This is a genomic window from Amycolatopsis pithecellobii (assembly GCF_009707865.1).
GTDB classification, from domain to species: domain Bacteria; phylum Actinomycetota; class Actinomycetes; order Mycobacteriales; family Pseudonocardiaceae; genus Amycolatopsis_E; species Amycolatopsis_E pithecellobii.
The window spans coordinates 1-110,857 of sequence record NZ_WMBA01000008.1 but is presented as its reverse complement, the minus strand read 5'-3'; the positions used below and the strand labels follow the sequence as shown (position 1 = coordinate 110,857).

Below are 110,857 nucleotides of genomic sequence, written 5' to 3'. Positions count from 1 at the left end.
TGCGCTGGCCGGCACAGCTGCTCGCGCAATCGCTGTTCAGTTCGGTGTTCTCCGGGCAGCTGAGGTTCTGGGCGGAAATCCTGTTCGACGATCTCGGTTTCCCGCGAGCCCGGTTCTGGTCGCTGGTCCGGGACGTCGTTGCCCGCTACCGCACGGAAAACGCCGAGGTGGCGGCGCGGTTCGACGCGTGCCGTTTGTTCGCGTCCGATGTGGAGCGAGTCACGCTGAACCGGGAACACCTTGCAGGCGGCGGGTTCGACAAGGTCGAGCGTGACGACGAGTTCGACGTCCGCTGGGGCAGGGTGCCGAATCCCTTGCACGCGCCCGATCCCGGCGGTGCGTGGTGAGACGGCCGCTGGGCCCGCGCCCGCTTGCCGCGCGGGAACCCGTTCCGCTGCCCGATGACGCGACGCGATTTCTCCTGGTGGTGCCCGAACAGCACGCGCGGTTCGCGGCGGTCGAGCTCTCGCGGGACTTCGTCGAGGAAGAGGTGCTCGACGGCGGTTATGGTTTGTGCACTTACGTTTTCGCCTGGGACCCGGAGCGGGAGCCCATCCGGTCGTTGTCGCGATACCTTGGCGCGTATGGAGATCTGCGCATGCGGCCCGATCTCACGACGGTCACGCCGATCGAGGACGGTGTGTACGCGATCGTCTGTGACGTCGAATGGCCGGACGGCGAGCCGGTGCGGGCCGCGCCACGGCAGGTGCTGACCGATGAGCTGCATGCGTTGGAGGAACTGGGTTTCGTGCCATCGGTGGGGATCGAGCACGAGGTCACGTTCCTCGACGGAGAGGAACCACTGACGGGACACGGAGTCGACTACGCGGTGGGCGGCACCGAGCGGTTGCGGCCGTTACTGGCGGACCTGCGGACGAAACTGGCCCCGCTCGCCGTCGAGTCCGCACGCGCCGAATGCCATCCCGGGCAGTACGAAATCGTGCTGCGGCATCGCGACGCCCTCGCCGCCTGCGACGACGCGATGCTGCAGCAGCTCATCATTCGCGACACCGCGGCCGAACACGGGGTGACCGCGAGCTATCTCGCCGCCCCGGAGGCCGGCCAGGGCAATTCGTGCCACGTGCATCTGTCGTTGTCGCCGCCCGCGCCCGAGGCGTTTCTGGCCGGGGTGCTGCGCGAGGCACGGGCGCTCACCGCGATCTGGGCCCCGACGTGGAACAGCTACGTGCGCCTGCGGACCGCTCCGTTCTCACCACGCTCGGTCCGCTGGGGTACCGACGATCGCACCGCCGCAGTGCGGCTCGTGGGTCATGGCGCGACGGGAACGCGCAACTCGTGCGACGGGAACGCGCAACTCGCGCGCAGGGAACGCGCGACTCGCGCCGGGCGGCGGGCCGAGTTTCGGTTCGCGGGCGCGGACGCGCAGCCGCATCTGGTCGTCGCGGCGCTGCTTGCGGCCGGGCGCGCGGGGATCGAGGACGGGCTCACCCTGCCGCCGGAAGGCGAGGAGGTCGCCACCCTGTGCATCACGCCATGGGAAGCCCTTGCCGCGCTGGAGGAGTGCAAAGTGCTCGGCGCGGAGCTGCTCGAACAACAGACGGCGTTGCTGCGGGCCGAAATCGACGCGGGCTGTGACGCCGTCACCGACTGGCAGCGACGCCGAGGCGCGTTACGAGCGTGACCCGGCACGGGCCGGGTGCGGCAGCGGCGGCAGCAGCATCGGCTCGGGCCTCGGGCGGCGCAGCCGCGAGATCGCGAACGCGATCAGCAGCGCCACCCCGATCAGCGGGTACGTCGCCGCGGACAGTTGCTGCGGCCAGTCCCAATGGACGTGCACGATGGGGAAATCCGTGTCCGGCAGGTCGTGGAACGGCGCCAGGTAGAAGAACGTCGCGGTCAGCGCGGCCCAGGCGAACCACGTCACCGCGAGCCACGAGCGCTCCCACACGCGCCGTGCGCCGTAGGCGAGCAGCACCAGCAGCGCCGGCGCGACCCACACGTAATAGTGCGACCACGACGTCGGCGACACGAGCAGCGCCAGCCCCGCGTTCGCCATCAGCGCCAGCGACGGCTCGGCCCGTCGCATCGCCAGCGCGACCAGCCCGACGAGGGCGGCGATCACCACGAGCCACGCCGCTTTCTCGGCCGCACCCGTCAGGCCCGTGCGGACCAGCGCGGCCTCGATGGTCTGGTTCGTCTTGAACGCGGTGCCGCTGACCCCGCCACCGGAAAGCCCGCCCTTGAACCAGTACTCCACCGACGCGCGGAAGTCGGTGACGAACCCGATTCCGGCGGCGACGGCGAACGTGATGCCCGCCCGCGCGGCCGACCGATAATCCTTGCGGATCAAGAAGAACAGCACGAACGCGGCGGGCGTCAGCTTCAAGGCGGCAGCCAGGCCGATCCCGAACCCGCGCGGCCACACCGTCTTCCCGGCGAGGCAGTCGATCGCCACCAGCGCCATCATCACGAGGCTGACCTGCCCGAACTGGTAGGTCTGGCTGACCGGCTCGAGGAACACGGTCAGCGGCAGCGCGACCGATGCCACGACGACACCGCCGACGCGGCCCAGGGGCCGCCACGCGACCCGCGACACCAGATACAGCGTGACGGCGAGGCAGAGCGTGCTCAGCACGTACAGCGTCACGACCGCCGCGTCCCACGGCAGCAACACCAGCGGGCTCAGCACGAGCACCGCGAACGGCGGGTACACGAACGGCAGCCGGGCGCCGTTCGCGACCGGCGGCAGCGTGCCGTACAGATCGTTGCCGTCCCACCAGGCCTTGACCCCGTACCGGTAGACCTCCAGGTCGATCTGCGGCCGGGTGGGCATCGCGGTGAACATCCCGCGGAACGCGAAGTACAGCCATACGGCGCACAGCAGGGGGACGGCGACCCACAGGTGTTTACGCATCGCGGGCCACTCTAGGCGGTGGCGCTCCGGCGCCGGAGCACTACCCGGCGCGGCGGCCGTAACGGATACGGACGATCTGCGGCGGGATTATCAGCAGCAGCAACGCGAAGTAGTTGACCGCGGGCACCAGCAGAGCCAGGAGGAACGCGGCCGCCAAGGCGATCGTGCTGCCGACCGCGTCCAGCCGCCAGGCGTCGCTGATCCTGCCGGGCTCTTTCGCCAGTTCCGGGTTGCTCCGGACGAGCAACAGGATCGCGCTCAGGAACGCGCTGCTGACCAGCGTTGCGCCGATGTAGAACAGCACCGTGAACTCGTCCGTGCCGAAGGCACCGACCATCTCCGTCGGGAATGGCAGCACCACGATCGACAGCAACCAGCCCAGGTTCAGCCACAGCAACGCCGGGTTGTGCGCCCGGACCTGAGCGAACAGCCGGTGATGCGACAGCCACAGCCTGCCGATCACGACGAAGCTGAGCAGGAAACTGTAGATCTGCCAAAGGTTTTCGGTGATCACTTCGGTCGAGTGCCCGTGCTCCCGCAGCAGCTCCGGCACGAGTTCGGTCAGTGGCAGGACGAGCACCGTGAGCGCGATCGCGACCACGGCGTCGGAGAAGAAGACCAGCCGCTCGGTCGATTGTTCGGTTTTCATGATCCCCTCAGCACGTGATCTTCGATGAGCGGACGCAGGATACCCGTTTGCTGATCCGGCAATAACGTTTGCCAGATTTGCCGGATCTCCGGAGCATCGGGCAGATGAACCAGAAATACGATGTCGTAGTCGTCGGTGGCGGGGCGGCCGGGCTCGCGGGGGCGACGACGCTGGCGCGGGCGCGCCGGTCGGTGCTGGTGGCCGACGCGGGTGAGCCGCGGAACGCCCCTGCCGGGCACGTGCACAACTACCTCGGCCGTGAGGGTACGCCGCCGCGAGAGCTGCTCGCGGACGGCCGCATGGAGGTCGTGAGCTACGGAGGCGAGGTCGTGCCCGCGACCGTGCTCACGGCGAAACCCGTTGAGGGCGGCGGATTCCGGGTCACCCTCACGGACGGACGGGAAGTGCGGGCGCGGCGGTTGCTGGTCACCACGGGGCTTGTCGACGAACTACCCGAGATCCCCGGTCTGGCGCAGTTGTGGGGTCAGGACGTGCTGCACTGCCCGTACTGCCACGGCTGGGAGGTCCGCGATCAACCGGTCGGGATCCTGGGTGGCGGACCGATGCTGCTGCACCAGGCTTTGCTGTGGCGGCAATGGACCGAGGACGTGATCGTGTTCCGCCACACCGGGCCGGAGCTTTCCCCGGACGAGCGAGCACAGCTGGCCGCGCGCCAGATCCAGGTCGTCGACGGCGAGGTCACCGCGGTCGAAACTCAGGACGGGCGGCTGAGCGGGCTGCGCCTCGACTCGGGCCGGTTCGTGCCGCGCGCGGCGATGGTGGTGGGCTCAAAGATCGTTGCGCGTGCGGAATTGCTGATCTCACTGGGTTTGGCGACCGCCGACCTGGAGATCGGCGGGCAGGTCGCTGGGACCTACATCCCCGCCGACCCGTCCGGCGCGACCGCAGTGCCGGGCGTGTGGGTGGCGGGGAACGTCACGAACCTCATGGCGCAGGTCATCACGGCGGCCGCGAGCGGTGTCACCGCGGCGGCGGCGATCAACGCCGACCTGGTGAGCGACGACGTGCGCCAGGCCATGACCGCGGAGTTCAGCCCCGCACAGGAACGCGCGGCGGCGCGGGCCCGCCGGTCAGGCGCGGACGGTCAATGAGTAGAGGCGGGTGGTCTGCGCGGCGTTCTGGTTGTCATCGCTGACCAGCAGCACGCGCAGCCGCCCGCCGGGGGCGCAGCCGAGCACCGTCATGCCTTCGATGTTGTCCAGCAACGGATTCGGCTGTGGTTGCTTCGCGGTGGCGCCGAGCGACGGGCAGTCCGCGAGATCTGCCAGCGGCGTTTTGCGGACCAGCCGGAGGCGCTGCGCGGACAGCGTGCCGACGCCGCTGACGTCGGTCGCGCCACGCGGGTCGGCGAGGTAGAGGCGGATGGTGTTGCCGACGCCGGCGGTGAACCCGCGTTCGAGCACGAGCAGCCGCCCATCGCCGGTCGCGGTGATCTCGGCGACGCCGAGCCCGACATCGACGCGGTACGCGTGCTGCTCGCCGAGGGTGAACTCGCCCCGGGCGCGTTGCCAGGTCTGGAACCGGACGAGATCAGCCTGGTCACCGGCGAGTGGCTGCTCCATCGAGGCGATCAGCTCGCCCTGCTGAAGCGTGAGGCCTTCGAAAGTCGCGTTCGACACGCCGCGCCCGGCGGGGGCCACCCGCAACGCGTCCGGCACCGGGAGCCGGCCGATTTCGGTGCCATCACTGGTGTAGCGGCGGATCGAGGGCTCCACTTCGGACGTGACCAGCCGCGTACCGTCGCGGTCGATCACGAGCCCTTCCGAGTCCAGCGGCTGCCCGTTCTCATCCGCCAGCGGCACCACGCGCTTGGGCCGCTGGGTGCGGCCGTCCAGGGTGAACAGCGCGGAACGGTCGGACAACGCGGCGAGGTCACCATCCGGCTGGACAGCGAGGGCGGACAGGTTGCCGACGAAGGTGCCGTCGAAGCTCGTCTTGTCGAGCGCGTCGGAGAAGGAGTCGATGCTGACCTTGGGGGAGCAGGATCGCGCTGGTGCGGCGGCGGCCTGCGGCGCGGTCAGCACGCCGATGGCCAGCGCACCGGCGGCGAGCGCGGCGGGGAGGCGAGGGATCATGGCGGGCAATGTAGCGGGAGCAGTTGAACACTGGCCCAACGGCGGCGACTGTGCCGGAAACCTTTGCGTGGCAAGGCATTCGCCCAGTTGCGCGTCAGGGCGGCTCTGCCCGGAGATAGCGCCATCGCCCGTTTTCGCGGACGAACGAGCTGTTCTCGTGCATCGAGCCGGGTTTGCCGTGCTGCCGGTAGTGCGCCCGGAACTCCACCGTGCCGGTGTCGTGGAACGGGCTGCCACCGGTGGTCGCGAGCACGTCCAGCCGGGTCCAGCGCTGGGCCTCGTCGAGGGACACGGCATCCGGCCGCGTCCGCGGATGCCACGTCTCGAGCAGGTACGCCGTGTCGCCGACCGCGAACGCGCTGAACCGGGAACGCATCAACTGCTCCGCGGTCGCCGCCGGGCGCCGGCCGCTGTGCAGCGGGCCGCAACAGTTCGAGTAGGTCTCGCCGGTGCCGCACGGGCAACGTGGGTCTTGGGCCACGGCCGCGAATTCTACGGGCGGCGCGGATGAGACCGGGCCCCGACGGCAGGGGAGACGGCGGGGCCCGGGCCCGGGCAGGAATGAAGTGGAAGGTCACCCGTCCCGGGCAGCGATGACACTACTAGTAGATATTTCTGTTGCTACATACCCCTATGGGTGATGAACCTGGAAAGAACATCACCCAATCTCACGTTGTGTAACTGCACGTGACGTTTGTGCAGGTGGCAGAGTTGCCGAGGAAAACCCTTCAGCCCGCCACCGGCACTGTGATCTTCGCGCCGGTCTTCTCCCGGATCTCGTCCGCCGAAATCCCGGGCGCGGTCTCGATGAGTTCCAGCCCGCGCGGGGTCACGTCGATGACCGCCAGGTCGGTGATGATCCGGTCCACCACGCCCGCACCGGTCAGCGGCAGCGTGCACTTCTCGACGATCTTCGGGTTCCCGTCCTTCGCCACATGATCGGTCAGCACCACGATCCGCTTCGTGCCCGCGACGAGGTCCATGGCACCGCCCATCCCCTTGACGAGCGCGCCCGGCACGGTCCAGTTCGCCAGGTCGCCGTTCGCCGCGACCTGCAGCGCGCCGAGCACAGCCAGATCGACGTGACCGCCGCGGATCATCGCGAACGACGTCGCCGAGTCGAAGAAACTCGCGCCCGGCACCACCGTGACCGTCTGCTTGCCGGCGTTGATCAGGTCAGGATCCTCGTCACCCGCGAACGGGAACGGACCCATGCCGAGGATGCCGTTTTCGCTCTGCAGCGTCACTTCGACGCCGTCGGGGATGTGGTTGGCGACCAGTGTCGGGATGCCGATCCCGAGGTTCACATAGTCCCCATTGGACAGTTCACGCGCGGCCCGCGCCGCCATCTCGTCCCGCGTCCAGCCCGTCATCGTGCACGCACCGTCAATTTCTCGATCTCCTTGACTCGTTCGGTCGCCACGACGAGCCGGTTGACGAACACACCTGGGGTGATGACCAGATCCGGGTCGACGTGGTCCTCCAGTAGCACCTCGGTTTCCGCGACGCTCACCCGTCCGCAGGTCGCGACGAGCGGGTTGAAATTGCGGGAAGTCCGGCGGTAGACGAGGTTTCCGGCGCGGTCGGCGGTGTACGCGTGCACCAGCGACACGTCCGCGACGATCCCGCGTTCCTGCACGTAGGTCCGGCCGTCGAACTCGGCGTGCGGTTTGCCTTCCGCGACGGGCGTGCCGACCCCGGTCGCGGTGTAGAACGCCGGGATTCCGGCGCCACCAGCGCGCATCCGCTCCGCGAGCGTGCCCTGCGGCGCGAACTCGACCTCGATCTCGTGGTCCAGATACTGCTGCGCGAACAGCTTGTTCTCGCCCACGTACGAGGCGATGACCTTGCGCACCTGGCGGTTCTCCAGCAGCAGGCCAAGCCCCTTACCGTCGACGCCCATGTTGTTCGACACGATGGTCAGCTCGCGGACGCCCGAGTCACGGACGGCTTCGATCAGGTCGTTCGGATTACCGCTGAGCCCGAACCCGCCGACGGCGATGGTGATCCCGTCCTCGAGCACGTCGGAAAGCGCTTCGGCGGCGCTGGCGTACAACTGCGGCACGGGACCTCCTTGCGTTCGGTCATTGAACACACGCGAGTCCAGCTCATCTGCGGTGGAGAGTCAAAAACTCTTTCGCTTGGTGAACGTTCGCGGCATCGGCGTTCACTGAGTGAACGTAGGATGAGGGCATGAGCTTGATCGGCCGAGCGGGTGCGGTGCTGCGTGCGCTGTCCGCGGTGAACGACGACGGCGCGTCGACGTCGGACCTCGCGCGCGCCACGGAACTGGCCCGGCCCACGGTGCACCGGCTGCTCGTCGCGCTCGCCGACGAGGGGTATGTGGACCGGGACCGGCGGACCGGGCGCTGGTATCTCGGGCCGGAGCTGTACCTGCTCGGCGAAGCGGCGGCCCGTCGCTACGACGTCACGCAGCACGCGCGGGCGGGCGTGCACCGGTTGGCGGTGGCCACCGGGGAAAGCGCGTATTTCTCCGCGCGCCGCGGTGCGGAGACGGTGTGCCTGGTACGCGAGGACGGCGACTTTCCGATTCGCACGTTCGTGTTGTACGAGGGGGCGCGGTTCCCCCTGGGGGTTGTCTCGGCGGGGCTCGTCGTGCTGTCGATGCTGCCTGATCGCGAGGTGGACGAGTACCTCGACCGCGTCGATCTCACCGCGCGCTGGGGGCCCGCGCACTCGCCGGCAGCGTTGCGCGAGCGGATCGCGAAGACCCGCGAGCTGGGGTACGCGGTCAATCCCGGGCTGGTGGTCGAAGGCAGCTGGGGGATGGCGGCCGCGGTGTTCGGCCGGTCCGGTGAGCCGGAGTGGGCGCTGACGTTGACCGGTGTCGAGTCCCGATTCCGCGCCGACCGGAGGCCGGAGCTGGGTGCGCTGCTGTTGAAGGAGGCACACGCGCTGACGAACCGGGTGTCCGCCTAGCTTGAGTTTCATAAGCGGCGGAGCCGCTTGCGGTGGGCCGTCAACTGACACGCTGCTGCCGAATTCTCAGGTGGTTCCTCGCGAGGACAGCGCCGACGTGGTGCAGAAGCGATGCCGCGCGAAGCGCGTCCGCCAGGGGCTGGTGGTCGGGCTGGCGGGCGGGACTGAGGTTCCGCTACCCGCACCGCTACGCAAACCACTTTCGAAACAGTCTCTACTAGCCGAGGGCGAGCAGCAGGACAGCGACGGTCGCGGCCGCGAGGCCGGTGACCTGACGCCGGGAAAGGCGTTCGTGGAGCACGGTTATGCCCAGGAGCACGGGAATCGCGGGATACAGCGAGGACAGCACGACCGCGATGACGACGAGCTGAAGGCGGGTGGCGAGCAGGTAGCACACGAGGGCGAGCGCTGCGGCGGCCCCGGTCGCGGCGGCGGGCAGGGCGAGCCTTCGCCGCATCCGGGGGCGGGTCGCCAGCAGCAGGGGAAGGATGACGAGAATCGCGGCGACCCGCCCCGTCACGACCGGCCAGAGCCCGGCGCCGGGTGAGGCCTGCGCGAGGGCGAGGTACTGGATCGCGATGCCGACACTGGCAACAAGCCCGTCGGCGGCGCCGCTCGTGGGGCTGGTGGTGCTCGTGCCGCGGCCGACGAGCCACAGTGCGGGGAGCGCGAGGATGACCCCGAGCCACGCGACCAGCGACGGCCGTTCCCCGAGGAAGGTCACCCCGGCCACGACGGGCAACGCGACGCCGCCGACGGCGCTCATCGGCACGACGACGCTCATCGACCCGGAAGCCAGTCCGCGGAAGAGGAAGAGCATGCCGATCCCGGTGCCCATGCCGGACAACGCCCCCCACCCGAGGTCACCGACGGCGACATCCGGGGCCGCCACGAACGCCGCCAACAGCGCGGCGAGCCCAAGCCCCCCAACCTGCCCGGCGAATGCAACCGCGGCGAACGACGCACGCCGGGACAACAGACCGCCGGCGAAATCGGAGACCCCGTAGCTGATAGCGGAGGCCAGCGCGAGGAGGGTGCCCATGATCAACTCCGTACTTGCGTGGCTTCGGTTGTTCGGTCGGGTGTCGGGGCGGTGGCCGGTCAGGTCGGTTGCGTTCGCCGGCGTTGGTCGTCGGTCCGTGGGGCTGTTGGTCGGTGGTCGGGTGGGCGCTCGCTGGTGGTGGCCGGTCGGGACGTTGGTTGGTGGCGTTGGCTCGGTGGTGGGAGGTCGATCAGGTCGATGGGGTTTGGTCGGGCCGACGGGTGTTGGCGGCGTTCGCTTGGCGGTGGGTAGGCGGTCGCGGTGGTGGGTGGTGGCGCTCGTTGGTGGTGTTGGTAGGTGGTGACCGGCGGCGTTGGCGGGCTGTTCGGCCGGGTGGCAGGTATGGGGTGAGCTCTTGGGGATGGGATTTGGCGGTGGCCAGGCGGGCCGGTGTGCATTGGTCGGTGTCGGTTCGGCCGGTTGGGCGCGTGGTGTTGCTGTGTGGCGACCCGTCGGTTCGGTCCGTTGTGGTGCTGGTTGCGGCTAACGGGTGTCTCCGGCGCCGGATCAGGTGGTGGCGTCTCGTTCGGCTTGGCCGACTGGGCAGACCGCGTCCTTCGTGCAGCTCGGGCGGTCGCACAGCCGGCACAGCAGGTGTGCGTTCCCGGTCTGTGTGTAGAGGCCCGTGAGTAGCTTGCCGAGCAGGTCGGCGAGGGCCCTGCGCTCGTCCGCATCCAGCGGGGCCAGTACATCCGCCAGCCCGGCGCCCCGTGCTGTCAGGAGTCTGCGCGCCGACGTACGGCCACCGCCCGTCAGGTGCACGGCGACCTCCCGGCCTTGACCCGGGAACCGCCGCGCGAGGGCGGACGCTTCCAGCGCGTCCACCATCCGCGCAGCCGCCGACTGGGTCAGGCCGATCCGTCTGCCGAGCTCCGTCACGCTCAGCCCAGGCGTCACCGACAGCACGACCAGTGCCGCCGCGCTGCTTTCGCTCAGTGCGGTCCGTTGCCGCGCAGTGGAAAACATCAGATCACTCACCGCCAGCGCCGTGGCGCCGAGCAGATTTGCGGTTCTTTCATCATGCATGACTCATGCATGATAGCCGCCCATGCGCTCCGGGCAAAGTGGGTTAACGTCATCACCATGAAGGCGATCAGTTATGCGCAGACCGGCGGGCCCGAGGTGCTCCGGCTGACCGAGCGGCCCATCCCCGACCCGGGCCCCGGTGAAATCCGGGTGCGAGTGCGGGTGTCCGGTGTCAACCCGACCGACTGGAAATCCCGGCAGGGTGTCACGACCGGCGGAAAAATGGCGTTCCCGGAGATCGTGCCGAACCAGGACGGCGCCGGGATCGTCGACGCCATCGGGCCCGGCGTGACCGGATTCGAGGCGGGGCAACGGGTCTGGCTGTGGGAGTCGGCCTGGCAGCGCCCGACCGGCACCGCACAGGAGTACACCGTGCTCCCCGTCCGCAACGTGGTTCCCTTGCCGGACAACGCTTCCTTCGATCTCGGCGCGACACTCGGGGTCCCGGCCCTGACCGCGCACCGGGCACTGACCGTCACCGAGGGCGGCCCCGCGCGGCTCGCGCCGGGCGCGCTGGACGGCCGGGCCGTGCTGGTGGCCGGCGGCGCCGGCGCGGTCGGCCACGCCGCGATCGAGCTGGCGCGCTGGGCCGGCGCCGAAGTGGTCACCACGATCAGCAGTGACGAGAAGGCCACGCTGGCACGCGCGGCGGGCGCGCACCACATCGTCAACTACCGCACGGAAAACGCCGCCGAAGCGATCCGCAAGATCTTTCCCGGCGGCGCCGATCTCGTCGTGGAGGTCGCGCCCGCGGTGAACGCCGAGTTGAACGAGGCCGTGCTCGCCCAGGGTGGCACGATCGCCGTGTACGCCAACAACGGCGGGGAGTCCCTGACGCAGACCATCCGGCCGCTGATGACCTTGAATGCCCGGTACCAGTTCCTGTTGCTGTACACGATGTCGGACACCGTGAAGGCGCACGCGATCGAAGACGTGACCGCAGCCGTGGCGGCCGGCGCGCTCCGCGTCGGCGAGGAGGCGGGCTTGCCGTTGCATCGTTTCCCGCTGGCACGTACGGCCGACGCGCATGCGGCCGTCGAGGCCGGCGCCGTCGGCAAGGTCCTCATCGACATCGAGTGAGCCACGGAACGGGTCCGTCCACATGCGACGGACCAGTTCACCCGGCGATCACGGCGGCCGATGTGCGATGCTCGGTGCATGCGCCCTTCGTTGTTCGAGTTCGCCGGGGGAGAGCCCGCGTTCCTCGCGTTGGCGCGGGCGCATCATGCTCGCTGCCTCGCGGACCCGGAGTTGAACCACCCGTTCTCCCATCCCGATCAGCATCCGCTCCATGTCGAGCGGCTCGCCGCGTACTGGGCCGAAGTCATGGGCGGGCCGCCGCGCTACTCCGAGTCGTGCGGCGACCACACCGGGATGCTGGTGATGCACGCGGGCAACGGAGATATGAGTGACCTCGGTGCCCGGTTCGTTGACTGCTTCGTGCACGCGGCGGACGACGCGCAGCTGCCCGGCGACCCGGAATTCCGTGCGGCGCTGCGGGCCTACATGGAATGGGCCGTCGGACAGGTGCTCTCCTACCCGGACCGCGAAACGGTTCCCGGCGAAATGCCGATGCCGCAGTGGTCCTGGGACGGTTTGCGGCGCTGAACGCCGCCGGGTCTCAGACCAGGAAACGGAACACCGGGTCGTCGGGTGACAGCTTCTGGGCGCTCAGCGGCGACGCCTCGAGGCGGGCGAGGAGCGGGCCGAGATCGTCGGGGGCGCCGAGTTCGACGCCGACGAGCGCGGGGCCGTACTCGCGGTTGGTGCGCTTGACGTACTCGAACAAGGTGATGTCGTCGTCGGGGCCGAGGATCTGGTCGAGGAACCGGCGCAGCGCGCCCGGCTCCTGCGGGAACTCGACGAGGAAGTAGTGCTTCACCCCGCGCGAGATGAGCGCGCGTTCGATCACCTCGGCGTACCGGCTCACGTCATGGTTGCCGCCGGACACCACCGCGACCACCGTTTCGCCTTGCCGTACAACGCCTTCCGCCCGGAGTGCGGCGGTGGCCAGCGCACCGGCCGGCTCCGCGATCACACCGTCCACATCGAACAGATCGAGCATCTCCTCGCACAGCACACCTGGGTCGACCTGCCGCAGCTCGACCGGATGGTCTTCGAGCACGCCATAGGTGTGCAGACCGGCCTTGCGCACCGCCGCGCCGTCGACGAAACCGTCCAGCTCCGCGAGTTCGACCGGGCCACCTGCGGCCACCGCCGCCGCCATGCACGCCGCGCCGGCCGGTTCCACCCCGATGATCCTGGTCGCCGGGTGGTGTTTGGCGAACCACGTGGTGATGCCCGCGACCAGCCCGCCACCGCCGACCGGCACGACGACCGCGTCGGGCGCGCGGCCGAGCTGTTCCACGATCTCCCGTGCGACGGTGCCCTGCCCGGCGATGACGTCGGGGTGGTCGAACGCCGGCACCATCACGGCGCCGGACCGCGCGGCCTCCTCCCGGGCCGCGGCCGAGGCGACGTCGTAGGTGTCACCGCCGACGATGACTTCGACCCGGTCCCCACCGAGCAACGCGATGCGGTCCCGCTTCTGGCGGGGTGTGGTGCGCGGGATGAAGATCCGCGCGCGCAGGTCCAGCGCGCGGCAGGCGAATGCGACGCCCTGCGCGTGGTTGCCCGCGCTGGCGCACACCACCGTGCGGTCTCGCTGCTCGCGGTCGAGCTGGGCGAGCAGGTTGTAGGCGCCACGGAGCTTGTAGGAGCGCACGACCTGCAGGTCCTCGCGCTTGAGCCAGACGTCTGCACCGGTGCGGGCGGTGGCTCGCTGGTGTGGCTGTAGCGGCGTCCGCGCCACCACCCTGCTGAGCCGCTCGTACGCCGCGTCCACCGCGGCGGCCTCGACACCCATTCCCCGCTCCTCACCTCGTCGGACTCAGCGTATCGACCCGGGCGGTTCATGCTGCCCGCACCCGCGTGGGGACGACCAGACAGGTCAGTTCCACCTCGGCGACGCAGCAGGCGGATCAGCTTGGACATCGCGCTCGCCAGAGCGCGGGTACTCACGGTGAGTTTCATACGCCGGACGGTAGCCGAGGGGTACGACAAAAACGGGGCGGTGCGGCCGCCGCCGCACCGCCCCCGGGACTCAGGCTGCCGCAGCCGCGGCGAGACGCTCGCCGATTTCCCTTGTACCGCCAGGGTTTTCCGGGTCGCGCTTGGCCAGATCGTCACGGACGACCGACTCGATCTTCGCGGCCGCTTCGGCCTCGCCGAGGTGGTCCAGCATCAGCGCGACCGACAACACCGCGGCGGTGGGGTCGGCCTTGTCCTGCCCGGCGATGTCGGGCGCGGACCCGTGCACCGGCTCGAACATCGACGGCGACTGGCGGTCCGGGTTGAGGTTCGCGCTCGCCGCCAGCCCGATGCCACCGCACACTGCCGCGGCCAGGTCGGTGACGATGTCGCCGAACAGGTTGTCCGTCACGATCACGTCGTACCGCTCCGGATGCGTCACCAGGTGGATCATCACCGCGTCGACGTGGTTGTAGTCGACCGTGACCTCGGGGAATTCGGCGCCCACGGCGTCCACCGTGCGCTGCCACAACCCACCGGCGAACTTGAGCACGTTCGTCTTGTGCACCAGCGTGAGCCGCTTCTTCTCCCGTGACTGTGCCTTCCGGAAGGCGGCACGCACGACCCGCTCCACGCCGAACGCGGTGTTGACGCTGACCTCGGTGGCGACCTCGTTCGGCGTGGCGCGCCGCAACACCCCGCCGTTCCCGGTGTACGGCCCCTCGGTGCCCTCGCGGTAGACCACGAAGTCGATCTCGGGCGCGCCGCCCAGCGGGGTCGCCACACCCGGATACAGCTTCGCGGGCCGGAGGTTGACGTAATGGTCGAGCTCGAACCGCAGCCGCAGCAGCAGATCCCGTTCGAGCACGCCCGGCGGCACCGACGGATCACCGATGGCACCGAGCAGGATCGCGTCGTGCCCGCGGACCTCGTGCAGCACCGAGTCGGGCAGGATCTCGCCGGTGCGCAGGTATCGCGCCGCGCCGAGGTCGTAGTCGATCTTCTCGACGCCGGGCAGCACCGCGTCGAGCACGCGCAGTGCCTCCGCGGTCACGTCGATACCAATGCCGTCGCCAGGAATCACACCGAGTTTCATGCCGCCAGCCTAAAGTTTCCTTCCCAGGATACGAAATCAGGGTTCCAGCATCCGGGCGGTCGAAGTGACGAGGTCCACGACTCGCGGCCGGTCCCCGAGCGGAGCCACCACCAGGTCGGTCAGGCCGGCGTCGGCGAATCGCTGGATCTCCCGCAGCACCACCTCTTCCGAACCGGCGATGAGCGTGTCCGCCGGGCTGGAGATTCCGCCGCGATCGAGAATCGCCCGATATGCGGAGAGGGTGCCGATGGGTTCGGTTTCGCGGGCGAACTGTTCCCGGACGCCGTCGGGGTCGTTGGTGACCGCCACCATCACACCCGCGGCCACCCTGGCGCCCTCATGCAGGCGCGGCACGAGGTAATCGGAAACGGTGTCCGGGCGAATCCACACCGCGATCGTGCCGTCGGCCAGATCACGGGCGACTTCCAGCATTCGCGGCCCCAGCGCGGCGATCAGCACCGGCGGCGGGTCGGCCTGGATCGTCAGCGCGGTGTCGACGGTGAAGAACTCGCCGGAGTGCTTGACGTGCTCGCCGCGCAGCAACGGGCGCAGCACCTCCAGGTACTCGCGGGTGTGCCGGGCCGGTGCGGTGTACGGAAGGCCGTACTGGCCGGTGATGACCTGCGGGTGACTGGGGCCGATGCCGAGGGTGAACCGCCCACCGCTGAGCGCCTGCAAGGTCAGTGCCTGGTCGGCCAGCACGGCCGGGTGCCGAGGGTAGGTCGGGATGACCGACGTCCCCAGTTCCTGCGTGCCGCCCACCGTACCGAGGGCGAGCAGCGCATCCCAGCCGCCGGGTAACTGGTTCGTCCACAAGCTGTCCGCGCCTTTGGCGGCGGCCACATCCGCCTGGAACTGTTCGGGGGTAGCGGTGGGCAGCTGAATTCCGATTCGCATGCACCAAGTCTTCGCGCCCACCCGGAACCGACCCAGACTCACTTCGCCCGCGCAGCGATAAGATCGAGTGATCATCGCAGGTGGAGGGTGGATGGAGCTGCGGGCGCTGCATTATTTCGTCACCGTCGCCGAGGAGTTGCACTTCGGGCGCGCGGCCGAACGTCTCGGCATCGTGCAGCCCGCCGTGAGCCAGCAGGTGGCGCGGCTGGAACGGGAACTGGGGGTGCGGCTGCTCGACCGGTCGCCGCGGACCGTCCGGCTCACCGACGCCGGGCGGCGGGTGCTGGGCGCGGCGCGCGAGGCGCTACGGGCGGCCGACCAGGTCCGGGTCGTCGCGGAGACACCGGTGCCCATGGTCCGGATCGGCACCGCGCCCGGGCTCGCCTCCCGGCTCGAACGCGGTATCGAGACATTGCAGGCACTTGCGCCCGATTTCACCCCGGTGCTCGTCGAGCTCCCCATTGCCGAGCGGCTGAAAGCCTTGCGGGACGGGGAAATCGACCTCACGCTGGCTCGGGGTATGCGCAGCGCGGCCGGGCTCCGAGTGCTGCAGTCATGGTCTGAACCACTGCGCGCGGTGCTGTCGGCCCGGCATCCGCTGGCCGGGCGGGAGTCCGTCACCTTGCGCGAGCTGGCGGGTTTCGTCCTCCGCCTGCCCACGCGGGAGGTCGATCCGCCGCTGCACGACGCCGTCACGGCCGCGTTCCGCGACGCCGGTGTCCGGCCGCGGCTCGGGCGCCCGGCGGACACGACGCAGAACCTGCTCGTCGAGATCGGGTCGGCTCCGGACACGTTGGCTGTGCTGCCCACGGACGAGATCACGGAATCCAAGCGGCTGCGCTCGATCCCGCTCGACCCGCCGGTCGCGGTCACCGGCGTCGTACTCGGCCGGGACGACGGCACGTTCGCCGAGTGCGCTGCCCCCGTCGTCAAGGCCTTCGCCTAGCTGAACCATCACGGCAGCGGCCTCGTGTAGCAAGTGACCGTCCCGACGGAAGGACCTCCGGTGTCGTTGCTGACGCGTGTGCCCATGGAACCGGTCGCGCTCGAAGAGCCCGGGCGGGGCAGGCGCATCGTGGGGCGCGTGCTCACCGCGCTGGCGGTGGTGCTCGTGCTGGGCGCACTGCTCGTCCCGGATCAGCTGAGCCGGTTCTCCGTGCTGGCGTTCCTGCGGCTCCCGGTGGAAGCCATTGCCGGGGTGGGGCTGGCGCTGCTGTTGCCGCCGCGGCCGAGGCGGATCGTGGCCGCGGTTTTCGGCGCGGGGCTGGGACTCGTGCTGATCGTGAAGCTCGCCGACATCGGCTTCTTCATCGCCTTCGACCGGCCGTTCAACCTCGTGTTCGACTGGAGTTTCCTGCCACCGGCGGTCGGGCTGGTCGAGGACTCGGCGGGCAAAGTGGCCGCGATCGCCGCGGCGGTGGGGGTGTGCCTGCTCGTCGTCGCACTGCTGGTCCTGACGGCGCTCGCGGCGATGCGGCTCGCGCGGATCACCGCCGGGCACCGGAAAACGGCCGGCGGCACCGCGGCCGTGCTCGGCGTGGTGTGGATCGTGTGCGCGGTGACGGCACTCCAGTTCGAGGCGGGTGAACCGGTCGCCGCGCGCACCGCGGCTTCGCTGGTGTACCACGACGGGCGCCAGGTGCTTGCCGATCTTCACGACCACACGGCGTTCGAGCAGGAGCTGGCGACCGACGCCTACCGGAACACCCCGCCGCAGGGGTTGCTGACCGGGTTGCGCGGCAAGAACGTGCTGCTGACGTTCGTCGAGAGCTACGGGCGGGTCGCGGTGCAGGACTCGGACATCGCGCCCGGTGTCGACGCGCTGCTCGACAACGGCACGAATTCCTTGCGGGCGGCCGGATTCGATGCGCGCAGCGGGTTCCTCACGTCGTCGACAACCGGCGGCGGCAGCTGGCTCGCACACTCCACATTGGAGTCGGGAACCTGGGTCAACAACCAGCAGCGCTACAACACTCTTGTCGGCAGTGACCGGCTGACGTTGGCGAAGGCGTTCGGCAACGCCGGCTGGCGCACGGTCGCGGACGAACCGGCGAACATGGCCGACTGGCCGGAAGGCGCGTTCTACGGCTACCGGCAGGTCTACGACGCCCGCAACGTCGGCTACCACGGGCCGAGCTTCTCCTACGCGACGATGCCCGACCAGTTCACGATGAAAATGTTCCACGACAACGAACTCGCGAAGCCGGGGCATCCGCCGGTGATGTCGGAGATCGTGCTGGTGTCCAGTCACTGGCCGTGGGCTCCGCTGCCGCGGATGGTCGGCTGGGACCAGGTCGGTGACGGATCGGTCTACCAGCCGATGCCCGCTCAGGGCAGGCAGCTGCCGGAGGCGTGGTCGTCACCGGCGAACACCCGTGCCGCGTATGGGGATTCCATCCAGTACTCACTGAGCACGCTGATCTCGTACCTGCAGACCTACGGCGACGAGAACACGGTGCTGGTGTTCCTCGGCGACCACCAGCCGAACACCGCCGTCACCGGCAGCGAAGGTGCAAGCCGCGACGTGCCGATCACGATCGTGGCGAAGGATCCCAAGGTGCTGGACCGGATTTCGAGCTGGGGCTGGACTCCGGGACTGCGGCCCGACCCGAAGGCGCCCGTCTGGCCGATGGATGCTTTCCGTGACCGATTCCTGTCCGCGTTTTCTCAATAGCATCCTGTAACGGGCAGCGCCCGCATTCCGTTGTCAGAGAGGACGCGGAAATGGGGTGTGCCCGGCGATGCCGAGGAAATCGAGGCCTGTCACCGAGCCGGCGGAGTTGCCGGAGCCGCACAGGGTGCGCTGGTGGCTGGCGCTGGCGGCGTTCCTGGCGGCGGCCGTGGCGCTGTTCACCGTTCCGTACTTTCTTTCCTGGCCCGGCCGCCCGGGTTCGGGCGCGACGGTTTCCACCACCGTGACCTGGACGTTGGTGCAGGCGACCTGTATCACCGCGCTGCTCGTACTCGCCCTCTACAGCGTCGGACGCGGCAGGCTGGAGCACGACGCCTATCACGCGCTGCGGATATCGGTCGAAGTCTTCGGCAACTCCGACGGCGATTGCGGGGTGCCCGCACTGGAACTCACCGCGGGCTTCAAACGCGAGCTCGGTAATTCGCGGCTGTACCGGCCGACCGCGGTGCCGGGTTCGGTGTCCTCATACGACTTCATCACGATCGTCGAAACCGCGGGCGACGGCGCGAGCAACGGGCTGTGGAAGGTACTGGCCCGGCTGGTGCGGCTGGGCAGCCCGCCGTGCGCCTATTCGGTCAAGGGCACCGTCCTGCCACCGGGACAGGGGCCGGTGACCACCCACCGGCTACTGATCGAACTGGTGCGCCTGCCCAATTTCGCCGCCAGCCCGCTGGTCATCGAGGACACCAGCTGGGAGCGGGTGCTCGAGCGCGCGGCGAGTTCCGTCGCCGCGCTCGTGATGCCCCGCAGCGAGTTCTGCAACAGCGCGCACTGGTCGGCGTGGCGTGGCGCCGCCATTCCCCCGGAACTGTTCGACGCCTACCAGCGCGCACACCATTTCCGCACCGAGCGCCGCTACGACGAGGCACTCGCGGAGTACCACCGTGCGCTGGAATACGACCCGACGAATGTCTACATCAGACTCGAGATCGGTTATCTACAGGAACAACTCGATCTGTTTCTCGACGCGCTGGTCACCTACGACGACATCATCATCATTTGCAGCCGGAGCGATCCGGTGCTCGCGGACTGGTGGAACACCGACGATTTCGCGATCGAGAACTCGCCGCGCGCCGGTGATTTCGAAACCGCCAAACTGCTCGCCCGGTTCCGGCACGCGACCGTGCTGGGCCAGGGTGACTGGGTGGCCGAGCAGTGGTGGCGGCGCGAGGAGGGCTGCGCGCATCCGGCGCACTGGAGCCGGCGCGAAACTCAGCGCGCCCACCTGCGCCGGGTGATCAGCCGCCGGTTCGACCACCGGTACCACGATATCGACGAGCTCACGGATCGTGACAGCGTGCTGGCGATTCCGGCACCGGGGGCCAGACAGGACGACAGCAAGTCCCACGCCATCGAGCTGCGTTCATATCTGTGCGCGCTTTCGCAATACGAATTGGAACGGCTCCGGTACGACTATTATCCGAGTTCCTTTTTCAAGCGGCGCCCGACCCGGCATGTGGCCGACGTCCTTTCGCAGAATTCGGTGAAGGTGGCGTTGGCCTGGATCGCGTTGCGGCGGGGAATGGCGTTCGCCGGCGCGGGCAAGCCGGGTGTGGCGCTGGGCCAGTTGTTCACCAAGGTGGAGCCGATTCCGGAAATCCTGGCGCTCTACGACGCCGGGCAGTGGCCACCGCCGTCCACGGCGTTGAAAAGCGCGGTGGAGGCGACGTTGTCCAAGCGCCTCAACGGTTCGACGTGGCACGAGCACTACAACGCCGCCTGCGCCTATGCGGTCGCCCTGCTGCCGACGGACCGGTTCGACGAAACCGACCAGGGACCCGATCTCGATCGCGGCGAACGGGAGAACATCGCCAAGTTGGCGGTGCGGGAGCTGTACCGGGCGGCGGCGGGCAGTCACACCGGCTTCATCGCGAAGGTGCGTGACTTCGCGCTTTCCGAAGACCCGGACCTTGCGGCGTTGCGTGGCCAGCCGGCTTTCCGCAATTTCGAGATGGTCACCTTCGCGCTGCCGCGGCCCGCGTCGCTGCGCCCGACGCGGCTGCATGTGTGGGAACAGCTGGTGTACATGGGCTCGCTGGTGCACGCGGCCGCACAGTGCCTGGCCCAGATCTGGGAGGGCGTCACCCCGGAACAGCATCACGATGTGCGCTTGGCTCGCGAGCTGTATGCGACGGAAGACGAGGCGTGGAAACAGATCCAGGACCTGGCCGTCAACCGGCGCGACTGGCTGACCAGGACCGGCACCATCGTCAAACTGCGGAAGCTTGCGCGCAAGTACGGATTCGGCGAGCGTGTCGTGCGTTATCCGCTCTACAGCGACGAAATGCTGTTCCGGACGTATGAAGGTTTTGCCGGCGGGGATGCGCTGCGTGGCGTCCGGGAAGGCGCGGAAGGCATCGCGTTGATCAACGAGGTCGCCGGTGCGCATATCCGAGGCTGCGAGAACCGGATGGACGAACTCGCCGAGCTTTTCCGCGATCCCGCACCAGCGGCCGACGCCTGCCCGAACCGGCCGCTGCGCGCGCCGAACATCACGCGGCCACCGAGGGAGGAACGGCAGTTGGGCAAGTGGTTCCAGCCGTCTTCGCGCGCCCGGCTGTGGGCGGCGCTGGCGAACTGGTTCGACGACGGCATTCTCGACGAACCGGCTGCCGAGCGCGCCAGGACGTTCAAGGAGCGGCTGGCACAGGCCGGGATCTGAGCCGGGTCAGGCGAGTAGTTCCTCGGAACGCTCCCAGAGCCGGCGGGCCAGTTCCGCATCGAGGGCCTGCGGGTTGTTCCGCTTGGCGGGTTTGCCTTTTTCGTAGTAGGCGCCGGAAACCCAGTCGGTGCCGGGCGTGCCGGTGGCGAGCCACACCAGCTGTCCGGCACCTTGGTCCGGGGAGGCCAGGAACATCCGGGCGAGGCGAGTGCCGGCGAAGTATTTCAGGAAACTCTCGGACTCCCGGCCGAAGTTGGACGCGACACCTCCCGGGTGGAAGGCGGCCGCGGAGACGCCCTGCTCGTGGTAGCGGCGGTGCAGTTCCTTGGTGAACAGGATGTTCTCGAGTTTCGCCGTGCCGTATGCCCGCATCGCGCTGAAATCCCGGTCGTGGTCGAGATCGTCGAGGACGAGCTTACCGCTCAAGCGTGCGACGGCACTCGAGGTCTGGATCACCGTCGCCTTGCTGGCAACGAGCGTGTCCATCAGCTGCCGGGTGAGCAGGAACGGCGCGAGATGGTTGATCTGGAAGGTCTTCTCGAATCCGTCGACGGTCTTGGTGCGGTCGCCGAAGAGGCCACCGGCGTTGTTGGCGAGCACCTCAATGCGGGGGTAGGCGGCGGTCAGGTCCGCCGCGAGCTTGCGGACGTCGTCGAGACGGCTGTAGTCGGCGACGTAATGGTCCGCGCCGAGTTCGGCGGCGACGGCCGCTGTCTTCTGCGGCGAGCGGCCGATGACGACGACCCGATGGCCGTCTCGATGGAGCCGGCGAGCCGCGGCGGCGCCGATGCCGTCGCTGGCGCCGGTGATGACGATGGTCTTTGCTGGAGCCATGGCGCCAGCGTAGGCAGCCAGATCTCCGGGAGCGGGCGCGCCGGGCCGTGCGGACGGAGATCGCCAAGGCCGCCGAGGTGATGTTCATCGAGCGCGGTTTCGAGGCCACCACCATCGAGGACATCGCATCGGCCGCCGGCATGTCACCGCGCAGCGTCTTCCGTTACTTCGCCGTCAAGGAGGAGATCGTCCTCGGCAAGTTCGACGGCATCATGGAGGAAAGGCTCGCCGTCCTGCATGAGCGCCCGGCCCGTGAGCCCGTCTGGACGTCCCTGCACCGCATGTTCGGCGTACTCGTCGGCGGTACGCAGGCGCCGGGGCGCGAGCAGGTGGCGGAGGAAGTCCACCGGATGGTTTTCCAGACCCCCGCGTTGTTCGCCGCCTATCTGCAGAAGCTCCAGTACCTGCAGGACGCCGTCGTCACCGAACTGCTGAGCCGTGCCGAACAGGCCGGAAAGCCTTACGCCATGGACGATCCGACCCCGCGCGCGGTGACCGCCGCGGCGTTCGGCTGCCTCATGGCCGCGCACCACGCGTGGCTCGCCTCCGGCGCCGAGGCCTCCTTCGCCGACGCGGTCGATCGCGCCATGGCAACAGTTGGTCCTCGCGCCTGACCGGTCTATGACAGTTGTCATATAGACTGAGGGGTATGAAGGTCGGGTTTCTCGGGCTCGGGGTGATGGGTGCGCCGATGGCGCTCAACCTGGTGCGGGCCGGTACTGAGCTTGTGGCGTGGAACCGCACCGCGGCCAAGGCCAGGCCGTTGCGCGCGGCCGGGGCGCAGGTCGCCACCACACCGGCGGAAGTGTTTGGCCAGGCCGAAATCGTGCTGATGATGCTCGCTGACGAAGGCGCGACGGACGCCGCGCTCGGGCGGGGTACACCGGAGTTCGCGCGCCTCGCGGGCGGGCACACGATCGTCCACATGGGAACGACCTCGCCCGGGTATTCACGCCGGCTCGCGGCCGACGTCGGTACCGCGGGCGGGGACTACGTCGAAGCGCCGGTGTCCGGCTCGCGTAAACCGGCCGAGGCGGGCGAACTCGTCGGAATGCTCGCCGGGGACGAGGCCGCCGTCGCGCGGGTGCGTCCGCTGCTGGCGCCGATCTGCGCGGAAACCGTGGTGTGCGGCCAGGTTCCGGACGCGCTGACGATGAAGCTCGCCGTGAACCTCTACCTCATCACGATGGTCACCGGGCTCGCCGAGGCGACCCATTTCGCCCAGCGGCACGGCCTCGACCTCGAGCGGTTCCGTTCGGTGCTCGACGCCGGGCCGATGGCCAGCCCGGTGTCGAAGGTCAAGGTGCACAAGCTCGTCACGAACGATTTCACCGTGCAGGCCTCGATCACCAACGTCCTGGAGAACAACCGGCTCATCGCCGAAGCCGCGCACAATTCCGGTGTCGCGGCGCCGTTGCTGGACATCTGCCATGCGCTCTACGGCGAAACCCTTGCGATGGGCCATGGCGAGCAGGACATGGCGGCGGTGGTCCGGGCGATCGAGGCGCGCACAGAAGGCTGACCCTCGCGACCGGCAGTACGTGAAGTGGATCACATAACTGGCGAATTCTGCAACGGCGGCCGACGGGCGACCACAAGACGCACGTGACGACCACATTGCCAGGGAGAGGAGGATGGGTGCCTCCGGCCGGGTCCGCGCACGACCACTCGGCGTGGACCGACGGCGAACTGTGGTACCTGATCTCCTACGGCGACCACGACGCCTTCGCCGCACTCTACGACCGCCACGCGCAGGCGATCTGGAACTACGCGTGCCGCTTGGCGGGCTCGTCGCCCGCCGCCGAGGACCTGCTGGCGACGACCTTCATGACTGCATGGCAGCGCAGGCGAGAGGTCCGGCTCATCCGGGACAGCGCGCTGCCGTGGCTCTACACGGTCACCGCCAACCTGTCTCGCCAGGAACACCGCCGGCGACGGAGGTTCCTGCGCATAGCCCCGAAACTGGTCAGCGAACCAACGCCCGATCACGCCGAAAAGATCAGTGACGACAACGCGGTGCGGCAGCGGTTGCACCGGGTGCTCGCCGCGATCGACGAACTGCCTCCAGCGGAGCAGGAAGCCGTGAAGATCTGCCTGCTCGGCGAGATGACCACCGCGGACGCGGCGGAGCTGCTCGGCGTTTCCGAAACCGGCATTCGCTCCCGCCTGTCCCGCGCCCGCGCTCGCCTCCACAAACTCACCGAGGACACCAATGAATGACCTGTTCGACCTGCCGTCCGAGCGCCCGCTCCCCGACGCGGTGCGCATCCGAGCCCGGCAGCGCGTCTTGAACGGGATACGACAGGACCACGGACGCGGGCGCTGGGCCATGGTGGCGGCCGCCGTGGTGATCCTCGCGCTCGTGGTGAGCGCCGGTTCTTTCGCCATCAGGCAGGGAGACTCCCGCCCGGTGGGCGAGTCCGGACCTCCACCCACAGGAAACACCTGGCTCACACCGGACGAGCAATACGAAGTGCAGCGCGGTGTCGCTCCGCCCGCCGTCGCCGCCCGGTGTGCGGCGCAACGGCCCGCGGAAGCGGTTCGCTGGCAACCGCTGCTGACCGCGTCGCTGCACGGCGTCACCGTGGTCGCGTTCGCCACGTCAGAGGGGCCTGTGTTTTGTGAAACGACTCCGGCGACCGTGACCGTGTCCGCACCGGCGGGCGGCGACACGGGCGGCGACGTGCGGGCGACGTTCATCTCGAGCCTCGGCACCGTCGCCGGGGTGATGAACCCTCAGTTCACGACGCTGTCCGTCGGGCCCGGCGCCGGGTCCGCCGAGCGGAGCCTGGCGGGAGTCGAGAACGGCGTGTTCGTCGTGCCCAACGGGCTGCCTCGCGGCTCGCGTGGGCTCACCTTTTACGTCGGAGGTTCGCCGAAGGCCCAGGGCGGCGCCAGGTCGGTTCCGCCGGGCGCGATTCCGGCGGCTGTCCCGGCAGTCACCGACCGGCCCGGCACACCTGGCGAGCGCTCCACCCCGGACGGGCGCCGCCTCGACGACTGCTTCGCCCGTTCGCCCTTTCCCGTGGCCGACGCAGCCGACTGGCAGCCGACCTATTCGCAGGCCCTGAATGAGCACGAGACCGCGCAACTCGGCAAGTACGGAAGCCTGCTGGCGATCTGCATCATCGACGACTCGCCGCGCGGCTCCGGTGTGCGGCTCAAGATCGACGACGAGACGGCGGGCAACGGTTTCCGCGACCACGAAGCGACACCCGGTCCGCTGCTCTTCACCACTAGCGTGTTCTATGCCTTCCGCGGCAAGCCTTCCGGGGCGAGCGTGAGCGACACTGTCGCCGTGGCGGGCATGACCAAGTCGCCGAACGTGGTGTCGGTGAGCCTGTCCCGCCGGGAGTCCGCGCCGGTCCAGTCGCCGGTGCACAACGGCACCTTCCTGCTGCCCGACGTCGACCTCGGCGAAAAAGTACCTGGCGCCGAGCCGACCAGCACCATCACCGCCTACGACGCGCAGGGCCAGGTCCTCGGCACGACGGTCATCTCGTTGTGAGAAGGCCGCACAGCGCCGGCTTCGGTTCAGCTCTCGACGGTGATCTCCACTTTGTCGGGATAGAACGCGACATGCGAGGCGATGTTCGCGACGGCGTCGTACGGCTGCTCGTAGGTCCACACCGCGTCGGTCAGCTCCTGCTCCGCGACGACGACGCTGTAGTAGCCGGCGTCGCCCTTGTACGGGCAGTACGTCGTGGTGTCACTGGAGCGCAGCACGCTCGGGTCCACATCGGACAGTGGGATGTACTGCACCGGCGGGTAGTTCGCCTCGCGCAGGGTCAGAGCCGAGGTGCTCTCGGCGATCACCTTTCCGCCGGCCCTGACCACGACCCGCCCCTCGGTCGGTTCGACCGTGATCGGATGCGTTTCGTCGGGGATCTTGACGGTGCGTGTCATCGGATGCCTTTCGTCGGGTGTGGCGTTCCCCTTCGATTGTGCCCGCAAACTCCAGGCGGGTGCCGGGTTCTTCGGGACCGCCAGCGTGTCCTGGGCCTCGCGCCGCGTGCCGGGTGTCAGACTTCCCGGCGATGCACACGCCCTCGGACCTCGCCGACCTGCTCGAATGCGAGCACCGCAGCATGCTCACCCAGGCCTACGCCGCCGGCCTGCCCGGCGCGCCCCGCCCGCGGGCCGGCGGTGATCCGCTCGCCGTCAAGCACGGGCAGGCGCATGAACGGGCGACGCTGGAGGTGTTCCGGCGTGAGCGGCCCGGCCTCGTGGAGATCGACTTCCGTGATCGCGAAACCGCCGCGGCCGCAACGGAACGGGCGCTGCGCGCCGGCGCAGCCGTGATCTACCAGGCGGTTTTCGACGACGGCGAGTTCACCGGCCGCGCCGATTTCCTGGTGCGGGACGACGAGGGCCGGTACGAGGTGTACGACACGAAACTCGCCCGCCACGCCAGGCCGTCGGCGGTGCTGCAGGTCGCGGCATATGCCGACGCGTTGCGTCGCGGCGGCTGGCCCGCCGGGCCGCACCTGCATCTGCTGCTCGGCGACGGCAGCACGACCAGCCTGCGGGCCGACGACTTCCTGCCGCTGCTGCACCGGTTACGCGCCAAGCTCGTCGCGCGCACGCCGCGGTTGCCCGACCGGCTGTGGTCGGACGAGCGCCCGGCGTGCGCCGGCTGCGGCTTCGCCGAGCACTGCGCGGCGGGCCGCGAAGCCGGCCGTGACCTGTCTCTCGTCGCCGGGATACGGGGCGACCAGCGCCGGAAGCTCGCCGAGGCCGGTCTGCCGACGATCGACCGCCTGGCCACCGCGGCACCGCAGGACCGGCCGCGTGACATGTCCGAGCGCACCTTCACGGCGCTGCGTGCGCAGGCCGTGATCCAGGTCCGCCAGGACACCACCGGTGAGATCAGCTACGAGATCGTCGATCCGGACCCGCTCGCCGCGCTGCCCGCTGCCCGGCCGGGGGACGTTTTCTTTGACATGGAAGGGGATCCGTACGCGCTGGGCGGTGCGGGCCTGGAGTACCTCTTCGGCGCGGTGGACTCCCGCGCCGAGTTCACCCCGTTCTGGGCGCATTCCCGCGACGACGAGAAGCGCGCCTTCGAGCAGTTCGTCGACTTCGCGAGCGCCCGTCTGGCCGAAGATCCCGAAGCGCATATCTACCACTACGCACCGTACGAGGTCACCGCGCTCAAGCGGCTCGCCGCGCTGCACGGCACGCGCGAGGAAGAGGTGGACGACCTGCTGCGCCGCGGTGTGCTCGTTGATCTGTATGCCGTGGTGCGCAAGGCTTTGCGGGTCTCGCAGCGGTCGTATTCGATCAAGTACCTCGAACCGCTGCACATGCCGTCCACTCGGGACGGTGAGGTGAAGACGGCGGCGTCGAGCATCGAGGCGTACGAGGAGTACCTGACGCTGGAGAACCTCGGCGAACGTGCACAGGCCGCCGAGGTGCTGCGTGGGATCAGTGACTACAACGAATACGACTGCGTCTCGACCCTCCGCCTGTTCGAGTTCCTGCACGAGATTCGCAAAAAGGCCGGTATAGCGCCGAAGTCCGTCGTCGAAGAGTCCGAAGTGGACGCTTTGCTGCGTGACACCTCGGACCGGCTCGCGGCCGAACGCCGCGCGGAACGTGCCGAGCAGCTTGCGAAACTGGTGGACGCGCTGCAGAACTCCGGTGACGAGACGGGCGCGTTGCTTGCCGCATCGGTCGGCTACCACCGGCGCGAGACCAACCCGGCGTGGTGGGAATTCTTCCGCCAGCTCGCCGCTCCGCTGAGCGATCTCGAGGCCGACACCACGTGCGCCGTGCCGGTCTCGGCCGACCCGGGAGCGTGGGTGCCGCCGTCAGGCCGGGCCAAGCTGGCGAAGCGGACCCTGACCTTCTCCTGTGATCCGGACCGGCCGCACCCGTTCACCGCCGGGGACCAGGTCCGGCTCCGGTACGGCGGAGAAGCCCGCGATGCGCGGGTGGTCGCCGCGTCGGCGGAGGAGCTGATGGTGGAAGAAAGTTGCCCCGTCGGCGAAACGGCGGCGACGCTGCCCGAGGCGGTGCTGCCGGGCAGTCCTGTCCGGCCCGCGCCGAAGGACGAAGCGGTGGCCGAGCTCGCCCAGTACGTGGTGGACCGGCTGCCCGAGCTACCCGCGCACCCCGGCCTCGATCTCTTGCGCCGCAGCGCACCCCGGCTCCGTGGCGGCCGCGCGTTGCCCGATCCTGGCGAGGATCTGGTGCGGACGGTCATCGAAGCGGTGGACGCGCTTGACGGGTCCACGCTCGCCGTGCAGGGCCCGCCCGGCGCCGGAAAGACTTACCTGGCAGGCAAACTCATCGCACACCTGGTGCGGGCGGGCAAGACCGTGGCCGTGACGTCGAACAGCCACAAGGCGGTGGAGAACGTGCTCACCGCGGCGAAGGCGAATGCGCCGGGGCTGCCGTGTGCCAAGCGCCCGCGCAAGGCGCCCGACCCCCAGCAGCCGTGGGACCAGCCGAAGACCAACGACGCGCTGGCCCGGTGGCGTACCGAGCACGACGAAGGGCATCTGGTCGGCGGTACCGCGTGGACCTTCGCCAACACCGCGCTCCGCGCCGAACCGTTCGACGTGCTGATCATCGACGAGGCCGGTCAGTTCGCGCTCGCCGACGCGCTCGCCGTGTCGACGGCGGCGAAAAACCTTGTGCTGCTGGGAGATCCGCAGCAGCTGCCGCAGGTCGTGCAGGGCACCCATCCGGCCGGGGCGGCGGCGTCCGCGCTCGGGCATCTGCTCGGCGACGCCGACGTCATCCCGCCGGAGCTGGGGTATTTCCTCGACCAGAGCCGGCGGATGCATCCCGATGTGTGCGCGCCGGTTTCGCGCCTTTCGTATGCGGGCCTGCTGCACGCGCACCCCTCGGCGGCGGCGCGCGGAATCGAGGGGCTGCGGTCCGGGCTGCACCTGCTGGAGGTGGCGCACCGGGGCAACACCACGCGTTCGGTGGAGGAGGCCGCCGCGGTGGTCGAGCTGGTATCCACTGTGCATGGTCGCGTGTGGACGGACGAGCGCGGCCGTCGTTCGTTGTCGGACAAGGACTTTCTCGTGGTCGCGCCGTACAACCTGCAGGCCAGGGTGGTCAGCCGTGAACTGGAGCGGGCCGGGTTCGCCGGCGTGCGGGTGGGCACGGTGGACCGGTTCCAGGGGCAGGAGGCGCCGGTGGTGATCGCGACGATGACCTCGTCCTCGGCCGTCGATCTGCCGCGCGGGCTCGACTTCCTGCTGTCGCGCAACCGGCTCAACGTGGCACTGTCGCGGGCGCAGGCGCTCGCTGTGCTGGTGTGCTCGCCACGGCTCGTCGAGGCCGACATCCGCACTGTCGAACAGCTGCGGCTGGTGTCCGGCATGGTCGGCCTGATGAACTCCGCGGTGCCGTGGAGCGCTCCCGGTTGATACCCATAGGGGGTATAGTGGGGAGCATGAACCACGCAACGGCCACATGGGGCGCCGCGTCGCAGGCGACCCTGCACTGCCTCACCGGCTGCGCCATCGGCGAGGTGCTCGGCATGGTCATCGGCTCCGCGGCCGGGTTGACCACCACTGCCACTGTCGTGCTGTCGATCGCGCTCGCGTTCGTGTTCGGTTATGCCCTCACGATGCGCGGCGTGCTGCGCGCGGGCGTGGACCTGCGGACCGCGGTGAAGATCGCGCTCGCCGCAGACACCGTGTCGATCGCGGTGATGGAGATCGTGGACAACCTCGTCATCGTCGCCATCCCGGGCGCGATGGACGCGGGGCTGGCCACCGGGTTGTTCTGGGGTGCGCTGGCCGGGTCACTGCTACTGGCGTTCCTGGTCACGACTCCGGTCAATCGGTGGATGATCGGCCGCGGCAAGGGGCATGCCGTCATGCACCACTACCACGGGCACTGAGCCCGTGCAGCAGCGGAAGATAAACGTCGTCCACGAGTTCGTGGATCGTCCGCGCAGGCAGCGGTTTGCCGGCGATTATCGCCTCGTTACGGATCAGGTCGAGCGGTAGCCGCGCCACCCGCGCCGGCACCGTGACCGGCGGCAGCTCACCGCGTTCGACCGCCCTCGCGACCATCCTGCCCACCGCCTCCGGCAGTGGGGACAACCGCAACTGCTCCTGCAGCAGGGCGATCACCTCGGGATCGCGGAACGCCTCGCTCATCACGCCCGCGATCATCCCGCCGACGATGTCGCTCGCCCGGTGTGCCATCCGGCTGAACAGCACCACCAGATCCGACCGCAGGGCGCCGGTGTCGATCGGGTCCGGCCGGCCCGGGACATGCCTGCTCCAGGCCGCGAGCACGAGTTCGGCCCGGTTGCCCCAGCGGCGGTAAATAACTGGCTTGCTCGTTCCGGCCCGGCTTGCGACCCTTTCGATGGTCAAACCGCTGTAGCCCGTTTCCCGCAGCTCGTCCCAGGCGGCGTCGAGGATCGCCGTTTCGAGCTGCTCGCCACGGCGGCGCGGCCTGGACTCGGTCACCTGGCTCCTTAGAAACTTTGCGTTTCTTATATTACGGGGCTATGGTGTCCACGTTACTAATCCGACCAAAAGTAGGCAGACCCCGAGCAGCACGTAACCGTTGCCACGGAAGCCGGATAGCCGTGACTGTGGTCGGATTGGTAACGAACGACTCAGTAGGTACGGTTGGTTTCTCCCGGGGGGACCTGTTGCTCATTCGCCTGTTACGCACATACCTGCGGCCGTATCGGCAGGAGCTGACGGTCGTGTTCGTGCTGCAGCTCATCGGCACGGTCGCGTCGCTCTACCTGCCGAGCCTGAACGCCGACATCATCGACAACGGGGTCATCCGGGGTGACACCGGCTATATCGTGTCCACCGGCGCCTGGATGCTGACGGTCACGCTGCTGCAGATCATCTGCTCGGTCGGCGCGGTGTTCTTCAGCGCCCGCGCCGCGATGGGCTTCGGCCGTGACGTGCGCGCCGCGATCTTCCACCGGGTCGGGGAGTTCTCCGCCCGCGAAGTCTCCAGTTTCGGCGCACCGTCGCTGATCACCCGCACGACCAACGACGTGCAGCAGGTCCAGCTGCTCGTCGTGCTGGTGTGCACGATGCTCGTCACCGCGCCGATCATGTGCTTCGCCGGGATCGTGCTCGCGCTCAACGAGGACCTCGGCCTGTCCTGGTTGCTGCTGGTATGCGTCCCGGTGCTGGTGATCGCCATCGGTGCGATCGTGGTCCGGATGGTGCCGCAGTTCCGCCGCATGCAGGAACGGATCGACCAGGTCAACCGGGTGCTGCGGGAACAGCTGTCGGGCATCCGGGTGGTGCGCGCGTTCGTCCGTGAGAACGCGGAGACCCGCCGGTTCGCCGACGCGAACGCGACGCTGACCGACACGGCGCTGCGCGTCGGCAGGCTGCAGGCGCTGATCTTCCCGACGGTCATGCTGATCCTCAACGCCTCCAGCGTCGCGGTGCTGTGGTTCGGCGCGCATCGCGTCGATACCGGCGAGATGCAGATCGGCGCGCTGACCGCGTTCCTCAACTACCTGCTGCAGATCCTGATGTCGGTCATGATGGCCACCTTCATCTCGATCATGATCCCGCGTGCGGCGGTGTGTGCCGAGCGGATCAACGAGGTGCTGGACGCCGAATCCTCGGTGCGCCCGCCGATTGCGCCGGTACGCGAGCTGAGGAGCAGGGCCGAACTGGAGTTCGCGGGCGTCGAGTTCCGCTATCCCGGCGCGGCCGAGCCCGTGTTGCGGGACGTGTCGTTCCGGGCCACCGCCGGCACCACGACCGCGATCATCGGCAGCACCGGTGCCGGCAAGTCGACCCTGCTTTCGCTGATCCCCCGGCTGATCGACGTCACGGAGGGCGTGGTGCGCCTCGACGGGGTGGATGTGCGGGAACTCGAGCCGGTGGTGTTGTGGAGCCGGATCGGGTTGGTGCCACAGCGTGCGTACCTGTTCACCGGCACGGTGGCGAGCAATCTGCGGTACGGCAATCCCGAGGCGAGTGACGAGGAACTGTGGCAGGCGCTGGAAATCGCGCAGGCCGCCGATTTCGTGCGGGAGATGCCGGGCGGGCTGGAGGCGCCGATCGCGCAGGGTGGCACCAACGTCTCCGGCGGCCAGCGGCAGCGGTTGTCGATCGCGCGGGCGCTCGTGCGGCGGCCGGAGGTCTTCCTGTTCGACGACTCTTTCTCCGCGCTCGACCTGGCCACCGACGCGGCACTGCGGGCCGCGCTACGCCCGCACACCCGGGACGCGGCGGTGCTCGTCGTCGCGCAGCGGGTCACCACGATCCTCGACGCCGACCAGATTCTCGTCCTCGACGACGGCGCGATCGTCGGCGTCGGAACCCACCACGAACTTCTGGACACCTGCCCGACTTACGTCGAGATCGTCCAGTCCCAGTTGACTCCCGCGGAGGCGGCCTGATGTTTCTGTCAAGCAGCGGTGGCAGTCTGCCGGTGTTGGCCCGCGGCGCTTTTCCGCGAGGAGAACGTTTTGCCGGCCGGACCGCGGTGGATCGAGGCGAACGCGGACCGGGAGAAGATGAACTTCATCGTGCCGGATTGTTGCGACCCGAGCGCCGGGCCAACGGCGGAGCCGAGCCGGTCGGCGCCGGCGCAACGAGCGACATCGGCCGCCTCGGCGCGAAATTCCGCGGCGATCGTCCTGCCGGCCGACTCGCGATCCCTGCCCATTCAACCGGGAACACATCCAGAAGGCGGGTCGGCATGATCGACCATCGCGAAGCTCCCGATGTCCAGCAGAGGGGAGCGGCGGCGTGACCACCACCCAGAGCAGACCCGCGCCGCGGCCGATGGGCCCGATGGGGCGCGGTATGCCCGGTATGGGTATGCCGCCCGCCAAGGCGAAGAGCTTCGGCCCGTCGGCGAAGCGGCTCGTCGGGCGGCTGCGGCCGGAACGGTTCGCGTTCATCGTCGTGATCGCGCTCGGCGTCACGTCCGTCGCCTTCAACGTCGCCGGCCCGAAGCTGCTCGGAGACGCCACCGACGTGATCTTCCAGGGCGTGTTGCAACATCTGCGGCATGTCCCCGGTGGCGGGATCGATTTCGCCGCGCTGGGCCAGAAACTGTCGTGGGTGCTGGGTCTGTACCTCGCGTCCTCGGTGTTCGGCTGGGCGCAGGGACGGCTGCTCAACCGCGTCGTGCAGAAGGTGGTTTTCGGGCTGCGCGAGGAGGTCGAGGCGAAACTGCACCGGCTTCCGTTGCGCTACTTCGACGGCCAGCCGCGCGGCGAGCTGCTTTCCCGCGTCACCAACGACATCGACAACATCTCCTCGACGTTGCAGCAGACGCTGAGCCAGCTCATGACATCGGTGCTGACCGTGCTCGGTGTCATCGTCATGATGCTTACCATTTCGCCGCTGCTGGCCGTGATCGCGTTGGCGGTCATCCCGATTTCGGTGCTGGTGACCGGCCAGATCGGCAAGCGTTCGCAGAAGCTGTTCATCGCGCAGTGGAAGCACACCGGCACGCTGAACGCGCATATCGAGGAGTCGTTCACCGGGCACCAGCTGGTGAAGGTGTTCGGGCGGCAGCGCGAGTCGGAGGAGGAGTTCCGGCGCCGCAACGACGAGCTGTTCGAGGCGGCCCGCGGGGCGCAGTTCGTGTCCGGGCTGATCATGCCGGCGATGATGTTCCTGTCGAACCTCAGTTACGTCGTGGTCGCGGTGGTCGGCGGGCTGCGGATCACCTCGGGCGCGATGACGCTGGGCGAGGTGCAGGCGTTCATCCAGTACTCGCGGCAGTTCACCCAGCCACTGACGCAAATCGCGTCGATGGCGAACCTGATGCAGTCCGGCGTCGCGTCCGCGGAGCGGGTGTTCGAGCTGCTGGACGCCGAGGAGCAGGAGCCCGACGCGACGGGGAGCAACGCCGCGTCGCTGCCGGCCGAGCGGCGTGGCCGGGTGGAGTTCACCGACGTGAGTTTCGCGTACCGGCCGGAGCAACCGCTGATCGAGCACCTGTCGCTGGTCGCGGAGCCGGGGCAGACGGTCGCGATCGTAGGCCCGACCGGGGCGGGAAAGACCACGCTGGTGAACTTGATCATGCGGTTCTACGAGCTGGACGCGGGCCGGATCACGCTCGACGGGGTCGACATCACGCACCTGCGGCGGCAGGACCTGCGCGGTCAGATCGGCATGGTGCTGCAGGACACCTGGCTGTTCGGCGGGACGATCCGGGACAACATCGCCTACGGCAAGCCGGATGCGACCGAGGACCAGATCGTCGCCGCGGCGAAGGCCACGTTCGTGGACCGGTTCGTGCGGACGCTCCCCGACGGGTACGACACGGTGATCGACGAGGAGGGCACGAACGTCAGCGCGGGGGAGAAGCAGCTGCTGACGATCGCGCGAGCGTTCCTGGCTTCGCCGTCGCTCCTGATCCTCGACGAGGCAACCAGTTCGGTCGACACGCGGACGGAAGCGTTGGTGCAGAAGGCAATGGCGGCGCTGCGGTCCTCACGGACGAGTTTCGTGATCGCACACCGGCTGTCCACGATCCGTGACGCGGACCTGATCCTGGTGATGGAGTCGGGGCAGATCGTCGAGCAGGGCACGCACGACGAGCTGCTGGAGGCCAAGGGCGCCTACTACCGCCTGTACTCGGCCCAATTCGCGGCGGCAGCTTCGTGAGGTGTCGGCGTCGCTCAGCCCGGGTACCCGTGGTTGAGCGTCGAAAGGAGTCGCCATGAGTGACAAGTTCGAGAACAAGGCCGAAGAGCTCAAAGGCAGGGCCAAGGAGGGCCTCGGCGAGGCCACCGACAACGATGAGTGGAAGACCGAAGGCCGCGCCGAGCAGGGTAAGAGCGAGCTCAAGCAGGCCGCTGAGAAAGTCAAGGACGCCGCGAAGGACGCCTTTGGCAAGGAACGCTAATCCGAGCTGACGCGGGCCCCTTTTCGGGGGCCTGCGTCAGGATTCGCGCACCCGGAGGCCATCGAACGCCATCGCCGCGACCGAGTCGGCGAGCACCTCGGCACCGATGCCGCCACGTGGTCTGTACCATTCGATCAGCGAGTTGACCATGCCGAACAGCAGGCGGGCCGCGGTCGCCGGGTCGATATCGGAACGCAGGTCGCCGTCGGCGATCGCTTCGGACACCAGCGACGTGACGATATGGTCGAATTCGCGCCGCCGAGCGAGCGCGTCACGTTCCACTTTGGTGTTTCCCCGCACGCGCAACAGCAATGTCACGAACGGAAGTCGTTCCACGAGCACCGCGACACTACCGCGCACCAGGTGTTCCAGCCGTTCAAGCGCGCGGCCGTCGACGGTATCCAGCTCGGTGACGATCGCGAACAATCCGTCGAGCGCACGGTTCACCGACAGCCGCAGCAATTCCTCCTTGCTCGGCACATGGTGGTAGATCGCGGATTTCGTGATGCCGAGCTTGCGTGACAGATCCTCCATGCTGGTGCCGTCGTACCCGCGCTCGTTGAACAGTTTGACGGCGACGGCCAGCAGCGACTCCAGGTCGTAGCCCGGTCTGCCGCGTTTGGCCGGGCGCGTGGTCGGCGTGGTCGTCATGCCGTCAGTATCCCAACCGTGATTCACTCGCGTGGCCGCTGGTCCAGCACACGCCGCAACTTGCCGACCGACCGTTCCAGCGTGTCCGGATCGAGCACCTCGACGCCGATGCTGACCCCGATCCCTTCCTTCACCCGCACCGCGATCTCGTGTGCGGCCGGGGCACGGCGGTCGGGCGGAGTGTCGGTGCGTGCCTCGACGAGCACAGTCGCCTCGTCCATCCGGCCCTCACGCGTCAGCCGGATCTGGAAATGCGGAGCCAGCCCCGGCGTGGCGAGCACGATTTCCTCGATCTGCGTCGGAAACACGTTGACCCCACGGAGGATGATCAGGTCGTCGCTGCGGCCGGTGACCTTGTCCATCCGCCGGAACGACGGCCGCGCCGTGCCCGGTCGCAGCGCGGTCAGGTCACGGGTGCGGTAGCGGATGATGGGCAGCGCCTGCTTGGTCAGCGACGTGAACAGCAGTTCGCCGGTTTCGCCTTCCGCCAGCACGGTTTCCTCGACCGGGTCGATGACCTCGGGGTAGAAGTGGTCCTCCCAGACCTGCAGGCCGTCTTTCGTTTCGATGCACTCCTGCGCGACACCGGGACCCATCACCTCCGACAGGCCGTAGATGTCGACCGCGTCGAGGTCCAGCCGCTCTTCGATCTCGGCCCGCATCGCCTCGGTCCACGGTTCGGCGCCGAAAATGCCGATCCGCAACGAACTCGTGCGCGGATCGATCCCCTGGCGCTCGAACTCGTCGAGCAGCGTGAGCATGTACGAGGGGGTGACCATGATGATCTCGGGCCGGAAGTCGGTGATGAGCTGCACCTGCCGCGTGGTCATCCCGCCGGACGCCGGAATCACCGTGGCGCCAAGCTTTTCCGCGCCGTAGTGTGCGCCCAGCCCGCCGGTGAACAGCCCATAGCCGTACGCGACATGGACCTTGTGCCCCGCACGCCCCCCGGCGGCGAAGATCGAGCGGGCCATCACGCTCGCCCAGGTGTCCAGATCGGCCTCGGTGTAGCCGACGACGGTGGGCTTTCCGGTGGTACCGCTGGACGCGTGGATCCGGCGGATCTCCTGCTGGGGCACGGCAAACATGCCGAACGGGTAGTTCTCGCGCAGGTCGGCCTTGCTGGTGAGGGGGAACTTCGCGAGGTCTTCGAGTGATCGGCAGTCATCGGGGTGTACACCGGCCTCGTCGAACTTCTTGCGGTACCAGGGGACGTTTTCGTACGCGTGCCGGAGAGTCCACTGTAGACGTTCCAATTGGACGGATCGGAGCTCGTCCACGTTCATCCGCTCGGCCGGGGAAAGATCATCGGCGGCGGGTGCGGGCCCCAGACGCCTCGCGTGTGGCACTTCGCTGCGCATCGTGGTGGCTCCTCAGCTCTGGGAAATCGTGCGGCTCCGGCCGCGGAACTCGGCGATGACCGCATCGCCGCGGCGGACGGTGACGTCGTAGATCCCGTTGCGGCCGTAGCGGGTGCGCTCCTCGGCTGTCGCGACCAGCTCGTCGCCCAGACGGGCGCTGGCGACAAAGGAGACCTCGGCACCGGCGGCGACCGTGACGGGACCGTGGCTGTTGCACGCGCATGCGAAGGCGGTGTCGGCCAGCAGGAACAGGAAGCCGCCGTGTGCGATGCCGTGCCCGTTGACCATCTCGGCGGTCACCGTCATCCGGGCGACGGCGCGCCCGTCGTCGGCCTCGGCAAGTTCGATGCCGAGGGATTTCGAGGCGACGTCGTCGTCGAACATCGCTTGTGCGGCTGGAGAAACGGTCACATGACGCCCCTTGACACTAACCGAACGGACGGTAATCAAACTGACCCCTGGCCCGGGGGTTGTCAAGACGCTATCATGAATTCCTGAACGTTCGGTCGGTTATTATCGAGTCGGCCGGAGCAGGTTGACTGAGGAGGACAGATGGCGCTCCTGCGCAGCTACGTCAGCGGCGGTTGGCATACCGCGCCTGACCAGGGAGTTCCGCTGCGTGACGCGGTGACCGGCGAGGAAGTCGCCCGTATCTCGTCCACGGGCGTGGACATGGCCGCGGCGCTGGACTACGGCCGGCGGGTCGGCGGGCCCGCGCTGCGCGAGTTGACCTTCCACCAGCGAGCGGCCCTGCTCAAGGCCCTCGCGTCCGAACTGCGTGAGCATCGTGACGAGCTGTACGAACTCTCCGCCAAAACCGGCGCGACGCTCGGTGACTCGAAGTTCGATGTGGACGGTGGCATCGGCGTCTTGTTCAGTTATGCGAGCAAAGGCAAGCGTGAGCTGCCGAACGACACGGTGTATGTGGACGGTGGTGTCGAGCCGCTCGGTCGCGGCGGCACCTTCGTCGGTCAGCACATCGCCACTCCGCTGCGCGGCGTCGCCGTGCAGATCAACGCCTTCAACTTCCCGGTATGGGGGCCGCTGGAGAAGTTCGCGCCAGCGTTCCTCGCCGGGGTGCCGAGCTTGGTCAAGCCCGCGAGCCAGACGGCGTACCTCACCGCGCGGCTGGTCGAGCTGATCATCGAATCACGGATTCTGCCCGAAGGGGCACTGCAGTTCGTCTGTGGCAGCGCGGGCGATCTGCTCGACCACGTGACGGGGCAGGACCTGGTGTCGTTCACCGGTTCCGCGTCCACCGCGCAGAAACTGCGGGCGCATCGAAACGTGGTCCGACACTCCGTTCGTTTCAATGCCGAGGCCGACTCCCTCAACTGCTCGATCCTCGGTCCGGACGCCACCCCGGGCACGGCGGAGTTCGACCTGTTCGTCAAGCAGCTGGTCACCGAGATGACGGTGAAGGCGGGGCAGAAGTGCACCGCGATCCGGCGCGCGTTCGTGCCGGCCGCGCTGCTGGACGACGTCGCCGGGGCGGCGAGCGCGCGGCTGGCGAAGGTGACGGTCGGCAACCCGGCCGCGGAGGGGGTGCGGATGGGTGCGCTCGCGAGCCTGGAGCAGCGCGAGGAGGTCCGCCGCTCGCTGAAAGCGTTGCTGTCGGCGGGAAAGGTGGTGTTCGGGGACCCGGAGCAAGTCGAGGTCGTCGGCGCCGACGCCGAGCGTGGTGCGTTCATCTCCCCAGTGCTACTCACCGGTGACCCGGAGCGAGCCGAGCCGCACGAGGTCGAGGCGTTCGGGCCGGTCGCCACGCTGCTGCCCTACACGTCCACCACGCAGGTCGTCGAATACGCCGCGCGCGGACAGGGCAGCCTCGCGGGCTCGGTGGTGACGGGTGACGCGGAGTTCGCGCGCGAGGTGGTGCTCGGCGCGGCGCCATGGCACGGACGGCTGCTGGTGCTCGACGCCGACGACGCAAAGGAGTCGACCGGTCACGGATCGCCGCTGCCGCAACTGGTTCACGGCGGTCCCGGGCGTGCGGGCGGCGGCGAGGAGATAGGCGGTATTCGCGGTGTACTGCACCATATGCAGCGCACGGCGGTGCAGGCGAGCCCGAAGGTGCTGTCCGCGGTGACGGGCCGCTGGGTGCCGGGTACGCCACGCGCCGAGGGTGTGCACCCGTTCCGGAAGTCGTTGGCGGAGCTGAAGATCGGCGACTCGGTGGTGGCCGGCCCCCGGGTGGTGACACAGTCCGATGTGGACCATTTCGCCGAGTTCACCGGGGATACCTTCTACGCCCACACCGACCCGGCGGCCGCTGCCGCGAACCCGTTGTTCGGCGGGATCGTGGCGCACGGGTACCTCGTGGTGTCGTTCGCGGCGGGGCTGTTCGTCTCACCCGAGCCGGGGCCCGTGCTGGCCAACTACGGCCTGGAGAACCTGCGCTTCCTGACCCCGGTCAAGCCGGGCGATGAGCTGACGGTCACGTTGACCGCCAAGCAGATCACGCCGCGCAACGATCAGGACTACGGTGAAGTGCGGTGGGATGCCGACGTCACCAACGGCGCCGGTGACTCGGTCGCGAAGTACGACGTGCTGACGCTGGTGGCCAAGGAGAACGCATGACCGCGACACTGTCCGAAAAGGACTTGGAACAGCATTTCGAGCACACGCTGGAACGGGATCAGCGTATCGAACCACGTGACTGGGTGCCTGACGGCTACCGCAAGACGATGATCCGTCAGATCGCGCAGCACGCGCATTCGGAGATCATCGGGATGCAGCCGGAGGGCAACTGGATCACCCGCGCGCCTTCCTTGCGTCGCAAGGCGATCCTGCTGGCGAAGGTGCAGGACGAAGCCGGCCACGGGCTGTACCTGTACTCCGCGGCGGAAACCCTCGGCGCCGACCGCGGTGACCTCACCGAGCGACTCATCACCGGCAGGCAGAAGTACTCGTCGATCTTCAACTACCCGACGCTGAGTTTCGCCGACGTCGGGGTGATCGGCTGGCTCGTGGACGGCGCGGCGATCTGCAACCAGGTTCCGTTGTGCCGCAGTAGTTATGGGCCGTACGCGCGGGCGATGATCCGGATCTGCAAAGAGGAGTCCTTCCACCAGCGGCAGGGTTTCGAGCTGCTGATGACGATGATGAAGGGCACCCGGGCGCAGCGGGAGATGGTGCAGGACGCGGTGAACCGCTGGTGGTGGCCGTCGCTGATGATGTTCGGCCCGCCCGACGGTGATTCGCCCAACACCGCGCAGTCGATGGCGTGGAAGATCAAGCGGCACACCAACGACGAGCTGCGCCAGCGCTTCGTCGACATGTCGGTACCGCAGGCGGAAGCCCTCGGCGTGACGCTGCCCGACCCGCAACTGCGCTGGAACGAAGAGCGCGGGCACTACGACTTCGGTGAGCTGGAGTGGGCCGAGTTCAAACAGGTCGTCTCGGGCAACGGGCCGTGCAACGCCGAGCGGGTCGCGCATCGCCGCCAGGCACACGAGGACGGCGAGTGGGTGCGGGAGGCGGCGGCCGCGCACGCGAGGAGGCACCGATGAGCGACTGGCCGCTGTACGAGGTATTCGTTCGAGGTAAGCGTGGTCTGAACCACGTGCACGTCGGTTCGCTGCGCGCCGCGGACGACGAGATGGCCCTGCACAACGCGCGTGATCTCTACACCCGCCGCAACGAGGGTGTGAGCATCTGGGTGGTCAAGGCCGCCGACATCACGGCGTCGAGTCCTGACGAGAAGGACCCTTTCTTCGCGCCGAGCGCGGACAAGGTGTACCGGCATCCGACGTTCTACGACATTCCCGACAACGTTCCCCACATGTGAGTGTGTGATGGCTTTCGACAACGCTTTCGAGGCTCTCGCCGACGCGTCGGACGATTCGCGCTGGGCGTTCGGCACCGGGTTCGAGGATCCGCTGTCCGGTGTGGACACTTCCGTTCCATCCGGAATGGACGGTGCCGCGCTGGGCGCATACTGCCTCATGCTCGGGGACGACGCGCTGATCTTCTCCCACCGCCTGCAGCAGTGGTGCACGAACGCGCCCGAGCTGGAGGACGAGGTGGCGATCGCGAACATCGGACTGGACCTGCTCGGCCAGGCTCGGCTGTTACTGGCCCGCGCGGGAAAGGCGGACGGTTCCGGTCGCGACGAGGACGAGCTCGCGTTCTTCCGTGCGGAGCACGAGTTCCGCAACGTCCGGCTCGCCGAACTGGAACGCGGCGACTTCGGGCAGCTGATCGCCGTGCTGCTGGTGTTTTCGACCTGGCGGCTCGCGTTGTTCCAGCGGCTGACCGGCAGCGCGGACCCGGTGCTCAGGGCGATCGCAGCCAAGGGGATCAAGGAGCTGGCCTACCACCGCGACTACGCGGCCCGGTGGGCGGTGCGGCTGGGCGATGGCACCGAGTACTCGCACGAGCGGATGCGGGCCGGGCTCGAATCGGTGTGGCCGTACGTCGGAGAACTGTTCACTCCACACGAAATCGAGCGCCAGGCCGGCGTGCTGGTGCCGCGGGAGGAGTTCGACGACGTGCTCGCGCAGGTGCTCTCGGCGGCCACGCTGACCACGCCCGAAGTCCCGCCACGCGCGGGCGTGGCGGGCCGGATGGGGCGCGACGGCGTGCACACCGAGGCGCTGGGCCCCCTGCTGGCCGAACTGCAGAGCGTGGCGCGTGCCTTGCCGGAGGCGACCTGGTGAACACCGCGGAAAGTGACGTGATGAGCGCACGCGACGTGGCCGCGGCGGTGACCGATCCGGAGCTGCCGATGCTGACCCTCGCCGATCTCGGCGTGCTGCGCGAAGTGTCCGAAAAGGACGGACGGGTGACGGTGTCGATCACCCCGACCTACACCGGCTGCCCGGCCATGGACACGATGCGCGACGACCTGGTGCACGCACTGTCGGACGCCGGTTACGGGAAAGTCGAAGTGCGCACGGTGCTGTCTCCGGCCTGGTCGAGCGACTGGATCACCGAGGCGGGGCGTAAGAAGCTCGCCGAGGCCGGGATCGCGCCACCCGGCGCCGCGCCACGCGGGCCGGTCCGGTTGACCCTGACGCCGCCCGCACGCCAGGTGCGGTGTCCGCGATGTGGTTCGCCCGCAACGGAATTGTTGTCGGACTTCGGTCCCACGGCGTGCCGGGCATTGCGCCGCTGCCGCTCGTGCCAGGAGCCTTTCGAACACGTGAAGGAGATCTGAGGTGACGACAAGCGTGCATGCGGGGTTTCACCCGCTCACGGTCGCCGCGGTCGAGCGGCTCTGCGAGGACGCCGTCGCCGTCACCTTCGACGTGCCGCCTTCCCTTGCCGGGGCGTATTCCTTCCGCGCCGGGCAGTCACTCACGCTGCGCAGGATGATCGACGGGCGGGAGGAGCGGCGGTCGTACTCGATCTGTGCAGCCGAAGGCGAGGCACCGCGGATCGGGGTCCGCGAAGTGCCGGACGGGCTGTTCTCCTCGTGGCTCGTGCATGACGTCCAGCCGGGTGACGTAATCGAGGTCGGCCCGCCCACCGGCCGGTTCACCCCCGATCTGGAAACGCCGGCGCATCACGTGCTGATCGCGGCCGGTTCGGGGATCACCCCGGTGTTGTCGATCGCCGCGACCGTGCTGCGCGACCCGGCCGCGTCGGTCACCGTCCTCTATGGAAACCGTCGTAGCGCCACGGTGATGTTTGCCGACGAACTCGCCGACCTCAAGGATCGCTATCCCGCTCGTTTCGAGCTGGTGCACGTACTTTCGCGGGAACCACGGGAAGCCGAACTGTTCACCGGCCGGCTCGACAAGGGAAAGCTCGAAGCGTTGCTGGCGTTGTTCCCGGATGTCCAGGCGATCGGGCACTGGTGGCTGTGCGGGCCGTTCGGCATGGTCACCGACGCCCGCGATCTGCTGCTGGCACGCGGGGTTCCGGCGTCACGGGTCCATCAAGAACTGTTCTATGTGGACGATGTGCCGCCCGCCCCGGTCCGGCATGAGGATGCGCAGACCGATGGCCTGACCAGCGAGGTCACCATCGTGCTCGACGGCCGCTCCACCACCGCGGCGCTGCCGCGTGACGTCCCCATCCTGGACGGCGCGCAGCTGGCCCGCCCGGATCTCCCGTTCGCCTGCAAGGGCGGCGTGTGCGGCACCTGCCGGGCGCGGATCACCGAAGGAAAGGCCCACATGCGGCGGAACTTCGCGCTCGAGGAGTCCGAAGTGGACGCCGGGTTCGTGCTCACCTGCCAGTCACTGCCCAGCTCGGACACCCTGACGGTCGACTTCGACTCCTGACCGGCTCAGCGGATGCCGTCCCACAGCACGCGCTCGTCACCGTCCGGGTCGGCGGCTTCGGTCACCTCGTCGGTGATCAGTCCCGTCACGCGCCGCGTCAGGTCGTATCGGGACCAGCCGGGGTCGCCGCCGGAGATGAACGCCACCCACGCGCCGTGTGTCGCGCCGACCACCGCCGCCGAAGGTGACTCGCCGATCCGGGGACGGATCTCCGGGAGCCCCGTCGTGTCGAAGACGTAAGGGATTTCGGCACCGTGGCAGGCGCCGAGGCCGTAGTTGTCCGCAGGCTCCGGGTAGTCGAACCGGTAGACCCAGGTCGGGGCGCCATCACCGCGGGCCTCGGCCACGCGCAGCGCCGGGATGCGGAAATGCCAGTCGGTGGCCACGGCTGCGAGGATGTCACCGGGCGAGGCCACGGGACGGTTCTTTCGGTACTGGGCAACGGCTTCCGGGCTCAGCCCGTATGCGCCCGCGCCCGCCGTGAGGGTCGCTTCGTCGACGAGATCGATGGTGCCGGCGGCGATCAGGAACAGGCGCGCCTCGTCCCGGGTGGAGCCGACCAGCACGGGAATGTCGCGGTTGTGTCCTTTTGCGAACGTCTCGAGTGGTGCGGCGGGCAGGACGTCGCCGTCGATGGCCGGGGCGAACGGCAGCATGGTGAGCGCCAGCGAGCCCCATTTCCCCGGATCGGGATTGGTCTGTACCTTGGTTACGAGATCCGCCGCCGTCTTCGCCAGCTGTCCGATCGGGACATCCGCGATCGCTTCGCGGGTTGCCGGCACGCCAAGGGCTTCCGCGAGGTGACCGGCGACGAGCCGGCCCTGATCGGGCGTCAGCGAGTACGCACCCGCGCCCGACTGCAGGATCGCTCGCTGGAACAGGCCGTCCGCGAGCGGCATGGACATCAGCGTCGTGACACTCATCGCGCCTGCGGATTCGCCCCCGACGGTCACCTGTGCCGGGTCGCCGCCGAAGGCCACGATGTTGTCCCGCACCCATTGCAGCGCCGCGATCTGGTCGAGCAGGCCGAGGTTCGACAGGCCGTCACCGAGGTAGAGGAACCCGTCGGCGGACAACCGGTAGTTGATCGTGACGCAGACGATCCGGTCACGGGCGAACGCGCTGCCGTCGTACTCGCCGATCGAGCCGGAGCCGTTCATGAAGGAACCGCCGTGGATCCAGACGAACACTGGCAGCCCGGTCGCGTTCGGGTCCGGCGTCCAGACGTTGAGGTTCAGGCAGTGCTCGCCGTCGAAAACGACCTCGGGGAACAACGGCTGATATACCGGCGGGTACTCGTCCTTGGGCACGGTGGGGCCGTACTGGGTCGCGTCACGCGTGCCGTGCCACGGTTCGACGGGCCGCGGCGGCCGCATCCGGTTTTTGCCGAACGGCGGTGCGGCGTAAGGGATGCCGAGAAAGGCGGTCACGCCGTCGGCGGTCTGCCCGGCGAGCTTGCCGCTCTTGATCGTCACGAAGGAGTCCTGCACCGTATCGCTCATCTGCCGCTCCACTGCCACATATGCTCCTAGTGTTGCAGACTGTCCTCGGCGCCACGATCGATGTCAAGAAGCAGGGGAGCGGCGCTGCTAGCATCGGTAGCGGCGTGTGAAGCGGAACGAGGAGACGATCATGGTGGGTGACCTCGACATCTCCGGATAGCCCGGATGATGATCGGCCATCGCCGGGCGTGCCTGCCCGGGGTGGCCATGCCGGCATCCCCTTTTCCTTCGCACACAAAGGTTTTTTCCGCATGTCCGATGCTTTCATCGTCTGTTCCGAGCTGTCCTTTTCCTGGCCGGATGACACCGTCGTCTTCCAGGACCTGTCCTTCACCGTCGGTGCGGGTCGCACCGGGCTCGTCGCGCCGAACGGAGCGGGAAAGAGCACGTTGCTCCGGCTCATCGCCGGCGAGCTGCGGCCGGGTGGCGGCAGTGTGTCCGTCGACGGGCTCCTCGGCTACCTCCCGCAAACCCTGCCGCTGGCAGGGAACCGCAGTGTTGCCGAGGTGCTCGGCATCGCCCCGGCCCTCGATGCGCTCACCGCACTCGAATCGGGTGACGCGAGCGAGGAGCATTTCACCACCATCGGCACCGACTGGGATATCGAGGAACGCACGCGCGCGCAACTGGATCGTCTCGGTCTCGGCGGGCTGCCGTTCGACCGTCCGTTGTGGACACTGAGCGGCGGGCAGATCGTGTCACTCGGGCTCGCCGCCCAGTTGCTCAAACGGCCCGATGTCCTGCTGCTCGACGAGCCGACCAACAATCTCGATCTCGACGCCAGGCGCGATCTTTACCACGTACTCGACGATTGGCCTGGGTGCCTGCTGCTGGTCAGCCATGACCGCGCGTTACTCGACCGGATGGACCGTATCGCCGAACTGGAACGTGGCGATTTGAGTTTTTACGGCGGCAATTTCACCGAGTACGAACAAGCTGTGCGCGCCGAACAGGAAGTGGCGGAAAAGAACGTCCGCAATGCCGAGCAGGAAGTGAAACGGGAAAAGCGGGAAATGCAGCAGGCCCGCGAACGCGCGGCGCGGCGCGCGAGCAATGCCGCGCGCAATGCCGGGAACGCCGGACTGCCGAAAATCCTTGCCGGCGCGCGGAAACGCCGTGCGCAGGAGAGCGCCGGCAAGGCGGACGAGACGCATGCGGCGAGGGTCGGCGACGCGAAAGCCAGGCTCGATCAGGCCGAGCGGGCCTTGCGTGACGAGCAGAAACTGGTGCTCGTACTGCCGGAAACCCAGGTGCCTGCGGGGCGCACGGTATTTCTCGGTGAGCGGATGCAAGTCAGCTACGGCTCGCGGCCGGTGTTCGCCGGGGACGGTGTCGACCTGGAGATCCGCGGGCCCGAACGGATCGCATTGACCGGCCCTAACGGTGCGGGGAAATCCACGTTGCTGCGGCTGATCAGTGGTGCTGTGGCACCGGATGCGGGGGAGGTCACGCGGGCCCGCGGACGGGTCGCTTACCTTTCGCAGCGGCTGGATCTGCTCGCGGAAGACCGGACGGTGGCTGAGAATCTGGCCGCGTTCGCGCCGGGAATGCCGCAGCAGCAACGAATGAACCTGCTGGCGAAGTTTCTCTTCCGTGGTGCCAGGATGCATCTGCCGGTCGGCGCGTTATCGGGTGGTGAACGGCTTCGCGCGACGCTGGCGTGCGTGCTGTGCGCCGAACCCGCGCCGCAACTGTTGCTGCTGGACGAGCCGACCAACAACCTGGACCTGGTGAGTGTCGGTCAGTTGGAGAGCGCGTTGACCGCGTACCAGGGCGCGTTCGTGGTGGTCAGCCACGACGAACGGTTCCTGGCCGAGATCAAGGTGAATCGCCGGCTGCGGTTGGCGAATGGCCTGCTGGCGGAAGGCCCTTAGGATTCCAGTATGAGATTCGCTTTCAAGACTTCTCCGCAGAACACGAAATGGGCCGATATGCTGGCGGTCTGGGAGGCTGCCGATGACATCGAAATTTTCGAGTCGGGCTGGACTTTCGACCATTTTTATCCGATTTTTTCCGATCCGACCGGGCCATGCCTCGAAGGCTGGGTGACGCTGACCGCGCTGGCGCAGGCGACCCGGCGGTTGCGGATGGGCACACTCGTCACCGGTATCCACTACCGGCACCCGGCGCTGCTGGCGAACATGGCGGCGACGCTGGACATCGTGTCGAACGGGCGGCTGGAGCTCGGGATCGGTGCGGGGTGGAACGAGGAGGAGTCCGGGGCGTACGGCATGCGGCTGGGGCCGGTGAAGGAGCGCAGTGACCGGTTCGAGGAGGCGTGTGAGGTGATCGTCGGCCTGCTCACCCAGGAAACGACGACGTTCGAGGGCGAGTACTACCAGCTCACGGACGCCCGCTGCGAACCGAAGCCGGTGCAGACGCCACACCCGCCGATCTGCATCGGTGGCAGTGGGGAGAAGCGGACACTCCGGACGGTCGCCAGGTTCGCGCAGCACTGGAACTTCGTCGGGGGGACGCCGGAGGAGTTCGCGCACAAGCGGGATGTGCTGCACCGGCACTGCGCGGACGTCGGACGCGACCCGAAGGAGATCATGCTGTCAAGCCACGTCCGCCTCGGCCCGGATCGTGACTACGCGAAGGTGGCCGCGGACGCCGCGGCACTCGGGGAAGCAGGTCTCGACCTGGCGATCGTCTACCTGCCGCCGCCGCACACCCCCGAGGTACTCGAACCGCTGGCCAAGGCACTCGCGCCCCTGGCGGGGTGACCCCCCAGTCGCGGCCCGATCGGCCGGACCCCGTAAGCTGTTCGTTGTCGCCCCGCACGCGAGGTGACAACGACCGGGACGTGGCGCAGCTTGGTAGCGCACTTGACTGGGGGTCAAGGGGTCGCAGGTTCAAATCCTGTCGTCCCGACGGTCGGCGGTCCGTTTACGCAGGTAGACGGGCCGCAACAGCTTAAGAACGAGAGAACCGCCCCGGTGCATGCCACATTCATGCAACACCGGGGCGGTTCTTCGTTGTCAGGCCGCTCGGGCCGCCAGCAGGGCGGTTCGCCGGATGTCCAGGGTGTCGGCCACCTCGTCGAGGCGGTCCGGGAACAGGTGCCCGTAGATGTTCAGTGTCATTGCCGCGTCGGCGTGTCCGAGCATGTGCTGAATGACCTTTACGTCGGCTCCGGCCGCGATCGCGAGTGACGCTGCGGTGTGCCGGAGCTTGTGCGGAGTCAGGCCCTCTACCTGGATCTTGGCGGCCTTGACTGCGGCGTTGAACTCCCGCACCCGCCAGTTGTTGGCCCTCAGCGAGTGCCCGCGAGCGGTGCGGAAGACCAGCTCATTGTCCCCACGCCCACCGATCACCCGGGCAAGCTCGGGGACCAGTGACGCCGGGATCGGGACGGTCCGGCGCTTTCCGGTCTTGGGCAGGCCCTCGTGCTGGACGCCGTTGACCTCGTAGAAGGTCGTCGCGATGCGAAGGCGCCGCTTGACGAGGTCTACCCGGCCGACGCGCAGGGCAGCCGCCTCGCCCCACCTGAGCCCCGTATACGCCAGGAGAAGGATCATCGCTCGATTCACCGATGCCGACGCGGTGGGTACGCCGTACTTGGTCTTGAGGCCACTTGCGGCGTCCGCCAGGGCCTCAATCTGCTCGTAGCTGAGGTAGACGTGCTCAGCTTCCGGCCTGATCGGCAACTTGACCCCACGGGCCGGGTTGCGTGGAAGGCGGGTCGGGACGCACCACTCCAGCACCATCGCCAGCACCCGATACGCGTGCCGAGTCTGTGACGCCCCGAGTCCGCTGCCTTCTCGGACTTGGGTTTGAGCAGCGATGTCACCCACGTCGCGACATCCTCTCGGGTCACCGAATTGAGCGGTTTATCACCCCATTCCGGGATCACGTGGTTGTCGAGGAGGCCCCGGTATTTCCACCACGTCGACGGCTTGAGATCGTGCCGCGAGTCCAGCCATTTTTCCGCCATCTCGCCGACCGACACCTTGCTCGCGGCCGGATCTACATACGTACCCGCGTTGAGCGTGGCTTCCAGATCGGTCCGGCGAATCTCAGCCCGCGCCTTGTTCGGTACCACCTCAGACCGGAGCTTGCCGCCGCGATCGTAGTACTGCACCAACCACCGCGAGGGAGGCTTACGCCCCTTGGCTTTGGCTCGCTTGACGGCCGCCTGGTAGTCCTTCTTGTTGTTGCGGTCGTACACCCATGCGCGCGCCATCAGGCTGCCTCCTGCCCGTCAAGCCAGGTGTCGACGTCTTCGGGGCGGTAACGGACGTACTTGCCGACGCGGACCGCGGCCGGGCCGTAGCCTTTGGTGCGCCACTGGTACAGCGTGCCTTTCGGAACGCCGAGGAAGTCTGACAAGTCCTCAATGGACAGTAGCTTCTTGGTCATTGCTGGTTCTCCTTGTCGTACTTGGCTTTACGGTCGTCCCGGATGCGTTGGGCGATGCCCGCGGCGAGTTCGCGTTCGGCATCGTCGCGGTAGCCGGCGCCCTGGAAGCGCCAGTCGTTGACGACGAGGACCGAGTCGGGTTCGAGCCCGAGACGGTCGAGGGTTTCGGCGAGCCGGTAGGCACGCCGGTCGCCACGGATGGTTGTGAAGGTGGTGGAGTAGCGGCGGGATTTGGTGAGGAAGTGGCCCCGGAAGCCGAGCATGTGTGCCCAGCGCCGCAGGTTCAGCTCTTCGTATGGTTCGAGCCCGCCGAGGTCCCAGCAGGTTTGGATGATCCGCCGGTGGTGCTCGGACACCTTCAAATGGGCAATGTCCAATTCGGACCGGATCGGGGTGTCGGCGGCCTCGGTCTTGCCGGTGCCTTTCGTGGCGTACTTGGCGATGTACGCGGCCAGGCGAGGTTCGCTGATCTGCCCGTCCGCGTCCTCGAAGTCCTCGACGGTGCACGGCTGGATTCGCCGGACATCCACTTGCGCGCCCCATCGGAGGGTCAGAATTTCCCCATCCGGCCGGAAGGTCTCGACTTCCACGGCGGCGGCAGCGGCGTAGAGGGCCTGTTCCAGCAGTTCGCTGGTGGCCCAGGGTGGGGCGGGGGCGGTGGCGCCTTCCGGGCCGTCGAGGCGGACAACGGCGTGGAAGTGGATCAGCCCTCGTCGTTGGTATTCGGCCACTTTGCCGTAGGACACGCGGGCGACGTCGGCGAAGACGCGGTTGGGGATGCCCGCTTGTTTGGCGAGTTCGCGGCGCAGCCGCATCACGAAGCGTTGCCACAGCACCCCAGCGTGGGCCTGCCACAGCACGGATCCGGTGTAGTCGTAGCTGTCGGGGTCGATCGGGGTCCCGATACGCGGATCGGCTTCTCGGTGGTGTTCCCCGCATCCACAGGGCACGATGCGGCCCCGCGCAGTCAGGCGCCGGGTGTGCACCGGCCCGAACGAGGGGGCGGTCAGGGTCAGAAAAGCTCGTGGCCGGGCAGTGACGGTCTCCGGGACCCCTTTGGTGCCGCCGATCAGCCCGGCGCGGATGAGGTGGAACGCGTCCGCCGCGTACCTGTCGGAGCAAGTGGGGCAGACGGTGGCGCGGCGGTTGCCGCAGGGCACGAAGATCTCTCCGCCAATGTGGTGCAGGACGCGACCAGTGGCAGCGTCTTGGAGTTGGTGGGCTCCGGCGAGTCGGATGGGTTTCGCGCACCCGTTGACTCCGAGGACTTTGGAGCGCCAGGTGGTGTAGTCGGCGGAGCGGAGGTGATCGGTAATGCGGTCTTCGAGCGTCAGCAACGGACACGGTTCCTTTCCGGGAGACGGCATGAGAAAGGGGCGGGAGCGCGGTGGGTGCCGTGCTCCCGCACCCCGGGGCGGTGAACGGGTGGGTCAGGCGGTGACGGTGTGACCGTTGGCCGTGGTCAGGTCCGCGACGATGCGGGCGGCGAGGTCGCCGGGGACTTTGACGACGGCTTGGATGTCGGCCGGGGTGATCTCCCGGCCTTCCTGCCGGGCCTTGGCGGTTGCGGTGTGGATGCGCTCGGCCATGGAGGCGGGCAGTTTGAGCCGGGGAAGGACTTGTGTGGTCTCTGCCGCCGCGTCGGGTGGCGCCGGTTCCGGTCGCGGTTCTGGCGTGGCGGCAGTGGGTGTTTCGGTCGATTTCTGCTCGTGTTCGCTAGGGGTTCGCCGGAGCAGAAGCTTGACGACAACGAGGAATCCGAGTGCCGGCATCGCGGCCAGCAGCCACCCGGATGGGGTCGGCTCGGCGAGCGCGACCTGAGCAGTCATCTGGATACCGAACCCGGCCACCAACACCAGCATGGGGAAGGTGAGTGTGCGGCCGGTGCGGCGGCGGTGGTCGCGTTGGACCTCGAACCCAGCCACGATGGCGATGCCTTCGATGACCACCGCGTCGGCCCAGGCGATCCACCCGGTTTGTCCATGATGGACAGCCCAGTCGTGGGTGTGGGTGAACCCCGCGGCCCCGCCGATCCCACCGAGAACCACCGTGACGAGCATGCGGATCACGTCGGCCATCCCGGAGCTGTCCATCTTGGACACCGTGATCGTCTCCTTTCGTCAGTAGTCGGCGAGTGCGGACCAGCGGGTCAGTAATGCGCGGCCTTCTTTCGTCAGCCGGAGCGGCGAGACGGGGCGGCGAATTGCTCCGTGGTGGGCGGTGATGGTGTCGCGGGCAGGGCAGCGTTCGACGTAGCGTTGCCGGATCAAACCCGCCACGATCTCCTCGTCGTGCGCATGCCGGACGCGCTCGGGGTCGGTGAACCACACGATTCGGTCGGTGTCGTCCAAGGCCCCGTAACGGCCTTCCTGCACTTCGGTAAGCACCTCCTGAGCGGCTGCTGGAGTGGCCGCGTGCCGGGGCTTGCGCCGTCTGCGGGGAGTCGTGCGCGTCGCTTCCGTTGTCGGGGGCGGCTGAGAGTCGATGAGGCTGAACTGGTCGGGGTCGGTGTGGTGGACCATCACGGCCTGTCCCGGTGCCGTCGTGGGGTAGGCCATTCGGAGATCTCATGGCGGTATCCCGCACCGTGGGCGCGCCATTCCCGAAACAGGCCTGTCGTGATGAGCAGCCACAGCCCGGCCGTGCCGACCATCGCCAGCACCCGGACCCAGAACCCGGGGATCACTGCGTGTTCAATCACCACGGCCAGCACCGCGAGCCCGGTGATTTTGGTCCAGGACCACAGGAATCGAAGGGTCAGCATCACGCCGCCACCCGTAGATCCGCGCTGCGCCATCCCGCGCGAACGAACTCGACCAGCTCGTCCAGTTCCCCGTCGTTGACGTAGGCGGCCCGCACCCGCATCGGGACCCGGGAGCGTTGCCGGATCACGTACCCGATCCCGGCCGTGGCCGGGTCGTTCGGGATTTCATCGGCCAGGGCACCACGCAGGCGGGCGTTCTCGCCGAGCACCATGTCTACGTGTGCGGCGGAGGTGACACGCAGGCAGACGCGGGTGGTGAATAGGTCCCGTACCGGCACCGTGTCTTTGGTGGGTTCCTGCACCAGCCCGGTCATGGCGTGCCCGGTAGCGCGGCCTTGGGAACCGACGAGCCCGAGTTGCTTACGCAGGCCCCGGGCCACGTTGGGGTCGCCGTAGGTGAGGAGGGCACCCATTTCGTCGAGGACCAGCAGGTTCAACGGCGTCAGTGGGGACGGGGTGATCTTGCGCCTGCCCTGTTGCTGGAGTTGTCGTTGCGTGGCCTGCATGTCTTCCACGTATTCGTCTACCAGTTCGGCGGCGGCGGTTTCGGTGTCGGCGTAGCGGTGCGCGATCCCGGCGAGTTTCGCGAACTCCATCTGCTTGGGGTCACACAGCCACAACCGCACCGACCCGTCCCGAATCAACGGCGCCACACCCCGCAACAGCGACGCCACGATGGAGTTCTTCCCCGCACCCGTGGCCCCGGCCGCGAAAATGTGCTGGCCCAACAGGGGGATTCGCCAATCGGTGCCGTACTCGGTCTCCCCGACATACAGATCCGTGGGGTCCACCGCGTCGGAGTCATACACCATCTCCGGCGCGTCGATCACCTCAGTGAACGGCTCCCTGCGTTCCACGATCAGGGCGATGTGGCGGGGTTTGACCCGCTCGATCGCGATCCGCTCGACCTTCAACGCCTCAGTCAGCTCCGGCAGTTTCGCCTCGAACTGGCGCAGATGCTGGCCCGGGTGCAGTTGCACGGTCAGGGTGTCCACACTCGGGGAGTAGGAGTGGACCCGCACCAGGCGGGGCACCCGCATTTCGCCGGTTTTGCGGTGCGTGGTGTACAGATCGCATGCGATCAGGGCGTTACGCCACCGGGGGCCGATGTAGCGCAGCCAGCGCCGCTGCCACGAGCGGATGCGGGGGGCGGCGAACCGGTCGAAGGTGTCCGGGTGCGCCCGGTACCACGCCCCCAGCCCGGCCGCAGCACCACCGAGAATGCCACCGGTGGCGGTCCACCCGAGTTCCACCCCTGAGGCCACCAACGCGGCGGGAGCGGCCACACTGCCCGGGTGCCGCACAACCCATCCGGCGGCCGTCATCTCGGCGCCACGCTTGCGTTTCGAGGATTCCGTACCCATTACTTGAGTCCTTTCTGGACATGAAAAGAGGGGACCGACCTCACCGCGTGCGGTGAAGCCGATCCCTTCGACGAAGAACTGGTTTTGCTTACTCGGTGATCGCGGCGCGGGAGTCCGAGAGCGTCACCGTGAGGCGGGCCACGGACTTGGCCATCCGGTCGTGGCGATCTTTGAACCCTTCGCGCCGGGCGGGGATACCGCGCATGGCGTTTTTCAGTTGCCGCATCGCGTCATCCACCGCGTCCAACGCTCGATCAACCTGGTGTTGCGCCATCTCAGATTCTCCATTCCCGCGAGACGAGTTCGGTCTCCCACTTCTTGGCTGATGCGCGTAGACGTTCCAGCTCGTCGGTGGCCTGCATCCGGTAGCCGGTCAGCTCGTCCTGGGTGGCGACTGTCCATCCGGGACTGTCGTGGTTGTCGTCCACTTTTTCGATCAGCGGGTTGAGGGCGTCGAGAGCTTCCAGTACGAGGTCCATCGAGGTGACGAACGCGCTGTAGCGCTCCCGTGCTCGCCGGTTGACTGCGTTGATCTGCATCTATTCGGACCTTCCTGCCGCGTACTCGGCCACCGAGGTCAGATCGGCGACGAGGAACCGCACCGCGTTACTCACGCTCACCCGGGTTTCCCGATCCGGGTTCGTCGCAGCGAACCGCTGATAAGCGGCGTTCGCGGCGGTGATGATGTTCTGAATTTCGGTGACCATTCATGCTCCCTTCCGGATCAGCCTCTGCGCCGCCTCCAGGCCGTCACAGAACCCGATCCGCCATTCATCCGTGCCGTGCGTATTCGTGAGGATTTCGTGTCGTTCGCGTTCCAGGTGTTCGATCAGCCGCCGCAGATGACGAGCGGTGGCGCGATGCCTGGTCACAGCCAATCCCGGCGACGATCGATCCCGATTTCCCGTTCCCATTGCGCAGCGAGCAACCACAATCGGTCCCACGGCGGCGGATCGGTGACGTACAGCTCGGTCAACAACATCGCGGTGACCACGCAGTTGCGGTCGAACACCCGATCTGGCAGCCACGACACCTCCCAGCCTTCGTTCGTCCGATGTGCACAGTGTTCGGTCACATCGCTCGTGATCTCGTTGTTGGTGACGTGCAATGCCACCAGCTCACACCCCCCACTGGCAGCCGCACACCGTGCAGGTCGCGATCCGGGCGGCAGACAGGAACCAGTCACCATGTCCGTTCGGGCAGGTCATCACACACCCCGCTTCGGGCCGTGCGGGTCGAACGTGGACAACCCATCCGGGCGCCGCTCGTCGTGGTCGATATCGATCCACAATTCCCTGTTCCGCATTCCCATACCTCAATTCGTAGTTGTGGTAGAACCCCAAAACCCCCGGTGAAATAGCCCGGGGATTAAGGCGCGCCACCACAAACAGGCGCGTTTTTCGGCATGGATCGGCTCACTCTGTAATTGACAATCAACGAAAAGCGCGCTGGCCCGACTCGAACGGGCAGCCACCCCGATGTGGGCAGCGCTCCAGGGTGGTGATCTGCGGGCCGGGGCAGCCCGCGACCGGTCACCCGCCGGTCAGCAACCTGCTACGCGGCCGAGGACAGACCGCGCGGCGCGGCAGGCTTGAGCCCATCGGCCTTGAACCACAACCCCGACGCGGTGATCCGCCCGTTGTCGTCCCGCATCTCGTAGGTGTTGAGCACCGGATTGATCAGCTCCACGTACGAGCCCTCGTCGAACCCCTCACCAGGATCAGCCGGAAGGTTCACCCGGATCTCCTCACCCTTGCCCGGACGCCGACCCGGCTGTGCCACCGGCTTGGCGAACAACACCACCACGAACTGCACCTCCCCAGCGCGGTTCGTCACCGTCTCCAGCTCACCGGTCTGCGCGTTCTCCCGCGTCTTCATCGTCGGGGCCTCCGTCACCATCAGCCGGTAGTTCCCCAAGTTGATCGAGATGTCCTGCATGCCGGTCGTCCTTCCGCGTCGCTCTACGTCCTAGCTAGCTTGCCTAGCCATATTTCAGGTTAGCCAGCATGGCTAGACAAGTCAAGGGTTGTCTAACCCGCCTAGCGAAGCTGAACAAGATGCCTCTACTCTTGGGTGCATGGATGCCTTGGACCCCGACGACCCTCGCCCGCCGTACCAGCAGGTCGCGAACGCCTTACGCGCGGCGATCCTCACTCGTCGACTGGCGCCGGGGGACAAGCTGCCGTCCGGTCCGCAGCTCGCGGAGCGGTACGGCGTGGCGCGGATGACGGTGCAGCAGGCCATCCGGCTTCTCCGGGACGAGGGTCTGGTGGTCTCCCGTCAGGGGAGCGGGGTCTTCGTCCGCGAGCGCACCGAGCGTCCTGTCGGGCTGCGGCCGCATCTCGAGCGCGCGTTCGAGGAATCGGCAGTGTCGGTCGATTTCGCCGGGTTCTCCGGGGAAACGTTGCACGGGGTCATCTCGGAGCCGCTGGACAAGATCCGGGCAGGACGGCTTCGGCCGGAATCGGTCTCGGTGCGGCTGATAGTGCCGGATCCCACGATCCCGTGGTCTCTGCCGTCCACAGTGGAAGGTCTTCAGGACAGTCCGGCGTTCCGGAAGCGCGCTACCAAGATTATGGAGCGACACACGCTCGCCATCGTGGACGCGGTAAACGAGCTGCGCGAGCTGGGGCTCGTCGAGCGTGCTTCGGCCGAGGTCCGAGTGTCTCCTGCCGTGCCGCTGTTCAAGCTGTACCTCATTAACAATGCCGAAGTGTTCTTCGGCTACTACCCGGTCCAGGAGCACACGGTCACGCTCGACGGCGAGCCCACACCGATTTGGGACCTGATGGGCAAGGACGCGATCTTGTTCCACCATGCCGCGGACAGCGACACCGAGACCATGGCCTCGCAGTACGTCGCCCAGTCGCGCATGTGGTTTGACAGCATCTGGAACACCGTGGCGCGCGAGATCAAGCCGTGAGCCCGGCCGCGGAACTGCTTGCTCAACGCCGAACCGTTCTGCTCGACTTCGACGGCCCCGTCTGCGCCGTGTTTGGCGTGATCACCGACGAGGCCGTGGCCGACAAGCTCCGTACTCTCTTGCCCGGCGATATACCCGCCGACGTGGCAACCGCGCGCGATCCGTTCCGCGTCCTGCGCTACGCGGCGACCCTTGGTGTCGACATCGCGGCCGAGGTAGAAGCCGAGTTCCACCATGAGGAATACCGGGCCGTCAGCGACGCACCACCGACCACAGGCGCGTTCGAGGTCCTACGCGCACTCGACGCCATCGGCCACTGGGTCGTCATCGTCAGCAACAACTCGAAAGGAGCCGTCCGCCGGTTCCTGCACCTGCATGGCCTCGCCTCGACGGTGGCCGCGATCAGCGCCCGCAGCGACGCCGATCCGGACCACCTCAAACCGGCACCGTATCTGCTCTTGCAGGCCATGCGTCAGCTCTCGGTCACGGCCGACGAGTGCGTCATGGTTGGTGACTCCGTCAGCGACATCGAGGCTGCGCACGCGGCAGCCACGCCGGCCATCGCCTACGCCAACAAACCCGGCAAGCGCGAACGCTTCCAGTCGCACTCTCCGGAAGCCATCATCGACACCATGACCGAACTCTTGCCCCAATAGAGGACCGTGCCGCAGGAGAGCGCGCCTATTCGCGTTCCGTGCGCCGGTTGGCCCGAAGCTGGTCCTTGAGCTTCGCGAGATTCCACCGGGCGTGATTGCCGGGTGTGACGTACTCCGGCTCCACGTCGCCGTGCTGCCACCAGCGCAAGAGCGTCGTTCGATCCACTCCCAGTTCCCGGGCGGCTTCACCGGTGCTGAGCAGCCTGTCACGTGCCACCGATGCAGCGTTCCTGCTCATGCACGGCCAGATCTACTGGCTTGCAGCGATAAGCTCGATATGCATCGTTTGCAGCGTTACACTCGGCCCTATGGAGACCATCGAGATCAGCGAGAGCGCACAGCTCTACGCACGCATGTCGCAGCGCGCCTCGACGCTGTGCGAGCAACTCGACGACGCAATTAATGCACTGCTCGGCGTGCACCAAACCGTGAGGGAGGTTGCCCGCGCCGACCTGGACGTGATGGGAGAGCTCTCAGCCACCGACAGCGCCGACCTCGTCCAGTACGTAGAGAGCGCCCTGTTTTCCAGCCGAGGTGCCGAACGGATCGCCCTCAGCCATCAGTATGAGCTTCGACGCTGGGCAACAAGGAAAAGCGCGACCCCATGACTCCGCCACCGCTCGAGCCCGATCCGATCGGATCCGTGTACGAACAGCTCGCTGATCACCTTGCCCAGCGCATCACGAGCGTCACGGTCCGGTCGAAAGGGACCTACGTTGCCGCGACCGAGAACCACGGTGTCGGAGATCGGAAGTCCACCTGATGCCTTCCCATGGCGAGCTTCCGTTCTGGCTGCCCCAGGCATGTCCACCGTGGTGCGGCCAGTCGCACACCGACGCGGACCCTCCCCAGCGCAGACAACACGCCAGCGCACCACTCGCGGAGATCCTGCTAACCACCATGAGCCTCAACGCCGCGCCGGGCCGCTACTACACCCGCGTGACCCTCATACAGGGCTACCGCGAAACCAGCCCACTACTGCGTATCTCAACGACCAAACCCCTGATCTGCACCCTTGACGAAGCCCAGCAACTCGGCACCGCTCTTATGGACGCGGTCAGGCTGGGCCGCAGATGAGGCGAACCAGTTCCAGCCCAGCGGACTCCCGTCCAGCCTGGAAAGTTTCAAGTAGCCTGCTTTCCACAGGTCGTCAGCATGGAGCTAGTTGCACCTAGCGTTCACCTACGGAACAAGCAACTCCAAGCCCTCGTACTCGGCGAAGTCCTCGTAGTCCTTGACGTTCAGCGTCGCGAGCGGCACCTCGAAGGCGAGGCAGCACGCGGCAATCCAGGTGTCGTTCTGCGGACGTGGACGGCCACGCCGCTGGGCGTAGGCCGACATTTCACCCCACAGCCGCGCGACCTTGAGGGTGCCCGGAAAAACGGGAAGCGGTTGGATCCATTTCTCCAGGCGCTCGCGGCGGGGGAGAGCCCAGGAGCGGAGATGCATCCACTTGTTCAGCTCACCCAGCGTCACAAACGTGATAGCCGGACGATAGCCCACGAGCCGCGCGGCAAGCCACGCCGGGAGATCCCGTTTGAACATGCCCGATGCCACATCAGTATCAAGAACAACTTCCGAAGCCACTACGCCAGATTGGCCTTCCGCTCAGCGGCCACCCAAGCCTGGAACTCATGCAGCTCATCGTCCGACTCGAAGATGCCCTCGCACGCCAAGTCATCCACTGAGCGAATCGGCTGTACACCCTTCTCGGCGAACAGGGCGTCCCGCAGGGCAGGACCATCCAACCCGTCGTGCGACGACTGCTCCGCATTGCTCGTGGTCATGGCCCACCTCCCTTTCACTCAGACTGCCTTGATCGTACCGCGACCACGGCGAACGAGGTCAAACCCAGTGTGTTCAAACTTTCTCTACTTGTTCAAGGCGGCCCCTGCGGGGCCGCTGACCCGGCCCTTTCTCTGTCGAACCGCCAGACGCGGGCATGCGGCCTGGCGGCCGGTCCCGCGTGGCGGTTCGACACAGGCCGGGCGACCCCGCAGCCGCCGCAACGAAAGAAAGAACAATGATGCCCTCGCCGGGCGGGCAGGCTCCGGGATGGCCAGGGGAGTGCAGGCACGGTTGCGTTGGCAGGGTGGGCGCTTGGTGGTCATCCCGTCGCCTGATCTGATGGCTATCACGCCGTGCCGGGACCGCAAGCCTGGCGAATTCGGCCGGCGGATGAGTCCGAAGGTTGCGGCCCCGGCACGGCGTGATCGAGACGCCATCAGGCGACGGGATGACCACCAAGCGGCAAGTGTGAGCTGGTCTCGATCTCAGCGCCAGACGGCAGACAGCTTCAGGTCATGTAACGCGCGGGCGTACGCGGATATGTGTCGCGCGACTTGCTCTTGGGTGTCAGCAGGCCATACTTTGCCCACTTTGAACCCGCCAGATGAAAAACATTGATGAACCCGCGTCCTTGTAGGTCCTTTTGAACGTTGCGATCCGATTCACGCGGATGCATCGGCCTTGTGTCACCCCCGAAAATGCTCTGTATCAACTCGCCTTTCTGGTAAGTAGTCTTAATTCGATTCTCTCCAGAAACGATCTCATATTGAATCATATCGTCGGCCCACGAGTCGAAATCGGTCGACTCGCGCGGATAGTACTCGGCAACGCGCACCGTCCCCCTGCCGTACATGCGGGCACAGTACCGACGCGCCTTGATCCGATCGATTTTGGACAGATAGCGTGAAACCTCAAGGATCCTTGAGCACTCCAAGAAGCCCCGCACATATACATCTACAATATCGTCGTAGTTGGCGAATTGACGCTTGTGGAGATACGTGTCGACTTCGAAAATAGTTTGTGCGGTGACTTCCCGCAATTCATTACGGGCCTTTACTTGAGCTTCTCCCAGCGACTGTCTGCGAACTACCGCCGATGCGACTGAGTACGAAACCCCTGCCGTAATAAGCGGCGTAGCGAGTATTTGAACAACGGTTTGACTCCAGTCGGCCATACCTTATCGGCCCTTTCATCAAACGATTTCGGACTTTATCGCCAATGAGGGGGGAAAAGGAGGGCGGTGGCGCGTCCCACGCTGACACGTCACCGCCCGAGTGCAATCCGGCGTGCTACGCCAGCCGGATGAGCTGCCACGTGACCGCCTGGTCGCCATAAGGCGGCATGACGTTCCCCTTTGCGATCGGCGCGGTGGTACTGGGCGTGCCCAGCACCTTCCAGACACCGCTGACGGGGCAGCGCTCTCCCGTCCGGGCTGTAGTTCCGACCTGCGTCGTCATTTCAGGTTCTCCCCTGTTCGCGAGTGCTGTGAACCGGTTTCACAGCCCCTCCACTTTCGACAATTACACAGGTGGAAGTTCAACTACAGAGCGTTGCGACAACCGGCAAAACCCGGACGATTAACGGCGAATGAACTCCACAGAGTGACCAGCCAAGGCGTACTTGATCTACCCTTGGTCGAACAGGTGAGCGGACGAACGGTCAGGAGGGCCGCGGCGCCGTATGCCACATTCATGCCACATGACACCAGCAGGGCATGACAAGTGACGACGATCGACGAGCATCCCAGCCGCAGGTCAGCGGCCATGTAATCCCTCCGCCGCTGGTCACCGCAGGCCCGAATAAGGTCAAGGGGTCGCAGGTTCAAATCCTGTCGTCCCGACGGTCGTGAAGATGCCTCTGGCTTGCGTTGGCGCAGGTCAGGGGCATTTTCGTTTTCTGCTCGGTGTCGCGATGTCTGGGTGCTTGGGGACCATTTGGGGACCGAGCGGCTAGGTGACTGGCACTGTTGGTCGACCTTGGCTGACTGCCCCGGCGCGATGTTGTGGTGCCGCTCCCGTGTTCAAACTTTCTCCACTTGTTGAGGGCGGCCCCTGCGGTGCCGCTGATCTGGCCCTCATCGTGTCGAACCGCCAGACGCGGGCGTGCGGCTGGCGCCGGTCCGCGTGGCGGTTCGACACAAGCCGGGCGACCCCGCAGCCGCCGCAAGGGAGAAGAACAAAGGATGCCCTCGCCGGGCAGGCAGGCTCCAGGATGACCAGGGGAGCGCAGGAACGGTCACCTTGGCAGGGCGGGCGGTGGCTTCGGCGTGTCGTCGCGCTATCCCTGGTCGCCGAGGCGCTTAGAATACCGACCAACGACCCAGGATTTTCTATTATTGTCTGTTCTTTATCACTGTTCATGTATCCCGTATCGCCAGGCGAAAAGACCGACCGAACCAGCTCTGATACGACAATATTTCGAGCGTCATCCGTAACTCCAACCACGTACAAGCTGGCAGTTTCGAGCGCATTGTAGCGGGTTCTGTTGACGACTTCCAGATGCTTGTTAATTCGATAGTTCTTAGTGCAGAACGTCACTGCTGCCGTAACAACCAAGAGTGCAAGAACGCGAGCGAGAGCGTCCCGTATAAAGCTGGCGAGGTTCGAGGAGGTCGAACTTGGCGTTATACTGGGCGGTGATACGTAGAAGGCAATGACGATCGCGGCGACGAGCGCAATGGCGAGGCAGCCCGCGGCAATCAGGTACCTAAAAGCTGTCGTCTTGTGGCTATTGGCGGCCGCCAGAAGTTTCGATTCTCGCCTATTAGTGTCAATATCCCAGTAGTCGGTCGACAAGTATGGCCTGATGTTCTCGGCCAAGATTTGCTGGAAAGTCAGAACGTTTTGAATCAGGCTCTGCCGGGCTTGCTGCGGGTTGTTCTCCGCCATGGGCTTGAAGTTTTGATCTGCTGCAGAATCCCCGGCAGCTGATTTGTCACCTGCTGGTCGACGTTGCTAATTCGACCAGGCGGCAACATCGCTATCTGATCGGCGTTCATTCCGCTCAAATCGCTTCGAATACTGTGAAGGGCCGGAACGATCTCCGCTGAGCTGCGCGATCTCCTTGTCACTCAACAGCGCCAGTAGGCTGTCGTACCGCCCCACCCTTGACCTCCGTGTCTCACACCAATCGACTCTCCTGTCCAGAACGGTCACCTGACCGTTAGCCGGCTGCTGGTTACAAGCTGGACACAGTTCCACCGCGCCGCGGGACTGCGCTTTAGTTGCCGCGCCTGACCCCGTTTCAAATGGGGTTACGGAAACCGCTCCATGCGGGTCACCCAGCTGGCCGGTTATGCACATTTCTTTTGTGCCGGCGCTGGAGTACTGGGTTGCCGTCGTTTCCGATACGTCGTGCGGCGTTGGTCGGACTGGGCGGCCGTGGCGACCGGTTCCGGTGGTTGTTACCCGCGTCGTGACGGGCCGGTCTGCCACAGGCGAAGTGTTTAGCGGCCGACGCAGCGTTGGACGGGGGCGAGTCCGGCGTTGATCGCGGCGTCCAGGGTGAGTGACGGGAAGTCGATGAGTTCGCCGTCGACGCGGAACGGTCGGGTGGTGATGGCGACGACTCCGCCGGGGCGCGGCAGCGGGACCGCGCGGCGCAGGATGTCGGTGAACCCGCGCAGCAACATGGGCGGGCTGCGGTGCGCGAGGTTTGCGCGATTGCGGCTGTACCGGTTGTCGTGCTTGCGCACCGGACGGTGCCCGGGGGCGTGCACTTGGCCGTGGACGCTGGCTCCGTAGGGCGGGGATGTCACCAGCAACCCGGATCATGGCGTCGCATGAGGTGCATAGCCGCGTCGAACCGTTTCGTCACAGGGCTCGAGGTTGGTTGCCACCGCACCAGCCTGATCGTCAGCCGACGAGTACGCCGTGGAGGATCATGTCCAGGCTGGCTCGCAGGTTCCGTTCCAGGTCGAATGGCGCCGGTTCATCGGCGATCCATGCCGACAGCGTCGCGAAGTAGGAGCTCGCCAGTAGCGAACCGGCCTGTGCGGCGTCGATCTCGGGGCGGATCTCTCCCGTGTCCTTGGCTCTGGCCACGAAATCGCTGAACTGCTGAGCCAGCGCGGGGTTGCCGAACACGTTGGTGGAGTGGATGGCGGCGCCCATGCAGGCGACGGTCTCGTCGCGGGTGTCCTCGCTGATCCGGGCCAGTTCGGCGAGATAGCGGCTCATCACGTGTTGCAGGGACTGGTCTTCCAGGTGTTCCGCGCGAACGGCGTCCATCGCGCGCTCGCGGCGCCGGCGGCTCCACTCGTCCAGGAACACGGTTTTGCGCTGGAAGTGGTTGAACACGGTCGCGCGTGCGGTGTCCGCGCGGGCGGCGATGTCCTCCATGGTCGTGTTGTCGAAGCCGCGTTCGACGAACAACTCCACGGCCGCCCGGTACAGGCGGTCGCGGCGTTCCTGCCGATGGCGCGTGCGTCGGTCCGTGGACGACGCCGCGGTCGTTTGCGCTGCTTCTCGGGTCATGACCTGCAGTCAACCAGCCTCTTCGCTGCCCGTTGACTTCGACTTCGGGCAGAGCTAGCGTGCACTAGTTGGATCCTAGTCCAAATTTAGACCTCGATCCAAAGGAGGGTAGATGCGCCTAGTCACGTATGTTTCGTCCGCGTCCCCGTCACCGCGGCTCGGCATTCTGCACGGCGACACCGTGGTGGACCCGGCTCGCGTGCTGCGAGCCGATCGCGCGTGGCGCCGCGGCGACTCGGCCGCGGACCACGCGCCTGAAATCCCCGACGAAATGGTCGCCTTCTTCGAGGGCGGGACGCGGGCACACGGTCTTGCCGAGCAAGCGCTTGCCATCGTCGACGCCGCGGCCGGGCGTGGTGACGCCCTCGTGGACGGCGCCTCGCCCGCCGTACTGGCGACGGACGGCGTACGACTCCTCGCGCCGGTGCCGCGACCCCGCCGCGTCCGCGACTACCTCACCTACACCGAGCACGCCGCCGGTTCCGGACTGGCCGTGCCGCCCGCGTTCGCGGCCATGCCGATCTGCTACAAGTGCAACGTCGAGACGATCATCGGCCCCGAAGAACCGCTGCTATGGCCCTCGTACACGGCACAACTCGACTTCGAACTCGAACTGGGGTTCTTCACCTCCGGCGGCGGCCGCGACCTCACTCCGGCCGAGGCCGAGAAGCGCATCGCGGGCGTGACGATCTTCAACGACGTCAGCGCGCGGGACATCCAGATGTTCGAGATGAGCCTGACCATCGGGCCATCCAAGGGCAAGGACTTCTGCACCGCGATGGGCCCGTGCGTGCTGACCATGGACGAGGTCGACGAGTGGGACGTGCAGATGTCCGCGTCGGTCAACGGCGAGGTGTGGGCGTCCGGTACCACCAAGAACCGGCAGTTCTCCTTCGCCGAGGTGCTCGCGTGGGCGTCACTCGACGAGACCGTGTATCCGGGCGAGTTCTTCGGGCTTGGCACCGTGGGGGGTGGCTGCGGGTTGGAACTGGACCGCTGGATCCAGCCCGGCGACGTGGTCGAGCTGGCCGCGTCCGGTGTCGGCGTGCTGCGGAACCCGGTCGGCGAGCGGCGCGAGGCGCCCCAAGGGTCGGGGGTCGCCAGCTACCAGGGCTCACCAGAGGTGCACGTCCACCGTGAGCACTGAGACCACCGCCCGGCTCGTCGCGGCCGCGCCGCCGGACGCCGTGTTCGCGGTGACCGACCGGCACGGCGTCGTCACCTACGGCCGGCAGCACGCCCGGCTACACGCGGCCGCTGCTTCCCTTGCCGCACAAGGTGTCCGGCAGGGCGATCGTGTGCATGTGAGCCTGCCCAACGGTCAGGAGTTCCTCGATGTCTGGTTCGCGACCGCGCACCTCGGCGCGATACTGGTGCCGACGAACCCGAACTCGACGAGCGACGAGTTCGGGCACGTGCTGGCCGACGCGCAGCCACGCGTGTCGATCGCCGACGGCGAGGCGGCCGAAAAGCTGCGCGGCCATCCGGTGCTCACCCCCGGCGAACTGGCGGGGGAGGGGCACGTCCCCGCCGCGCCCGTCACCGGCGGAGACCCCGCGGCCATCCTTTACACGTCAGGGACCACGAGCAGACCCAAAGGCGTCGTGATCACGCACGACAACTACACCGCAGTGGGCCGCGCGGTCGCCGGCCAGCTCGCCGTCACGGCTGCCGACCGGTGGTTCATCGCATTGCCGCTGTTCCACGCCAACGCCCAGTACTACTGCACGATGTCCGCGCTGGTCCGCAGCGCGTCGGTGGCCGTTGCCGACCGGTTTTCCGCGTCACGGTGGGGAATTCAGGCCGCACGGTTCGGTGCGACGCTCGGCAGCCTGTTCGCCGCGCCGATCCGCATGATCCTCACGAACCCGCCCGCGGACGGCGAAGCGCGACTGCGCACCGTGCTGTTCGCGCAGAACCTGTCCGACCGGCAGGCCACCGAGTTCGAGCACCGCTTCGCCACTCGCCTCGTGCAGCTCTACGGCATGACGGAGACAGTACTGCCGCCCACGATGAACCCGGACACCGAACAGCGACGCTGGAACAGCATCGGGCGCACGCTGCCCGGTGTGACGATCACGCTCGCCGACGACGACGGTAACCCCGTCCCCGACGGCGAGGCGGGCGAGATCCAAGTGCACGGCCGCCTCGGCGACACGATCGCGAACGGCTACTGGCACAACCCCGTGGCCACTGCCGACACCTTCGGCGACGGCGTCCTGCGCACCGGCGACCTCGCAAGGCGGGACGCCGACGGCTTCCTGTACTTCGTCGATCGCGCCAAGGACATGATCAAACGCTCCGGCGAGAACGTGTCCGCCGGTGAGATCGAGCGCGTCGCAGGCGAACATCCGGCAATCGCCGAATGCGCCGTGGTCGGCGTGCCCGATCCGGTCTACGACGAGGCCGTGTTGCTCGTCGCGGTCGTCGTACCCGGTGCCACGGCGGACGCGGAGGACATCATCGCCTGGTGCGCCGAGCGGCTCGCCGCGTTCAAAGTGCCCGCACGGGTGCACTTCCTGTCCACACTGCCGCGCACCAGCGTCGGCAAGATCCGCAAAGCGGACCTGCGCTCATTGCTCAACTGAATCTCAGGAGGACAACGATGTCCCACCCTTCGACAGCAAGACCCGCCGCGCCATGGCTGATGCTGACGATCATCAGCCTCGGCTTCGTCGCCTTGACCCTCAACTGGTTCGACGTCGCCGCGGCGTTCTCGCTGATCGGCGCGGAGTTCCACATCGGACTCGGTCCGGTGACACTGCTGATCTCGCTGTTCATCATCGGCTACGGCGTCGCCCACATCCCCGGTGGCCTGCTCGCCACGGCGATCGGAATGAAGCGAACCCTGGTCATCGGCCTTGCCATGCAAGGACTCGCCGGTGTCCTTTCCGGACTGTCCTATTCGTACACCGCGTTGGCCGTCTTCCGTGTCGTCAGTGGCGTCGGCGGGTCGATCTTCATCGCGGTGGCCTTCGCGGCGGTGATCGTCTGGTTCCGGCACGGGCACGTCACCCTCGCGCTCGGCATCTCCGGTGGCGCCGCGTTCAGCGGTGGCGCGGCGTTCGCGCTGTACGTCTGGATCTACCTGCAGGGCGCCATCGGCTGGCACTGGTCGCTGGTCATCGCCGGCGTGTTCGAACTCGTCGTCGCGGTCGTGACGCAGCTGTGTTTCCGTACGCCCGCCGACATGCCGGCGCTGGCCGGCGCCCGGTTCGAGGGCGCGGCACTGCGCGCCGCGCTGGCAGGCAAGGATTTGTGGATCTACGGCATCGCGTTGATGGGCGCCTACGGCGCGTACTTCACGACGTCGCAGGTGTTCACCGAATACGCCACCGAGGAACGTGGTTTCCCGCCTGCGATGGGCGGTCTGCTGTCCGCGCTGATCGCGCTCGCCGGCATCCCCGGCAGCATTCTGGGTGGTCTGGTCGCCGACCGCAGCCGCAACCTGCGGGCGATCATGGTCGGCGCGTTCGTGGTGTGCGCGGCTCTGCTGGCCCTGATCCCGTTCGTGCCGACGTGGGCACTGTGGATTCTGGGCATCGGCATGGGCGGCGCGCTGATCTTCGGCTTCGCCGCGTGGTCGGCCGTGCCTGCCCGCGTGTCGCGGATCCAGCACGAGTACATCGGCACCGCCACCGGTCTCATGCTCACGCTGGCCGCCGTCGGCGGGTTCTTCGTGCCGATCCTGTTCGGACACCTCGTGCCCGCCGCGGGTTTCACCGCCGGCTGGCTCACGCTCGCCCTCGTTTCGCTGGTACTCGGACTGGTCGGCATGTTCGGCCGCAATCCCGCGACGACGGCCGTCTCAGCCGAACCCGCCGCCGCTCGCAAGACTGTGGAGACCTCGTGAGGACACCGCTTCCCCTTACCCCGCAAGACATTCCGTACGTCAAGGGCCGCCACCAGATCACCGAGAACTGCGCGGCATGGCTGGTACCCGACGGCACCTGGGGCTGGAGCAACGCCGGCCTCATCACCGGCGACGGCGAGTCGTTGCTCGTCGACACGTTCTTCGATCTGCGCACCACCAAGGAGATGCTCGACGGGCTCACCGGCTCGACGGCAGGCCGCCCGATCACCAAGGTGGTCAACACGCACGCCAACGGCGATCACTGGTTCGGCAACCAGTTGGTCGCCGACGCGGAGATCATCGCGTCCGAGCCGACGGCCGAGGAGATGCGCACCAACGGGCCTGACATGATCGGCGGCCTGCTGCGGCAGCCGGGCGCCACCGGGAAGTTCGCGCGGCACATCTTCGCCGCGTTCGACTTCGACTCGATCACGGCGACGCCCGCGAACCGGACGTTCGCCGACGAGCTGACGATCGACGTCGGCGGGATCCGGGTCGAGGTCAGCAATCTCGGCCCCGCGCACACCGCGGGCGACAGCGTGGTGCTGGTCCCCGACGAGGGTGTGCTGTACGCGGGTGACCTGCTGTTCATCGGTGGCACGCCGATCACGTGGGCCGGACCGGTGTCCCACTGGATCGAGGCCTGTGACCGGATGCTGGCGATGGACGTCCGGTTCATCGTGCCAGGGCACGGCCCGGTGACTGACAAGGACGGTGTCCGCGCGGTCCGCGACTACCTCGAGTGGGTCCGTGCCGAGGCCGCGCAGCGGCACGAGCGGGGCATGACGCCCGAAGACGCGATGCGGGACATCTCGCTGGGCCGGTTCGCCGAACTGGACGAAAGCGGCCGGATCGCGCAGAACGTGCTTGCCGTGTACTACGAACTCGACCCCATGATGGAGCGAGTGGACACGCGGGAAGTATTTCGTCGCATCGCCGAGCTGGAGGGATTTTCATGAGCTCTTCGCATACCGATCCGCGCGACCTGTCCGCGGCCGTGGCCAAGGAGGTTGCCGACGGCGTCTACGCGTACATCCAGCCGGACGGGACGTGGTGGATCAACAACACGGGTTTCGTGGTGGGCCGCACCAGGGTGGCAGCGATCGACAGTTGCGCCACCGAGGCCCGCACCAGGGCGTTGCGCGAGACGATCGCGGGCGTGAGCCCGAATCCCGTGCGGACGCTGATCAACACGCATCACCACGGCGACCACACGCACGGCAACAGCCTGTTCGACGAGGCCGTGATCGTCGCGCACGAGAACACGCGGGAAGAGATGCTGGGCGAAGGACGGCCGGGCACCAGCCCGCTGATCCGCAGCGGGACGTGGACCGATGTGCACTGGGGCGAGCTGGAACTCGCCCCGCCGTTCTTGACCTTCACCGAAGGGGTCACGCTCCACGTCGACGACGTCCGATGTGAGGTCCGGCACGTGGGACGTCCGGCGCACACCAACAACGACAGCATCGTGTGGCTGCCCGAGCGGTCCACGCTGTTCGCGGGCGACCTGTTGTTCAACGGCGGTACGCCGTTCCTGCTGGCGGGTTCCGTCGTGGGCGCGCGGGAAGTGGTGGCAGGCCTGAAGGACATCCCTGCCACCACGATCGTCCCCGGTCACGGTGAGGTCTGCGGGCCGGAGTTGATCGACGACGTGCTGGCGTACCTGGATTTCGTGCTCGGACTGGCCGAACAGGGCATCGCGGCCGGCGAGACCCCGCTGGACGTGGCACGGCAGGCCGACCTGGGCCGGTTCGCCGCGCTCACCGACACCGAGCGGATCGCGGGCAACCTCCACCGCGCCTACGCCGACCTGACCGGTGGGACGGCAGACCTGGCCGCCGCACTCGGCGACATGGTGACGCTGAACGGAGGTGAACCGCTGAACTGCCTTGCCTGACGAGACATGCAGCGTCGCATCGTCGTGGTCACCGTGCGGGCATCCGGAGCACGGTGACCGACCTCGTCTAGCGGTCGCTACGCCGCTCCAGCCGCTTGTCCGCGGACCACGCCCGGTAGCGACCGACCCTGATGCGCGCGAACAGGCCGTCGCGCAGGTCGTAGTGGACCATGTTGGTGCAGCGGTCGACATCCCCGGCGCGCAGGGGGCCGAAGGTGAACTGCTCGCGGTCGTGGAAGGCGTGGAATTCGGTCAGAGCTCGAGTGCGATGTGGTCCTCGCCGCGCAGGAGGAAATCGACGGCCGGCAGTCCCCTCCATCCACCACCACGAACTGGCCGGTTGCCGACCGCTGCCCTGTCGGAAAGCACGCTGTCCGGCCCCCGCCACAGTGGTATCGACCAGCGTGAGCACCTCACCTTTCCCGTGGCCGGAGGAGGTCGTGTCTCCGTGACACCCGCCGGTGCGGGTGTTGTCCGATGTGGAGCGTGAGACGCTGGCACTATGGGTAATTCGTGCGAAACGTCCTGGGTGCCCCGGGTGAAGTCGCCTGCCGGCCGTCGCTCGAGGAAATTCGTGTGACGGACATCGGCCGGGCTACCGCGGTTCTGGACGCGATCGCCGAGAGCCAGGTGCCGTTGACGTTGACGGAACTGGCCGTGCGAACGGGATTGCCGCGGTCCTCGGTGCATCGCGTGGTCCAGGCGCTGGAACGTGAACAGTACCTGGTGCGGTCGGACGAACACCCCGGCTATGTGCTCGGGCCCGCCGTGCTCAAGTTCGGCATGAACGTGCACCTGCGGCTGCTGGCGGCCAACCGCACCCGTCTCGTGGCGCTCGCGCGGGCCGTCAACGAGAACGTGGAACTGGCGATCTTCAGCGGCCGCGAGGTCGTCGTGGTCGACCAGATCGCGTCACCGGCGCGGCTCAAGGGCGTCACCAAGGTCGGCAAGAGCTTCTCGCTGCACGCCAGCAGCATCGGTCTCGCCCTGCTGGCGCAACTGCCGGACGCCAGGGTGGCGGAACTGCTGTCGGCCCCGCTACGGCGTTTCACCGCGGGCACCGTCACCGACCGGGATACCGTGCTCGTCGAACTGGACGAGGTCCGCCGCTCACAGGTCGCGATCGACATCGAGGAACACGACGTCGGTATCTGCGCCGTCGCCACCGGCATGACCGGACCGACCGGAGTGCCGCAAGCGGTCGCGGTCGTCATCCCGACCACCCGGTTCGCGACCAAGGCCGACACGGCGGTCGAAAGCCTGCGGCAGGTGAATCCCTTGGTGGACATCGATCTCGCTCAGGACCGTTGTGCGCGGAGGCTGGGCCGCTCGAGGTTCCCGGGCCAGTACCCGGCCGGCCGCTGAGCCGCCGTAGGAATCCGAACGCAGAAACCCAGGCACCGTTTGGTGTCCCGGAAACCGGGACGCCACGGTCCCGCGGGACAGCGCCGCAGCCGTATCGTCGCCGGGCACCACGATCACCTCACCACCGAGGAGCCCTGCCGTGGACCTGCCCGAAATCGACCAGCTGCTGACCCCCGGACCGCTGCCGTTGGAGACCGGCTACGAACGGCTGCCGAACGGAGCCCTGCACGCCGCCGTCCGCACGGACATGCACGACTGCACCGGCGAGATGCTCGAATGGTGGTTCCGATGGCGATGCGACACCCAGAAGTACATCTGGTGGCATCCCGTCGACCACCGGTCGAGCACCTGGCAGGGCAAGCTCTCGGCCGACACCCACATCGGGAGCGAACACGTGATCTCGGAGTTCTTCTCCGGGCTGCCCGCGCAGGATCTCGTCATCCAGTTCCGTGATCCGCTGGAGTTCTTCGACCCGGATGCGTACCGCAAGGCCGTCGACTCCGGTGCCGTGACCGGCGCCGTCGTCGGCCGCCTCGGCACCGGCCACAACCCGCCGCGCCTGCCCGATGGCCGGCTCCTCGGCGGGCGCCTGCTGCACATCGCCCGTGACACCGAGTGGGGCCTGGCCCTGCGCAGCCACTTCTACATCGGGTACGACCTGCCCGATCTGGGGCTGCCCCGGGACGAAATCGTGCAGCAGGTCACCGAGGAATTCGGGCAGGCGTTGCTGCAGCACGCCTACGACGAGTTCACGTTCCTCTCCCGGTTCCTGAAATCGCTGTTCATCGCCGAACACCGGGACGAAAACCCGCCGGCGGTGCCGTGGTGACCACTCGGCGCGGCTCCATCACCTCCACGACCGAAAGCGACCTGACATGCCAGCACTTCCCGCCATCGAAACTGACCCGCTCGACCAGTTCAGCGTTGCCGGCAAATCGGTTCTCGTCACCGGAGCCACCGGCGCGCTGGGCGGCACGGCCGCAAACGCACTGGCCCGCGCCGGCGCCCGGCTGACCCTGGCCGGCGGCAACGCGTCGAAGCTGGTGGAGGTCGCGGCGCGACTGCGGCCGCTGACCGCCGTGACCACGGTGCCGTTGCGCGCGAACGACCCCGGCGAAGCCGAGGCGATGGTCGACGCCGCGGTCGGGGCACATGACCGGCTCGACGGTGTGCTCGTGGCCTCCGGGATGAACCACGTCGGGCCGATCACCGAACTGAGTGTCGGCGACTTCGACGGGGTGATGGACGCCAATGTGCGCGCGTCGTGGCTGATTTGCCAGGCCGCCGGCCGCCGGTTGCTGGCACAGGACGAGGGCGGCAGCGTCGTCCTCGTCTCCTCGACGCGCGGCAAACTCGGGCATCCCGCCGGCTACAGCGCGTACTGTCCGTCGAAGGCCGGCGTCGATCTGCTCGCCAAGGCGCTGGCGGCCGAGTGGGGGCACGCCGGAATCAGGGTCAATGCGCTGGCGCCTACGGTTTTCCGATCCGAACTCACCGCCTGGATGTACGCCGACGACGACCGGGGGCGCGCCACGCGGGAGGCAATGCTGTCGCGAATCCCGCTAGGCCGGTTGGCCGAGCCGGATGACTTCACCGGCGCGCTCATCTACCTGCTCTCGGGCGCCTCCGCCTTCCTCACCGGGCAGGTGCTGTATCTGGACGGCGGTTACACCGCATGCTGACCGTCGCCGTCCTCGGCACGGGCCGGATGGGAGCGGGTATCGCCGGTGTGCTGGCCGCACACGGCCACCGGGTCCAGCTGTACGACGCCGACCCGCACACCGCGGCCGAGGCCGCGGGCCGGCTGGCGGCCACCGCGCACCGCGACCTCGAAGGCACCGTCGCCGACGCGGATGTCGTCATCGAGGCCGTCGCCGAGCGGCTGCCGGTCAAACAGGAACTGTTCGCGCGAGTCGCGGCATCGAATCGGACGGCTCTGCTGGCCACCAACACCTCCGTCCTGCCGATCAGCGACATAGCGCGGCACGTCGATGTGCCCGGCCGCGTCGTGGGTACCCACTGGTGGAACCCGCCGGACCTGATGCCGCTCGTCGAGGTCGTCCGCGGTGAGCAAACCACGGACGAAACGATGCGGGCGGCCGTCGATTTCCTGTCCTCGCTGGGAAAGACACCGGTGCGCGTCGAGCGGGACGTTCCTGGCTTCGTCGGAAACCGGCTGCAGCACGCGCTGTGGCGGGAGGCGATCGCACTCGTCGCCGACGGCATCTGCGACGCCGAGACGGTCGATCTGGTCGCCCGCACCACGATCGGCCTGCGCCTCGCGGCGATGGGACCACTGGAGAACGCCGACTACGTCGGCCTCGACCTCACCCTCGACATCCACGAGGCGGTGTTGCCCAGCCTCAGTCGCGACCCGGGACCGGCGCCGTTGCTGCGCCGGCACGTCAAAGCCGGACGCGTCGGCGCCCGCAGCGGCCACGGCTTCCTTCGCTGGCCACCGGGGACGCGGGAATCGGCGGCCGCACGCCTGGCCGCACATGTCCGCCGCCAACGGGACACCATCGTTTCGATCAAGGAGGAAACAGCATGACACCCCTTGTGTCAACCTCAAGATCAAAGTCAGGCTGCGGCCTGTTGGTCGGTGTTTGGGCGGGCGCCGCCGTGCAGGGTCGGATCGTAGGGTGTGCCGTCCTGCCAGCAGCGCCATATGACTCGGACCCAGGCTCGGGCGAGGATGCGGGTGGCGTGGGGGTGGTCTTTGCCCGAGGCTCGCGCGTGGTTGTAGATGTTGGCTGCCCAGGTGCTGGAGAAGCGGCTGTTGGCGGCGAAGGTGGTGATGGCCAGGCGCAGGCGTTTGTTGCAGGCCCAGCGGAAGGACACGCTTCGTTGCTTGCCGGAGGCCTTGGTGACGGGGGTGATCCCGGCCAGCGCGGCGATCGCGTCGGGGTGGTCGAATGCCTCGCGAGCGTCGCCCCATTCGGCCAGGATCTGGGCGGCGTTGATGGTGCCTGCCCGGGGAAAGGACCGGAAGACCTTGCCGTCGGGGTGGGTGTCCATCTTCTCGGCGATGGAGCGGTCGAGCGCCTTGATCGCGGTGTTGAGCCCGGAGAGTATGCCGACCTGGGCGAGCACAGCGTCCCGGATTCCTTCGCACACAACGGGATCGAGCGTGCCGGTGGGTGCCGAGCGCAGCCGGGCCAGCAGGACGGCTGCGGGCCTCTTGCCCGAGTAGCCCTGCTTGGCGCAGAACGCGGCCAGCTGCTTCTCGGTCAGCGAAGCCGCCGAGGCGGCGGTCGGGTAGCGGGTCAGGAACGCGAGGGCGATCGCGGATTCGATGTTGGCGAAAATGGCTTTGGCGCCGGGCCAGTGCGTGTCCAGCAGCGCGGCCAGCTGGTTGCCGGCCGCCACGCGGGACTCGACAAGATCACTACGGGTGCGCACGACGGCGCGCAATGCCTTGGTGTGGCTGGACAACGGTGCGGCAGGACGCAGCCGGTGAAAACGTACCCGCAGGTAGTCGGCGATCACGTGCGCGTCGCCAGGGTCGGATTTCGCACCAGAGAGGACTTCGGCCTCGCGCCAAGTCTTGATCGCGTTCGGTTTGACCGGCAGCACGGGATGCCCGGCCTCCAGCAGTGCGTCGACCAGGCGTCCGTCCGGGCGCTCGATCGCGGCCGGGGTCTGTTGGGTCGGACCCAGTTTGCTCAGCCGGGCGGCCAGTTGGTCGAAGCCGGCAGCGGTGTGGGCGATAGTGAACACGGCGGTCTTACGGCCGTCCCGGTCGAGCACACACACGGCGTGGTCGGTGGCCGCCCAGTCGATTCCAACGAAGAACAGCGGCCCGTCGTGCTGCGACAACTGTGTCGCCTTCCTGCTCGCGATGTGAGGCGGGAACCAGGCGGAGGCGAGGGAACCGACAGCAGAGTGGTCACTAACCGGCGCTCGGTGGCGCGTCCCTTTGTCATCGCTTCGCGGTTCCGGGGAAGCCGGGGGCGGCAGTGTCATGCAAGCCCTCACGGGGCGACCACAAAAGGCCGTCACCCCGGCTTCCGCCTAGTTCCTACCACAAACCCCATCCAGGGGCCTGCACGAAAGAGGGTGCACTAGTGACCACAATGGACAGTGTGTACGACCTGGCCACCGGAGTCCGGCCGGAGCCGGCCGAATGGCCGCTGGGACAAGCCGAGCAGGGGCTGCGGTTCCACGACCTCTCACATCCGTGGGGTCACGGCACTCCGTGCTGGCCGTACTTCGAGGACGTCAAGATCGAACGTCTGCACGGCATGGCGAAAAGCCGCGTCCTGACCCAGAAGATCACTACGGTGATGCACTCCGGGACGCACATCGACGCGCCGGCCCACGTCGTCGAAGGAACCCCGTTCCTGCACGAGGTTCCGCTGTCGTCGTTCTTCGGCACCGGTGTCGTGGTGTCCATCCCGAAGGGCCGATGGGGCGTGGTCACGCCAGAAGATCTCGAAGCCGCCCGGCCGCGGATCCGGCCCGGCGACATCGTCATCGTCAACACCGGCTGGCACCACTGCTACGGCGACAACACCGAGTACTACGCGTACTCCCCGGGTTTCTACAAGGAGGCCGGCGAGTGGTTCGCCGAGCGCGGGGTCAAGGCCGTGGGCACCGACACCCAGGCGCTCGACCACCCGCTGGCCACGGCGATCGGCCCCCACGGCCCGGCGGAGAGCCAGGGCGGGCTGCTGCCATGGGCCGTCGCGGAATACGAGGCCGAGACCGGTCGCCGGGTGCTCGACGACTTCCCCGAATGGGAACCGTGCCACCGCGCGATCCTCTCGAAAGGCATCATCGGATTCGAGAACGTCGGCGGTGATCTCGACTCCGTCACCGGCAAGCGGGTCACGTTCGCGGCCTTCCCGTGGCGCTGGGTCGGCGGTGACGGATGCATCGTCCGGCTGGTCGCGATCACCGACCCGGCCGGCGCGTACCGGATCGAGACCGGCGAGGCCGGCTGATGCGAGTGACCCGCGCCGACTCCGCGCCCACGTACGATCCGCCACTGCACCGCGGTGTGACCGCGCTGCGCCTCCAGGGGCTGGAAGCCGGCCTGACGAACCGGTTCTGGGTGGGGCTCTCGCGCTACGGTCCGGACGGTATGGCGGACATGGCACCCACCGTCGAGGAAACTGTCTACATTGTACTCAGCGGCGAGCTGGTCGTCAGCGTGGACGAGGGCGACGTGACCTTGCGCGCGCTGGATTCGGCGCACCTGCCGAAAGGCACGGTCCGGCGGGTGGCGAACCGGTCCGGCCAGGAGGCGACACTGCTGGTCGCGATCGCACTGCCACCGGAAGCGACACCGTGACCGCCGCGGTCATCACGGTCGCCCCGACCGGCCCGATCGCGACCAAGACCGACAATCCGGCGCTCCCCACCAGCCCGGAGGAGATCGCCGACGCCGTCGTGGCGGCTCACCGGGCCGGGGCCGCGGTCGCGCACATCCACCTGCGGGACGAGCGGCAACGGCCGACGGCCGACCCGCGGATCGCCCGGCGCGTCATGGACCTGATCGGCGAGCGCTGCGACATCCTCGTCCAGCTGTCGACCGGTGTCGGTCTCGACGTTCCGTTCGAGGAGCGCGAGCGGCTCGTCGAACTGCGGCCCCGGATGGCCACCCTGAACCCGTGTTCGATGAGCTTCGGGGCCGGCGAGTTCCGCAACCCGCCGGCCGGGGTGCGGCGGCTCGCCGCCCGGATGCGGGATCTCGGCATCAAACCCGAACTCGAGATCTACGACACCGGTCACCTGGAGGCGTGCCTGCGACTGCGTGACGAGGGGCTGCTGGCGGAACCCCTTCAGTTCAGCATCGTCCTCGGCGTCCGGGGCGGGATGGCCGCTGACGCCGACAATCTGCTGCTCATGGTGCGGCGGCTGCCGGCGAACGCCAGCTGGCAGGTCATCGCGATCGGCCGGGCGAACCTGGAACTCACCGCTGTCGGCCTCGCCATCGGCGGAAACGCCCGAGCCGGCTTGGAGGACACCCTGCACATCCGGAAAGGTGAACTGGCGCAAGGGAATCTCCCGCTGGTCGAGCGCACGGCCCGGCTCGCGGACGACCTCGACCGTCCCCTGGCATCGCCCGCCGAAACCGAAATTCTGCTCGGCCTGTGAGGACACCGACATCGGTCAGTTCTCGGTATGGTCCTCGGGGATCACGGGTAGCAGTAGGTAAGAGTCGTGCGGGCCACCGGTGTGGATGGTGAGTTCGCCCGAGAATCGTTCGGTGGGGCGGTCCGTGGGGTCGTTGTGCCGGAACGCTTCCAGTCCACTTCGATCGTCGGAGGCGACCTCGAGCGTCAGTTTGTCCCCGGCTTGCAACGAGATACTTGTGGGCCAGACCTCGATGTCCATCGCGAACGCCTCGCCGGCGGGCACGGGAAGGACTTCGTCGTGGGGATGGAAGGGGCGCTCGGGCGTCGACAACTCCGGGGACAGCTTTCGCTGCGAGGCTCGGAGCCACCCCTGGGACATGGGCTGCGGCTGCCCCCAGCCGCCGATGCCGTGGAGTTCGTGACCGTCGGGACCGAACTGGCGCAGGGTCACGAAGATGTCCACATCGCTCGCGGTCGTGCTGAGCCACAGGCGGAGCGTCATCGGCCCCGTGAGCTCGAGAGCCTCGGGTACCGCCAGCTCGAAGGTCACGGCACCCTCGGGCGAGCCGAGTGTTACCTGCCCGGGAGCGGGGGTCGTGTCGGGTGCGAGGCTCTTCGTGGTGGCGTCCAGGGCGGCCGCCGTCCACCGCGTCCTCGCCAGAGGCCACTCGTTCTCGAACCGGACGTTCTTCCCGGTTCCCCGGCCGATGACCAGCCGGACCGGCGGTTCGTCGAGCAGGCCGTTGTCCTCGCCCTTGAGCCAGTAGTCGAGGAACTTCAGCTGCCGCGCTTTCGCCTCATCGGTGTAGAACGGGGCAATGTGCGTGCCGACGTGCATGTGCAGCCACTTGTGCTCCGATGCGGCGTGGGTGAATCCCTCGATGTTGCCGCGAAGGTGCAAGGCGGTCCCGCCCCAGTTTCCGGCGGACAGGAAAGGCACGGTGACCCGGCTCAGATCGGCCGTTCGCTCGGCGTACCAGTCGTCGGCGAGCGGACGGGACCGCAGTTCGCGATACAGGTCGGTGAATCGCGCTCCGGAGTCGTCACCGCGGTGGAGGTTCGTGAGTATCTGACGCTGCCACCAGTCGGGGGTGAAACCACTGAGAATGCCCCCATGTCGCGACCATTCGCGATAGATGTCGCTCGCGCCCTCCCACGGCACCATCGCGGCCAGATGCGGCGGCTGGAGAGCAGCGACGAGCCATTGCAGGATCGCGTAATAGGAAATGCCGAGTAGGCCGACCTTCCCGTTCGACCACTCCTGGGTTCCGGCCCATTCGATGACATCGAAGTAGTCTTCCTGCTCGATGCGGCCGAACGCGTCGAAGTGCCCGGGCGATTTGCCCGTGCCGCGGCTGTCGGCCCGCACCACGGCGTAACCGCGCGCGACCCACCAGTCCGGATTCGGGGTCTCCCACACCATGTTCGGGCCCTGCTCGACCGTGTCGTACATGGGGTAGCGATCCGGCCAGAAGACATCCTTGCCGTACGGGCTCATCGTCGCGAGCACCGGCCAGGGGCCGGCCCCCCGGGGGCGGAACACGTCGGCGAAGATCGTGGCTCCGTCCCGGACCATCACTTTCACATCCCGCTCGACATGGGGTCCTTCGTCGTCAGCCATGACGCCCCTGTCCTTTCCCTGCTCACCCCAAGGGGACCGGCATCCCGGGGCCGCCCATCGGCTCGGCGCGACCCTGTAATCCAGAATAGCACCTGTCTCGAAAATCGAAACAGGTTGCCTGACTATCAGGATCCCTGCTAGTTTTTGTCGCCACGCCGGCGGCTTTGAGGAGAGTTCGATGGACACTGATCGTGTTGTGGTGATCACGGGTGCGGCAGGCGGGATCGGAACGGAAATCGTCGACCGGTTCCTCGCCAATGGCGACCGGGTCGTGGCGACCGACCTGAATCAGGACACGCTCGGCAAGTGGCGTGAAAGCAGGCCCGCCGACGCGGCACTGGTCACCACCGCGGCCGACCTCTCCACCCCGGAAGGCTGTGCCCAGCTGGCTGATGTCGCCCGCGAGTGGGCAGGGGCGGTCGACGTCCTCGTCAACTGTGCAGGCTGGTTCCCGTTCACGCCGTTCGAGAAGATGACCCTCGACGAGTGGCGGCGGGTGATCGATGTGAACCTGACGAGTGTGTTCCTGGTGACACAATCGCTTCTGCCGCTGATGAAGGACCGCGGCTGGGGCCGGATCATCTACTTCGGCTCGGCTTCCGTCTTCGTCGGAGTTCCGGGCCAGTCCCATTACGTCGCGGCCAAGGCCGGCATCCTGGGCCTTGCCCGGTCGCTCGCCCGCGAGCTCGGCGACTACGGCATCACCGTCAACATCGTCGCGCCGGGCGTGACGCTCACCGAACCGGTCCGCAAGACCTTCCCCGAGGACCTGCTGAAGGTGCAACGCGCGGGACGGGCCCTGCACCGGGACCAGGTCGCCGAGGACCTCGTCGGTCCGGCGTTCTACCTCGCGTCCGACGATGCCGGATTCGTCACCGGCCAGATCCTCAACGTCAACGGTGGCATCCATTTCCTCTGACGCCGTCAGCGCCGCAAGTACAACAGTGATCGACACGAGAATGTGGACCAGATGATCACCGTGACCGGCGCGACCGGGAACGTGGGCAGTCGTATCGTGCGGCGACTGCGGGCCGAGGGGCTGGAAATCGTGGCAGCCGACTTCGACGACGAGGTCGGCACGCGGCAGCGACGCGTATTTCCTTATGACACCTCCCGGACAGAAGCAGATCGCGTGGCAGCGCAACCAGGTGGCGGCCGTTCGACGCGCGAGCGTGGGGCGGGTGGTGAAACTGTCCGCCTGCAACACCGGACCGGATTCGGCGTGGACGATGGCCGCCGGCGCTGGGACGGCGAACTGGCGCTGCGACGATCCGGGCTCCCGCACGCCATCCTGCGACCCCAGTATTTCCAGCAGAATGTTCGATTACGCCACGATCGAGCTGGCGCGGGTGAAGAATGCGGTCGTCTTCCACGGGTGCTCATTCCGGGAGGCGGTGTTGCTCGGGGACCTGTCGACTGTCGTGGTCTCGGATTGCGATCTGGAGGGAGCCGAATTGGAGGCGCGCAGCGCCACACGATGGCGGGCGCGAAGATCAGTACGGAACAGGCCGTCTCGGTCGCGGTGAGCCTTGCGTGATCAAATGGCCGATAAGTGACGGAGTCCACGGAGTGCTCTCGTGCGCCCCGGTGTTTCCCGGCCGACTGGGATGAACGTGCGGGAACCGCGGCTCGAAGCATGCCCTCGGCCGATCGACCCTGCACTCGAACACCGTCGCCCAGGTACCGAATGCCCCGCCGTCGCTCTTCAAGACCAGCAGACGCCACCTGTCGACGGCACAACGAAGCTGCACGCCGCGGGGCGATCGTCGCCGCCCACAGGAACTCGCTCGCTGCTGACACTCCCACCCGTCCACCATCGCCCCGGACACCGCCGCCTCGTCCAGACGCCGGCACCAGATGCGGGCGCCCTCAGGTAGGTGTTGAAGCGTTGCAGGAAAAGGGATGCAGCGCCGACCCGTAGTAGGCACCGTACCGTTGCGGTGGGCGACGGCTGCGATCTCCCCGACCGTGTGGGAGCTGCGAGCACCGGAGATAGACATCCGAGGTCTTTGAGTGAGTAGGTCGGTTTGATGAACTCGCGTCTGTACGCGACCCGCATCTGCATCCGAGACCAACCGGCCGCGACTCGTCGCGGCGGAACTCGACGACGTCGCCATTCAAGGTCGTACTCGCCGCCCGGACTCATGACGCGCGAACTCCGTGGGGTCAGAGGGTGGCTGTGGGTGGGAAGGTGTCGACGGCGTCGGCGAGGGTGTGGGCGAGTTGGGTGTAGTAGGTGTTGTCGGGTTGTCCGCCGGTGAGGTAGGTGGGGTTGATTTGGTTGTGGTTGGTGGTGTCGGCGATGGCGGTGTCGAGGTCGACGATTTCGTCGGCGCCGTATTGGGTGTAGTTGGCGCGGATGTCGTTGTCGAGTGCGGTGCGGAGGGTTTCGCGGGGGTCTGTTGTGGACAGTCCGAGTGGTGGGATGGTGGTCAGGATGACGTGCTGGGGTGTGCCGTCGGGGCGGAAGGCTCGGTGGCGTGCGTAGCCGCCTGGGGTTGCGGTTTTCATGGTGTTGGTGAGGTTGGTTTCGATCAGGGTTTTGCTGGTGTTGTTGAGGATGTTCGGGTGTTCCATGGGGGTTCCTGGGGCTTGTTCGCCTTGCCGCGAGGTAGGCGGTCCAGTCGTGTTGGGCGTAGGTGGCCCAGGTATTGCCTGTGTTGATGTTGAGGCCGAGGAGTTTCGCGAGGACGGCGGCGGGGAGTTCGGCGGCGAGGGCGGCGCTGCGGGCGCGGCGGAGGTGGACGGGCCGATGTTTGCGCAGCGCGCGGTAGAGGGCGTCGCGGGCCGGGCGTCCGGGCAAGCCGCCGGGGAACAGCCAGTGGGGGCGCCGACTGGTGAGATCGTCTGTTCCACTGTCGCGAGTTCGCTGTGTAGGTGGCTGTGTGTGATCACCGGACGCATAGCGGCTCCAAGTAGCACCGGCCTGTGGCGGCGAGCTTGGTAGCGGTGACGTGGTAGCAGGCCCCGCGGTGGGCACTCCGAGTTCGTGGACGAGCGCGGCCAGGTATTCAGGACCCGGCGGCTGGTTCGCGCGGCGGCCGGGAAAAGCCAGATGGCACCTGGGTTGGTCGCGGTTCGCACGTTCGAGCGGTGGGCTGCGTCGTCCAGCAGCAGTGCGGCGAAGGCCTGCGGGGCGGCTTGCCTGGCCGGGGCGAGGGCAGTGCGAGCCGCCGCGTGAGCCTGCTTTCCATGCACCACAACAAAAAGTGCGAAAGGATGTCGGGTTTCGGCGACGCCTCGATGATCGGGCGCGCGAAGCGGATGGGTTCCTCGGCGATATCGTTCTCGATCGGTTGTGGCGCCCCGATGCCCATCGCGAGATCCCACGTGTGTACAGCGAGATCGGTGGTTATTTGCCAGCAGTAGGGGGACGACTCGGCCTCGCCGAAGCTCAGGTGCACCATCCGTTCGAGCGCCCCCTCGGCGGTCCACTCGTCGGCCATTGTCTCGCCGCGGAGCAGGTGCGGCACCCAAGGCTGCTCGGCACCAGGTGGTTGACCAGGTCCCGCACCGTCCACTCGGAGCACGGGGTCAGGTTGTCCCACTGGTCCGCCTTGATCAGGTGCACGGTCTGATCGAACGCGGCCATCGTCTGGCGGTGTTGTCGAGCACGGTTATGGGTTCGATCATGCCCGAATCCGCTGCCCGACGCGCCCACGGGCCAACCCGGTCGCCGTTACGATCGGGCGGTGGCGAGTGGTTCTGGTGAGCGGGCGCGCCTGCTGGCCTTGACGCGTGAGCTGATCCTCACGCGCGGCGTGATCGGCCTGTCCCTGAGCGAGCTGGCCAGGGGTATCGGCTCCAATAATCGAATGCTGCTCTACCATTTCGGCTCGCTGGACGAACTGCTCGGCGCGGCCATCGACGACATCCTCGGCGGCACGGTCCTGCTCGATCGGCTCGCCGAACTGCTGAGCGCGCCCGGCAACGTTGTGGACCGGCTGGTGGCCGCGTGGCGGCACGTCGCCGATCCCGAACGCCTGCCGCACCTTCGATTGTTCTTCGCGCGCTTCGGCATGGCTGTCGACCTGCCCGACCAGTACGCCAGGTTCCTGGAGCAGGTCCGCGACCGGTGGACCGCGACGGTCGCCGACGCGCTGCGCACATCACCGGAGGTCGCGGCCCCGGAGGCCACCGCCGTTGCGGTGGTCGCGTTGTGGCGTGGGTTGCAGATGCAGCTCGTCTGCGGTGAGTCGCGCTCCCGGGCCGACGCGGCGCACGCCCTCGCCATCGGCAGGTTGCTCGGGTAGGGTCCAACAAGAAGTGAATCGATCAGTTCACTTTTGGAGGAACCGCGCCCATGACAGACGCGTTCATTGCGACGCTGCCCAAAGCCGAGTTGCACGTCCACCTGGAAGGGACGCTCGAACCCGAACTGCTGTTCGCGCTCGCTGCCCGCAACGATGTGCCCCTGCCCTGGTCCGACGTCAACCAGGCGCGCGCCGCCTACACGTTCACAGGTCTGGAGCACTTCCTGCCGCTGTTGTTCCGGTCGGCCTCGGTGCTGCGCACTGGCCAGGACTTCTACGACCTCGCGCACGCCTACCTGACCCGCGCCGCGGCTGACGGAGTCCGGCGCGCCGAGATGTTCCTGGGCGTGCAGACCTTTCTGGACGCGGGCGTGCCGATCGCGTACCAGTTGGACAACGTGCTGGCCGCGATCGCCGACGCTCGAGCCGACCTCGGTATCGACAGCGCGCTGATCGTCACCAGTCAGCGGCACCGATCGCAGGCCGCCGCGTTGGAAGTCCTGGATCTGATCCAGCCGTGGTGTGAGCGGATCATCGGCATCGGGCTCGGCGCGGCCGAGCGTGGCAATCCACCGGTCAAGTTCGCCGACTACTTCGCGACAGCTCGCGCCCGCGGCTACCGCACCACGATCCATGCGGGCGAGGACGGCCCCGCCGACTATGTGCGCGAGGCCCTGGACGTGTGCAAACCCGACCGCATCGATCACGGTGTCGCCGCGATCGACGACCCGGCCCTCGTGGCGAGGCTGCGCGACGAGGCGATCCCGCTGACCGTCTGTCCACTGTCGAACGTCGCATTGCGCGTGGTGCAGTCGATGGCGGCGCACCCGCTGCGCATCATGTCCGAAGCTGGTCTGCTGGTCACCGTCAACTCCGACGATCCGCCGTACTTCGGTGGATACGTCAACGACAACTACGAGGCGGTGCGCACCCACCTCGGACTGGACCGCGCCACGCTTGCCGACCTCGCGCGCAACAGTTTCCGGGCGTCGTTCGACGATCCGGCACACGTCGCCGCACACCTGGCCGACATCGACGGCCACGCGGAGATGGTCAAACATGCAAGCCGCTGAGCAGCGACGCGATTTCAGCCCGGTTTCCGGGGAGGCTACGAAGACCTCGTTGTTCAGCGCGTACGGCGAGCGGCGGCGACGGATCGCGTGAGCACCAGGTCGCCAGCCCCGAACCTCCGCAATACGGGAGACGTCCTCGCCGGATGGGCAGGTCTCCAGGACGGCCGGGGAAGGCCACGCGCTGCGGTTCGTTCGTAACCGGTGCCATCCGGCCGACCTCCCGAAGGGCTGTCACGCCGCAACCCGGAGGCAGAGCGTGCGTTCAGGGGTCGACCGGTGAGGTCGCGTATTCAACTATCGCGTGTTCGTCGTGGTTGTGGTGACTGGGTGGTAGCCGAGGGCGTCGGCGACCACGGGTGCAGGAATGGTGAGCACGTGGGGCTGGATGGCTGCGGTGCGCCCGATCCACGCGAGTAGCAGTTCCGCGACCGGTGCCGGGACCGGTGAGGGTGGTTCGCCGAGGCGCAGCAGGACCTGGTCGCCGTCGCGGCCGAGGTCGTCGACGGTGAGCCGGACGATCCGGCTGAGCGGTTGTGCGTAGAGCAGGACGATCACGCCGGCGGCCCGGGACCGCAGCGGCAGGTCGTGGCCGACGAGCAACCGTCCCAGGCTCAGGCTTCGGGTCGGCCTCGTGTGGCCGCCGAGAAGTCCTCACCGCCGTGGCTCGAGTCGCCGAACCCGCGCAGGTCGACGACGAAGACCCGGTGGTCGGCGGCCAGCAGCGGGATCAGGGCGCGGAAGGCCCACAGGTCTCCGGCCAGCCGTGCACCAGCAGGATCGGCGGGCCGCAGGCGCCGGCCGCGACGTAGTGCAGCCAGGTGCCGTTGACCTCGGCCAAGTGGTGGGTGACGCCGGGAATGGTGGAACCACGACGTCGCCGGCGGCGGCCCGCCACGTCGACGACGACGTGCTCGCGCACATCTCTCCGGCCCACAGCGAGAACGTGAACTTCTTCGGCACCATCGAGGTCGTCATCGACGCCGAACTCGCCCAGCTCGGACCCACCGGCTACCGACCGCTGCGCGCGGGCGACACCCTGTTCTGGACGTCTCGATCACGGCCAGCTTGGTGGGGGTTGTGGCAGTGAGTTGGCTCCGGAGGGGCGCAATCCGTCGAAGATGATGGCCTGGTAACGACGCCACAGGTCCGGGTGCGCGGTGGGGTGGCAGCCGGCGATGTGAACGGGTGCGCAGATCAGCAGGAAGACGTCGGTGCCAGTGATGTCGGCTCGGATGACCCCCGCCGCACGGGCCCTGTCGGTGAGTGCGCTGACGGCCACGTGCAGTTCGTTGCGCAGTTCGGTCACTCGGGAGTCGTCGTCGGCTCGCAGGAAGGTGAGGTCCTGCTGCTTGATCCCGTCGGCGGCGACAGTCAGGAACTCCGACAGTGCGGCCTCCGGGTCGGCTGTCGCGAGCAGCCGTCGGGCCACCGCGGTGAGCGTCGCGAAGTGGCCACCGACGATCGCGGCGATCAGCTCCTCCTTCGAGGCGAAGTGGCTGAACACAGTCGCCTTCGCCACACCCGCCCGGTCTGCGATATCTGCGATCGAGGCGTCGATGCCGCGCGCGGCGAACTCCTCCTCGGCCGCAGCGAGGAGGAGCTCACGATTGCGGGCTGCGTCAGCGCGGAGCGGGCGAGCCGAGGAGGTCACGGATCACAGTCTAGCAACTTGATCGATCGGTCATCTTCGCCCTAGGCTTCGGCGAAGTAACGTGACCGGTCGATCAACTTGAGGGTGTTCGGCCGTCATCCCGAAGAAGGAGGACACCTGATGGACCTGAACGGCGCAACAGCCCTGGTCACCGGGACGAACCGGGGCCTAGGCCACCATTTCGCGGTGGAGCTGCTCAAGCGGGGCGCGAAGGTGTACGCGACCGCCCGCCGACCCGAGCTCGTCGACCTGCCAGGTGCCGAGGTGCTGCGGGTGGACATCACCGATCAGGAATCGGTCGCGGCCGCGGCGGCTGCTGCCCCCGATGTCGACCTGCTGATCAACAATGCTGCGTTCACCGGTGGCGGGAACTTCATCGGTGGAGATCTGGACTCGATCCGAGCGGTGATGGATTCCAGCTACTACGGCACGCTGGCCATGATCCGTGCATTCGCCCCGGTCCTGGCGCGCAACGGCGGTGGCGCCATTCTCAACGTGTTGTCGACGGTGGCGTGGATGACCGTCGACGGCAATACGTCCTACGCGGCGGCGAAATCCGCGCAGTGGGGGCTGACCAACGGGGTTCGTGTCGAGCTGGCCGGGCAGAACACGTTGGTTTGCGCGCTGGTTCCGGGGCTCATCGACACCGAGACGCTGCGCGAGTACGCGCGCGGGTCCGGGATCGTGCTGCCCGAGCAGCGGCTCAACGATCCGGCGGAGCTCGCCCGTCGAGCTCTGGACGGGATCGCCGCCGGAGAGATCGAGATCCTCGATGAGTCCGCTGTCGAGGCGAAAGCTCGTCTGGCGGGGCCGCCGGCCCAGTTCGATCTGAGCGCCGCCGGTGCCAGCGCCGCCCGATAGCCGATCGCGCTCGGCGTGCAGTGAGGGTCTCGACCCCCGCTCCACCCGTTTCCCGACGTACCAAGTCAACCGAACGAGGAGATTTCCGTGATCCGCTTCTTTTCCCTCATCCCCCGTCTCCCCGGCATCGACCGCCAGCGCTTCCACGACCACTGGCGCCACCCGCACGGCACCCTGGGCCGCCAGATCCCGGGCATGCTCTCCTACGTCCAGGCGCACCAGTTCGACACCGACCGCCTCGGCCCGGGCCAGGACGAGTTCGACGGCGTCGCCATGCCCTCGTTCGACTCCGCGAAGGACGCCGCCGCACTGGTCGACGAGCCCTTGTTCGTCGACAACATCCGCCCCGACGAGCCGTTGTTCCAGGACCTGCCGAGGGTCGTCTTCTTCATCACCGAGGAGGAGGTGATCGTCTCGCGGCCCGCCATCGGCGCCGGCGCCGCGGCCGATCGGCAGTGGGACGTGCTGGAGCGGCCGACCAGCATCCATCTCCTGCAGTTCGTGCACCTCGACGGCAATCCAGGCTGGGCCGGCGCGGACGACGCCGAGCTGGGCCTGCGGATCGGCGCGCTGCGCCACGCGGTGAACCGGCCGAGCGCGGAGGTGCACAGCGACAGTGCACCGTTCCTCGGCGCCCGCCAGCTGTGGTGGCCCACCCTGACGGCGTTCCAGGACGGCGTGGACGCCGATCCGGCCGCCTTCGACGAGCTCCTCGCCCGGGCCGGTCACGCCGTCACCATGCTGGCGGTCTCGGAACGGTTCCTGCGCTAAGCCCGGGGCCGTCCTCCCTGCGGAGAGGCCTGATCGCGGCCGCATCCCCTCCGCAGGAAGGACGCACGCCCGGCCCGCACCCGGTCGGCGTGGCCCGACGCGGAGCCCGGACGACGAAAGGCCCGAACCGGGCACGACCAGGACGACCCCGCGCTGCGGTGGTCAAAGGCAACGCGGACGCTCTCGGCCAGAGCGCCGAGGAAGCCCCGGGCGCCTGCTGCGGAACCACCGCGTGCTGCACCCCCAACGAGCAAGCGGTCGACCCGGGACGAACTCCGGCCGAAGCCAGGGCCTCCGCCGGGTGCGCGTGCGGCAGCTGACCAGTGGTGGGCGGGGCTGGTCGAGCGCGCGTTGTCAGCGTGGCTGGGCTGCCGCGAGATAGTCGGCCCAGCTGTCCTGGGCGTAGCGCGCCCAGCGTTGCGCCGTGTCGGGGCTGATTCCGAACAGGTCGCTGATCACGATGGGCGGAAGCGTGGCGGCGGATTCGATCAGTGCGGTATTGCGGGCGCTGTTGGTGGGCAGGCCGTGTTTCCGCAGGAGCCGGTAGACACCTTGGGTGTGCCGGGGCCGGTCGGGCAGCTTGCCGGGCAGGAGGAAGCGGGCGGCCGGGTAAGCCGGCTGGCCGAGCAGCACCGCGTGGCGCTCGAAGGTGAGGTAGGCGCCGTTGTCGTCGCGGTGGAACCTGTCGGCGGTGAGGGCGAAGATGCGGAGCATGGGAAACCCGTAGAGCCTGGTCAATGCACCGGCGATTCGGACCTCTAGGGCAAGCGCCTGGGGTTGCTGGTCGAGCCGGTCGTGAGTGATCTCGTTGTGGTCGGCGACGAGCGCGGCGAGGAGCTTCGCGGATGTGCTGTGGCGGAGCCAGCTCAGCACGGACCGGGGGCGTTCGGTGGACACAAGTGCGTCGGCGAGCGGCCGGAGTTGCGTAGCCAGGGCGCCGTTGTCCGGGCTGAGCAGGTCATGGACGCGTTCTCGCAGCACGCATCGTGCGCAGCAACCGTTGGCACAGAGATCGCCCTGGTGACGGCAGCGGCGGCAGCCGAAGTCGATTTCCGCCCCGGAGCAGGGGCCGCGGATGTCGTGTCCAGCCCCCGACACCGGGGCGGTTCTTCGTTGTCAGGCCGCTCGTGCCGTCAGCAGGGCAATTCGCCGGGCGTCGAGGGTGTCGGCCACCTCGTCGAGGCGGTCCGGGAACAGGTGCCCGTAGATGTTCAGTGTCACCGCCGCGTCGGCGCGTCCGAGCATGTGCTGAATGACCTTCACGTCGGCTCCGGCCGCGATCGCGAGTGACGCTGCGGTGTGCCGGAGCTTGTGCGGAGTCAGGCCCTCGATCTGGAGCTTGGCGGCCTTGACTGCGGCGTTGAATTCCCGGCCGCCCGCGGGACGGTTGGAGGTGTCAGGCCCGGCGCCCGGCAATGCCCATGATCGCGAAGGTCTCGTCCGTCAGCGCGTCCGTCGGGGTTGCGTCGCCGACGGCGGTCTTCCAGATGAGGTAGGCGAGGCCGCTCTCGGCGCGCAGCCGCACGTCGGGCCCGGGCCCGGCAACCTTCTCCAGCCGAGCGGTGAGGCCGTCGGCCATGGGGGTGAGTTTGGCCTCCCTGGCCACCTGGGCGAGTTCCGAGTCGGGCTCGGACAGGCTGGCGGCGATCAGGCGGCCCAGGCCGCGCGGCAGAGCCTGGGCGATGCGCTGCACAGCAGCAGCCAGGTCGGTGAGCGGATCCCCGCTGTCCAGTGCTTCGTGCTCTGCCACATCGGCCCGAAGGGCGGCCATGAGAAGTTCCTTCTTGCCCGGCCACCGCCGGTACAGCGCGCCCAGCCCGATGCCGGCGGACTCGGCGACGTCCTTCATTCGCACCCCGGCGTAGCCGCGCTCCGCCAGCAGGGTGACGGCGTGTTCGAGGGCCAGCCGGTCGATCTCGGAGTGACGTGGGCGACCGCGTTGTGCGTGCTGCATGCGTTTATGGTAACGTCGATTATCGATAACGGTGGTTCTCGGAAAGGTGTCTGATGTGACGTCGACGAACACGACCCGCGCACTCGTCCTCGGTGGCGGCGGCATCACCGGCATCGGCTGGGAGGTCGGCGTGCTGGCCGGTCTGCTCAACAAGGGCGTCGACCTGCGCGACGCTGACACGGTGATCGGGACCTCGGCCGGCTCGTTCGTCGGCGCCAACTACACCTCCGGCGCCGACTGGGAGGCCCTGTTCGCCGACCAGGCGCGGGCAGCCGAGCACGAGCCGGTGATGCGCACCGATCCCGCCGTCTACCAGCGATGGGCCGAAGCGTTCCGCTCCGGCGCGGGGAATCCCGAAGCGGTGGGCGCGGGCTTCGGCCACGTCGCCCGTAGCCATGGGGCGCAAACGGACGCCGAGACCCGGCGCGCCGTGGTGCGGGCCCGGCTGCGCACCACGGAGTGGCCGGTCAACCTGCGCGTCGCCGTCACCGAGGCCGACACCGGGCGCCTGCACCTGCTCAGCCCGGACAGCGCGGTGTCCATCGAGACAGCCACCGCGGCCAGCGGCGCCGTCCCCGGCATCTGGCCCACCGTGCACTTCGACGGCCGCGAGTGGATCGACGCCGGCATGGTGTCCGCCGCCAACGCCACCCTGGCGGCCGGACACGACCGCATCGTCGTCCTCGCCCCCATGTACGAGGGACACGCGGGCATCCCCAGCGCCCAGGATGACGTCTCCCGGCTCAACCAGACCGCCCGCGCCCTGCTCGTCGTCCCCGACGAGGCCAGTCGGGAGGCCTTCGGTCCCAACCCCTACGACCCGGCCCGCGCCCACGCCGCCGCCGAGGCGGGACGCCGCCAGGGCCGCGCGATCGCGGCCGAGGTCCAGGCGCTGTGGACCTGACCACTCGTCCGCGAAGGAAGGACGGTGCACCGTGCTCGAACTGCCTGATGACATAGCCGGCCTGCAACGCCTCTACCGAGCGGGTGAGGCACGGGTGGGCGAGGTCGTGGCCGCCTGTCTGGAGCGCATCCGGGTCCTGGATCCGCACCTGAACGCGATGGTCACCCTCAACCCGACCACACTGCACGACGCTGCCCGCCTCGACGCCTCCACCACCGAGCCCGGCCCACTGTTCGGCGTGCCGATCGTGCTCAAGGACAACATCGACACCGCCCGCATCGCAACCGCCAGCGGCTCGGCCGCGCTCGCCGACCGCGTGCCCGCCGCCGACGCGCACCTGGCGGCCCGCCTGCGGCAGGCGGGCGCGGTGATCCTCGGCAAGACGGCGATGCCGGACTTCGCCATGTCCTGGCACGGCCACTCCACCCGCTCCGGCGTCACCCGCAACCCACACGATCTCTCCCGCGACCCCGGCGGCTCCAGCAGCGGCACCGCCGCGGCCGTCGCCGCCGGCCTCGCGATGGCCGGCGTGGGCACCGACACCGGCGGCTCGATCCGTATCCCGGCCTCCTTCTGCGGCCTGGTCGGCATTCGGCCCACCGTCGGCCTGGTCAGCCGCCACGGCGTCACCGCCCTCGTGGACGAACAGGACACCCCCGGGCCGCTGGCGCGTTCCGTCGCCGACGCGGCCGCCGTGCTCGACGCCATGACCGGCTGGGATCCCGACGACCCCTTCACCGCACTGCCCGCCCTGCAACCGCACCCCGGCCTCCCGCAGGGCCGGCTGGTGCCCGGCGCCCTCCGGGGAGCGAGGATCGGTGTCCTTCGGCAGCTGTGCACGACCGGACCCGGGGACGACCCCGAGGTCGCACGGGTGGTCGACGACAACCTGGCCGCGATGCGGGAGGCAGGCGCCACGCTCCTGGACGTCGAACTGCCCCGCCTCGCCGATCTGCTGCGCGACACCTTCGCCTACCTGCACCAGTCACGCCGCGACGTGAACCGCTCCCTGGCCCGCGCTGGGGTTGGCGTCACGGATCTGGCCGACATCGTCGCCGCGACGCCGCCACGCGCCATCGACGCCCTGCTGCGTGCGGTCGCCGCAAGCCCCGAAGACCCCTACCACAATGTGGCGTACGGCCGATGCCTGGAGCGGCGCGCCCAGTTGCAGCGTGTGATCGCCCAGCTGTTCGTCCAGCACAGGCTGAGTGCGCTGTGCTACCCCAGCGCCCGGATCCCGGCTCCCGTCCGCGCCGACATCGACAACGGCGCCTTCGACACCCACACTCCAGGTTCCCGGCCGTTCCCCACCAACACCCTCCTGGCCGCGCAGGCCGCGTTCCCGGCCGTCACCACCCCCGTGGGCACCACCGCCGACGGCCTGCCCGTGGGCCTGGAACTGCTTGGCCTTCCCCACCGCGACGGGGACCTGATCGCCCTGGCCTTCGACCTGGAACGCATCGCCGCGGACCACGCCACACCGACACTGACCACCCACCTGCGAGGTTTGACATGACCCGCGCTCAACCCGGATTCATCGACGTCCACGCCCACTTCTCCCCGCCGACCACTGTCCAAACCCGACAGGCGGTCTTCGAAGCCAGCCGTGCCAACAATTTCCTGGTCCCCGAGCCCTACGAGTGGCGTCTGGACGCCACACTCGACTTCATGAACGAGACCGGCACGGCCATGCAGTTGCTCAGCAACGTCCCCACCCGGCACGAGGCTCTGCGCGCGTCCAACGACTACGGCCGGGACATCGTCGCACGGCACCCCGCCCGATTCGGCCTCCTCGCCGCACTGCCCACCGACGACGCGCACACTGCCGTCGATGAGGCCAGCCGTGTCGGTGACGCCGACGGCTGGGCTGTGAGGACAGTCTATAATGGACATTCACTGGCCGAGTCCGACCTCGACCCGTTGTGGGACCGGCTCAACCACCAGCATGCCGTGGTCTTCGTCCACCCCAACGCTTACGCGCCCTCCACAGCCGGCCTGCCCACCCCGCTGGTCGAAGTCGCCTTCGACACCGGCCGCACCATCACCGGCATGCTCTACGCCGGCGTCTTCAACCGCTACCCGCACATCACCTTCCTCGTCGCCCACGCCGGCGGCGCCATCCCCCTGCTGGCCGGACGCCTGTCCCTGCTCGGCACGGAAGCCTGGGTCCCCAACCCGCACGGCCTCACTGCCGCGGACATCCGCATCGCCCTTGCCCGACTCTGGGTCGACACCGCCGCGTCTGCCAGCGACCAACAACTCGCGGCCGCCGTCGCGACCTTCGGCGATGACCACGTCGTCTACGGCTCCGACTGGGGCGTGGCCTGCACCACTGCCACATCCGCCCGGCGCAACATCCACGCTCTGAACACCACCCACGCCATCAGCCCGGCTACTCGCGCGGCGATTCCCACCCGCGCGGCGCATCTGTTTCCCCGCGCGATACACCGCGCCCAGCAGCGATAACCTGCCGGAGACCCCCGACGGCGCGGTGGCCCGCCGAGCCAGAGCGCGGACAGGCCGTTGGCGAACCTCGCCACGGTAGGTGGCAACGGATGCGTCACCAGGCACGCATCCGTTGCTCATCCGCAGCAGGAAATGGGTCCGTAGCGCGAGCGGTGTTTCGGCGTTGTTGATCAGTAGGTCTCGGTGACGGGCCGGCGGTCACCGGATGTGATGGCAAACGCGTTGAGAATCGGCTTCCAGCGCATCAGCCATCGTGCTGCTCCGGTCCCGGTGGGATCGAGGCTGTGGGTCACAAGGTACAGGCAGGGATGTCTACTGTGGTGGTTCTCCCGCCCGGTCTGACCCTGGTACAGGCTGGCCCGATGGGTGTCCTGGAAGTGATCCGTCGGCCGGGTCGGGAGAACCTTCGGCACGGCCGATCGGGGAAGTGACTTTGTAGGAGCCTGCGCCATCAGGCCCGTCCCTGTCCTGTCCGACCTGCGGTCGCACCGTGCGGTCCTCGGTTGTCGATTCGAAGGACGGACATAGTCACGATGCCAGTATCCGATCGCGTTGTCACGGGTGGCGTGGACACGCACGCGGAAGTTCACGTCGCCGCAGCGGTTGATCATCTCGGTGGATCGCTCGGCGCGGCCAGCTTTCCTACCACAGCGGCTGGCTATCGCGATCTGCTGTCCTGGCTGCGCCGCTACGGCACGATCGATCGGATCGGGGTGGAAGGCACCGGCAGCTACGGAGCGGCGCTGGCACGGTATCTGCGTTGGGAACAGATCACGGTGGTGGAGGTGTCATGCCCGAACCGGCAGGCGCGTCGCCGGCACGGCAAGAGTGATGTCGTGGACGCGATCGCTGCGGCCAGGGCGGTGCTGGCGGGTGATGCTGCGGCGCCTCCGAAGTCCCGAGACGGAGCGGTGGAAGCGTTGCGAGCGGTCAAGCTGGTACAACGCAGCGCAACGAAGGCACGCACTGTCGCCCTTAACCAGCTACACAGTCTGCTGGTCACCGCCGAGGACGGGTTACGGGCCAAGCTGCGCGGGGCATCACGCGTCGAGACAATCGCGATTTGCGCGGCGTTTCGTGTGCGTTCCGACGACGACAGCGTCGCCGCGATGACCCGGCTCGCGTTGCGCGAACTCGCCCTGCGAGTGCGGCACCTCGACGAACAACTCGACCGGTGCGCCCAGCGAATCGCAAGGATCACCGCTCAACTGGCACCGAAGTTGTTGGATCTCAAGGGAATCGGCCCCGATGTGGCCTCGACGTTACTGATCACTGCCGGGGACAACCCTGACCGGATGCACCACGAGAAGAGCTTCGCCAGCCTCTGCGGCACCTCACCGCTGCAAGCCAGCAGCGGCAAGACCACCCGTCATTGCCTCAACCGCGGCGGCGACCGGCAGGCCAACGCCGCGCTCTGGCGGGTCGCAATCGTCCGCATGGGCACCGACCAGCGCACCCGCGACTACGTCGCTCGCCGTATCGCCGAGGGCAAGAACAAACCCGAGATCATCCGCTGCCTCAAGCGCTACATCGCCCGCGAAGTCTTCAACACGCTCACCGGCACCGCATGCCGCACTTGACAGTAGGAGCATCATTTCATCGCTGCTTGCTCTGTGGGGAAATGCCCACGCGCCCGTACCGCGCGCCGGCATCGGGCGTTCAACGACTCAATGGCATTGGTCGAGCAAATCATCCTCCTGATCTCGACATCGTAATCGAGAAACGGAACAAACTCTGTCCAGGCGTTGCGCCACAGGCGCACCAGGGCCGGGTATTTGGCTCCCCACTTCTCATCCAGTTCCGCTAATGCGACGGCTGCGGCGTCCGGATTGGGCGCCTCATACATCGCTTTCAAATCACGTTTGAGCGCGTCAACATGTTTCCGGGACGTGAGGCGGAAGGAGTTGCGGATCAAATGGATCACGCACGTCTGCACAATGGTTTGCGGCCACACTTGCTCGATCACCTCCGGTAGCCCTTTCAACCCGTCGCAGACCAAGAAGAACACGTCCTTCACACCCCGGTTTTTCAGGCGGCGGGTGCGATGCGGTACCCGCCGGCCGGATTCCGGTCCAACGGACAGGTCCGCCGCAGTTACCCCTCTCATCGCGACTCTGACGAGGATGTCGTCTGCGTCGTCATGATCGAGACCGTCGTGGGGTGGAAGAACGCGGACGCCATCGCCGCCGTCCCCGGCGTCGATGTGCTGATCCTCGGTCCGGTGGACCTGGCGTTGAGCATGGGCTGGCCGGTCGACACGGCCGGCGACCAGCCGCACACCCTCGAAGCCGTGCACCGGCTCGTCGAGGTGGCCGAGCGCCACGGCAAGGTCGCAGACACCTTCGGGTTCAACGAGGCCCACGTCCAGGCCGTCCTGGAGCGGGGAATGCGCTGGGTGACCTACAACGACTTCCTCTACGTCGCGGACCGGCAGCAGTACCAGAGCGGCAATGTCGCGTCGTGGAAGAACCGGTTCACGGCGGTCCCAGGAGCCGAAGGAGAGTACCCATGACCCACACCGGTTACGAGTTGTTCGAGGCGCTGGACGTCGAGATCGTCGACGCCGTCGCCACGGTGAAGCTCCTGAGCAACGAGCGGATCGCCAGACTGCGTGACGGCGGAGCCCACCCCGAGATCCACTTCGACCTCGGACGTGCGCTCAACCGGTTGCGAGAGGAGCACGCGGTCCGGGTCGTGGTGATCACCGGCTCGGACGACGGCGTGCCGTGGCACATGGCCGCGCCACCGCACAATCGGCGTCCGATCGTCGAGCCGGATCCGGTAACGTTGCCCGACTGGCTCTGGAGCGCGTTCATGGGCGTCCGGATGACCCATCAGGCGCTAGCAGAGCTGGAGAAGCCGGTCATCGCGAAGGTCAACGGCGACGCCATCGGGTTCAGCCGGAGCATCATGTTCGGGTGCGACCTGATCGTTGCTCGCGAGGACGCAGTGGTCGCCGACGTCCACATGGATCTGCAGGAGGTCTTCGGCTTCGACACCGTCCCCGGCGACGGCGGCGCCGCGCTGGTGCCGCTGCACATGTTTCCGGCGAAGGCGATGGAGTATCTGCTGCTCGCCAAGCCCTATACCGCGGTGGAGCTGGAGCGGATGGGTGCGATCAATTACGTGAGTGGGTGAACTACCTCCACCATCAGGGCAGCGGTGGCCAGAAGAACACCGGCCTGCAGTAAGAGCGGCGAGCCGCGGCGGCCGATTTCGCACGAATTTACGATCGGCTTCCTAAGGTTTAGGGCGACTGACAAACGCTGCGCCTGCGCAGATGCGCACCGACGAAGAACGAAGGCGGTCATGACTGACGTCCTCAACCACAGCGACGACGCTGCGGTAGCCCGCTCCATCCAACAAGAGGTCTGCCCGCCCGAGGACATCGGCCTCGACAGCGTCGCCCTTTCCCGGCTCGGCACCGCGGTGCAGCACGACATCGAGAACGACGTCAACCACGGTGCGACGGTGCTGGTAGCTCGAGGGGGCCGGGTCGGTTATCTGGAGGTCTTCGGGCACTCCGACCGGGCTGCCGGCCGGGCGACCGCCGTCGACGACATCTACCTGCTGATGTCGACAGGCAAGTCCTACACCGCCGGCCTGGTCCTCCAGCTCATCGACCGCGGGGAACTGACCTTCGACACCAAGGTGGCCGAGATCATCCCCGAGTTCGGGGTCCGCGGCAAGCAGCGGGTCACCATCGCCCACCTGCTGACCCACACCGGTGGCACGTGGGCCGGTTTCACGCCGCCGCCCCCCGGCCAGTGGGGGCGGAGCTGGGGTGACATGGACGAGATGACCCGGTTGGTGAGCGCCCAGCAGATCGCGTACAGCCCCGGCCAGCGTGTCGTTTACAACCCGTTCGCCAGCTTCGGCCTCCTCGGTGAGGTCGTCCGGCGCCTCGACGCGAGTGGACGCCCGTTCCGCCAGATCGCGCATGAGCGGCTCTTCGAGCCTCTCGGCATGGTCGACAGCTCCTTCGGCCTGCGGCTGGACCACCCGCGCCGGGTTCCCGTGCGGATGGCCGAGAGCACTCCGGGTGCCGCTGAGGTCGCGGTGATGGAGTCGCTCAACGAGCTGGTCGACGAGTCCTTCGAGCTACCGGCCGGCATGGTCTTCGGCAGCATCCGCGACGTCTTCGTCTGGACCGAGATGCTGCGAGGGCGCGGTCGTCGCGGGGACGCCCGCATCCTGTCGCCCGCGATGGTCGACTACGCCTTCCGCAACCACACCGGCGACCGGGTCAACGAGTTCTGGGACTTCAACCTGGAGGCTCGCGACCTCGCCAGGTTCCCGGCCAACTTCAGCTATGGCGGCGGTTACGTTCGTGGCGAGGGCGATCACCTCAGCGCGTTCGGCTTCACCGCCTCGCCCTCGACGTTCGGCGCGGTGGGCAGCGGGTCGACCATGTGGATGGTCGACCCGCTACACGACCTCACCTTCGTCTTCCTCTCCTCGGGCCTGCTCGAGGGGCTCAACCACTTCCTGCGGTTGCGGCGGCTGGCCGACCTGGCGCTCGCGGCCGTCGAGGACTGAAAGACCGACCTGATCAACCACACCGCCGGCGCCGTACACACGGCGGCGCTGCCGTGCGCCCTCCATTCCGGCGCAGCACTGAAAGGAAGCCCCGATGCCCCAGCCGTGGTCACGCAAGCAGATGTACCGGACGTATCTCGAGGAGTATTCCGAGCGGTGGTCGGAGTACTTCACCTTCAAGCGTGAGGATGGCATCCTCGAGATGAGGATGCATACCGAGCACGATTCGGCCAAGTGGAGCCTGGAGCTGCACCGGGCGTTCATTCCGGCGCTCGCCGATGTGGGCCACGACCCCGAGAACGAGATCCTCATCTTCTCGGGCACCGGCGAGAAGTTCCTGGACTCGATGGACCCCGAGGGCTGGGAACGTTACGGCTTCCGCGAGCCGATGACCTTCGACAAGGGCTACGACTTCTGGTACTTCGACCAGGTCCATGAGCCGTTCAGCCTCCTCAACCTGGAGATCCCGGTGATCGGCGCCATCAACGGCCCGTTCTTCATCCACCAGGAGCTGGCACTGCTCAACGACATCGTCATTGCCTCGGAGAGCACGACCATGGCAGACGGCCACTACACGGGCATGGGAATCGTGCCCGGCGACGGTGTGCAGACCGTCTTCCGCGAGCTGATGGGCACCAACCGGGCCAAGTACTTCCTGCTGACCGGCCAAACCATGCAAGCCAAGGAGCTCCTCGACATGGGGCTGATCGGCGAGGTCGTTCCCGACGACCAGTTGCTGGACCGGGCATGGGAGATCGCCCGCACGGTGTTCAAGCCGCGGGCCCGTTCGACGCGCGCGATGACCCGCGCCCTGCTGGTCCAGCCGTGGCGTGAGCTACTGACCCGCGAGCTGCCCACCGGCATGGCCCACGAGTGCTGGGGCGTGCATGGTTACTGGGGCATGGCGGAGGAGGGCTACGACATCGCCAACCTCAAGAAGGCCGAGGACTGACGTGACCCGGCTGCACCACACCAACATCCGCATACTCAACGCGAAGCGATCGCTCGCCTTCTACCGTGCGATTGGGCTGCAGCACGTCGGCACCGCAGCCCTGGGCCCTGGCTACACCCTGCTCTACCTGGCCGGTGCGCCCGGCGACGAGCCGACGATCGAGCTCGTCGTCAACGACACCGATGATCCGGAGTACGACCGAAGCCCGGGCGCGGGCCACGTCGGGCTGGAGGTGGAAGACCTCGACCAGGTGCTGACCGCGCTGGCGGCCCTCGGCGTGGAGCCCGAGGGGCCGCCCAGCCACCCGGCCGGACGGGCCGACCTGAACCCGGTCGCTTTCGTGCGCGACCCGGACGGCGTGCGCGTCGAGCTGCTGCAGGCGACGTGGCGGGTCCCCCGGGACGAGGTCCCCGGCGTGCTGGTCGAAGCGGTGAGTGGCTGACGTGCAGTACGCACGAAGGATCGTCCACGGGCCGGAGGGCCGGGAGAAGCGGATCCTGGTCCGCCGTGACCGGTCGGCGCAGTGGCTCGACCTGCGGACCGCGCTGCGACTGGGCAGCGTGGCCCGGGGAGCCGCCGCCGAGCGCGCCACGGTCCTGGCGGCCGCATTGGCGCCCTGCAGCACCTCGCTGGCGCTGCAGGGCGGAGCGGACTTCCACGACGCCGTCGCGGCGGTCCTGGCCGACGCACCCGAGGCCGCCGTGGTCACCGACCCCGAGCTGACCAACGCCCTCGACCCGACCAGCTATCGCGACTTCATGGTCTTCGAACGGCACTTCTCCTTCGGCTACGAATGGCAGAACAAGCCGGTACCGGACGTGATGTACGAGCTGCCGGTCTCCTATGCAGGGGACCCGCTGTCGTTCATCGGGCCGGGAGAGACGATCCCGTGGCCCTCCTACTCCGAGCGACTGGACTACGAGCTCGAGCTCGGCATCGTCATCGGCAAGGCCGGCACAAACCTGCGACCCGAGCAGGCTCTCGACCACGTCCTGGCACTGACGATCTTCAACGATGTCAGCGCGCGCGACATCCAGGGCCGTGAGATGGCCGGTGGGCTCGGTCCGTCCAAGGGCAAGCACTTCGCCTGCGTGACCGGCCCGCTCGTCACCAGTCTCGACGAGCTGCCTGGCAGCGGCCTCGCCATGACCGCCCGGGTGAACGGCGAGGTGTGGTGCGCCACGACCAGCGCCGAGATGGTCTGGTCGGTCGCCGAGATCGTCGCGTGGGCCTCCCAGGGCGAGGTACTGCGTCCCGGCGCACTACTCGGGTCGGGCACCTGCAACGGCGGATCGACGATAGAGATCGGCCGCCGTCTCGAGCCAGGAGACGAGATCGAGCTGGAGATCGAGCACCTCGGTGTCATGCGCAACACCCTGGGGACGCCGGCCGGCAGGACGTGGTGGCCGTCCGCGCGAGAGCGGCGCGACGGCTCGGCTGAGACCCATTTTCTCACTTAGGACGGCTCCGTGTACCTCGCAGTGACCGCGTACCGCAACGGGCAGCTGCCGCCGCAGCCGGCGGTGGAGGAACACTGGTGCTACCTCGACGCGCGGTACGCCGAGCGGCGCTTACTGTGCTCGGGACCGCAGCGGGCGGGAACCGGCGGCGTCCTCGTCGTCCGCGCCGAGGACGAGGAGTCGGCCCGGGCCCTCCTCGACGGTGATCCACTCGTGCGAGACGGGCACGTCAGCTACACATTGACCGCCTTCCGGGCGACTCGGGCCGCCGATCGTGCCTGGGTCGACCCCTGAGTGCGGTGATGAGCGCGCTACGTCCCACTGGGAAGGCCGCGCCACACTCGCGGGCCAAGCTGGCGGTGCCTTGCATCGGCGAGGGTGTCCCCGTGCGGCCCCGGCTCACCGCCAAGGTTCGCGCCGCGCTGGCCGCGACGGGCAGCGTCCTGGTGGTCAACGCCAGTGCCGGAGCCGGCAAGACTACCGCGATCCGCCACGCCCTTGCGCACCATGAACACCCGGTGGCATGGCTGACGCTGGACCGATTCGACGTCTCGCCAGGCAGACTGTCGACCTTCCTGGAGAGCGCGCTGCAGAACGCGGGAGTGCTGACTGCTCCGGTTGTGGCTCCGGCGCTGAAGCGCGGGAGCTCCCACGCCGACGCGGCTCGACTGCTGGCGCGACGCGTGGACCGCGAGGTCGTTCTCGTGCTCGACGAGGTCGAACAGGTCGCGGACGCTCCTGCGGCGCTCGCGGTCATCGAGGCCTTCGTCGGCGGCGCAGGCGGCGGTCGGCGACTCGTCCTGCTCTCGCGCCGGGCCCTGGAGCTCGGAGTCGTGGCCCACGGGCGCCTGGCCTACCTGACCGACACCGACCTCGCCTTCACTCCGGAGGAGGCCAGGGCCGCGCTCGCGTCGTTCGGGCGGCAGGACGTGGACGTCGAGAAGGCGGTCAGCGCCGCGGGCGGCTGGGTGACCGGCGTCGTCTACGGGCCCAGCTGTTCAGAACGGGGAGTCACCGACGAACGCGACGACGCCGAATCGCCCGAAGGACCGCTGTTCCGGAAGCTCGTTGACGGTCTCAGCGAGCCGGCCCGCGAGCTCTTGGTCGAGACGTCCTTGCTGGATGTAGTCACCGAGGACGCGGCGCGCCGACTCGGTCTCGACAGCACCGCCGATGTGCTCCTCGAACTACGCAGCGCCCACCTTCCGATCGACTTCGTCGCGAGTGACACGTTCAGCTGCCACCCTCGCTTCCGTGATCACCTCCTGGCACGGCTTGGCGACACCCGGGTGTCGCGGCAGCGGGCGATCCACTCGGCCCACGCGGAGCTGCTGCGGCGGGGTGGTGATCTCGAAGAGGCGGTGCACGCCTCGTTGCTCGCCGGGGACCTCGATCAAGCCGAAGAGACTGCGTCTGCGGTCGTGCCGGCCGTTGTCCAGCGCCTCGACTACGACGTGCTCGAATCGTGGCTCGCCGCCTTCCGCCCGGACAGCATCAAGGTCTCCGAGCAGCTGACCGCTGCCGAGCTCGTCCTCGCCCTGGACCGGGAACGGTTCGCGCAGGGCGCTGCCTGCGCCGACCGGCTGGAGGCCCTGGCTGCCCGTAACGGCTCGGCGCTCGGCCCCGAGCTGGTCGGGCCGATGGCGTGGTGCTACTTCCTCGTCGGCCGCCTCGCCGACGCCGTACAGATCCTTGACACCCACCCCCGTTCGCCGGCCACCGACGTGGTGCGCTTCGCCATCGGGGCAGAGCTGGTCGACGACCCCACGCACTACCGTGACCGTCCCCCGGAGTCGGGCACGGCGATGGACGGCCTCCTTGCCCAGATCGACCTGGGACACGGCCGTTTCGAGTCGTTGCTCGTCCCGCGGACCGTGGAGAGCCGCGCTGTCATGCTCAGCCGGGCCGGTGCGCTGGTCCAGCTCGGGGATCACGTCCGCGCCCGGGAGACGTTCGAGGGCACACCGGGCAAGGGCTGGCTGCGGATCCGGCTGTGGGCCGAGTTCATGGCCGAGTGCGGCCGCCCCGAGGATGCGTGGGCAGCCCTCATCGACCATCGCGAGCGATTGGCGACCTCGGGGTCGGGCTTCTACCGGATGGTGGCGTGGCTCGCGGAGGCCATGATCGCTCTGCGCTTCGGTCGCGACACCGCGTTGGCGACAGCGGCGCTGCGAGCTGCCGAGCGGGAGCCGACGGCCATGCGACGGATCAAGGTACTCGAGCAACTGGCCTTGTGGCACGGGCTGATCGGGCTGCTGGACGACAACACCACCACGGCACTGCACCACCTGCGCGAGGCGACGGGCCTCATGACCTACTGGGATCGCCGGCCGTTGCTGCCGCGGGCCGCCGTCTACCTGGCCGAGGCCGAGTGGCGAGCGGGCGACGAGTCAGCGGCCGAGCGGGCTGCCAACCTGGCCCTGGGTGCGGCGACCACCAGCGGCACGCGTTATGGCCTGGTCCAGGCGCTGCGCGAGTTCCCCGACGTGCTGTCTCGCCAGATCGACGCCGCCCGTGACCCAGACTCCCCGTGGCACGAGATGGGCCGGTCGATGCTCCGCAGCGGAGTTTCGCAACTGCACTCGCCGCACCCGACGCTCGTCCAGGTCGTGGAATTCGGGACCTGCGGCGTACGGGTCAACGGATGCAACCATGAACTGACTTTGGTCAGGAGCGTCGAACTGCTGTCGTACCTGGCAGCACGGGGTGGCACGGCCGACAAGGACGAGATCATCTCCGACTTGTTCGACAGCAAGTCCTCGAAGTCCGCCCAGGCCTACCTGCGTGCCGCCCTGGCACGGGTCCGGGCCGTGCCCGGGCTCGCTTCCGCGCTCATCACCGACGCGGCATCGGTGACGTGGCGCGGTGGCCGACTGACCACCGACTTCGATCGCGTCGAGGAGGCCCTCGTCCGCCTGGGCCGGCGCGCCGACCGTGTCCGCTACGACGAGGCGGTTGAGTTGCGCGACGGGTTGCCCCGCGGCGAATACCTGCCCGGCGCTCGGTCCCCATGGGCGGTGCGTCGCCGCGAGGCGTGGGACCAGCTCGTCGTGGCGGTCCACCATGCCGCCGCCGAGGCGGCCTACGACTGCTCGGATTACCTGGCCTGCCACCAGATGGCGACCGATGTCCTGCGCCGCGACCCGTTCCGCGAAAGCGCGTGGCGGCTCAAGATGCGCGCCGCGGCGGCACTGGGCGATGGGGACCAGGTCATCGCGCTCTACCGGGAATGCGAGCGGTCGCTGGCCGAGGTCCCGACCCGCCCCGCCGAGTCCACCCGCCGCCTGCTCGAGCAGCTGCGCTTCTAGCACCACCCGTATGTGTTGCGCTCGGATTTCGGCGGCCATCCATACCCTCCTGAGCACACCAGCACGGGACGAGAGACGCGAGCTCCCGTACCTGGGCGGCGAGCCGGCCAGGTACGGGGGATCGGTGTCGTGCCCCCGTCCCGGCGGCACCGGTCGGCGCCGTCGTCACCGCGGGCAACTGAGACGGGGACCATGCGCCCCGGTGCGGCGTTCTTCGACTCCGCAACCAGCTTCGGGGATCATCCGGGGGAGTCAGATCGGACGCCGCGATCCTCGGCGCATGGACCTGGTGCACGGCATCAAGAAGGTCGTCGCGCTGATAGAGCACACCGCCCGGGACGGCTCGTGCAAGATCGTCTGGGAGTGCTCGTTACGCTAAACCGGCCGCGGTGTCGTGCAGCGGATCATCACCGACCGGTGCGTGCTCGACGTGACGCCCGAGGGGCTCGAGCTCATCGAACTGGTGCCCGGCGTGACCGCGGACGAGGTGCGGGAGAAGACCGAACCCGCGATCCGCTCAGGATCTTCGGACACGAGTCAGCGACGTAACCGATCCAGCAATTCCCGGGTCGCTGCCGACGGTTGGGTCGGCACCTCGCGCAAAGCGGTCTCGCAGGCACGGTAGGCCGCGATGATCCGGTCGGTATCACCCACGGCCGAGGAGATGTGCATCGCCAGCCGCCAGGCACGTTCGCGGTAAGGGGCCTCGGCCAACACCTGCTGGGTCAGCTGGTAGGCCAAGTCGTACTGGGCGGTGTCGTAGGCCGCCTCGGCCGCGATATGTCGGATGTCGAGGATCAGCTCGTTCCACCGCTGTCGATATGCGGTCACCCAGGGTGAGCGGGCGGTGGGCAGAACCGCGCGTCCCGAGACCCGGTTCATGGCGTCGGACAGGATCACCTCGTGGTCGTTCACGAGCCGGCGTGCACCGTTGACCGCCATCCGCAGGTAGGCGTTGGCCGACTTGTCGTTCTTGCTGTCGAACAGCGCCGCCATCAGACTGGGACGGTTGACGACCGGACCTTCGACCGCGAGATAGCTCAGCAGCTCCACGGTCTTGAGGAGCTTGGACTCAGGAGCCGACTCGACCATCGGCTCGAGGCTCGAAACCACATTGCTGAGGGTCTGCTCGAGGCAGAGGAGGAGCCGTCCCGGTGTGGCGTCGCTGTCGTCGAGACGAAGCCACGCCACCGGGTCGTGGTGTTCGGCCAGGGCATGGACCACGCTGGTCGTCTTGCCCGAGCCGGCAGTGGCCGTCACCCACAGGATCTCGGCGGCGGCCAAGTGCGCGTGTATCGCCTCAGAGATCCATGCTCGCGGCACGGCAGTCGAACGCACCGGCGGCACCCGTGTTTTCGCCTTGAGCAGCATGGAACGGTTCGGCATCGTCGCCTCAACTTCCGGGTGGCGAAGCTAGGTGTGGTGGCCCGCGTCAGCACACCACTCGTGTGCAAATTCGGGCCAAATCGGGGCGCTGTCGCGAGCCGGAACCGGGACGGTTTCGCCGCAATTTCGCAGGTGAGCCCTAAGGTTGATCCGCGCTGTGGCGACCGCCACATGCGAAGGCGGAAGTCCCCTGCCGGCGATCCGACCTGCGACGACGCAGACCCAGGAGCTCAGATGTCAGACGTACCAGAAGGCAACCTCCTCATCCGCGGGGCTCACGTACTGACCCAGGACCCACACGTCGCGGGCGGGATGGTCGATGTTCGGGTCGAGGCCGGCAAGATCGTCGCCGTCGGCCCCAACCTCCCCGATGCCAACGCGCGTGTCATCGACGCTCGCGGCACGGTCCTGATGCCCGGCTTCGTCGACACCCATCGGCACCTGTGGTCAAGCATCTTCCGTTTCATGGCCATCGACTGGGGTTACAACGACTACTACGAGATCGTCCAGATCCAGTACAGCCCGCGGCTGACTCCTTCGGACCTCTACACCGCCAATCTGCTGGGTGCCCTCAGTGCGATCGATGCGGGTGTCACCACGCTCCGGGACGAGTCTCATGTGCAGAACTCGCCGGATCACACCGCTGAACTCGTCCGCGCCTTGCGCGACTCGGGTATGCGAGCGGTCTTTGCGTACGGCTGGCCTTCGATCGACCTCCTGTCGTGGCAGTTCGAAAGCACGAAACCGCATCCGAGCGACATGCGACGCGCCCGCGAGGAGCTGCTGCGCGACGACTCGGCCCTCGTGACGATGAACGCCATGTTGCGCGGGCCCGAGCTGGGGGGCGGTCCTGATCTCGCAGTGCGCGACATCGAGTTCGCCCGCGAGCTGAACATCCGATCCAGCATGCACGTCGGACACCTCAAGGAGCCCGGCATCGAATGGCTCGACGACCGTGGAGCGCTCGGACCGGACCTGCTCTTCCTGCACTGCCCGGCAACCACGGACCATGAATTCGAGTTGGTGCGCGACTCGGGCGGCCACGTACAGGCAACGCCGTGGATCGAGTCGGTGATGGGGGGCGTCCGGCCGCCGTCCACCGCGCGCATGCTCAATGCGGGGCTCAAGCCGGGCCTCGGTATCGACACCGAGACCGGCGCTGCATCGGACATGTTCAACGTCATGCGCGCTGCTCTCGCAGCCGACTCGCTGATGCACAAGCTCGGCCAGACAGACTTCGAGAAGCTCCCCTGGCTGACGTCGAGTGACGTGCTCGAAGCGGCGACCATCAGCGGCGCTGCCGCGGCCGGCCTGTCGGATCGCACCGGTTCGGTGACCCCGGGCAAGGACGCCGATCTGATTCTCATCCGGATGGACGACATCAACCTGTTCCCCGTCACTGACCCGACGAAAGCCATTGTGGCGGGAGGTCACCCCGGCAACGTGGACACGGTGATGGTGGCCGGTCGCATCCTCAAGTGGGAGGGCAAGCTGCTCCATCCGGCGTGGCGGTCGGTCCAGCAAGACGCGCAGGTCATCCTGAGCCGGCTCGTCGAGCAGTCTCCGCCGGTACCGGCTGGATACGTTCCAGGCGTCGACAAGTGGGACCAGTAGAGCCCGCGGAAAGGAGTGCCACGTGAGCACAGGGAACCGTATGGTCTTGAGCGAGATGTGGCTCGAACGGCTCGAAGTCTCCGACGCCGTCCGTCGTTACTTCCTGGCCATGGACGAATTCGACTGGGCCACAGCCGGTGAGCACGTCGCCAAGACGATCGTGCTCGACGCGGGATCTCTCGCGGAACCGCCGCGAGCAGTGTCCCGGGAGGAATACATGAGCTCTCTGATCGCCCGTAACGGCGGGTATCTGACAACGCTTCACTTGAATGCGGATCATGTCGTGGACGTCGACGGCGACACCGCGCGGGTGCGGTCCCACTTCTTCGGCGCGCACGGCGTTGGCCCGGACGAGGTCGACAACTACTTCGCATACGGCGTCTACGACATCGACCTCATACGAGAGGAGGGGCGCTGGAAGATCAGCCGCATCCGCGTAAAGCCAACCCGGATCCACGGCGGTCTTCCGGGTGACATTTCTGCTCGAGCAGCGGCACGGTACAAAGAAAATTCCGCGATTTGACCAGACACCTCGCGCCGTAATCGATTCGTTTCTCTCATTTTCTTGAAGGAGCATCATGTCCCGGCACGTTCAGACTGTGCGCCGCAATCGCGCTGCTGCGTGCCGGAACCGGCGTCGAAGTCGCGGAACTCGCACTCGATGACCGCATCTTCGGTTCCGAACTACTGCTCAGCTCGCCCAACCTGCGCGCGCTCGACAGCTTGGGGGTCGCCGATGCCGTGGTGGCCGCGGGTGTTCCGATCAGCTCCGTCGAGTTCCACACTGCCGACGGTGCCGAGGTAGCCAGCGTCCCGATGCCGGCGGTGGCCCGCGAAGACCTTCCGCCGGCAGTCGGCGTCACCAGGCGCGCCTTCTACAGCGCGCTTTACGACGCTGCGGTCGCGGCCGGCGCGAAGATCTCTCACGAGAAGACGGTCGAGGCGATCGCCGACGTCGAGACTGGAGTCGAGGCCAGACTCAGCGATGGGCGGATCACTCGTTACGACCTGGTCGTCGGCGCCGACGGCTGGGCATCGGCAGTGCGCCGGCTGCGCTTCCCGAACGCCGAGTTGCCGCAGTACGCCGGTCAATGCGTGTGGCGTGGGCGTGTGCCGCGCCGCGGCAAGGGATCGCTCCGCGGTTATGCGGGTGCCGGAAGGACGCCGCGGTGATCACCGTGGACGAGGACCACTCGTATGTCATGTGCCTGGTGGCTCAGCCCAAGCCGAACCGCATCGATCCGGCCACATTCATGGCGACAGCGTGGCCGCGCTGCACTCCCACGTGATGTCCAAACCATGGCACGACGGACGCGTGATACTCATCGGCGACGCCGCGCACACCACCACACCGCAGATCGGATACGGCGCGGGACTCGCCGTGGAGGACGCCGTCGTCCTTTCGCGTGTTCGGGCACCGCGAGTGGAGCCATCCGTCTGATCGCGACAACAAAATCACCCGGGTCCGCGCCCACGATGGATGGTGGTCGTCCCCGAGGTGACGGCGCTGGGCGTAGATGTCGCGACCCCGCGTATAGACGGCAAAATCCGTGTAGAAGGTTGCCCTGGCAGGGGCGAGTTCGTCCGCCGCGGTTCGCAGGTTGATCGCGATTCCGGCTTGTAACTCCGCAATCGTGACAAGTACTGTAATCACGACTTTAGTACTGGCATTGGTTCTCGATGAGGAGTGGAATGCCTGCCGCGCGCTTGCTGCCGATCGAAGAGCCTCGCGATCTCACCTCCGCGGGAGGCAGCTGATGGAAACGCGCGATCTGAATCGCCACCTCGACGCGGCGCTCACGAGGCTCCGCCAGAAAACGGGCGTTTCGGTCGCGTTCGGTGGCCCCGTCGAGGCGAATGGCACTTTGTTGCTGGAGCGCTTCGTCGGCCCGACCGCCGGCGTTCTGTCAGGCCTTAGCGTCTACCTGGGGGAAGGCCTCGGCGGCCGCGTCGTCGCCATGGGCAAGACGGCAGTGGTCAACGACTACTTCGCGACCCGCGCGATCACGCACCGCTACGACCAGCTGATCCGTGTCGAGAGGCTTCGTGCTCTGGTGGCGAGCCCGGTAGTCGTGCACAGGCGCCCCATCGCGGTCATCTACGGTGCCTACCGCAGTCACGAGATCGTGGGCGGACGTGTTCAGGACACGATCACCGAAGAGGCTCGCTCTCTCGAGCAGGAGACCGTCGTGGCCGCAACGCTCGCCCAGGCTCGCGAGGGCTGGACCGACGCGGACGGAGAAATTACCAGCATGCGCGAGCAGATCCGGGCAGCAGACGCCAAGCTGCGCCGACTGCTGGCCTCAGTGGACAACAACGAAGTCTGCGCTGCACTACAGCAGATCATCCGCACCCTGACCGACGCTCCGGGCACCGACAACCCCGCAAGGGGTTCCTTGCTGACCACCCGTGAGTCGGATGTGGTCAGCCTCGCCGGGCTCGGCTACTCCAACGCCCGCATCGCCGAGGCCCTCGGCCTCACCGTCCACACCGTGAAGAGCTACATGAAATCGGCCATGGCCAAGCTCGACGCCCAGTCTCGCCTCGAAGCGGTTGTGCTGGCCCGCCGGGCACATCTGATCCCCTAGACACGTTGTCCATGGAGCCGGGCGGGCCGCGAGGCGCACCGTTCAGCCTCCGGATACGGTTTTCTCGTGGCCGTTCCAGTACGGCTGGCGGAGTTTGAACTTCTGAAGTTTGCCGGTCGCAGTACGTACGAGATTTTCGCGGAACTCGACAGCGGTGGGGCACTTGAAGTGCGACATGCGCTCGCGGCAGAACGCGATAAGGTCGGCCTCGGTGAGCTCGGCACCGCGCCGGGGGACGACGAGAGCGAGAATCGTCTCGCCCCACTTGGGATCCGGGATACCGATCACGGCTGCTTCGGCGACATCCGGGTGCTGGTAGATGCAGTCCTCGACCTCGATCGAGGAGACGTTCTCCCCACCGGTGATGATGACATCCTTTTTACGGTCGGTAATGGTCAGGTAGTTCTCGCTGCCGACACTGCCGCCGTCACCCGTGTGGAACCAGCCGTCGACCAGGGCCTTGGCGGTCTCTTCCGGCTGGTTCCAGTAGCCGTCGAAAACGTGATTGCTACGCGCGAGCACCTCACCCTCGTCGTCGGTCTTGATCCGGACACCCAGCGCGGGCGTGCCGGCCTTGGAAAGCCGTGACGCCTTCTCGTGGGACTCGAGGCCGTCCCACTCGGCGATTGCCCGGTTCATGGTCAGCAGCGGCGAGGTCTCGGTCAGGCCGTAGATCTGGATGAACTCCCAACCGAGCTCGCCCTGCACACGTTCGATCGTCTTCGACGGCGGCGGAGCGCCCGCGCCGACCACGCGCACCGAGCCGAAGCCGGGCACCTGTTCGCCTCGGGAACGGCGGGCAGCAGCCGCATCAAGGATCGCCGCGAGTACCGCCGGCGCCGCGCACATCAGCGTGACGCCCTCACGGTCGACACGCTCGAGGATGTCTTCGCCGTCAATCTTGCGGATCACGATGTGCTTGCCACCCATGCCTGTCAACGCGTAGGGCATCCCCCAGCCGTTGCAGTGAAACATCGGCAGCGTGTGAAGCAGCACATCGCGATCCGTGACCCCGGCACTCCAACCGAAGACGGCGGCATTGAGCCACGACCCCCGGTGGGTGAGTCGAACGCCCTTCGGCCGGGCGGTGGTGCCGCTCGTGTAGTTGATGCTGACCATGGCGTTCTCGTCGACATCCCACTCGAGCGGCGGCTGGTCCGGGGCGGCGGGCGTGAACAGGTCCTGGTCGGCGATGCCGTCGAGGACGATGCGGTGTTTCGCAGCTACCGCCCCGACGTTGACATCGATCTCCGGGTCGACGAGGACAACGCTGGCACCGGAATGCTCGAGAATGTACCCGATCTCGTCCGCGGTGAGGCGGTAGTTGACGGGGACCAGAACTCGCCCGTAGCCGCTGACCCCGAAGAAGGACGTCAGGAATTTCGCGGCATTCGGGCTGATGATTGCGACCCGCTCTCCAGGACCGACATTCATGGCGTCGAAGGCCACTGCCATACCCCGGGCGCGAGCGTCGAGCTCGCGATAGGTGATCGAGCCCCATGCGCCGACGGCGTCCGGCTCGTCGACCACGGCGATGCGGTCGGGAAACACCGTCGCCGCGCGGTCGATGTAGTCGCGGATGGTGAGAGGTACGAACACGTGACTTCTTTCTGCCGGTAAATCGAAACATCTCGAACGCGATGTCGCGGCCCGTGCCGCGCTCGGGATGCCCTGGAGGCTGAGCGCAGGACGCCCCGCGACACGTGGAGCGAACCGAAATGGGGGACGTGCACCATATTCGCTCGGGTCTGTGCCCCGGCGGCACCCTCCGAAGTGGGGGTTCGGATAGGTCCAGCAGCCACGACGACCAGGTGATCTGGTCCCACACCAGGACGCTGGGGGTTACTGCGCCAGAACTGCGTGGAGCTGAGCGGGCCTACGCCATGACCACCAGGCGATTCCTGATCCGAGTTCCGGTTGGGTCATCTGGAGCGGCGTGTGCACGATGTCCCCGACGAACATCGCCGGGCCGGAGTCTGACTCGAGTCGCAACACGGCGAGCCGTGGTGGGGCTATTTGATGCCAGGACATCTGATCTTGGCTGGTGGCAGTCTGTCCGGAACTGGCTGAGCTGCTCTGAGCTCTCGGCGTCCGTATCGCAGTAACCTGTCCGATGCTCGCGGGCGTTGATCCAGCCAAACATCGACGGCCTGGAGTGCTGCCCGGCGCCGCCCCCTCGCGCGGCAGGTACTCCCCTGTAATCCCGGTTCGGCACACGTACGGGATCGCGTTCAGGATTTCCCGCAATCATGTCCTAGTCGTACCGTCAGGATGATCCATGTCAGCGAGCCTTTGTGATGTTGCCATGTGACGCCGTAAGCCAAGCCAGGATACAGGCGGTTCCATGCGCAGGCCGGGCTGAGCTGTTGCGGTGGGTCATAGTCTGCGCATCGGCTATGACGGATCGGCGAGTCCGAATTCCTCTCCGCGTTTGAGCGGACGTGTCCACCCGAGGCCTGCGTCAACTCGGGCAATGCGGTCCGCTCGCCGCTCATGACCGCTGCACTCGTGATCAACGGGGACCTGCCTCATCCCCATCAAGGGTTGAGGGAAGTCGCCGTTGATCGGCGCGCATTCGCTATGTGGGTGGCGGCGGCCGTGTTCCGCATTTCGGCCCATCGTTGAGGCGTCATTTGGTGGATTGTCCGTCGTTGTCGGTGATGCTGAACGACACCACAGGCAAATAGATTGCCTTTCTGGTCAAGACTGGTTCTCGAGTGTTGCCGGCAGTGCTATGTTCATTGCTAATAGTAGTCGCGTATACAAAGGAGGACTGGGTCGGCGTCGTATCGGAGAATGTGCTGATCAATCGCGTGCTCCAATGGGCTGAGCTGGCAATAGGGCGAACGGTTGATCGTTTGGCGGCTGCGGTGGGATAAATCGCGACGAATTCTTTTCGTCCGGGTATCATTTAATGTCGCTCAAGCGAATCTTGGCAAGGGGGATATCCGAGTGTTCCGCTCTCTTGAAACGCTGGCGTGTCGTTCGGATGAATCGGCTGATTTGGTTCCGATGACGACGTCCGACGGTGTCGGCCTCCACCAGTTGTTGGACGTCGTTCCGGTGAAAGCGGCGACGGATTCCACGCCCGCTGGTACGACTTTTCGCGGGTACCCTCCGCCCGACCTCGTCGGTGACGTCGAAAAAGCCTTCCGGATACAGACGTCGGACGATGAGTTGATGGAAATCACCAAGTTCGGGGATCTGGCTCGAATCATCGAACAGCCGAGGAACCCCCAGGCTTCAGACATCAGTCACCGCTGATGGCGGGCCTACACGGCCGTGAGCCGGAGCGCACAGGCGGCGTTGGGCTTCGTTCGCCGACGTTGATCGACATTCTGCGTTACCGTGCCCAGGATTCGGCCGGCCGGGTCGCTTACCGGCACCTGGTCGACGGCACGTCCGGACATCAGGTCTCCCTGACCTACGGCGATATGTGGCAACGTGTTCTGGCCGTCTCCGCCCAAGTGCGGACTGCGGGGCCTGTCTCTTATACACAACTG

General features: G+C 67.6%; 121 protein-coding genes, 1 tRNA gene and 4 pseudogenes (1 of these 126 cut by a window edge). 69 read left to right on the top strand and 57 right to left on the bottom strand.

The annotated features are described in order from the left end of the window. Positions 1-347, top strand: the 3' portion of a protein-coding gene (locus GKO32_RS08055) for an IucA/IucC family protein (protein WP_154756161.1). It extends 1,390 nt beyond the left edge of the window; the window shows 347 of its 1,737 coding nt (coding positions 1,391-1,737); its start codon lies off the left edge, out of view; the stop codon is at positions 345-347. Next, entirely contained in the window at positions 344-1,642 is a 1,299-nt protein-coding gene (locus GKO32_RS08050) for a type I glutamate--ammonia ligase (RefSeq protein WP_312867640.1), read from the top strand. Before GKO32_RS08055 ends, GKO32_RS08050 begins: the two co-directional genes overlap by 4 nt. Here the strand turns inward: GKO32_RS08050 and GKO32_RS08045 are convergent. Then, positions 1,631-2,875 carry a glycosyltransferase 87 family protein gene (locus GKO32_RS08045; RefSeq protein WP_154756160.1) on the bottom strand — a complete coding sequence of 415 codons (1,245 nt, stop codon included), beginning with the start codon at positions 2,873-2,875 and terminating at the stop codon, positions 1,631-1,633. The two genes, GKO32_RS08050 and GKO32_RS08045, sit on opposite strands and share 12 nt — an antisense overlap. 40 nt (positions 2,876-2,915) lie before the next feature. Then, positions 2,916-3,524 carry a TMEM175 family protein gene (locus GKO32_RS08040; protein ID WP_154756159.1) on the bottom strand — a complete coding sequence of 203 codons (609 nt, stop codon included), beginning with the start codon at positions 3,522-3,524 and terminating at the stop codon, positions 2,916-2,918. Between the two features lie 104 nt (positions 3,525-3,628). Here GKO32_RS08040 and GKO32_RS08035 point away from each other — a divergent pair, with 104 nt between their 5' ends. Further along, positions 3,629-4,636, top strand: a complete 1,008-nt coding sequence (locus GKO32_RS08035) for an NAD(P)/FAD-dependent oxidoreductase (RefSeq protein WP_154756158.1) — start codon at positions 3,629-3,631, stop codon at positions 4,634-4,636. On the opposite strand, the gene GKO32_RS08030 is transcribed toward GKO32_RS08035, so the two are convergent. From GKO32_RS08030 to GKO32_RS08015, 4 genes are all read right to left on the bottom strand, one after another. Continuing rightward, complete coding sequence (locus GKO32_RS08030) at positions 4,616-5,620, bottom strand: esterase-like activity of phytase family protein (protein ID WP_154756157.1); 1,005 nt, start codon at positions 5,618-5,620, stop codon at positions 4,616-4,618. The two genes, GKO32_RS08035 and GKO32_RS08030, sit on opposite strands and share 21 nt — an antisense overlap. Before the next feature lie 94 nt (positions 5,621-5,714). Next, positions 5,715-6,101 carry a YchJ family protein gene (locus GKO32_RS08025; protein ID WP_312867639.1) on the bottom strand — a complete coding sequence of 129 codons (387 nt, stop codon included), beginning with the start codon at positions 6,099-6,101 and terminating at the stop codon, positions 5,715-5,717. Positions 6,102-6,348: 247 nt separating this feature from the next. Further along, entirely contained in the window at positions 6,349-6,993 is a 645-nt protein-coding gene (locus tag GKO32_RS08020; protein WP_154756155.1) for a CoA transferase subunit B, read from the bottom strand. Continuing rightward, complete coding sequence (locus tag GKO32_RS08015) at positions 6,990-7,685, bottom strand: CoA transferase subunit A (RefSeq protein ID WP_312867638.1); 696 nt, start codon at positions 7,683-7,685, stop codon at positions 6,990-6,992. Before GKO32_RS08015 ends, GKO32_RS08020 begins: the two co-directional genes overlap by 4 nt. A 128-nt stretch (positions 7,686-7,813) precedes the next feature. Between GKO32_RS08015 and GKO32_RS08010 the strand changes: the two genes are divergently transcribed. Continuing rightward, positions 7,814-8,560, top strand: a complete 747-nt coding sequence (locus GKO32_RS08010) for an IclR family transcriptional regulator (protein WP_154756153.1) — start codon at positions 7,814-7,816, stop codon at positions 8,558-8,560. A gap of 217 nt (positions 8,561-8,777) precedes the next feature. Here GKO32_RS08010 and GKO32_RS08005 read toward each other — a convergent pair whose 3' ends face one another. Further along, on the bottom strand, positions 8,778-9,602 hold the full coding sequence (locus GKO32_RS08005) for an EamA family transporter (protein ID WP_154756152.1): 825 nt from the start codon (positions 9,600-9,602) through the stop codon (positions 8,778-8,780). Positions 9,603-10,109: 507 nt separating this feature from the next. Then, positions 10,110-10,628 carry a MarR family transcriptional regulator gene (locus tag GKO32_RS08000; RefSeq protein ID WP_154756151.1) on the bottom strand — a complete coding sequence of 173 codons (519 nt, stop codon included), beginning with the start codon at positions 10,626-10,628 and terminating at the stop codon, positions 10,110-10,112. Between the two features lie 57 nt (positions 10,629-10,685). Here GKO32_RS08000 and GKO32_RS07995 point away from each other — a divergent pair, with 57 nt between their 5' ends. Both GKO32_RS07995 and GKO32_RS07990 read left to right on the top strand, forming a co-directional pair. Then, a complete protein-coding gene (locus GKO32_RS07995) occupies positions 10,686-11,708 on the top strand; it encodes an NADPH:quinone reductase (protein ID WP_154756150.1) in 1,023 nt (340 codons plus the stop codon). Positions 11,709-11,786: 78 nt separating this feature from the next. Beyond that, positions 11,787-12,236: a group II truncated hemoglobin gene (locus GKO32_RS07990; protein WP_154756149.1), complete on the top strand. Its 450-nt coding sequence runs from the start codon at positions 11,787-11,789 to the stop codon at positions 12,234-12,236. A gap of 13 nt (positions 12,237-12,249) precedes the next feature. Here the strand turns inward: GKO32_RS07990 and ilvA are convergent, their stop codons facing one another. From ilvA to GKO32_RS07975, 3 genes are all read right to left on the bottom strand, one after another. Next, the gene (gene ilvA, locus GKO32_RS07985; protein WP_154756148.1) at positions 12,250-13,494 is read right to left on the bottom strand and encodes a threonine ammonia-lyase IlvA; all 1,245 of its coding nucleotides are present in this window, start codon (positions 13,492-13,494) and stop codon (positions 12,250-12,252) included. 237 nt (positions 13,495-13,731) lie between these two features. After that, a complete protein-coding gene (locus tag GKO32_RS07980; RefSeq protein WP_154756147.1) occupies positions 13,732-14,754 on the bottom strand; it encodes a 3-isopropylmalate dehydrogenase in 1,023 nt (340 codons plus the stop codon). A 36-nt stretch (positions 14,755-14,790) separates the two neighbouring features. Further along, complete coding sequence (locus tag GKO32_RS07975) at positions 14,791-15,651, bottom strand: TIGR03564 family F420-dependent LLM class oxidoreductase (protein WP_154756146.1); 861 nt, start codon at positions 15,649-15,651, stop codon at positions 14,791-14,793. 91 nt (positions 15,652-15,742) lie between these two features. Between GKO32_RS07975 and GKO32_RS07970 the strand changes: the two genes are divergently transcribed. The 3 genes from GKO32_RS07970 to GKO32_RS07960 all read left to right on the top strand — a co-directional run bounded on the left by GKO32_RS07970 (position 15,743) and on the right by GKO32_RS07960 (position 21,005). Continuing rightward, positions 15,743-16,597, top strand: a complete 855-nt coding sequence (locus GKO32_RS07970) for a LysR family transcriptional regulator (RefSeq protein WP_154756145.1) — start codon at positions 15,743-15,745, stop codon at positions 16,595-16,597. 84 nt (positions 16,598-16,681) lie between these two features. Beyond that, on the top strand, positions 16,682-18,325 hold the full coding sequence (locus GKO32_RS07965) for a sulfatase-like hydrolase/transferase (protein WP_154756217.1): 1,644 nt from the start codon (positions 16,682-16,684) through the stop codon (positions 18,323-18,325). A 67-nt stretch (positions 18,326-18,392) separates the two neighbouring features. Beyond that, positions 18,393-21,005 (top strand): tetratricopeptide repeat protein, encoded by a 2,613-nt coding sequence (locus tag GKO32_RS07960; protein WP_154756144.1) that lies wholly within the window; start codon positions 18,393-18,395, stop codon positions 21,003-21,005. 6 nt (positions 21,006-21,011) lie between these two features. Here GKO32_RS07960 and GKO32_RS07955 read toward each other — a convergent pair whose 3' ends face one another. Next, positions 21,012-21,839 (bottom strand): SDR family NAD(P)-dependent oxidoreductase, encoded by an 828-nt coding sequence (locus tag GKO32_RS07955; protein ID WP_154756143.1) that lies wholly within the window; start codon positions 21,837-21,839, stop codon positions 21,012-21,014. 47 nt (positions 21,840-21,886) lie between these two features. Here GKO32_RS07955 and GKO32_RS07950 point away from each other — a divergent pair, with 47 nt between their 5' ends. The 4 genes from GKO32_RS07950 (at position 21,887) to GKO32_RS07935 (ending at position 25,347) form a co-directional block, all read left to right on the top strand. Further along, positions 21,887-22,453: a TetR family transcriptional regulator gene (locus tag GKO32_RS07950; protein WP_154756142.1), complete on the top strand. Its 567-nt coding sequence runs from the start codon at positions 21,887-21,889 to the stop codon at positions 22,451-22,453. Between the two features lie 14 nt (positions 22,454-22,467). Beyond that, entirely contained in the window at positions 22,468-23,361 is an 894-nt protein-coding gene (locus GKO32_RS07945) for an NAD(P)-dependent oxidoreductase (RefSeq protein WP_312867636.1), read from the top strand. Between the two features lie 116 nt (positions 23,362-23,477). Next, a complete protein-coding gene (locus tag GKO32_RS07940; protein ID WP_312867635.1) occupies positions 23,478-24,059 on the top strand; it encodes an RNA polymerase sigma factor in 582 nt (193 codons plus the stop codon). After that, positions 24,052-25,347 (top strand): hypothetical protein, encoded by a 1,296-nt coding sequence (locus GKO32_RS07935; protein WP_154756140.1) that lies wholly within the window; start codon positions 24,052-24,054, stop codon positions 25,345-25,347. Before GKO32_RS07940 ends, GKO32_RS07935 begins: the two co-directional genes overlap by 8 nt. Before the next feature lie 26 nt (positions 25,348-25,373). Here the strand turns inward: GKO32_RS07935 and GKO32_RS07930 are convergent, their stop codons facing one another. Next, the gene (locus GKO32_RS07930; protein ID WP_154756139.1) at positions 25,374-25,745 is read right to left on the bottom strand and encodes a DUF427 domain-containing protein; all 372 of its coding nucleotides are present in this window, start codon (positions 25,743-25,745) and stop codon (positions 25,374-25,376) included. A 131-nt stretch (positions 25,746-25,876) separates the two neighbouring features. Here GKO32_RS07930 and GKO32_RS07925 point away from each other — a divergent pair, with 131 nt between their 5' ends. Together GKO32_RS07925 and GKO32_RS07920 are read left to right on the top strand one after the other, a co-directional pair. Then, positions 25,877-29,227, top strand: a complete 3,351-nt coding sequence (locus GKO32_RS07925; protein WP_154756138.1) for a TM0106 family RecB-like putative nuclease — start codon at positions 25,877-25,879, stop codon at positions 29,225-29,227. Positions 29,228-29,253: 26 nt separating this feature from the next. Next, a complete protein-coding gene (locus GKO32_RS07920) occupies positions 29,254-29,706 on the top strand; it encodes a DUF4396 domain-containing protein (protein WP_154756137.1) in 453 nt (150 codons plus the stop codon). Here the strand turns inward: GKO32_RS07920 and GKO32_RS07915 are convergent. Beyond that, entirely contained in the window at positions 29,681-30,286 is a 606-nt protein-coding gene (locus GKO32_RS07915; protein WP_312867634.1) for a TetR/AcrR family transcriptional regulator, read from the bottom strand. The two genes, GKO32_RS07920 and GKO32_RS07915, sit on opposite strands and share 26 nt — an antisense overlap. A gap of 188 nt (positions 30,287-30,474) precedes the next feature. On the opposite strand from GKO32_RS07915, the gene GKO32_RS07910 reads away from it, so the two are divergent. Then, positions 30,475-32,208: an ABC transporter ATP-binding protein gene (locus tag GKO32_RS07910; protein ID WP_154756136.1), complete on the top strand. Its 1,734-nt coding sequence runs from the start codon at positions 30,475-30,477 to the stop codon at positions 32,206-32,208. Positions 32,209-32,216: 8 nt separating this feature from the next. Here GKO32_RS07910 and GKO32_RS07905 read toward each other — a convergent pair whose 3' ends face one another. Further along, a complete protein-coding gene (locus GKO32_RS07905) occupies positions 32,217-32,477 on the bottom strand; it encodes a hypothetical protein (protein WP_154756135.1) in 261 nt (86 codons plus the stop codon). A gap of 119 nt (positions 32,478-32,596) precedes the next feature. Between GKO32_RS07905 and GKO32_RS07900 the strand changes: the two genes are divergently transcribed. Both GKO32_RS07900 and GKO32_RS07895 read left to right on the top strand, forming a co-directional pair. Beyond that, positions 32,597-34,435, top strand: coding sequence for an ABC transporter ATP-binding protein (locus GKO32_RS07900; RefSeq protein ID WP_376765936.1), 1,839 nt, complete (start codon positions 32,597-32,599; stop codon positions 34,433-34,435). A gap of 55 nt (positions 34,436-34,490) precedes the next feature. Continuing rightward, a complete protein-coding gene (locus tag GKO32_RS07895; RefSeq protein WP_154756134.1) occupies positions 34,491-34,676 on the top strand; it encodes a CsbD family protein in 186 nt (61 codons plus the stop codon). Between the two features lie 36 nt (positions 34,677-34,712). On the opposite strand, the gene GKO32_RS07890 is transcribed toward GKO32_RS07895, so the two are convergent. The 3 genes from GKO32_RS07890 to paaI are packed head-to-tail and all read right to left on the bottom strand — an operon-like array spanning position 34,713 to position 37,072. Further along, entirely contained in the window at positions 34,713-35,327 is a 615-nt protein-coding gene (locus tag GKO32_RS07890) for a TetR/AcrR family transcriptional regulator (protein WP_154756133.1), read from the bottom strand. Between the two features lie 23 nt (positions 35,328-35,350). Continuing rightward, positions 35,351-36,688, bottom strand: coding sequence for a phenylacetate--CoA ligase PaaK (gene paaK, locus GKO32_RS07885; RefSeq protein ID WP_154756132.1), 1,338 nt, complete (start codon positions 36,686-36,688; stop codon positions 35,351-35,353). A 12-nt stretch (positions 36,689-36,700) separates the two neighbouring features. Continuing rightward, positions 36,701-37,072: a hydroxyphenylacetyl-CoA thioesterase PaaI gene (paaI, locus tag GKO32_RS07880; RefSeq protein WP_154756213.1), complete on the bottom strand. Its 372-nt coding sequence runs from the start codon at positions 37,070-37,072 to the stop codon at positions 36,701-36,703. Between the two features lie 168 nt (positions 37,073-37,240). Between paaI and paaZ the strand changes: the two genes are divergently transcribed. The 6 genes from paaZ to paaE are packed head-to-tail and all read left to right on the top strand — an operon-like array spanning position 37,241 to position 42,921. Beyond that, positions 37,241-39,268 carry a phenylacetic acid degradation bifunctional protein PaaZ gene (paaZ, locus tag GKO32_RS07875; RefSeq protein WP_154756131.1) on the top strand — a complete coding sequence of 676 codons (2,028 nt, stop codon included), beginning with the start codon at positions 37,241-37,243 and terminating at the stop codon, positions 39,266-39,268. Next, on the top strand, positions 39,265-40,200 hold the full coding sequence (gene paaA, locus GKO32_RS07870; RefSeq protein WP_154756130.1) for a 1,2-phenylacetyl-CoA epoxidase subunit PaaA: 936 nt from the start codon (positions 39,265-39,267) through the stop codon (positions 40,198-40,200). Before paaZ ends, paaA begins: the two co-directional genes overlap by 4 nt. Then, on the top strand, positions 40,197-40,478 hold the full coding sequence (paaB, locus tag GKO32_RS07865; RefSeq protein ID WP_154756129.1) for a 1,2-phenylacetyl-CoA epoxidase subunit PaaB: 282 nt from the start codon (positions 40,197-40,199) through the stop codon (positions 40,476-40,478). The genes paaA and paaB overlap by 4 nt, the downstream gene beginning before the upstream one ends. 7 nt (positions 40,479-40,485) lie before the next feature. After that, positions 40,486-41,349 (top strand): 1,2-phenylacetyl-CoA epoxidase subunit PaaC, encoded by an 864-nt coding sequence (paaC, locus tag GKO32_RS07860; protein ID WP_154756128.1) that lies wholly within the window; start codon positions 40,486-40,488, stop codon positions 41,347-41,349. Positions 41,350-41,369: 20 nt separating this feature from the next. Further along, entirely contained in the window at positions 41,370-41,849 is a 480-nt protein-coding gene (gene paaD, locus GKO32_RS07855) for a 1,2-phenylacetyl-CoA epoxidase subunit PaaD (protein WP_154756212.1), read from the top strand. Between the two features lies 1 nt (position 41,850). Next, on the top strand, positions 41,851-42,921 hold the full coding sequence (paaE, locus tag GKO32_RS07850; RefSeq protein ID WP_312867633.1) for a 1,2-phenylacetyl-CoA epoxidase subunit PaaE: 1,071 nt from the start codon (positions 41,851-41,853) through the stop codon (positions 42,919-42,921). A gap of 5 nt (positions 42,922-42,926) precedes the next feature. Here paaE and GKO32_RS07845 read toward each other — a convergent pair whose 3' ends face one another. Next, entirely contained in the window at positions 42,927-44,423 is a 1,497-nt protein-coding gene (locus GKO32_RS07845; protein WP_154756127.1) for a carboxylesterase/lipase family protein, read from the bottom strand. A 251-nt stretch (positions 44,424-44,674) separates the two neighbouring features. Here GKO32_RS07845 and abc-f point away from each other — a divergent pair, with 251 nt between their 5' ends. The 3 genes from abc-f (at position 44,675) to GKO32_RS07830 (ending at position 47,297) form a co-directional block, all read left to right on the top strand. Next, complete coding sequence (gene abc-f, locus GKO32_RS07840; RefSeq protein ID WP_154756126.1) at positions 44,675-46,297, top strand: ribosomal protection-like ABC-F family protein; 1,623 nt, start codon at positions 44,675-44,677, stop codon at positions 46,295-46,297. 9 nt (positions 46,298-46,306) lie between these two features. Further along, complete coding sequence (locus GKO32_RS07835) at positions 46,307-47,149, top strand: LLM class F420-dependent oxidoreductase (protein WP_154756125.1); 843 nt, start codon at positions 46,307-46,309, stop codon at positions 47,147-47,149. A 74-nt stretch (positions 47,150-47,223) separates the two neighbouring features. Next, positions 47,224-47,297 (top strand) — tRNA-Pro (locus tag GKO32_RS07830). Positions 47,298-47,404: 107 nt separating this feature from the next. Here the strand turns inward: GKO32_RS07830 and GKO32_RS38845 are convergent. From GKO32_RS38845 to GKO32_RS07765, 14 genes and pseudogenes are all read right to left on the bottom strand, one after another. Then, positions 47,405-48,220 (bottom strand): tyrosine-type recombinase/integrase, encoded by an 816-nt coding sequence (locus GKO32_RS38845; protein ID WP_312867632.1) that lies wholly within the window; start codon positions 48,218-48,220, stop codon positions 47,405-47,407. A 44-nt stretch (positions 48,221-48,264) separates the two neighbouring features. Continuing rightward, positions 48,265-48,360, bottom strand: a pseudogene (locus tag GKO32_RS40100) (tyrosine-type recombinase/integrase); the annotation flags it as partial. Positions 48,361-48,608: 248 nt separating this feature from the next. Beyond that, complete coding sequence (locus tag GKO32_RS07820) at positions 48,609-48,785, bottom strand: helix-turn-helix transcriptional regulator (RefSeq protein ID WP_154756124.1); 177 nt, start codon at positions 48,783-48,785, stop codon at positions 48,609-48,611. Continuing rightward, entirely contained in the window at positions 48,782-50,122 is a 1,341-nt protein-coding gene (locus tag GKO32_RS07815) for a replication initiator (RefSeq protein WP_154756123.1), read from the bottom strand. The genes GKO32_RS07820 and GKO32_RS07815 overlap by 4 nt, the downstream gene beginning before the upstream one ends. A 93-nt stretch (positions 50,123-50,215) precedes the next feature. Continuing rightward, the gene (locus GKO32_RS07810; RefSeq protein ID WP_166459434.1) at positions 50,216-50,878 is read right to left on the bottom strand and encodes a DUF2637 domain-containing protein; all 663 of its coding nucleotides are present in this window, start codon (positions 50,876-50,878) and stop codon (positions 50,216-50,218) included. Between the two features lie 27 nt (positions 50,879-50,905). Next, positions 50,906-51,343: a hypothetical protein gene (locus GKO32_RS07805; RefSeq protein WP_154756122.1), complete on the bottom strand. Its 438-nt coding sequence runs from the start codon at positions 51,341-51,343 to the stop codon at positions 50,906-50,908. Beyond that, on the bottom strand, positions 51,307-51,549 hold the full coding sequence (locus GKO32_RS07800) for a hypothetical protein (protein ID WP_154756121.1): 243 nt from the start codon (positions 51,547-51,549) through the stop codon (positions 51,307-51,309). The genes GKO32_RS07805 and GKO32_RS07800 overlap by 37 nt, the downstream gene beginning before the upstream one ends. Then, complete coding sequence (locus GKO32_RS07795; protein WP_154756120.1) at positions 51,549-52,913, bottom strand: FtsK/SpoIIIE domain-containing protein; 1,365 nt, start codon at positions 52,911-52,913, stop codon at positions 51,549-51,551. The genes GKO32_RS07800 and GKO32_RS07795 overlap by 1 nt, the downstream gene beginning before the upstream one ends. Positions 52,914-53,001: 88 nt before the next feature. Further along, positions 53,002-53,187 (bottom strand): hypothetical protein, encoded by a 186-nt coding sequence (locus GKO32_RS07790; RefSeq protein WP_154756119.1) that lies wholly within the window; start codon positions 53,185-53,187, stop codon positions 53,002-53,004. 1 nt (position 53,188) lies between these two features. Then, the gene (locus GKO32_RS07785; RefSeq protein ID WP_154756118.1) at positions 53,189-53,452 is read right to left on the bottom strand and encodes a hypothetical protein; all 264 of its coding nucleotides are present in this window, start codon (positions 53,450-53,452) and stop codon (positions 53,189-53,191) included. Then, complete coding sequence (locus GKO32_RS07780) at positions 53,453-53,620, bottom strand: hypothetical protein (protein WP_154756117.1); 168 nt, start codon at positions 53,618-53,620, stop codon at positions 53,453-53,455. After that, complete coding sequence (locus GKO32_RS07775; protein ID WP_154756116.1) at positions 53,621-53,785, bottom strand: hypothetical protein; 165 nt, start codon at positions 53,783-53,785, stop codon at positions 53,621-53,623. Next, on the bottom strand, positions 53,782-54,027 hold the full coding sequence (locus GKO32_RS07770; protein WP_154756115.1) for a hypothetical protein: 246 nt from the start codon (positions 54,025-54,027) through the stop codon (positions 53,782-53,784). The genes GKO32_RS07775 and GKO32_RS07770 overlap by 4 nt, the downstream gene beginning before the upstream one ends. A gap of 440 nt (positions 54,028-54,467) precedes the next feature. Next, positions 54,468-54,851, bottom strand: coding sequence for a hypothetical protein (locus GKO32_RS07765; RefSeq protein ID WP_154756114.1), 384 nt, complete (start codon positions 54,849-54,851; stop codon positions 54,468-54,470). Between the two features lie 139 nt (positions 54,852-54,990). On the opposite strand from GKO32_RS07765, the gene GKO32_RS07760 reads away from it, so the two are divergent. Together GKO32_RS07760 and GKO32_RS07755 are read left to right on the top strand one after the other, a co-directional pair. Then, positions 54,991-55,836, top strand: coding sequence for a GntR family transcriptional regulator (locus tag GKO32_RS07760; RefSeq protein ID WP_154756113.1), 846 nt, complete (start codon positions 54,991-54,993; stop codon positions 55,834-55,836). Further along, positions 55,833-56,492, top strand: coding sequence for an HAD family hydrolase (locus GKO32_RS07755; RefSeq protein ID WP_312867631.1), 660 nt, complete (start codon positions 55,833-55,835; stop codon positions 56,490-56,492). Before GKO32_RS07760 ends, GKO32_RS07755 begins: the two co-directional genes overlap by 4 nt. Positions 56,493-56,517: 25 nt before the next feature. Here GKO32_RS07755 and GKO32_RS07750 read toward each other — a convergent pair whose 3' ends face one another. Next, positions 56,518-56,709 carry a MerR family transcriptional regulator gene (locus GKO32_RS07750; RefSeq protein WP_154756111.1) on the bottom strand — a complete coding sequence of 64 codons (192 nt, stop codon included), beginning with the start codon at positions 56,707-56,709 and terminating at the stop codon, positions 56,518-56,520. Positions 56,710-56,800: 91 nt separating this feature from the next. Between GKO32_RS07750 and GKO32_RS07745 the strand changes: the two genes are divergently transcribed. From GKO32_RS07745 to GKO32_RS07740, 3 genes are all read left to right on the top strand, one after another. Then, a complete protein-coding gene (locus GKO32_RS07745; RefSeq protein WP_154756110.1) occupies positions 56,801-57,100 on the top strand; it encodes a hypothetical protein in 300 nt (99 codons plus the stop codon). Then, positions 57,097-57,255 (top strand): hypothetical protein, encoded by a 159-nt coding sequence (locus GKO32_RS38340; RefSeq protein ID WP_208024314.1) that lies wholly within the window; start codon positions 57,097-57,099, stop codon positions 57,253-57,255. The genes GKO32_RS07745 and GKO32_RS38340 overlap by 4 nt, the downstream gene beginning before the upstream one ends. 137 nt (positions 57,256-57,392) lie before the next feature. Then, entirely contained in the window at positions 57,393-57,569 is a 177-nt protein-coding gene (locus GKO32_RS07740) for a hypothetical protein (RefSeq protein WP_154756109.1), read from the top strand. 105 nt (positions 57,570-57,674) lie between these two features. Here the strand turns inward: GKO32_RS07740 and GKO32_RS38835 are convergent, their stop codons facing one another. From GKO32_RS38835 to GKO32_RS07710, 7 genes are all read right to left on the bottom strand, one after another. After that, a complete protein-coding gene (locus GKO32_RS38835; protein ID WP_246243299.1) occupies positions 57,675-58,079 on the bottom strand; it encodes a type II toxin-antitoxin system VapC family toxin in 405 nt (134 codons plus the stop codon). After that, positions 58,079-58,279, bottom strand: a complete 201-nt coding sequence (locus tag GKO32_RS07730; protein ID WP_154756108.1) for a hypothetical protein — start codon at positions 58,277-58,279, stop codon at positions 58,079-58,081. Before GKO32_RS07730 ends, GKO32_RS38835 begins: the two co-directional genes overlap by 1 nt. A 509-nt stretch (positions 58,280-58,788) precedes the next feature. Then, positions 58,789-59,454 (bottom strand): hypothetical protein, encoded by a 666-nt coding sequence (locus GKO32_RS07725; RefSeq protein ID WP_154756107.1) that lies wholly within the window; start codon positions 59,452-59,454, stop codon positions 58,789-58,791. 115 nt (positions 59,455-59,569) lie between these two features. Then, a complete protein-coding gene (locus tag GKO32_RS37930; RefSeq protein ID WP_166459431.1) occupies positions 59,570-59,737 on the bottom strand; it encodes a hypothetical protein in 168 nt (55 codons plus the stop codon). A gap of 492 nt (positions 59,738-60,229) precedes the next feature. Continuing rightward, positions 60,230-61,168, bottom strand: coding sequence for a hypothetical protein (locus GKO32_RS07720; RefSeq protein ID WP_154756106.1), 939 nt, complete (start codon positions 61,166-61,168; stop codon positions 60,230-60,232). Positions 61,169-61,725: 557 nt separating this feature from the next. After that, on the bottom strand, positions 61,726-62,037 hold the full coding sequence (locus GKO32_RS07715) for a hypothetical protein (RefSeq protein ID WP_246243298.1): 312 nt from the start codon (positions 62,035-62,037) through the stop codon (positions 61,726-61,728). A gap of 97 nt (positions 62,038-62,134) precedes the next feature. Then, entirely contained in the window at positions 62,135-62,755 is a 621-nt protein-coding gene (locus GKO32_RS07710; protein ID WP_154756105.1) for a TetR/AcrR family transcriptional regulator, read from the bottom strand. Between the two features lie 112 nt (positions 62,756-62,867). Between GKO32_RS07710 and GKO32_RS07705 the strand changes: the two genes are divergently transcribed. From GKO32_RS07705 to GKO32_RS07685, 5 genes are read left to right on the top strand one after another with little or no spacing between them, the layout of a single operon-like run. Then, positions 62,868-63,902: a fumarylacetoacetate hydrolase family protein gene (locus GKO32_RS07705; RefSeq protein ID WP_154756104.1), complete on the top strand. Its 1,035-nt coding sequence runs from the start codon at positions 62,868-62,870 to the stop codon at positions 63,900-63,902. Beyond that, positions 63,892-65,343, top strand: a complete 1,452-nt coding sequence (locus GKO32_RS07700; protein WP_154756103.1) for a class I adenylate-forming enzyme family protein — start codon at positions 63,892-63,894, stop codon at positions 65,341-65,343. Before GKO32_RS07705 ends, GKO32_RS07700 begins: the two co-directional genes overlap by 11 nt. 17 nt (positions 65,344-65,360) lie before the next feature. Then, the gene (locus GKO32_RS38825; RefSeq protein ID WP_154756102.1) at positions 65,361-66,608 is read left to right on the top strand and encodes an MFS transporter; all 1,248 of its coding nucleotides are present in this window, start codon (positions 65,361-65,363) and stop codon (positions 66,606-66,608) included. Beyond that, positions 66,605-67,567 (top strand): MBL fold metallo-hydrolase, encoded by a 963-nt coding sequence (locus tag GKO32_RS07690; RefSeq protein WP_312867630.1) that lies wholly within the window; start codon positions 66,605-66,607, stop codon positions 67,565-67,567. Before GKO32_RS38825 ends, GKO32_RS07690 begins: the two co-directional genes overlap by 4 nt. Next, complete coding sequence (locus GKO32_RS07685) at positions 67,564-68,505, top strand: MBL fold metallo-hydrolase (protein ID WP_154756101.1); 942 nt, start codon at positions 67,564-67,566, stop codon at positions 68,503-68,505. Before GKO32_RS07690 ends, GKO32_RS07685 begins: the two co-directional genes overlap by 4 nt. A gap of 67 nt (positions 68,506-68,572) precedes the next feature. On the opposite strand, the gene GKO32_RS07680 is transcribed toward GKO32_RS07685, so the two are convergent. Then, a complete protein-coding gene (locus GKO32_RS07680; protein ID WP_154756100.1) occupies positions 68,573-68,824 on the bottom strand; it encodes a hypothetical protein in 252 nt (83 codons plus the stop codon). A 257-nt stretch (positions 68,825-69,081) separates the two neighbouring features. On the opposite strand from GKO32_RS07680, the gene GKO32_RS07675 reads away from it, so the two are divergent. From GKO32_RS07675 to GKO32_RS07660, 4 genes are all read left to right on the top strand, one after another. After that, positions 69,082-69,870, top strand: a complete 789-nt coding sequence (locus GKO32_RS07675; RefSeq protein ID WP_208024313.1) for an IclR family transcriptional regulator — start codon at positions 69,082-69,084, stop codon at positions 69,868-69,870. Positions 69,871-70,009: 139 nt separating this feature from the next. Next, positions 70,010-70,699 carry a DAPG hydrolase family protein gene (locus GKO32_RS07670; protein WP_208024312.1) on the top strand — a complete coding sequence of 230 codons (690 nt, stop codon included), beginning with the start codon at positions 70,010-70,012 and terminating at the stop codon, positions 70,697-70,699. A 46-nt stretch (positions 70,700-70,745) separates the two neighbouring features. Continuing rightward, positions 70,746-71,552, top strand: a complete 807-nt coding sequence (locus GKO32_RS07665) for an SDR family NAD(P)-dependent oxidoreductase (RefSeq protein ID WP_154756099.1) — start codon at positions 70,746-70,748, stop codon at positions 71,550-71,552. Continuing rightward, the gene (locus GKO32_RS07660) at positions 71,546-72,421 is read left to right on the top strand and encodes a 3-hydroxyacyl-CoA dehydrogenase family protein (protein ID WP_154756098.1); all 876 of its coding nucleotides are present in this window, start codon (positions 71,546-71,548) and stop codon (positions 72,419-72,421) included. Before GKO32_RS07665 ends, GKO32_RS07660 begins: the two co-directional genes overlap by 7 nt. Before the next feature lie 29 nt (positions 72,422-72,450). Here the strand turns inward: GKO32_RS07660 and GKO32_RS07655 are convergent, their stop codons facing one another. Further along, complete coding sequence (locus GKO32_RS07655; RefSeq protein ID WP_154756097.1) at positions 72,451-73,689, bottom strand: IS110 family RNA-guided transposase; 1,239 nt, start codon at positions 73,687-73,689, stop codon at positions 72,451-72,453. A gap of 257 nt (positions 73,690-73,946) precedes the next feature. On the opposite strand from GKO32_RS07655, the gene GKO32_RS07650 reads away from it, so the two are divergent. From GKO32_RS07650 to GKO32_RS07640, 3 genes are read left to right on the top strand one after another with little or no spacing between them, the layout of a single operon-like run. After that, positions 73,947-74,816: a cyclase family protein gene (locus tag GKO32_RS07650; RefSeq protein ID WP_154756206.1), complete on the top strand. Its 870-nt coding sequence runs from the start codon at positions 73,947-73,949 to the stop codon at positions 74,814-74,816. Beyond that, positions 74,816-75,166, top strand: a complete 351-nt coding sequence (locus GKO32_RS07645) for a beta-D-galactosidase (protein WP_154756096.1) — start codon at positions 74,816-74,818, stop codon at positions 75,164-75,166. The genes GKO32_RS07650 and GKO32_RS07645 overlap by 1 nt, the downstream gene beginning before the upstream one ends. Continuing rightward, positions 75,163-75,972 (top strand): beta-keto acid cleavage family enzyme, encoded by an 810-nt coding sequence (locus tag GKO32_RS07640; protein WP_312867629.1) that lies wholly within the window; start codon positions 75,163-75,165, stop codon positions 75,970-75,972. The genes GKO32_RS07645 and GKO32_RS07640 overlap by 4 nt, the downstream gene beginning before the upstream one ends. 15 nt (positions 75,973-75,987) lie before the next feature. On the opposite strand, the gene GKO32_RS07635 is transcribed toward GKO32_RS07640, so the two are convergent. Beyond that, positions 75,988-77,574, bottom strand: a complete 1,587-nt coding sequence (locus GKO32_RS07635; RefSeq protein ID WP_154756095.1) for a CocE/NonD family hydrolase — start codon at positions 77,572-77,574, stop codon at positions 75,988-75,990. Positions 77,575-77,752: 178 nt separating this feature from the next. Between GKO32_RS07635 and GKO32_RS07630 the strand changes: the two genes are divergently transcribed. Further along, on the top strand, positions 77,753-78,493 hold the full coding sequence (locus GKO32_RS07630) for an SDR family NAD(P)-dependent oxidoreductase (protein WP_154756094.1): 741 nt from the start codon (positions 77,753-77,755) through the stop codon (positions 78,491-78,493). Between the two features lie 51 nt (positions 78,494-78,544). Beyond that, positions 78,545-79,111, top strand: coding sequence for an SDR family oxidoreductase (locus tag GKO32_RS07625; RefSeq protein WP_154756093.1), 567 nt, complete (start codon positions 78,545-78,547; stop codon positions 79,109-79,111). A gap of 629 nt (positions 79,112-79,740) precedes the next feature. Here the strand turns inward: GKO32_RS07625 and GKO32_RS07620 are convergent. The 3 genes from GKO32_RS07620 to GKO32_RS40455 form a co-directional block, all read right to left on the bottom strand. After that, positions 79,741-80,151, bottom strand: coding sequence for an SGNH/GDSL hydrolase family protein (locus GKO32_RS07620; RefSeq protein WP_154756092.1), 411 nt, complete (start codon positions 80,149-80,151; stop codon positions 79,741-79,743). Between the two features lie 434 nt (positions 80,152-80,585). Beyond that, a complete protein-coding gene (locus GKO32_RS38330; RefSeq protein ID WP_208024319.1) occupies positions 80,586-81,047 on the bottom strand; it encodes a DinB family protein in 462 nt (153 codons plus the stop codon). After that, positions 80,969-81,166, bottom strand: coding sequence for a maleylpyruvate isomerase N-terminal domain-containing protein (locus GKO32_RS40455; protein ID WP_208024310.1), 198 nt, complete (start codon positions 81,164-81,166; stop codon positions 80,969-80,971). The genes GKO32_RS38330 and GKO32_RS40455 overlap by 79 nt, the downstream gene beginning before the upstream one ends. Before the next feature lie 100 nt (positions 81,167-81,266). On the opposite strand from GKO32_RS40455, the gene GKO32_RS07610 reads away from it, so the two are divergent. Both GKO32_RS07610 and GKO32_RS07605 read left to right on the top strand, forming a co-directional pair. Beyond that, on the top strand, positions 81,267-81,827 hold the full coding sequence (locus GKO32_RS07610; protein WP_166459430.1) for a TetR/AcrR family transcriptional regulator: 561 nt from the start codon (positions 81,267-81,269) through the stop codon (positions 81,825-81,827). A 50-nt stretch (positions 81,828-81,877) separates the two neighbouring features. Then, complete coding sequence (locus GKO32_RS07605) at positions 81,878-82,900, top strand: adenosine deaminase (RefSeq protein WP_154756090.1); 1,023 nt, start codon at positions 81,878-81,880, stop codon at positions 82,898-82,900. Between the two features lie 294 nt (positions 82,901-83,194). Here the strand turns inward: GKO32_RS07605 and GKO32_RS07600 are convergent, their stop codons facing one another. Continuing rightward, complete coding sequence (locus GKO32_RS07600) at positions 83,195-83,500, bottom strand: hypothetical protein (RefSeq protein WP_208024309.1); 306 nt, start codon at positions 83,498-83,500, stop codon at positions 83,195-83,197. An 11-nt stretch (positions 83,501-83,511) separates the two neighbouring features. Further along, positions 83,512-83,619, bottom strand: a complete 108-nt coding sequence (locus tag GKO32_RS40450; RefSeq protein ID WP_376765935.1) for a hypothetical protein — start codon at positions 83,617-83,619, stop codon at positions 83,512-83,514. 119 nt (positions 83,620-83,738) lie between these two features. Here GKO32_RS40450 and GKO32_RS07590 point away from each other — a divergent pair, with 119 nt between their 5' ends. Then, the gene (locus tag GKO32_RS07590) at positions 83,739-83,987 is read left to right on the top strand and encodes a hypothetical protein (RefSeq protein WP_208024308.1); all 249 of its coding nucleotides are present in this window, start codon (positions 83,739-83,741) and stop codon (positions 83,985-83,987) included. Here the strand turns inward: GKO32_RS07590 and GKO32_RS07585 are convergent. Continuing rightward, positions 83,955-84,551, bottom strand: a complete 597-nt coding sequence (locus GKO32_RS07585) for a TetR/AcrR family transcriptional regulator (RefSeq protein WP_312867628.1) — start codon at positions 84,549-84,551, stop codon at positions 83,955-83,957. The genes GKO32_RS07590 and GKO32_RS07585 overlap by 33 nt on opposite strands. 120 nt (positions 84,552-84,671) lie before the next feature. Between GKO32_RS07585 and GKO32_RS07580 the strand changes: the two genes are divergently transcribed. After that, a complete protein-coding gene (locus GKO32_RS07580; RefSeq protein ID WP_154756087.1) occupies positions 84,672-85,412 on the top strand; it encodes an SDR family NAD(P)-dependent oxidoreductase in 741 nt (246 codons plus the stop codon). An 87-nt stretch (positions 85,413-85,499) separates the two neighbouring features. Further along, entirely contained in the window at positions 85,500-86,183 is a 684-nt protein-coding gene (locus GKO32_RS07575; RefSeq protein ID WP_312867627.1) for an EthD domain-containing protein, read from the top strand. A gap of 354 nt (positions 86,184-86,537) precedes the next feature. Here GKO32_RS07575 and GKO32_RS07570 read toward each other — a convergent pair whose 3' ends face one another. The 3 genes and pseudogenes from GKO32_RS07570 to GKO32_RS07560 form a co-directional block, all read right to left on the bottom strand. Beyond that, a complete protein-coding gene (locus GKO32_RS07570) occupies positions 86,538-87,164 on the bottom strand; it encodes a hypothetical protein (RefSeq protein WP_208024307.1) in 627 nt (208 codons plus the stop codon). A gap of 135 nt (positions 87,165-87,299) precedes the next feature. Continuing rightward, positions 87,300-87,554 (bottom strand): annotated as a pseudogene (locus GKO32_RS07565) (tyrosine-type recombinase/integrase); the annotation flags it as partial. A 25-nt stretch (positions 87,555-87,579) separates the two neighbouring features. Then, positions 87,580-88,137: a TetR/AcrR family transcriptional regulator gene (locus GKO32_RS07560; RefSeq protein ID WP_166459429.1), complete on the bottom strand. Its 558-nt coding sequence runs from the start codon at positions 88,135-88,137 to the stop codon at positions 87,580-87,582. Between the two features lie 55 nt (positions 88,138-88,192). Between GKO32_RS07560 and GKO32_RS07555 the strand changes: the two genes are divergently transcribed. The 3 genes from GKO32_RS07555 to GKO32_RS07545 are packed head-to-tail and all read left to right on the top strand — an operon-like array spanning position 88,193 to position 91,507. After that, on the top strand, positions 88,193-89,041 hold the full coding sequence (locus GKO32_RS07555) for a patatin-like phospholipase family protein (RefSeq protein WP_154756084.1): 849 nt from the start codon (positions 88,193-88,195) through the stop codon (positions 89,039-89,041). Between the two features lie 31 nt (positions 89,042-89,072). Further along, on the top strand, positions 89,073-90,557 hold the full coding sequence (locus GKO32_RS07550) for an amidase (protein ID WP_166459428.1): 1,485 nt from the start codon (positions 89,073-89,075) through the stop codon (positions 90,555-90,557). Beyond that, the gene (locus GKO32_RS07545; RefSeq protein ID WP_154756082.1) at positions 90,554-91,507 is read left to right on the top strand and encodes an amidohydrolase family protein; all 954 of its coding nucleotides are present in this window, start codon (positions 90,554-90,556) and stop codon (positions 91,505-91,507) included. The genes GKO32_RS07550 and GKO32_RS07545 overlap by 4 nt, the downstream gene beginning before the upstream one ends. A gap of 170 nt (positions 91,508-91,677) precedes the next feature. On the opposite strand, the pseudogene GKO32_RS07540 reads toward GKO32_RS07545, so the two are convergent. Next, positions 91,678-91,812: pseudogene (locus GKO32_RS07540) on the bottom strand (IS256 family transposase); the annotation flags it as partial. Positions 91,813-92,073: 261 nt separating this feature from the next. On the opposite strand from GKO32_RS07540, the gene GKO32_RS07535 reads away from it, so the two are divergent. Continuing rightward, complete coding sequence (locus tag GKO32_RS07535) at positions 92,074-93,087, top strand: IS110 family RNA-guided transposase (RefSeq protein WP_312867626.1); 1,014 nt, start codon at positions 92,074-92,076, stop codon at positions 93,085-93,087. A 14-nt stretch (positions 93,088-93,101) separates the two neighbouring features. Here GKO32_RS07535 and GKO32_RS07530 read toward each other — a convergent pair. After that, a pseudogene (locus GKO32_RS07530) lies at positions 93,102-93,539 on the bottom strand (IS256 family transposase); the annotation flags it as partial. 12 nt (positions 93,540-93,551) lie between these two features. Between GKO32_RS07530 and GKO32_RS07525 the strand changes: the two are divergent. The 8 genes from GKO32_RS07525 to GKO32_RS40095 all read left to right on the top strand — a co-directional run bounded on the left by GKO32_RS07525 (position 93,552) and on the right by GKO32_RS40095 (position 101,766). Continuing rightward, complete coding sequence (locus GKO32_RS07525; RefSeq protein WP_154756080.1) at positions 93,552-94,019, top strand: aldolase/citrate lyase family protein; 468 nt, start codon at positions 93,552-93,554, stop codon at positions 94,017-94,019. Continuing rightward, positions 94,016-94,645 (top strand): enoyl-CoA hydratase/isomerase family protein, encoded by a 630-nt coding sequence (locus tag GKO32_RS07520; protein WP_154756079.1) that lies wholly within the window; start codon positions 94,016-94,018, stop codon positions 94,643-94,645. Before GKO32_RS07525 ends, GKO32_RS07520 begins: the two co-directional genes overlap by 4 nt. A 171-nt stretch (positions 94,646-94,816) precedes the next feature. Then, positions 94,817-96,046: a serine hydrolase domain-containing protein gene (locus GKO32_RS07515; protein ID WP_154756078.1), complete on the top strand. Its 1,230-nt coding sequence runs from the start codon at positions 94,817-94,819 to the stop codon at positions 96,044-96,046. Positions 96,047-96,140: 94 nt separating this feature from the next. Next, positions 96,141-96,998, top strand: coding sequence for an enoyl-CoA hydratase/isomerase family protein (locus GKO32_RS07510; RefSeq protein WP_154756077.1), 858 nt, complete (start codon positions 96,141-96,143; stop codon positions 96,996-96,998). 1 nt (position 96,999) lies between these two features. Continuing rightward, complete coding sequence (locus GKO32_RS07505) at positions 97,000-97,440, top strand: VOC family protein (protein ID WP_166459427.1); 441 nt, start codon at positions 97,000-97,002, stop codon at positions 97,438-97,440. Beyond that, positions 97,433-98,458 carry a fumarylacetoacetate hydrolase family protein gene (locus GKO32_RS38820; RefSeq protein WP_208024306.1) on the top strand — a complete coding sequence of 342 codons (1,026 nt, stop codon included), beginning with the start codon at positions 97,433-97,435 and terminating at the stop codon, positions 98,456-98,458. The genes GKO32_RS07505 and GKO32_RS38820 overlap by 8 nt, the downstream gene beginning before the upstream one ends. A gap of 9 nt (positions 98,459-98,467) precedes the next feature. Beyond that, complete coding sequence (locus GKO32_RS07495; protein WP_154756075.1) at positions 98,468-98,752, top strand: YciI family protein; 285 nt, start codon at positions 98,468-98,470, stop codon at positions 98,750-98,752. Between the two features lie 92 nt (positions 98,753-98,844). Further along, entirely contained in the window at positions 98,845-101,766 is a 2,922-nt protein-coding gene (locus GKO32_RS40095) for an AfsR/SARP family transcriptional regulator (RefSeq protein WP_154756074.1), read from the top strand. Positions 101,767-102,303: 537 nt separating this feature from the next. Here the strand turns inward: GKO32_RS40095 and GKO32_RS07480 are convergent. Then, on the bottom strand, positions 102,304-103,152 hold the full coding sequence (locus tag GKO32_RS07480; protein ID WP_154756073.1) for a bacterial transcriptional activator domain-containing protein: 849 nt from the start codon (positions 103,150-103,152) through the stop codon (positions 102,304-102,306). Positions 103,153-103,386: 234 nt separating this feature from the next. On the opposite strand from GKO32_RS07480, the gene GKO32_RS07475 reads away from it, so the two are divergent. The 5 genes from GKO32_RS07475 to GKO32_RS07455 all read left to right on the top strand — a co-directional run bounded on the left by GKO32_RS07475 (position 103,387) and on the right by GKO32_RS07455 (position 107,354). Beyond that, complete coding sequence (locus GKO32_RS07475) at positions 103,387-104,766, top strand: amidohydrolase family protein (RefSeq protein ID WP_166459426.1); 1,380 nt, start codon at positions 103,387-103,389, stop codon at positions 104,764-104,766. A 22-nt stretch (positions 104,767-104,788) separates the two neighbouring features. Further along, positions 104,789-105,289: a nuclear transport factor 2 family protein gene (locus tag GKO32_RS07470; protein ID WP_154756071.1), complete on the top strand. Its 501-nt coding sequence runs from the start codon at positions 104,789-104,791 to the stop codon at positions 105,287-105,289. A gap of 23 nt (positions 105,290-105,312) precedes the next feature. Further along, positions 105,313-105,939: an FAD-dependent monooxygenase gene (locus tag GKO32_RS38810; RefSeq protein ID WP_312867669.1), complete on the top strand. Its 627-nt coding sequence runs from the start codon at positions 105,313-105,315 to the stop codon at positions 105,937-105,939. A 91-nt stretch (positions 105,940-106,030) separates the two neighbouring features. After that, positions 106,031-106,207 carry an FAD-dependent monooxygenase gene (locus GKO32_RS38805; protein WP_312867625.1) on the top strand — a complete coding sequence of 59 codons (177 nt, stop codon included), beginning with the start codon at positions 106,031-106,033 and terminating at the stop codon, positions 106,205-106,207. A gap of 316 nt (positions 106,208-106,523) precedes the next feature. Continuing rightward, on the top strand, positions 106,524-107,354 hold the full coding sequence (locus GKO32_RS07455; protein WP_154756069.1) for a LuxR C-terminal-related transcriptional regulator: 831 nt from the start codon (positions 106,524-106,526) through the stop codon (positions 107,352-107,354). A gap of 42 nt (positions 107,355-107,396) precedes the next feature. Here GKO32_RS07455 and GKO32_RS07450 read toward each other — a convergent pair whose 3' ends face one another. Continuing rightward, positions 107,397-108,953, bottom strand: a complete 1,557-nt coding sequence (locus GKO32_RS07450; RefSeq protein ID WP_312867624.1) for a class I adenylate-forming enzyme family protein — start codon at positions 108,951-108,953, stop codon at positions 107,397-107,399. Positions 108,954-110,204: 1,251 nt separating this feature from the next. Between GKO32_RS07450 and GKO32_RS07445 the strand changes: the two genes are divergently transcribed. Further along, positions 110,205-110,618 carry an acyl carrier protein gene (locus tag GKO32_RS07445; RefSeq protein ID WP_154756068.1) on the top strand — a complete coding sequence of 138 codons (414 nt, stop codon included), beginning with the start codon at positions 110,205-110,207 and terminating at the stop codon, positions 110,616-110,618. Positions 110,619-110,857 lie beyond the last annotated feature (239 nt).

Coding starts and splice junctions, on each gene's coding strand:
- GKO32_RS07560 (WP_166459429.1), bottom strand. CDS start 88,137: ATGCAGCACGCACAACGCGGTCGCCCACGTCACTCCGAGATCGACCGG.
- paaI (WP_154756213.1), bottom strand. CDS start 37,072: ATGTTCGACGACGACGTCGCCTCGAAATCCCTCGGCATCGAACTTGCC.
- GKO32_RS07780 (WP_154756117.1), bottom strand. CDS start 53,620: ATGGTCACCGAAATTCAGAACATCATCACCGCCGCGAACGCCGCTTAT.
- GKO32_RS07795 (WP_154756120.1), bottom strand. CDS start 52,913: ATGGGTACGGAATCCTCGAAACGCAAGCGTGGCGCCGAGATGACGGCC.
- GKO32_RS07580 (WP_154756087.1), top strand. CDS start 84,672: ATGGACCTGAACGGCGCAACAGCCCTGGTCACCGGGACGAACCGGGGC.
- GKO32_RS07765 (WP_154756114.1), bottom strand. CDS start 54,851: ATGCAGGACATCTCGATCAACTTGGGGAACTACCGGCTGATGGTGACG.
- GKO32_RS07455 (WP_154756069.1), top strand. CDS start 106,524: ATGGAAACGCGCGATCTGAATCGCCACCTCGACGCGGCGCTCACGAGG.
- GKO32_RS07680 (WP_154756100.1), bottom strand. CDS start 68,824: ATGGAGGGGACTGCCGGCCGTCGATTTCCTCCTGCGCGGCGAGGACCA.
- paaD (WP_154756212.1), top strand. CDS start 41,370: ATGAGCGCACGCGACGTGGCCGCGGCGGTGACCGATCCGGAGCTGCCG.
- GKO32_RS07650 (WP_154756206.1), top strand. CDS start 73,947: ATGGACAGTGTGTACGACCTGGCCACCGGAGTCCGGCCGGAGCCGGCC.
- GKO32_RS07975 (WP_154756146.1), bottom strand. CDS start 15,651: ATGCGAATCGGAATTCAGCTGCCCACCGCTACCCCCGAACAGTTCCAG.
- GKO32_RS37930 (WP_166459431.1), bottom strand. CDS start 59,737: ATGACGACGCAGGTCGGAACTACAGCCCGGACGGGAGAGCGCTGCCCC.
- paaZ (WP_154756131.1), top strand. CDS start 37,241: ATGGCGCTCCTGCGCAGCTACGTCAGCGGCGGTTGGCATACCGCGCCT.
- GKO32_RS07995 (WP_154756150.1), top strand. CDS start 10,686: ATGAAGGCGATCAGTTATGCGCAGACCGGCGGGCCCGAGGTGCTCCGG.
- GKO32_RS07525 (WP_154756080.1), top strand. CDS start 93,552: ATGCGGTACCCGCCGGCCGGATTCCGGTCCAACGGACAGGTCCGCCGC.
- GKO32_RS07960 (WP_154756144.1), top strand. CDS start 18,393: ATGCCGAGGAAATCGAGGCCTGTCACCGAGCCGGCGGAGTTGCCGGAG.
- paaB (WP_154756129.1), top strand. CDS start 40,197: ATGAGCGACTGGCCGCTGTACGAGGTATTCGTTCGAGGTAAGCGTGGT.
- GKO32_RS07785 (WP_154756118.1), bottom strand. CDS start 53,452: ATGCAGATCAACGCAGTCAACCGGCGAGCACGGGAGCGCTACAGCGCG.
- GKO32_RS07760 (WP_154756113.1), top strand. CDS start 54,991: ATGGATGCCTTGGACCCCGACGACCCTCGCCCGCCGTACCAGCAGGTC.
- GKO32_RS07990 (WP_154756149.1), top strand. CDS start 11,787: ATGCGCCCTTCGTTGTTCGAGTTCGCCGGGGGAGAGCCCGCGTTCCTC.
- GKO32_RS08040 (WP_154756159.1), bottom strand. CDS start 3,524: ATGAAAACCGAACAATCGACCGAGCGGCTGGTCTTCTTCTCCGACGCC.
- GKO32_RS07625 (WP_154756093.1), top strand. CDS start 78,545: ATGATCACCGTGACCGGCGCGACCGGGAACGTGGGCAGTCGTATCGTG.
- GKO32_RS07890 (WP_154756133.1), bottom strand. CDS start 35,327: ATGACGACCACGCCGACCACGCGCCCGGCCAAACGCGGCAGACCGGGC.
- GKO32_RS07645 (WP_154756096.1), top strand. CDS start 74,816: ATGCGAGTGACCCGCGCCGACTCCGCGCCCACGTACGATCCGCCACTG.
- GKO32_RS07810 (WP_166459434.1), bottom strand. CDS start 50,878: ATGGACAGCTCCGGGATGGCCGACGTGATCCGCATGCTCGTCACGGTG.
- GKO32_RS07620 (WP_154756092.1), bottom strand. CDS start 80,151: ATGGAACACCCGAACATCCTCAACAACACCAGCAAAACCCTGATCGAA.
- GKO32_RS07475 (WP_166459426.1), top strand. CDS start 103,387: ATGTCAGACGTACCAGAAGGCAACCTCCTCATCCGCGGGGCTCACGTA.
- GKO32_RS07630 (WP_154756094.1), top strand. CDS start 77,753: ATGGACACTGATCGTGTTGTGGTGATCACGGGTGCGGCAGGCGGGATC.
- GKO32_RS08010 (WP_154756153.1), top strand. CDS start 7,814: ATGAGCTTGATCGGCCGAGCGGGTGCGGTGCTGCGTGCGCTGTCCGCG.
- GKO32_RS07955 (WP_154756143.1), bottom strand. CDS start 21,839: ATGGCTCCAGCAAAGACCATCGTCATCACCGGCGCCAGCGACGGCATC.
- GKO32_RS07720 (WP_154756106.1), bottom strand. CDS start 61,168: ATGGCGGAGAACAACCCGCAGCAAGCCCGGCAGAGCCTGATTCAAAAC.
- GKO32_RS07800 (WP_154756121.1), bottom strand. CDS start 51,549: ATGCTGACCCTTCGATTCCTGTGGTCCTGGACCAAAATCACCGGGCTC.
- GKO32_RS38340 (WP_208024314.1), top strand. CDS start 57,097: ATGACTCCGCCACCGCTCGAGCCCGATCCGATCGGATCCGTGTACGAA.
- GKO32_RS38825 (WP_154756102.1), top strand. CDS start 65,361: ATGTCCCACCCTTCGACAGCAAGACCCGCCGCGCCATGGCTGATGCTG.
- GKO32_RS07745 (WP_154756110.1), top strand. CDS start 56,801: ATGGAGACCATCGAGATCAGCGAGAGCGCACAGCTCTACGCACGCATG.
- GKO32_RS07900 (WP_376765936.1), top strand. CDS start 32,597: ATGGGCCCGATGGGGCGCGGTATGCCCGGTATGGGTATGCCGCCCGCC.
- GKO32_RS08005 (WP_154756152.1), bottom strand. CDS start 9,602: ATGGGCACCCTCCTCGCGCTGGCCTCCGCTATCAGCTACGGGGTCTCC.
- GKO32_RS07935 (WP_154756140.1), top strand. CDS start 24,052: ATGAATGACCTGTTCGACCTGCCGTCCGAGCGCCCGCTCCCCGACGCG.
- GKO32_RS07980 (WP_154756147.1), bottom strand. CDS start 14,754: ATGAAACTCGGTGTGATTCCTGGCGACGGCATTGGTATCGACGTGACC.
- GKO32_RS07790 (WP_154756119.1), bottom strand. CDS start 53,187: ATGGCGCAACACCAGGTTGATCGAGCGTTGGACGCGGTGGATGACGCG.
- GKO32_RS08035 (WP_154756158.1), top strand. CDS start 3,629: ATGAACCAGAAATACGATGTCGTAGTCGTCGGTGGCGGGGCGGCCGGG.
- GKO32_RS07725 (WP_154756107.1), bottom strand. CDS start 59,454: ATGGCCGACTGGAGTCAAACCGTTGTTCAAATACTCGCTACGCCGCTT.
- GKO32_RS07835 (WP_154756125.1), top strand. CDS start 46,307: ATGAGATTCGCTTTCAAGACTTCTCCGCAGAACACGAAATGGGCCGAT.
- paaK (WP_154756132.1), bottom strand. CDS start 36,688: ATGCGCAGCGAAGTGCCACACGCGAGGCGTCTGGGGCCCGCACCCGCC.
- GKO32_RS07740 (WP_154756109.1), top strand. CDS start 57,393: ATGAGCCTCAACGCCGCGCCGGGCCGCTACTACACCCGCGTGACCCTC.
- ilvA (WP_154756148.1), bottom strand. CDS start 13,494: ATGGGTGTCGAGGCCGCCGCGGTGGACGCGGCGTACGAGCGGCTCAGC.
- GKO32_RS07515 (WP_154756078.1), top strand. CDS start 94,817: ATGACTGACGTCCTCAACCACAGCGACGACGCTGCGGTAGCCCGCTCC.
- GKO32_RS08000 (WP_154756151.1), bottom strand. CDS start 10,628: ATGCATGATGAAAGAACCGCAAATCTGCTCGGCGCCACGGCGCTGGCG.
- GKO32_RS07920 (WP_154756137.1), top strand. CDS start 29,254: ATGAACCACGCAACGGCCACATGGGGCGCCGCGTCGCAGGCGACCCTG.
- GKO32_RS07665 (WP_154756099.1), top strand. CDS start 70,746: ATGCCAGCACTTCCCGCCATCGAAACTGACCCGCTCGACCAGTTCAGC.
- GKO32_RS07730 (WP_154756108.1), bottom strand. CDS start 58,279: ATGACCACGAGCAATGCGGAGCAGTCGTCGCACGACGGGTTGGATGGT.
- GKO32_RS40455 (WP_208024310.1), bottom strand. CDS start 81,166: ATGGCCGCGTTCGATCAGACCGTGCACCTGATCAAGGCGGACCAGTGG.
- GKO32_RS07805 (WP_154756122.1), bottom strand. CDS start 51,343: ATGGCCTACCCCACGACGGCACCGGGACAGGCCGTGATGGTCCACCAC.
- GKO32_RS07970 (WP_154756145.1), top strand. CDS start 15,743: ATGGAGCTGCGGGCGCTGCATTATTTCGTCACCGTCGCCGAGGAGTTG.
- abc-f (WP_154756126.1), top strand. CDS start 44,675: ATGTCCGATGCTTTCATCGTCTGTTCCGAGCTGTCCTTTTCCTGGCCG.
- GKO32_RS08045 (WP_154756160.1), bottom strand. CDS start 2,875: ATGCGTAAACACCTGTGGGTCGCCGTCCCCCTGCTGTGCGCCGTATGG.
- GKO32_RS07660 (WP_154756098.1), top strand. CDS start 71,546: ATGCTGACCGTCGCCGTCCTCGGCACGGGCCGGATGGGAGCGGGTATC.
- GKO32_RS07635 (WP_154756095.1), bottom strand. CDS start 77,574: ATGGCTGACGACGAAGGACCCCATGTCGAGCGGGATGTGAAAGTGATG.
- GKO32_RS07480 (WP_154756073.1), bottom strand. CDS start 103,152: ATGCCGAACCGTTCCATGCTGCTCAAGGCGAAAACACGGGTGCCGCCG.
- GKO32_RS07710 (WP_154756105.1), bottom strand. CDS start 62,755: ATGACCCGAGAAGCAGCGCAAACGACCGCGGCGTCGTCCACGGACCGA.
- GKO32_RS07930 (WP_154756139.1), bottom strand. CDS start 25,745: ATGACACGCACCGTCAAGATCCCCGACGAAACGCATCCGATCACGGTC.
- GKO32_RS07965 (WP_154756217.1), top strand. CDS start 16,682: ATGGAACCGGTCGCGCTCGAAGAGCCCGGGCGGGGCAGGCGCATCGTG.
- GKO32_RS07895 (WP_154756134.1), top strand. CDS start 34,491: ATGAGTGACAAGTTCGAGAACAAGGCCGAAGAGCTCAAAGGCAGGGCC.
- GKO32_RS08020 (WP_154756155.1), bottom strand. CDS start 6,993: ATGACGGGCTGGACGCGGGACGAGATGGCGGCGCGGGCCGCGCGTGAA.
- GKO32_RS07925 (WP_154756138.1), top strand. CDS start 25,877: ATGCACACGCCCTCGGACCTCGCCGACCTGCTCGAATGCGAGCACCGC.
- GKO32_RS07520 (WP_154756079.1), top strand. CDS start 94,016: ATGACCCACACCGGTTACGAGTTGTTCGAGGCGCTGGACGTCGAGATC.
- paaC (WP_154756128.1), top strand. CDS start 40,486: ATGGCTTTCGACAACGCTTTCGAGGCTCTCGCCGACGCGTCGGACGAT.
- GKO32_RS07605 (WP_154756090.1), top strand. CDS start 81,878: ATGACAGACGCGTTCATTGCGACGCTGCCCAAAGCCGAGTTGCACGTC.
- GKO32_RS08030 (WP_154756157.1), bottom strand. CDS start 5,620: ATGATCCCTCGCCTCCCCGCCGCGCTCGCCGCCGGTGCGCTGGCCATC.
- GKO32_RS07685 (WP_154756101.1), top strand. CDS start 67,564: ATGAGCTCTTCGCATACCGATCCGCGCGACCTGTCCGCGGCCGTGGCC.
- GKO32_RS07705 (WP_154756104.1), top strand. CDS start 62,868: ATGCGCCTAGTCACGTATGTTTCGTCCGCGTCCCCGTCACCGCGGCTC.
- GKO32_RS07905 (WP_154756135.1), bottom strand. CDS start 32,477: ATGGGCAGGGATCGCGAGTCGGCCGGCAGGACGATCGCCGCGGAATTT.
- GKO32_RS07545 (WP_154756082.1), top strand. CDS start 90,554: ATGACCCGCGCTCAACCCGGATTCATCGACGTCCACGCCCACTTCTCC.
- GKO32_RS07820 (WP_154756124.1), bottom strand. CDS start 48,785: ATGACCAAGAAGCTACTGTCCATTGAGGACTTGTCAGACTTCCTCGGC.
- paaA (WP_154756130.1), top strand. CDS start 39,265: ATGACCGCGACACTGTCCGAAAAGGACTTGGAACAGCATTTCGAGCAC.
- GKO32_RS07510 (WP_154756077.1), top strand. CDS start 96,141: ATGCCCCAGCCGTGGTCACGCAAGCAGATGTACCGGACGTATCTCGAG.
- GKO32_RS07845 (WP_154756127.1), bottom strand. CDS start 44,423: ATGAGCGATACGGTGCAGGACTCCTTCGTGACGATCAAGAGCGGCAAG.